Origin of the sequence: Gilliamella sp. Fer1-1 (assembly GCF_001690825.1) — a bacterium.
In the GTDB taxonomy this organism is placed as follows: domain Bacteria; phylum Pseudomonadota; class Gammaproteobacteria; order Enterobacterales; family Orbaceae; genus Gilliamella; species Gilliamella apicola_C.
This window is the reverse complement of the sequence record NZ_LZGX01000034.1, coordinates 57,672-157,591: the sequence shown is the minus strand read 5'-3', so window position 1 is coordinate 157,591 and position 99,920 is coordinate 57,672. Positions and strand designations below refer to the sequence as shown.

Annotated in this window: 102 protein-coding genes, 2 rRNA genes, 6 pseudogenes and 1 riboswitch (1 of these 111 only partly in view); of the genes and pseudogenes, 44 read left to right on the top strand and 66 right to left on the bottom strand. The window is 34.5% G+C overall.

All coding sequences use genetic code 11. The features are described 5' to 3' along the window. From A9G28_RS05185 to A9G28_RS05170, 4 genes and pseudogenes are all read left to right on the top strand, one after another. Positions 1–911: ribosomal RNA gene (locus A9G28_RS05185) — 23S ribosomal RNA — on the top strand; the annotation flags it as partial. 170 nt (positions 912–1,081) lie between these two features. Further along, positions 1,082–1,197: ribosomal RNA gene (rrf, locus tag A9G28_RS05180) — 5S ribosomal RNA — on the top strand. Between the two features lie 400 nt (positions 1,198–1,597). Then, positions 1,598–1,795, top strand: coding sequence for a hypothetical protein (locus A9G28_RS05175; protein ID WP_065579966.1), 198 nt, complete (start codon positions 1,598–1,600; stop codon positions 1,793–1,795). A gap of 19 nt (positions 1,796–1,814) precedes the next feature. Further along, positions 1,815–2,983 (top strand): annotated as a pseudogene (locus A9G28_RS05170) (IS256 family transposase). Positions 2,984–3,130: 147 nt separating this feature from the next. Here A9G28_RS05170 and A9G28_RS05165 read toward each other — a convergent pair. The 38 genes and pseudogenes from A9G28_RS05165 to A9G28_RS05015 all read right to left on the bottom strand — a co-directional run bounded on the left by A9G28_RS05165 (position 3,131) and on the right by A9G28_RS05015 (position 29,226). Continuing rightward, on the bottom strand, positions 3,131–3,508 hold the full coding sequence (locus A9G28_RS05165; protein WP_065579965.1) for an SMI1/KNR4 family protein: 378 nt from the start codon (positions 3,506–3,508) through the stop codon (positions 3,131–3,133). Between the two features lie 91 nt (positions 3,509–3,599). Beyond that, a complete protein-coding gene (locus A9G28_RS14065; RefSeq protein WP_442903030.1) occupies positions 3,600–3,803 on the bottom strand; it encodes a hypothetical protein in 204 nt (67 codons plus the stop codon). A 162-nt stretch (positions 3,804–3,965) separates the two neighbouring features. Further along, positions 3,966–4,133: an RHS repeat-associated core domain-containing protein gene (locus tag A9G28_RS14060; RefSeq protein WP_442903029.1), complete on the bottom strand. Its 168-nt coding sequence runs from the start codon at positions 4,131–4,133 to the stop codon at positions 3,966–3,968. A gap of 237 nt (positions 4,134–4,370) precedes the next feature. Beyond that, positions 4,371–4,670 (bottom strand): hypothetical protein, encoded by a 300-nt coding sequence (locus tag A9G28_RS05160; protein WP_065572377.1) that lies wholly within the window; start codon positions 4,668–4,670, stop codon positions 4,371–4,373. A gap of 136 nt (positions 4,671–4,806) precedes the next feature. Next, on the bottom strand, positions 4,807–5,211 hold the full coding sequence (locus A9G28_RS05155; protein WP_218057325.1) for a hypothetical protein: 405 nt from the start codon (positions 5,209–5,211) through the stop codon (positions 4,807–4,809). Between the two features lie 191 nt (positions 5,212–5,402). Then, on the bottom strand, positions 5,403–5,573 hold the full coding sequence (locus tag A9G28_RS13530) for a hypothetical protein (protein ID WP_176700630.1): 171 nt from the start codon (positions 5,571–5,573) through the stop codon (positions 5,403–5,405). Between the two features lie 216 nt (positions 5,574–5,789). Then, positions 5,790–6,155 (bottom strand): hypothetical protein, encoded by a 366-nt coding sequence (locus A9G28_RS05150; RefSeq protein WP_065567505.1) that lies wholly within the window; start codon positions 6,153–6,155, stop codon positions 5,790–5,792. A 571-nt stretch (positions 6,156–6,726) separates the two neighbouring features. Then, positions 6,727–7,317, bottom strand: a complete 591-nt coding sequence (locus A9G28_RS05145) for a hypothetical protein (RefSeq protein ID WP_065579964.1) — start codon at positions 7,315–7,317, stop codon at positions 6,727–6,729. Positions 7,318–7,959: 642 nt separating this feature from the next. Then, positions 7,960–8,550, bottom strand: coding sequence for a hypothetical protein (locus A9G28_RS05140; RefSeq protein WP_065566958.1), 591 nt, complete (start codon positions 8,548–8,550; stop codon positions 7,960–7,962). Positions 8,551–9,249: 699 nt separating this feature from the next. Further along, the gene (locus A9G28_RS05135) at positions 9,250–9,480 is read right to left on the bottom strand and encodes a hypothetical protein (protein WP_065579963.1); all 231 of its coding nucleotides are present in this window, start codon (positions 9,478–9,480) and stop codon (positions 9,250–9,252) included. A 391-nt stretch (positions 9,481–9,871) separates the two neighbouring features. Then, positions 9,872–10,336 carry an Imm9 family immunity protein gene (gene imm9 / locus A9G28_RS05130; protein WP_065566960.1) on the bottom strand — a complete coding sequence of 155 codons (465 nt, stop codon included), beginning with the start codon at positions 10,334–10,336 and terminating at the stop codon, positions 9,872–9,874. Positions 10,337–10,700: 364 nt separating this feature from the next. After that, positions 10,701–10,883: pseudogene (locus A9G28_RS14055) on the bottom strand (RHS repeat-associated core domain-containing protein); the annotation flags it as partial. A gap of 426 nt (positions 10,884–11,309) precedes the next feature. Then, positions 11,310–11,666 carry a hypothetical protein gene (locus tag A9G28_RS05125; RefSeq protein WP_065566957.1) on the bottom strand — a complete coding sequence of 119 codons (357 nt, stop codon included), beginning with the start codon at positions 11,664–11,666 and terminating at the stop codon, positions 11,310–11,312. A gap of 325 nt (positions 11,667–11,991) precedes the next feature. Next, on the bottom strand, positions 11,992–12,444 hold the full coding sequence (locus A9G28_RS12995; protein WP_081297875.1) for a hypothetical protein: 453 nt from the start codon (positions 12,442–12,444) through the stop codon (positions 11,992–11,994). 276 nt (positions 12,445–12,720) lie between these two features. After that, on the bottom strand, positions 12,721–13,332 hold the full coding sequence (locus tag A9G28_RS05115) for a hypothetical protein (protein WP_065566956.1): 612 nt from the start codon (positions 13,330–13,332) through the stop codon (positions 12,721–12,723). A gap of 428 nt (positions 13,333–13,760) precedes the next feature. Continuing rightward, on the bottom strand, positions 13,761–14,105 hold the full coding sequence (locus tag A9G28_RS05110) for a hypothetical protein (RefSeq protein WP_065579962.1): 345 nt from the start codon (positions 14,103–14,105) through the stop codon (positions 13,761–13,763). Between the two features lie 347 nt (positions 14,106–14,452). Then, positions 14,453–15,214 carry a hypothetical protein gene (locus A9G28_RS05105; RefSeq protein WP_065579961.1) on the bottom strand — a complete coding sequence of 254 codons (762 nt, stop codon included), beginning with the start codon at positions 15,212–15,214 and terminating at the stop codon, positions 14,453–14,455. 28 nt (positions 15,215–15,242) lie between these two features. Further along, a complete protein-coding gene (locus tag A9G28_RS05100; protein WP_065566953.1) occupies positions 15,243–15,725 on the bottom strand; it encodes a hypothetical protein in 483 nt (160 codons plus the stop codon). Next, positions 15,725–16,036, bottom strand: a complete 312-nt coding sequence (locus tag A9G28_RS05095; protein WP_065579960.1) for a hypothetical protein — start codon at positions 16,034–16,036, stop codon at positions 15,725–15,727. Before A9G28_RS05095 ends, A9G28_RS05100 begins: the two co-directional genes overlap by 1 nt. Before the next feature lie 182 nt (positions 16,037–16,218). Next, positions 16,219–16,701, bottom strand: a complete 483-nt coding sequence (locus A9G28_RS05090; protein WP_065579959.1) for a hypothetical protein — start codon at positions 16,699–16,701, stop codon at positions 16,219–16,221. Between the two features lie 1,026 nt (positions 16,702–17,727). After that, positions 17,728–18,162: a hypothetical protein gene (locus tag A9G28_RS05085; RefSeq protein ID WP_065579958.1), complete on the bottom strand. Its 435-nt coding sequence runs from the start codon at positions 18,160–18,162 to the stop codon at positions 17,728–17,730. 359 nt (positions 18,163–18,521) lie between these two features. Further along, positions 18,522–18,759: pseudogene (locus tag A9G28_RS14050) on the bottom strand (RHS repeat-associated core domain-containing protein); the annotation flags it as partial. A gap of 68 nt (positions 18,760–18,827) precedes the next feature. Continuing rightward, on the bottom strand, positions 18,828–19,262 hold the full coding sequence (locus A9G28_RS05075) for a hypothetical protein (protein ID WP_065579957.1): 435 nt from the start codon (positions 19,260–19,262) through the stop codon (positions 18,828–18,830). 209 nt (positions 19,263–19,471) lie between these two features. Beyond that, positions 19,472–19,798 (bottom strand): hypothetical protein, encoded by a 327-nt coding sequence (locus tag A9G28_RS05070; RefSeq protein ID WP_065567038.1) that lies wholly within the window; start codon positions 19,796–19,798, stop codon positions 19,472–19,474. A gap of 766 nt (positions 19,799–20,564) precedes the next feature. Then, on the bottom strand, positions 20,565–20,975 hold the full coding sequence (locus A9G28_RS05065; protein WP_065579956.1) for a hypothetical protein: 411 nt from the start codon (positions 20,973–20,975) through the stop codon (positions 20,565–20,567). 416 nt (positions 20,976–21,391) lie between these two features. After that, a complete protein-coding gene (locus tag A9G28_RS14045; RefSeq protein ID WP_218057324.1) occupies positions 21,392–21,565 on the bottom strand; it encodes an RHS repeat-associated core domain-containing protein in 174 nt (57 codons plus the stop codon). A 475-nt stretch (positions 21,566–22,040) separates the two neighbouring features. After that, positions 22,041–22,490: an SMI1/KNR4 family protein gene (locus A9G28_RS05060; RefSeq protein WP_065567335.1), complete on the bottom strand. Its 450-nt coding sequence runs from the start codon at positions 22,488–22,490 to the stop codon at positions 22,041–22,043. A gap of 213 nt (positions 22,491–22,703) precedes the next feature. Then, positions 22,704–22,952 (bottom strand): hypothetical protein, encoded by a 249-nt coding sequence (locus A9G28_RS05055; RefSeq protein WP_065579955.1) that lies wholly within the window; start codon positions 22,950–22,952, stop codon positions 22,704–22,706. 262 nt (positions 22,953–23,214) lie between these two features. Further along, a pseudogene (locus A9G28_RS14040) lies at positions 23,215–23,331 on the bottom strand (RHS repeat-associated core domain-containing protein); the annotation flags it as partial. Between the two features lie 20 nt (positions 23,332–23,351). Continuing rightward, positions 23,352–23,711 carry a hypothetical protein gene (locus tag A9G28_RS05050; RefSeq protein WP_065579954.1) on the bottom strand — a complete coding sequence of 120 codons (360 nt, stop codon included), beginning with the start codon at positions 23,709–23,711 and terminating at the stop codon, positions 23,352–23,354. 587 nt (positions 23,712–24,298) lie between these two features. Next, positions 24,299–25,012, bottom strand: coding sequence for a GH-E family nuclease (locus A9G28_RS13730; protein WP_218057323.1), 714 nt, complete (start codon positions 25,010–25,012; stop codon positions 24,299–24,301). A gap of 186 nt (positions 25,013–25,198) precedes the next feature. Next, positions 25,199–25,558 carry a hypothetical protein gene (locus A9G28_RS05040; RefSeq protein WP_065579953.1) on the bottom strand — a complete coding sequence of 120 codons (360 nt, stop codon included), beginning with the start codon at positions 25,556–25,558 and terminating at the stop codon, positions 25,199–25,201. A gap of 335 nt (positions 25,559–25,893) precedes the next feature. After that, complete coding sequence (locus tag A9G28_RS05035) at positions 25,894–26,340, bottom strand: type IV secretion protein Rhs (RefSeq protein ID WP_065579952.1); 447 nt, start codon at positions 26,338–26,340, stop codon at positions 25,894–25,896. A 61-nt stretch (positions 26,341–26,401) separates the two neighbouring features. After that, complete coding sequence (locus tag A9G28_RS13525) at positions 26,402–26,557, bottom strand: hypothetical protein (protein ID WP_176702113.1); 156 nt, start codon at positions 26,555–26,557, stop codon at positions 26,402–26,404. A 100-nt stretch (positions 26,558–26,657) separates the two neighbouring features. Then, a pseudogene (locus tag A9G28_RS05030) lies at positions 26,658–26,879 on the bottom strand (RHS repeat-associated core domain-containing protein); the annotation flags it as partial. A gap of 235 nt (positions 26,880–27,114) precedes the next feature. Then, positions 27,115–27,561, bottom strand: coding sequence for an SMI1/KNR4 family protein (locus A9G28_RS05025; protein WP_065579950.1), 447 nt, complete (start codon positions 27,559–27,561; stop codon positions 27,115–27,117). A gap of 90 nt (positions 27,562–27,651) precedes the next feature. Next, a complete protein-coding gene (locus A9G28_RS05020; RefSeq protein ID WP_065579949.1) occupies positions 27,652–27,834 on the bottom strand; it encodes a hypothetical protein in 183 nt (60 codons plus the stop codon). 1,050 nt (positions 27,835–28,884) lie between these two features. Next, a complete protein-coding gene (locus A9G28_RS05015; RefSeq protein ID WP_065579948.1) occupies positions 28,885–29,226 on the bottom strand; it encodes a hypothetical protein in 342 nt (113 codons plus the stop codon). Between the two features lie 931 nt (positions 29,227–30,157). Here A9G28_RS05015 and pgi point away from each other — a divergent pair. Next, entirely contained in the window at positions 30,158–31,807 is a 1,650-nt protein-coding gene (gene pgi / locus A9G28_RS05010; RefSeq protein WP_065579947.1) for a glucose-6-phosphate isomerase, read from the top strand. A gap of 82 nt (positions 31,808–31,889) precedes the next feature. On the opposite strand, the gene crr is transcribed toward pgi, so the two are convergent. The 4 genes from crr to A9G28_RS04990 form a co-directional block, all read right to left on the bottom strand. After that, entirely contained in the window at positions 31,890–32,393 is a 504-nt protein-coding gene (gene crr / locus A9G28_RS05005; protein ID WP_065567348.1) for a PTS glucose transporter subunit IIA, read from the bottom strand. A 9-nt stretch (positions 32,394–32,402) separates the two neighbouring features. After that, positions 32,403–34,130: a phosphoenolpyruvate-protein phosphotransferase PtsI gene (gene ptsI / locus A9G28_RS05000; protein ID WP_065567349.1), complete on the bottom strand. Its 1,728-nt coding sequence runs from the start codon at positions 34,128–34,130 to the stop codon at positions 32,403–32,405. A 53-nt stretch (positions 34,131–34,183) separates the two neighbouring features. Further along, positions 34,184–34,441 carry a phosphocarrier protein Hpr gene (gene ptsH / locus A9G28_RS04995; protein WP_065567350.1) on the bottom strand — a complete coding sequence of 86 codons (258 nt, stop codon included), beginning with the start codon at positions 34,439–34,441 and terminating at the stop codon, positions 34,184–34,186. A 136-nt stretch (positions 34,442–34,577) separates the two neighbouring features. Continuing rightward, complete coding sequence (locus tag A9G28_RS04990) at positions 34,578–34,931, bottom strand: hypothetical protein (protein ID WP_065652527.1); 354 nt, start codon at positions 34,929–34,931, stop codon at positions 34,578–34,580. A gap of 114 nt (positions 34,932–35,045) precedes the next feature. On the opposite strand from A9G28_RS04990, the gene A9G28_RS04985 reads away from it, so the two are divergent. Both A9G28_RS04985 and pepP read left to right on the top strand, forming a co-directional pair. After that, the gene (locus tag A9G28_RS04985) at positions 35,046–35,588 is read left to right on the top strand and encodes a UPF0149 family protein (RefSeq protein ID WP_065567352.1); all 543 of its coding nucleotides are present in this window, start codon (positions 35,046–35,048) and stop codon (positions 35,586–35,588) included. Positions 35,589–35,623: 35 nt separating this feature from the next. Then, positions 35,624–36,940, top strand: coding sequence for a Xaa-Pro aminopeptidase (gene pepP / locus A9G28_RS04980; RefSeq protein WP_442903025.1), 1,317 nt, complete (start codon positions 35,624–35,626; stop codon positions 36,938–36,940). 57 nt (positions 36,941–36,997) lie between these two features. Here the strand turns inward: pepP and A9G28_RS04975 are convergent, their stop codons facing one another. Beyond that, a complete protein-coding gene (locus A9G28_RS04975) occupies positions 36,998–37,723 on the bottom strand; it encodes a TonB family protein (RefSeq protein ID WP_176702112.1) in 726 nt (241 codons plus the stop codon). A 256-nt stretch (positions 37,724–37,979) separates the two neighbouring features. On the opposite strand from A9G28_RS04975, the gene ispB reads away from it, so the two are divergent. Both ispB and A9G28_RS04965 read left to right on the top strand, forming a co-directional pair. Then, positions 37,980–38,966 carry an octaprenyl diphosphate synthase gene (ispB, locus tag A9G28_RS04970; protein WP_065567355.1) on the top strand — a complete coding sequence of 329 codons (987 nt, stop codon included), beginning with the start codon at positions 37,980–37,982 and terminating at the stop codon, positions 38,964–38,966. Positions 38,967–39,084: 118 nt separating this feature from the next. Continuing rightward, positions 39,085–39,957 (top strand): EamA family transporter, encoded by an 873-nt coding sequence (locus tag A9G28_RS04965; RefSeq protein ID WP_065579945.1) that lies wholly within the window; start codon positions 39,085–39,087, stop codon positions 39,955–39,957. Positions 39,958–40,058: 101 nt separating this feature from the next. Here A9G28_RS04965 and ffh read toward each other — a convergent pair whose 3' ends face one another. Beyond that, positions 40,059–41,429, bottom strand: coding sequence for a signal recognition particle protein (gene ffh, locus A9G28_RS04960; protein ID WP_065567356.1), 1,371 nt, complete (start codon positions 41,427–41,429; stop codon positions 40,059–40,061). A 191-nt stretch (positions 41,430–41,620) separates the two neighbouring features. On the opposite strand from ffh, the gene A9G28_RS04955 reads away from it, so the two are divergent. The 6 genes and pseudogenes from A9G28_RS04955 (at position 41,621) to galU (ending at position 45,546) form a co-directional block, all read left to right on the top strand. After that, positions 41,621–42,004 (top strand): RidA family protein, encoded by a 384-nt coding sequence (locus A9G28_RS04955; RefSeq protein ID WP_065567357.1) that lies wholly within the window; start codon positions 41,621–41,623, stop codon positions 42,002–42,004. 271 nt (positions 42,005–42,275) lie between these two features. Further along, a complete protein-coding gene (locus A9G28_RS04950; RefSeq protein WP_065579944.1) occupies positions 42,276–43,469 on the top strand; it encodes an amino acid aminotransferase in 1,194 nt (397 codons plus the stop codon). 26 nt (positions 43,470–43,495) lie between these two features. Continuing rightward, positions 43,496–43,645 carry an entericidin A/B family lipoprotein gene (locus A9G28_RS04945; protein WP_081295683.1) on the top strand — a complete coding sequence of 50 codons (150 nt, stop codon included), beginning with the start codon at positions 43,496–43,498 and terminating at the stop codon, positions 43,643–43,645. Between the two features lie 58 nt (positions 43,646–43,703). Further along, on the top strand, positions 43,704–44,207 hold the full coding sequence (locus A9G28_RS04940) for a hypothetical protein (protein ID WP_065579943.1): 504 nt from the start codon (positions 43,704–43,706) through the stop codon (positions 44,205–44,207). Between the two features lie 271 nt (positions 44,208–44,478). After that, positions 44,479–44,622 (top strand): annotated as a pseudogene (locus A9G28_RS14035) (hypothetical protein); the annotation flags it as partial. Between the two features lie 9 nt (positions 44,623–44,631). Continuing rightward, positions 44,632–45,546, top strand: a complete 915-nt coding sequence (gene galU / locus A9G28_RS04935; RefSeq protein ID WP_065579942.1) for a UTP--glucose-1-phosphate uridylyltransferase GalU — start codon at positions 44,632–44,634, stop codon at positions 45,544–45,546. A gap of 73 nt (positions 45,547–45,619) precedes the next feature. Here the strand turns inward: galU and A9G28_RS04930 are convergent, their stop codons facing one another. From A9G28_RS04930 to orn, 5 genes are all read right to left on the bottom strand, one after another. Next, complete coding sequence (locus A9G28_RS04930) at positions 45,620–47,041, bottom strand: cation:dicarboxylate symporter family transporter (protein WP_065567361.1); 1,422 nt, start codon at positions 47,039–47,041, stop codon at positions 45,620–45,622. 83 nt (positions 47,042–47,124) lie between these two features. Continuing rightward, positions 47,125–48,456, bottom strand: a complete 1,332-nt coding sequence (locus A9G28_RS04925) for a CoA-disulfide reductase (protein WP_065579941.1) — start codon at positions 48,454–48,456, stop codon at positions 47,125–47,127. A 200-nt stretch (positions 48,457–48,656) separates the two neighbouring features. After that, positions 48,657–49,637: a ferrochelatase gene (hemH, locus tag A9G28_RS04920; protein ID WP_065567363.1), complete on the bottom strand. Its 981-nt coding sequence runs from the start codon at positions 49,635–49,637 to the stop codon at positions 48,657–48,659. A 9-nt stretch (positions 49,638–49,646) separates the two neighbouring features. After that, entirely contained in the window at positions 49,647–50,918 is a 1,272-nt protein-coding gene (gene waaA / locus A9G28_RS04915) for a lipid IV(A) 3-deoxy-D-manno-octulosonic acid transferase (protein WP_065579940.1), read from the bottom strand. 9 nt (positions 50,919–50,927) lie between these two features. Beyond that, positions 50,928–51,491 (bottom strand): oligoribonuclease, encoded by a 564-nt coding sequence (gene orn, locus A9G28_RS04910; protein ID WP_065567364.1) that lies wholly within the window; start codon positions 51,489–51,491, stop codon positions 50,928–50,930. A 79-nt stretch (positions 51,492–51,570) separates the two neighbouring features. Between orn and rsgA the strand changes: the two genes are divergently transcribed. Further along, the gene (rsgA, locus tag A9G28_RS04905) at positions 51,571–52,599 is read left to right on the top strand and encodes a small ribosomal subunit biogenesis GTPase RsgA (protein WP_065579939.1); all 1,029 of its coding nucleotides are present in this window, start codon (positions 51,571–51,573) and stop codon (positions 52,597–52,599) included. Between the two features lie 482 nt (positions 52,600–53,081). On the opposite strand, the gene A9G28_RS04900 is transcribed toward rsgA, so the two are convergent. Both A9G28_RS04900 and dauA read right to left on the bottom strand, forming a co-directional pair. Next, a complete protein-coding gene (locus A9G28_RS04900; RefSeq protein ID WP_065579938.1) occupies positions 53,082–53,636 on the bottom strand; it encodes an HdeD family acid-resistance protein in 555 nt (184 codons plus the stop codon). Between the two features lie 188 nt (positions 53,637–53,824). Then, the gene (gene dauA / locus A9G28_RS04895) at positions 53,825–55,498 is read right to left on the bottom strand and encodes a C4-dicarboxylic acid transporter DauA (protein ID WP_065567367.1); all 1,674 of its coding nucleotides are present in this window, start codon (positions 55,496–55,498) and stop codon (positions 53,825–53,827) included. Positions 55,499–55,974: 476 nt separating this feature from the next. On the opposite strand from dauA, the gene plsB reads away from it, so the two are divergent. The 16 genes from plsB (at position 55,975) to A9G28_RS04815 (ending at position 72,134) form a co-directional block, all read left to right on the top strand. Then, positions 55,975–58,401, top strand: coding sequence for a glycerol-3-phosphate 1-O-acyltransferase PlsB (gene plsB / locus A9G28_RS04890; RefSeq protein WP_065567368.1), 2,427 nt, complete (start codon positions 55,975–55,977; stop codon positions 58,399–58,401). Between the two features lie 77 nt (positions 58,402–58,478). Beyond that, positions 58,479–58,808, top strand: a complete 330-nt coding sequence (locus A9G28_RS04885) for a hypothetical protein (protein ID WP_065567369.1) — start codon at positions 58,479–58,481, stop codon at positions 58,806–58,808. A gap of 33 nt (positions 58,809–58,841) precedes the next feature. Next, entirely contained in the window at positions 58,842–59,120 is a 279-nt protein-coding gene (locus A9G28_RS04880; RefSeq protein WP_065579937.1) for a hypothetical protein, read from the top strand. A 123-nt stretch (positions 59,121–59,243) separates the two neighbouring features. After that, positions 59,244–59,564, top strand: a complete 321-nt coding sequence (locus A9G28_RS04875) for a DUF7716 domain-containing protein (RefSeq protein ID WP_065579936.1) — start codon at positions 59,244–59,246, stop codon at positions 59,562–59,564. Positions 59,565–59,648: 84 nt separating this feature from the next. Continuing rightward, positions 59,649–60,050 (top strand): hypothetical protein, encoded by a 402-nt coding sequence (locus A9G28_RS04870; protein WP_065579935.1) that lies wholly within the window; start codon positions 59,649–59,651, stop codon positions 60,048–60,050. Between the two features lie 236 nt (positions 60,051–60,286). Next, complete coding sequence (locus tag A9G28_RS04865) at positions 60,287–60,655, top strand: Imm41 family immunity protein (RefSeq protein ID WP_065579934.1); 369 nt, start codon at positions 60,287–60,289, stop codon at positions 60,653–60,655. Between the two features lie 50 nt (positions 60,656–60,705). Then, complete coding sequence (locus A9G28_RS04860; protein ID WP_065579933.1) at positions 60,706–61,005, top strand: hypothetical protein; 300 nt, start codon at positions 60,706–60,708, stop codon at positions 61,003–61,005. Positions 61,006–61,186: 181 nt separating this feature from the next. Beyond that, a complete protein-coding gene (locus A9G28_RS04855) occupies positions 61,187–61,735 on the top strand; it encodes a hypothetical protein (RefSeq protein WP_065579932.1) in 549 nt (182 codons plus the stop codon). A gap of 415 nt (positions 61,736–62,150) precedes the next feature. Next, positions 62,151–65,219, top strand: coding sequence for a formate dehydrogenase-N subunit alpha (gene fdnG, locus A9G28_RS04850; protein ID WP_081301501.1), 3,069 nt, complete (start codon positions 62,151–62,153; stop codon positions 65,217–65,219). 17 nt (positions 65,220–65,236) lie between these two features. Next, positions 65,237–66,211 carry a formate dehydrogenase subunit beta gene (fdxH, locus tag A9G28_RS04845; protein WP_081295828.1) on the top strand — a complete coding sequence of 325 codons (975 nt, stop codon included), beginning with the start codon at positions 65,237–65,239 and terminating at the stop codon, positions 66,209–66,211. After that, positions 66,204–66,896: a formate dehydrogenase subunit gamma gene (locus tag A9G28_RS04840; RefSeq protein WP_065567375.1), complete on the top strand. Its 693-nt coding sequence runs from the start codon at positions 66,204–66,206 to the stop codon at positions 66,894–66,896. The genes fdxH and A9G28_RS04840 overlap by 8 nt, the downstream gene beginning before the upstream one ends. A 111-nt stretch (positions 66,897–67,007) precedes the next feature. Next, on the top strand, positions 67,008–67,925 hold the full coding sequence (gene fdhE, locus A9G28_RS04835) for a formate dehydrogenase accessory protein FdhE (protein WP_065579931.1): 918 nt from the start codon (positions 67,008–67,010) through the stop codon (positions 67,923–67,925). A gap of 183 nt (positions 67,926–68,108) precedes the next feature. Beyond that, positions 68,109–69,065 (top strand): ABC transporter substrate-binding protein, encoded by a 957-nt coding sequence (locus tag A9G28_RS04830; RefSeq protein ID WP_065567377.1) that lies wholly within the window; start codon positions 68,109–68,111, stop codon positions 69,063–69,065. Positions 69,066–69,357: 292 nt separating this feature from the next. After that, positions 69,358–70,335: an ABC transporter substrate-binding protein gene (locus tag A9G28_RS04825; protein ID WP_065579930.1), complete on the top strand. Its 978-nt coding sequence runs from the start codon at positions 69,358–69,360 to the stop codon at positions 70,333–70,335. Positions 70,336–70,392: 57 nt separating this feature from the next. Continuing rightward, positions 70,393–71,337 carry an ABC transporter permease gene (locus tag A9G28_RS04820; RefSeq protein WP_065567379.1) on the top strand — a complete coding sequence of 315 codons (945 nt, stop codon included), beginning with the start codon at positions 70,393–70,395 and terminating at the stop codon, positions 71,335–71,337. 2 nt (positions 71,338–71,339) lie between these two features. Next, on the top strand, positions 71,340–72,134 hold the full coding sequence (locus A9G28_RS04815) for an ABC transporter ATP-binding protein (protein ID WP_065579929.1): 795 nt from the start codon (positions 71,340–71,342) through the stop codon (positions 72,132–72,134). Between the two features lie 881 nt (positions 72,135–73,015). Here the strand turns inward: A9G28_RS04815 and A9G28_RS04810 are convergent. The 5 genes from A9G28_RS04810 to A9G28_RS14030 all read right to left on the bottom strand — a co-directional run bounded on the left by A9G28_RS04810 (position 73,016) and on the right by A9G28_RS14030 (position 76,614). Then, on the bottom strand, positions 73,016–73,345 hold the full coding sequence (locus tag A9G28_RS04810; protein WP_065579928.1) for a hypothetical protein: 330 nt from the start codon (positions 73,343–73,345) through the stop codon (positions 73,016–73,018). A gap of 234 nt (positions 73,346–73,579) precedes the next feature. Then, positions 73,580–73,933, bottom strand: coding sequence for a hypothetical protein (locus A9G28_RS04805; protein WP_065567382.1), 354 nt, complete (start codon positions 73,931–73,933; stop codon positions 73,580–73,582). 270 nt (positions 73,934–74,203) lie between these two features. Continuing rightward, the gene (locus A9G28_RS04800) at positions 74,204–75,439 is read right to left on the bottom strand and encodes a hypothetical protein (protein WP_065579927.1); all 1,236 of its coding nucleotides are present in this window, start codon (positions 75,437–75,439) and stop codon (positions 74,204–74,206) included. 130 nt (positions 75,440–75,569) lie between these two features. Then, entirely contained in the window at positions 75,570–75,965 is a 396-nt protein-coding gene (locus A9G28_RS04795) for a DUF2750 domain-containing protein (protein ID WP_218057322.1), read from the bottom strand. 286 nt (positions 75,966–76,251) lie between these two features. Then, positions 76,252–76,614, bottom strand: coding sequence for an IS3 family transposase (locus tag A9G28_RS14030; RefSeq protein WP_141672006.1), 363 nt, complete (start codon positions 76,612–76,614; stop codon positions 76,252–76,254). A 191-nt stretch (positions 76,615–76,805) separates the two neighbouring features. On the opposite strand from A9G28_RS14030, the gene A9G28_RS04790 reads away from it, so the two are divergent. Further along, the gene (locus tag A9G28_RS04790) at positions 76,806–77,291 is read left to right on the top strand and encodes a CPCC family cysteine-rich protein (protein ID WP_065567384.1); all 486 of its coding nucleotides are present in this window, start codon (positions 76,806–76,808) and stop codon (positions 77,289–77,291) included. 1,363 nt (positions 77,292–78,654) lie between these two features. Next, the gene (locus tag A9G28_RS04780; RefSeq protein ID WP_141673594.1) at positions 78,655–78,951 is read left to right on the top strand and encodes a hypothetical protein; all 297 of its coding nucleotides are present in this window, start codon (positions 78,655–78,657) and stop codon (positions 78,949–78,951) included. A 297-nt stretch (positions 78,952–79,248) separates the two neighbouring features. On the opposite strand, the gene A9G28_RS04775 is transcribed toward A9G28_RS04780, so the two are convergent. After that, complete coding sequence (locus A9G28_RS04775) at positions 79,249–80,790, bottom strand: AMP-binding protein (RefSeq protein WP_065579924.1); 1,542 nt, start codon at positions 80,788–80,790, stop codon at positions 79,249–79,251. Then, on the bottom strand, positions 80,787–81,626 hold the full coding sequence (locus tag A9G28_RS04770; RefSeq protein WP_065567388.1) for an SDR family NAD(P)-dependent oxidoreductase: 840 nt from the start codon (positions 81,624–81,626) through the stop codon (positions 80,787–80,789). Before A9G28_RS04770 ends, A9G28_RS04775 begins: the two co-directional genes overlap by 4 nt. 1,209 nt (positions 81,627–82,835) lie before the next feature. On the opposite strand from A9G28_RS04770, the gene A9G28_RS04765 reads away from it, so the two are divergent. Then, positions 82,836–83,288: a hypothetical protein gene (locus tag A9G28_RS04765; protein WP_065579923.1), complete on the top strand. Its 453-nt coding sequence runs from the start codon at positions 82,836–82,838 to the stop codon at positions 83,286–83,288. 316 nt (positions 83,289–83,604) lie between these two features. Continuing rightward, positions 83,605–83,973 (top strand): Imm8 family immunity protein, encoded by a 369-nt coding sequence (locus A9G28_RS04760; RefSeq protein ID WP_065567390.1) that lies wholly within the window; start codon positions 83,605–83,607, stop codon positions 83,971–83,973. A 137-nt stretch (positions 83,974–84,110) separates the two neighbouring features. Here the strand turns inward: A9G28_RS04760 and A9G28_RS04755 are convergent, their stop codons facing one another. From A9G28_RS04755 to A9G28_RS04745, 3 genes are all read right to left on the bottom strand, one after another. Further along, positions 84,111–84,560 carry a hypothetical protein gene (locus A9G28_RS04755; protein WP_065579922.1) on the bottom strand — a complete coding sequence of 150 codons (450 nt, stop codon included), beginning with the start codon at positions 84,558–84,560 and terminating at the stop codon, positions 84,111–84,113. Positions 84,561–84,713: 153 nt separating this feature from the next. After that, entirely contained in the window at positions 84,714–85,478 is a 765-nt protein-coding gene (aroD, locus tag A9G28_RS04750) for a type I 3-dehydroquinate dehydratase (RefSeq protein ID WP_065579921.1), read from the bottom strand. A 115-nt stretch (positions 85,479–85,593) separates the two neighbouring features. Then, on the bottom strand, positions 85,594–86,466 hold the full coding sequence (locus tag A9G28_RS04745; RefSeq protein ID WP_065579920.1) for a shikimate dehydrogenase: 873 nt from the start codon (positions 86,464–86,466) through the stop codon (positions 85,594–85,596). 199 nt (positions 86,467–86,665) lie between these two features. Between A9G28_RS04745 and A9G28_RS04740 the strand changes: the two genes are divergently transcribed. Continuing rightward, positions 86,666–88,000: a Na+/H+ antiporter family protein gene (locus tag A9G28_RS04740; protein ID WP_065567458.1), complete on the top strand. Its 1,335-nt coding sequence runs from the start codon at positions 86,666–86,668 to the stop codon at positions 87,998–88,000. 37 nt (positions 88,001–88,037) lie between these two features. Beyond that, positions 88,038–89,330, top strand: coding sequence for a 16S rRNA (cytosine(967)-C(5))-methyltransferase RsmB (rsmB, locus tag A9G28_RS04735; RefSeq protein ID WP_065579919.1), 1,293 nt, complete (start codon positions 88,038–88,040; stop codon positions 89,328–89,330). Positions 89,331–89,383: 53 nt separating this feature from the next. Here the strand turns inward: rsmB and A9G28_RS04730 are convergent, their stop codons facing one another. Then, on the bottom strand, positions 89,384–89,926 hold the full coding sequence (locus A9G28_RS04730) for an NAD(P)H-dependent oxidoreductase (RefSeq protein ID WP_065567395.1): 543 nt from the start codon (positions 89,924–89,926) through the stop codon (positions 89,384–89,386). Positions 89,927–90,034: 108 nt separating this feature from the next. Between A9G28_RS04730 and A9G28_RS04725 the strand changes: the two genes are divergently transcribed. The 3 genes from A9G28_RS04725 (at position 90,035) to radA (ending at position 92,928) form a co-directional block, all read left to right on the top strand. Next, on the top strand, positions 90,035–90,376 hold the full coding sequence (locus A9G28_RS04725) for a winged helix-turn-helix transcriptional regulator (protein ID WP_065567396.1): 342 nt from the start codon (positions 90,035–90,037) through the stop codon (positions 90,374–90,376). Between the two features lie 188 nt (positions 90,377–90,564). Continuing rightward, positions 90,565–91,539, top strand: a complete 975-nt coding sequence (gene serB / locus A9G28_RS04720; RefSeq protein ID WP_065567397.1) for a phosphoserine phosphatase — start codon at positions 90,565–90,567, stop codon at positions 91,537–91,539. Between the two features lie 9 nt (positions 91,540–91,548). Then, positions 91,549–92,928, top strand: a complete 1,380-nt coding sequence (radA, locus tag A9G28_RS04715) for a DNA repair protein RadA (RefSeq protein WP_065567398.1) — start codon at positions 91,549–91,551, stop codon at positions 92,926–92,928. 118 nt (positions 92,929–93,046) lie between these two features. Here radA and ppnN read toward each other — a convergent pair whose 3' ends face one another. After that, a complete protein-coding gene (ppnN, locus tag A9G28_RS04710) occupies positions 93,047–94,423 on the bottom strand; it encodes a nucleotide 5'-monophosphate nucleosidase PpnN (RefSeq protein WP_065579918.1) in 1,377 nt (458 codons plus the stop codon). Between the two features lie 254 nt (positions 94,424–94,677). On the opposite strand from ppnN, the gene A9G28_RS04705 reads away from it, so the two are divergent. The 3 genes from A9G28_RS04705 (at position 94,678) to moaA (ending at position 98,313) form a co-directional block, all read left to right on the top strand. Beyond that, positions 94,678–95,475 carry a hypothetical protein gene (locus A9G28_RS04705; RefSeq protein ID WP_065579917.1) on the top strand — a complete coding sequence of 266 codons (798 nt, stop codon included), beginning with the start codon at positions 94,678–94,680 and terminating at the stop codon, positions 95,473–95,475. A 36-nt stretch (positions 95,476–95,511) separates the two neighbouring features. Further along, the gene (locus A9G28_RS04700; RefSeq protein ID WP_065579916.1) at positions 95,512–96,498 is read left to right on the top strand and encodes a putative type VI secretion system effector; all 987 of its coding nucleotides are present in this window, start codon (positions 95,512–95,514) and stop codon (positions 96,496–96,498) included. A 723-nt stretch (positions 96,499–97,221) separates the two neighbouring features. Beyond that, positions 97,222–97,342, top strand: a riboswitch (molybdenum cofactor riboswitch). Continuing rightward, entirely contained in the window at positions 97,339–98,313 is a 975-nt protein-coding gene (gene moaA / locus A9G28_RS04690) for a GTP 3',8-cyclase MoaA (RefSeq protein ID WP_065567400.1), read from the top strand. Its footprint overlaps the riboswitch before it by 4 nt. On the opposite strand, the gene gluQRS is transcribed toward moaA, so the two are convergent. The 3 genes from gluQRS to folK all read right to left on the bottom strand — a co-directional run. Further along, positions 98,293–99,186: a tRNA glutamyl-Q(34) synthetase GluQRS gene (gene gluQRS, locus A9G28_RS04685; protein ID WP_065579914.1), complete on the bottom strand. Its 894-nt coding sequence runs from the start codon at positions 99,184–99,186 to the stop codon at positions 98,293–98,295. The two genes, moaA and gluQRS, sit on opposite strands and share 21 nt — an antisense overlap. Positions 99,187–99,224: 38 nt before the next feature. Then, positions 99,225–99,680: an RNA polymerase-binding protein DksA gene (gene dksA, locus A9G28_RS04680; RefSeq protein WP_065567402.1), complete on the bottom strand. Its 456-nt coding sequence runs from the start codon at positions 99,678–99,680 to the stop codon at positions 99,225–99,227. Between the two features lie 135 nt (positions 99,681–99,815). Further along, a protein-coding gene (gene folK / locus A9G28_RS04675) for a 2-amino-4-hydroxy-6-hydroxymethyldihydropteridine diphosphokinase (RefSeq protein WP_065579913.1) crosses the window boundary here: on the bottom strand, positions 99,816–99,920 show its 3' end. Its footprint extends 381 nt past the window's final position; only the last 105 of its 486 coding nucleotides appear in the window; the start codon falls outside the window, past its right edge — the gene reads right to left on this strand; it ends in the stop codon at positions 99,816–99,818.

Here is a 99,920-nt window from a genome sequence, read left to right as displayed (position 1 = left end):
CTGTCTCCACCCGAGACTCAGTGAAATTGAAATTGCCGTGAAGATGCGGTGTACCCGTGGCAAGACGGAAAGACCCCGTGAACCTTTACTATAGCTTGACAGTGAACATTGAGCCTTAATGTGTAGGATAGGTGGGAGACAAAGAAGTGTGTACGCCAGTATGCATGGAGTCGACCTTGAAATACCACCCTTTAATGTTTGATGTTCTAACCTATACTTCTGAATCGAGGTAAGGGACACTGTCTGGTGGGTAGTTTGACTGGGGCGGTCTCCTCCCAAAGAGTAACGGAGGAGCACGAAGGTTAGCTAATCCTGGTCGGACATCAGGAGGTTAGTGCAATGGCAAAAGCTAGCTTGACTGCGAGAGTGACGGCTCGAGCAGGTACGAAAGTAGGTCATAGTGATCCGGTGGTTCTGAATGGAAGGGCCATCGCTCAACGGATAAAAGGTACTCCGGGGATAACAGGCTGATACCGCCCAAGAGTTCATATCGACGGCGGTGTTTGGCACCTCGATGTCGGCTCATCACATCCTGGGGCTGAAGTAGGTCCCAAGGGTACGGCTGTTCGCCGTTTAAAGTGGTACGCGAGCTGGGTTTAGAACGTCGTGAGACAGTTCGGTCCCTATCTGCCATGGGCGTAGGAAAATTGAGAGGGTTTGCTTCTAGTACGAGAGGACCGAAGTGAACGCACCGCTGGTGTTCGGGTTGTGATGCCAATTGCATTGCCCGGTAGCTACGTGCGGAATAGATAAGTGCTGAAAGCATCTAAGTACGAAACTAGCCTTGAGATGAGTTTTCCCTGAAGAGATTCAGTAAGGTCCGTTTGAGACTAAGACGTAGATAGGTCAGGTGTGTAAGTGTAGTGATACATTGAGCTAACTGATACTAATGAACCGAGAGTCTTAACCTTACAACTCGGAGTTGTTTTGGAGTTACGCGATAGGATGATTGAAGTTGATGATTGTATAGAGATTGACTTTAAATTGTTTAATAAATGAGAGAGCAGTTTGTTCCGGATTGAGAGATTGTTGTGGATATGAGATAATACACAGTAATTGAGAGAAGAGAAGACAGGATATGTCTGGCGGTAATAGCGCGGTGGTCCCACCTGACCCCATGCCGAACTCAGAAGTGAAACGCCGTAGTGCCGATGGTAGTGTGGGTATTACCCATGTGAGAGTAGGGTGCCGCCAGACTTTTAAATTTAGTGAAGCCCAGCAGTGATGCTGGGCTTTTTTACGTTTGGTATTTTATTTAATGGAGCGCTTATTTGTATAGTAATATCTAGAGTGAGTAGCCCGAAGAATAACGTATTGAAGATGATAAGTTGATGTTGAATTGATGTTGGAATGAAATGAGTTCATTAATCATTGATAAAAAACCGAATTATCCATGTCCTATTTACCGCACAGTTCTCTAACTGGAACAACCAACCTCAGCTTCTTTTAAAAAGCTACGGTTTGATGTTCAGTCATTTTTTTATAATTAAATCCCCCTTTTGTTTTTATCATAGAGAATTTTCTACTTTTTTACTGTACTATTTTAGAGGAGCAGTTACAAGAGCAATTGAAAGACTCTTCAAAGGGAAAATTCCTAATGAAGCTATTGAAATTATTAGATGGGGTTGATTTTATGCCGGATTCCCCGTCAGGTTTACTAGGTTTAGTTAGTATTTATGAGTTTAAACAACCAGCTATATATAAAGAATATTGGTGGAAAGATGACAATAAAAGTTTACTAGATAATTTAAGTAGAAAAAAACCTAAATACATATCAGTAACAGATAAAAAATAGACCCTGTAAATAAAAATGGATAAAAAAATTAAAAGAGTTAGCGACTGAGTTAGCTAAAAACATAAAAATTCAAGACGATTTGGGTAAATTAACCTGCTTTTTAAATAAATTCATCATTGAGGCAGCGTTAAATACGGATATAATCCAACACTTAGAATCATAAAAAGTTAGGTAGTAATTATCGTAAGGCTATAGTAAAAAAACAGCCATTAGTGATGATGGTGAGTTAGAACTATCCATCTCACGGAATAAAGAAAGCTCATTTGAACCACAGTTAATAAAAAATATTAAACTCGGATTGATAAAATCAACCATCAAATTCTATTCCTGTATGCCAAAGGCATGACCATACGAGAAATTGAAAAAACTTTAGACAGATATGTATGACGTTGATATATCACTAGCCTTAATATCAAAGGTGAGCGATGCGGTTAAAAGGCAAGTGATTGAGTGGCAAAATAAACCGTTGGATACGCTTTATCCCATTGTTTACTTAGGCTGTATTGCGGTCAAAGTCAGACAAGATGGCTGTATTATCAATAAATTGATTTTTCTAGCTTTAGCCATCAACTCTGAGGGGGGGAATAAAGAACTATTAGGATCTTGGATAGCTGAAAATGAAAAGGCTAAGTTTTGGTTATCGGTTTTAACTGGACTGAAGAATCGAGGAGTGGAAGATATTTTAATTACTTGTATTGATAGTTTAAAAAAGTTTTCCTGATGCAATTAACACCGTTTATCCCGTGTCTGTACCTTGCATAGGGTGGGTAATAGTTTAAAGCTTGTTAGTTGGAAATACTATAAAGCATTACTAAAGATTTTAAAGCAATTAATCAAGCTAGAACTGAAGAGTAAGCCTTACAAGCTTTATCTCACTTGAATCGGTGTGAGATGAAAAATATAGCTACATAAGTCAATTATGGCGATGTCATTGGGATAATTTGACAGCCTATTCGAAAAATATTTGTAAGGCAATTTACACCATCAATGCCATAGAATCACTGAACAGCATCATTCGCCATGCTATCAAAAAACGCAAGTTTTCCCGACGGATGATTCGGTGAAAAATGTGATTTATTTAGCTATCCGACAAGCATCAAAAAATGAGCTATACCGATCCAAAACTGGAAAAGCGCAATGAGCCGGTTTATTGTAGAATTTGGTGACAAAATTACCCGTTACCTCTAACTGGCAAATACACAAAATTGAGGATAGGGTCTTTTCTATCGGTTAAGACACTTCTCCATAATCATTTTCAAGACATTATATTTTAGTTGTAATTCTTAATTCTATAAGAAAATTATATGGTTAGTATTATTTATGTTGAAAAATATGTCATTCGATATATTTCCCTAAATGATAAATATCAGTTGCCTCGTTATTCACTTCTAAAGAGCCTAAAGCACCTAAATCTAAACTATATATATTATCAGACTCATTATTTTTCTTGACGTATATAAAATAGCCTACATCACCATCTTGACCTATTAAAAAATAATTGGGTGCAATGTTTTGTATACTATATACATCATTTCTTTCTTGAATGTCATATATGTTATATATGTATATATATTCTTCTTTTTCAGTGATTAATTCATACGGCTCTTTATCTTGAACCTCTTCTGACAAAAATCGTACATATAAACTTGGAAATTTGATATTCATTTCTTTTTCAAGAGTATACAATATTTCTATAATTAATTTCTTTTCCATAAAATTTACCATTCAATTAATATTCTATAAGTCAAAAAAGGATTATTTATATTAGCATTTCTAATGCTATCGAAATATTTGTAAGAATCATTTAACGCTTTTTTGCTTGTGCTTTAGGTACACCGGCGTGAAGTATTTCTCTGTAACTTATATTGAATTCTTGTTTTAAGGTTGTATTCCATTCTCCATTAAGTGAGTTTCTAGTTCTTTGTGCACGACTAATGTTAGCATGTAGTAAACCAGAAAAAGATTGTAATAATGCCGCTGGTGCAACATTTCTTCGATAACTAGTTATATTTCTTTTAGTCCAAGCAGCTTGTATTGGATGATGGCTTTGTACGAATGCATCAGATCTAGTGTTTTTATGGCCTGAAGCTCTATTTGCATTAGGCGATAAGTTACCATGTATGTTTACATCGCCTTTTTTATAGCCATTTGGAGCTTTACATATTAATCCCTACGATTTGATTGGCGCATATTGATACAGATTAAAGCTACCCAACAGTCCAATCAAACCCAGTTGTGTAAAGCGTCCTATATCCGGATTATCGTACCTGAAAGTATTGTAATGTAAACTGGTTTCACTGTCTAAATATTGTCCTTGATATCTGAGATTCTGTTGTATCGGTAAGTTCTTCCCGACAGCCGTGCAGATCGGTGTGGAAATAGCGGATATGTTGTTCTTGGTTGCCGTCTGTGCCTATACGTGCTAGCGGTTCGTAGCTGTTCTGGTCGGTATAGATATATAGGCTGGTAGGATGATTCGGGCCGGTTTTCTTAATTATTGTTAAGCCATCTCACAAGAAGTAGGTATGGTTGTAGAGCTCGCTTTATTTTGATTTTGAGGTATTAATCAGGTCGCTTAGTCACAGAATATATATACATTTAAACCATTATTAAATGATTTTTCCAGAAAATCAATAAAATGAATAATTGATTCAAGCTGTAGCTTTTTTGTTTTAATAAGGCTTTCTAATTCTTTTATTAAGGGCTGAATTTCTCCATATAAAATAGTAGTATCAGCATAGTAATCATCAAATTTTTTTATTATTGGGTATTGATTTAATGGTTTCGCATTATTGAAAAGTTTATCATAATCAGACTTCTCAAGTGAAAATACCGGTGTGTTTCCATCTATTTTCTTTTGATTATTTGATGCCATAAAATCCAAAGCCATAAATACCTCATGTTCTAATTGGATGGGATTGTTGTAACCTTGTGTCTACTGTGTTTTTGGCTTACCAGTCGTTTAGAGGTATCGTAAAAGAAATTTTTTACTTTTTTTAATGATGAATTCATTAATCATAGACACCAATCTCTTCTGCTTTTGCAATTAACTCATCTTGCAATGAACCTTGTATTTCTTCTCCATCATACTCAAGCATGAAATCACCACTAATATTCGGTGGGAAATGTGTACCGTCTATGGTTCCAAAAACCGCAGACATTGTATCTACTATTACTATACGCAGAAAATTAAAAATCTTTTCTTGGTCTTTATCTGATAGCTTTGTGATAATACTTCTTGCTCTTGCAAAAGGATCATTAACGTTTGTAGATTCACTTGAATCACTTAAATGAATTTTATAATATTCAAGTGCATCATCTAAAAGTTCAGATAAGAGTGAAGTAACTACTAATTCATCTTTTCTTATTTTACCCATTTTACAACCTCTTTTTCTATTAGGCTTTGCTTTATTCATTTCTGGATACATTTCTTTATTTTTGGCGATTAATTTCTGAAAAGCGCTATTGGGTATTTGTGGGTAACCCCTTCTTAGCTTACGTATATCTCTAGCTAATAACTTTCTAATACTACTAAATTGTTTTCCTGTTTTAGAGTTAGTTTTACTACGTGCAACAATTCCAACTTCATCTTTAAGGAACCAATGTTCTAGCTCTGGGAACTAAAGTAGCAGGGATCATACCCTTTGACAAGATTTTGCATAATTGCTTTTTGCCTTATATGGTGAGCATTCATTCCTAAATGATCAACTCTAGTCAACCCATTAGGCGTATACTCATACAGTTTAAACCCAGCGACTAATCCAATTGGGGCGGGCATAGTCAAGACCCTACATCCGAACCTGAAAGTTTTGTAATGCAATCTGGTTTCTCTGCCTAAATATTGTCCATTATATCTAAGGTTTTGCGCTACTGATTCCGTGTTCAATTTCCTGAATCCGTTTACTCCAGAGCTGGTAGCGGCATACTCTCAGTATTTTGCTATTTGAATCGGTTAACTTTTCCGGTTTTATCCCTAATATATATGTTGCTATCTTTATGTTAAATATGGTTCTAAGTAAAAATCACTATCTACGAAACAATACTCTAGCCAATATCCAGATTCTTTACTGTATCCCTGTAATATAAGATTATTTTTTTCAATAAATATTTTCTGAATATATTCAAAAAACTCTAATTCATGTCTAAGTAACTTTTTTTGTTCAAAACTATTATTCAAATCATTGACAATAAAAACGTTTGCTTGGAAAAATGACCAATTAAAAACTGACAAACTAATATTACTGATGTACTGTTTTTTCTCTAGATCGTAGACTGACTCAAAATATATCTTAATTTTATTAGAAAATATTTTAGTCTCCAAAATATTACAATCTGCTATTTCTATATGTTGTATATTCATTTTTTAACAACTTATTTTTTTATGATCAGCCGGTGACTTTGAATTAACAACGTTACCGTTAATATTTAAAGAGTTTCTTGCCTTATCATATCGATGGCATGATAGTATAAAACACTTTATCTAGCGGATCTAATTTAGCTACTATTGTTCTGATGTCTGTATATTTCCAATGTGCAAATGCATCATCAGGGGATCCTCCTTTCCATGAAATGTTTTCTACTTTTGATAAAGTATGGTAATGTAAGCCAGTTTCTCTGTCCTAATACTATCCCTGATATCTGAGGTTTAGCTCTACTGAGTTGTGCTCGATTGCCTGAATGTGCTTCCCAAGAACTGAAAGCTGCATTCCCAGACGATGTCACTATTTGCATCGGTTAACTTTTCTGGCGCACTATTTAGGTCGGTATGGAAGTAGACTGTTTCCTCATCTTCACTGTTTCTTTTGTCTATGCGTACCAACGGTTCGTAGCATTAACAGTCTAATATCGTTATTTCGATACTGGTAATGCTCATTAGGTATTTATCTGATTATGTGCAAAGCCTAATGATAGTATTGTCAGTCAATGATTATTTATGTTGATTGTTCAAAAGTCATATACGTATTATTTTTTTCATCTAAAAAAATATATAAGTAAGAAATATCATGCCTAATTTCGGTTATATCCAATTGGCCTATAAAAAATAACGGTTTATTTTCTACTGTTGGCCATACTGGAGATTGGAGCCATCTGGGTTTATTTTTTAAAAATTTAAAATCATTTTTAATTTCTAATTTTAAAGCTCTTTCTAACTCTATTCCAGATTTATCTTTATGTTTATTAAAGATAAACTGAAAATAAGGTTCAGTCAAATTTACCCATCGTGGTTGAATTTTCATAAACAGGTCATATTTTTTCTTATATTCATTATTTAACGAAAAGCTAATATTTTTTTTTGTAAGCAATTTTGAAAGTAAACCTTTACTATTGATTTCGCCTGATGGTAATAAAATATCAATTTCAATAAGATACAAAAATGCATTTTGTGAATTAGTGTATGGAGGTATTTGAGTTTCCTTAGATAAAAGATCTTCCATATCCTTATTGTAATAAAGTTCTTTTTGAAAACCCTGCGGAGAAAGTGACCCTTCCAAATAATTTTTTATAATATCTATAGAGTTCATTTTTTATTACCTCCTAGCGGTCTAAATTTATCAAGAGCCGTATGCTGTTCTCTAGTAGCCTCACGAAGACTTCCAATATCTGGTTCTTACTACATTCCATGAAGAGGTATCACCATTAGGCAATGACTTATCGATAGCATCACCTCTCTTTCATATTTTGAATCGTACTTTGCATGATAATCCCTACGGATCTATCCAAGTCAATCCATTAGTCGCATACTGATACAGATTAAATTCACCTAGCAACCCAATTGGGTCAGGCTAGATAAAGTGGACTATATCAAGGCATAATACCTAAAAGTATTGTAATATAGCACCGTTTTTCTGTCTAAATATTGGCTCTGATATCTGAGATTGTGCTCTATTGATGTGAGCTCAATCTCCTGAATGCATTTATCCTAGAGCTGAAAACTGCATTCCCAGATGATGTCACCGTTTGCATCGGTTAGCTCTTCTGGCGCACTATTTAGGTCGGTATAGAAGTAGACTATTTCTTCATCTTCACTGTTTCTTTTGTCTATGCGTACCAACGGTTCGTAGCATTAACAGTCTAATATCGTTATTTCGATACTGGTAATGCTCATTAGGTATTTATCTGATTATGTGCAAAGCCTAATGATAGTATTGTCAGTCAATGATTATTTATGTTGATTGTTCAAAAGTCATATACGTATTATTTTTTTCATCTAAAAAAATATATAAGTAAGAAATATCATGCCTAATTTCGGTTATATCCAATTGGCCTATAAAAAATAACGGTTTATTTTCTACTGTTGGCCATGCTGGAGATTGGAGCCATCTGGGTTTATTTTTTAAAAATTTAAAATCATTTTTAATTTCTAATTTTAAAGCTCTTTCTAACTCTATTCCAGATTTATCTTTATGTTTATTAAAGATAAACTGAAAATAAGGTTCAGTCAAATTTAACCATCGTGGTTGAATTTTCATAAACAGGTCATATTTTTTCTTATATTCATTATTTAACGAAAAGCTAATATTTTTTTTTGTAAGCAATTTTGAAAGTAAATCTTTACTATCGAATTCGCCTGATGGTAATAAAATATCAATTTCAATAAGATACAAAAATGCATTTTGTGAATTAGTATATGGAGGTATTTGGGTTTCCTCAGATAAAAGATCTTCAATATCCTTATTGTTATAAAGTTCTTTTTGAAAATCCAGCGGAGAAAGCGAACCCTCCAAATAATTTTTTATAATATCTATAGAATTCATTTTTTATTACCTCCTAGCTTTCTAAATTTATCAAGAGCCGTATGCTGTTCTCTAGTAAACTCACGAAGACATCCAATATCTGGTTCTTACTACATTCCATGAAGAGGTATCACCATTAGGCAATGACTTATTGATAGCATCACCTCTCTTTTATATTTTGAATCGTACTTTGCATGATAACCCCTACGGATCTACCCAAGTCAATCCATTAGTCGCATACTGATACAGATTAAATTCACCCAGCAACCCAATTGGGTCAGGCTAGATAAAGTGGACTATATCAAGGCATAATACCTAAAAGTATTGTAATATAAATCCGTTTTTCTGTCTAAATATTGGCTCTGATATCTGAAGTTTTGATCTATTGATGCGTGTTCAATTTCCTGAATCCCTTTACTCCCAGAGCTGATAATTTCTTCATCTTCACTGCCCCTTTTGTCTATATGTGCCAGAGGTTCGTAGCAACTCTGTCCGGGGTAGATATACAGGCTGCTGTGCTGATTCGGGCTGGTTTTCTAAATCATTATTAAGCCATTCTAGCGGGTACGGTTGTAGGGGGCTGTGCTATTTAGCTGATGTTTTTCGATATGCTAGCCAAGAGCATCGCAGATATTGGAATGCCAATATCTTTTCAAACAACAAAATTAAGAAAGAGTAATGAAGATTATTATTCAATAAATTCTAAAATATATTTCTAAATTAACTATATATAGCTAACTCAGGCTTACAAAAACCTATAACAAAATCCATTAATTCTAAAATAATATCTTCTTCGTCAAGATACCTCAGGTTTTGTAAACAATCATACATGCAAATCTGTGGCATGCCTTTATTTTTAAAATCAACTAATACCTTTCTAATTTCCAATAAATCTTTATTTGAAGATATTTCTTTTTTCATATAATCAAGGAATTTCTGTTGTTCTAGCATTTTATCCATTTACTTTTTTAATTAGCCAATGCTGTTTGGTATTTTGAAAGAAGCATCGACTGTTTAGGTTGAATTGCGCCATGTCCTGATTTGTTTTGTACGTGCTGCAAATCATTACCAATGATCTGTTACATACAGGAATATCCCTATTAGGGCTAGCACTCAATGTTCTAGCTGAGTCTACAACTTTGGATTTACTTTTCTTTTTTGTCATTCTTCGAAATATGCCTGAATAATTTAATCCCCATGCTTCGATACAAGTCAACCCATTAGACGCATACTGATACAGATTAACGCCACCTAGCAATCCGGCTAAATCAGTGAATCTACATGTATCAGGATAGTATCACTTTGAAAGCCCGTTATTCTTAATAACTTCATTATTGTGATTTCAATTCTGCAATTTTATTCTCTTGCCACCACAGACAATACCTTTCGTAAAAGCTAAACCTATTGCACGTTTTGCACTTTCAAAAATATAACTATATAAACTCTCGTAGTTTTCAAATTCAGGATCTAAAATGAAAAAATTTTCATTTAACGGTTTAAAAAAACTTTCTTTTACTTCTCTTAATCCATATGGAGCCTGGTTTTTATCAGGAATGCAAATAGAGATAGAAATAACATACTCCTTATCTGATGGATAGCGCATTGATCTTTTGAAAACCCCAATACCATTTGTAGCCCGAGAATTAATCATTATTAAAATACGCCACCCATTTAAATCTAAAATATTTATTCGCGGTAACAAGTTATCAATATATTTGTTCAATTCTATCCACATGAAATGCATATTCACATTGTCATTTATTTTTGGTACTTCAGTAGGCAATGACACCATTATTTTTTTTCCCATAATATACCTTGTAAAATAGTTAGCACCACTTGTTCTTTTTAGTACTGGGTCTATAACGTTTGTCTTTTTCTCGATTGGGTGGCAATTCATGTTTTAATATTCTTAAAAGCCTAACTCTTCTTGCCTCAATTCTTTTCATTTTACCTTTAGTTATTCCTCTATAAGTACGGACTACTTTTGATTCTGCATTGCCAAAGTTAGGGGCTTTTCGTACTTTTCTTATACTCGTATAAGCACGTCTATTATCCGCCAGCCATTACATCTTCTGCTTTACTAATTCCTGTTTTAGCACGGCGTTTAGATTCCTATCCATTACATCATATAAAACCCAATCTCAATTAGTGTCATTACTATTTTTATACCACCCAATTGTATCAATCCAAGTCAGCCCATTCGGCACATACTGATACAGATTACACCTACCTAGCAGCCCAATTGAGTTGGACTGGGTAAAGCGTCCTATATCTGGATCATAGTACCTAAAGGTATTGTAATGCAGTCTAGTTTTTCTGTCTAAATATTACCCATAATATCTGAAGTTTTGCTCTATTGGTTTGTGTTCGATTTCCTGAATGCGCTTACCCTAGAGCTGATAGCTACATTCCCAGAGTTATTCGCCGTTTGCATCGGTAAGCCGTTCTGGTCGGCGTAGAAGCAGCGGATATATTGTTTTTAATTGCCGTCTGTGCCTATACGTGCCAGTGGCTAGTCGTTGCTCTAGTGGGTGTAGATATTCAGGCTACTGTGCCGATTCGGGCAGGTTTCCTGTATTATTGTTAAGCTATCCCATAGGAACGGGTACGGTTGTAAGGTTTGCCTGTGCGCCTGACTGATGTTTTTCGATACGTCGACCTAAGGCGTCGTAGGCGTAGTTGTAACGCTGGTTGTGGCTAGCAATTTGTTTGTTTTTGAAGCAATAACTCTCTATCTTACATATATCTAATTATTGAGCTAACTTCTATAATTTTATTTTTTAGTAATATTTAATTTCATATTTACCAATTACATCAAAAATATGATCATAAGTGCTGAGTACTATACGTTGCCTTCCTTTTTTATGCACCTCATCAACTAAATCAAAACTAGATTTTAAATATTGCTCATAAGGATACTCATCCATTCTATAAATAAATAAACTATAAATATCACTGAAAGTAAATGTAACTTTAACTTCTGGAACATTCGATATCTTCGGTTTACAGCCTGATAATGCTAATGACGTATTAACAACTAAAGTAAATGGTATACATTCTAATTTTACGTCAGATAATATTAATGCACTTCGCGCATAAATTATACCGTATTTTGTTTGAATTTCTTTTGTATTCATATTATTTACACCTCAATTTTATTGATTTACCACTGGTTTTAGTTGTAAAACGCCGCCATAAAGTAGCTGAAGACAGATCCACTTAAGTAGCCCATCTAGATGGAGCCTTAGAAATTCCAGCCTTTTTAGCAGTATAAAGGCGCCTATTATCCAAACTAAAAACGCACCTTGCGATAATAACTTTGTTTGTATATCAGTGGGTAAATCAAGCTTTTTTATTTTTCTAATAGTCTCTCGATTATTTATGTATGAATGATAATAAGACTATGTATAAGTTTATTCACTTTTTTATCGTTAAAGATTGTAAATATTGCCGATTTTTTGATTAAAGTAATGCATATATTTTCTTTAATTGTCCACAATATTTCTTACTATACGGTATTTTTATTTTTTTTAGATAATTAATTAGGTTATCAACATCGTTAGTAAGTAAATAATACTCTAATAAATGAATAATAAGAAAATTTTCATAGGGTGCATTAACTGAAATAGTGACATCCTTTTCATCATTCCCTTCTTGTTCATCTGGTTCATCAAAGAGAACGACAAACTTAATCGCTATATATTTCAAAAAAGAAGCAAGATTATTCGACAATATGTTTTTTAAATCAGATAAAGTGGCACCAGACAAATTTATTTCATTTGCATCATATTCAAACAATACCGATGGCAATTCTTTTCCGTTTGTCGTAATTTTATATTTTTTCTCTAATTTATCTAATGCCGTTTTATATAATGAGCTATTTATAAAATCTCGAATTTCATTAATGTTTATCATTTATCAACATCTCTTACTATATTTATAACACTATAACCAATGTGTTTATATGGATTGCTTTATGCTTCCATGAGGTTTATTTGGCAATCATCATCATGATTAAATCACTTTTTACTTTTATCATGGCGAGTTTTCTACTCTTTTGTTGCACTATTTTAGAGGGGCGTTACAGCTTAGATTATAATAAACAGATACATTATCTCCCTACAAAATATTAAGGAAACTATTACTATTAGCACATTTATAAATTATTGTTAGATAGTTATATTAAAATAATTATGCCGTTTGAACAAAAAAAAGTCCTGCATTATTAAAATCATCAATTTTCTTTTTTAGAAACAAATATCCAATAGCATCAGATAAAAATAAAGCTCCACCATCATGAACGGGAATATCTGATGAATATAATTGGCCAATAAAATCATATTCATTTAGCAATTTTTCACAAGCCACAATGCCATTGGGTATTTTATTTGACAAAAAAGAAAATGCTGGGTACTCATTATTCTTTAGTTGTGTCTTTTCTAATTCAAGATATTGAGGAACAAGACTATTACTATTTTCACGTAATTTTGATGTCTCAGTTAGTGTAACTCTGGTAAATCCTGATTTTAAATGATCAAGTTCTGCATCATCACCGAAATAAACAATATCGTCCAAAAAATATCTATTTTCATTATATGTTGAAAATACGGAAATATATTTAGCTTTAGGAAGATTAATTCCACTAATAGAATCAGATAATTTATCATTATCGATTGTGAATAATAATGTTAAATTTTCACCTAACGGATTTTGGGGCCAATTGCCGTCAATAAATGCTCCTCCACCAAATTTGATACCACTATTTTCGTTTGATGAAGGTGTAAGTTCATATACTAGGTGCATGATATCTCCATTAATATTTGCTAATTTCTTTATGAATTTTTACGATTTTTCTTAGTATACCAATTTTCTTTTCAGGAACACCAGCTCTTCCCTGTGCTTCATAGTTATTCTAGTCGGTATAGATATACAGCCTGCTGTGCTGATTCGGGCTGGTTTCCTAAATCACTGCTAAGCCATCCCACAGGAAGCGGGTACGGTGTAGGATTTGCCTGCGTTGTCTAGCTGATGTTTTTCGGTACGTCGACCTAAGGCGTTGTAGACATAGCCGTAACGCTCACTAGCTTGGGTATTCGATGGATACTTCGGTCAACATGTGCTAAACATTGTATTTTAATCTTAGATTTTGGCCAAATCGACTAATCTATATATTAAAATGCCTTGATTTGATAGTAATATAATAAAATTTTAGATAATCGTAGTATTTAATTTTATAAATTCTTTAACTCTCTAATTTTAGCTAAGCCTTTTTCCAAACGACTAATATTTTCATACTTATTTTCTACAGTACTTTTATCTAAATATTTAAGCCATCCAGATACATATTTCCTGAATAAATCAAAACCATCTTCCGTAACAGCAGATTTCATTAATATAAAATCAGTTTTCAAATTTCCCTCTAGATCAAATGGCTCTACATTAATTAGTAAATGGTTCTCTTTGAGAAACGTTAATAAACTAGTAGATAATCTTATTATTTGGTTTTGATATTCTTTACTTTTATTTGCGCCTAATAACATAGGAATATTATGTAATTCAAAATCTTCATTATTCATTATTTTGCCTTATAACTTTTGATATACTTTCAATTTCGATCAGTTCGTTAGTATTTTTATTTTTCACATATATACTTCCTGTACTATGTATTCGAGCTTCTTTTGCTAATTGTTTGTACTTAGAGGCAGTTTTACTTGTTATCTCATAAGGACGCCATTTTCCATTTGTCTTTTAACCACAAAGTCGACTCTATGTCGTTCACCTGTTATAGGATTTTAACTGGTTTGGCACCCGTTCATTTTTTAGAGTTTGATGGCAGAATCAATCGCTACCTTTAACTGGCAAATACACAAAATAATATAGAATGGTGTCTCTCAATTTTCTATCTAAATACTAATCTATTATTTTAATTTTCAATAATATCTTGATATAGTTCAATTAAGTCATTATTGTTACTTTTTAGGCATTTATTCATTAATTTGATTTTTAAGTCTGAGAAATTTAAGTATAGTAGTAATTCAGCTAATCTTCGGTATATAAAGTCATCGAAAGAAGCAAGGTAATGATCCAACATACTGCATAATTTATGTTTTACGATTTTATTCTCTTTAAATTTGATTAATATATCTCTAGCTATAGGAATATTATCAATATTGCCATCGACTGATATGTCTATAATTATAGGAATTAATATTTCTAATTCTTCGTCATTAAAATCATCATCTCTTATGAATCTTAACGCTGTTCCTTGTTCTGATAATGTGTTTAATGCTAATAGTAATTGTTGGAAAAAACATTCTGATTTTCTAAAATAATATTTAGAAGAAAATAAATTTGTTTCAGATTCTTTTAAATTAAACCATTCTATAGAAAAAATTGTATTATCTTTCATTTTGTTACTACCATACTCACAAGAAATTGAGTTAAATAATTTTTTAAATTCATTCATGAATATATCACGTTTAATACCTAATCCATTAGGGAATGATTTTCCTTCAGGTATTGTATAGTAATGTTCAGTTAATGGAGACTTATTAGGATCTAATGTGGTTGATGCACCTTGCGGTAATTTTTTATCAACCTGAGGTTTTACCATACCAGTGCTATCAGTATCAATATCTTTGCTTGCTCTTGGTTTTTGGGCTTGTTTTTGTTTCCAAAAGCACACAATTCATTATTTAAGCCCAAGGATCAATCTAAGTCAACTCATTATTACCATTCCATATTCTTAACTCATAAAAATTCTCTGTTGGTAAAATTGAAAATCCAAAAGAGTTATTTATGGCAACTAGCAAACACTCTAACGTCTTGTTACTATTCTTTACTGTCATATTCCAAAATAATGTTGGATTTTGCTTAATGTTATTAATATGCAATTTTAAATAATAATATGTATTACAAGTGATAATTTGAAAAACTACTAAATCATTAGTATCAATACTACTCAAAAAATCACAAAATCGGTTAAATAATAAATTTTCATTTACTGATAAATCTACTGGCTGATGTTCAATATTATCAATAAATTTTGACAAAAAGACATTATAATCATGCGACTCAAACGTTATCGAATAGCTGTTATTATTAATCCGTAATTTATTTGAGATATTTTGAACAATTGCTTTTTTTTCTTTTTCAATAACTGATAATTTCAATCTTTCTTTTAAAGATAATGACATTATTTTTTGCCTTTAGCATTTGTAATTTTTGTCATATTTTCAGGAATATGTCTACCATATTGATTATATCTTACTTTTGGTTGGAGAGGATCACCAGACAAATCATCAGCAGTATAAAAGTGAGGAACGCGACCAAATTTATTTTTTGGTTTTGAAGTATTTAGATCGGCGTGGACGTAAACTATTTCTTCATCTTCACTACCTCTTTTAACTATGCGTGCCAGTGTTGGTAGTTGCTTTGGTCGGTATAGATATACAGGCTGCTGTGCTGATTCTGGCTGGTTTCCTGAATCATTTTTAAGCCATCCCACAGGAAGCGGGTACGGTTATAAGGGTTGCCTGCGCTGCCTAGCTGATGTTCTTCGATACACCGGCTTAAGGCGTCGTAGTGGTAGTGCTGGGTAGCGCCGTTGGTTTGTTTGCAGCCGATTTGTCCGTGGACACTGTATTGGTTTTTATGTCTTCCAAACCAATTAAATACTTTTAAACATTATTAAAAGGGTAAGTTAATTTTTTTATTCAGTTTTTCTTCAATAAGTGTCGATAATTCTTTAAATAAAGTTTCCCAAACCTGAATGTACTCTAATTTACTGATAAAAAGTTTCATATCAGGAATTTTTCCATTATATATGCCTACATCTGGTCCTTTCTTATATTCAAGTTCTACGCCTTTATCTTTAATTTCATAATAGAAGTAAAAATTAGAGCCTTGCTCACAAAACCAAATATCATCTTTGCCTGTCCAATTATTTTTTACTCGTTTGACAGATTTAACAATGTCTTCATAACATGCTGTTATGTCCGCATAAATGTAAAAATGTACTCTATAGTCGCCTTTCAGTTTAATGTAAAACTCAGGTTCAGCATATCTTCTCAATTCTTCCAATGCATATTGAAAAGGAGTTAGTTCGTCATCAATATCATCATCAATATCGCCTATGGGATTTTGATAATTAACCTCAAATATAGTTTCCATTTTAATCTCCAGGAATATAAAGGCAGGCTATAATAGGTTTGCCTCTAATGACTACTCTTATAAATCTTACAATATCCATTATTTTTATTGTTCTATCAGGATAATATATTTTTGATAATTGTGATACTTTAACATCATGTGCTCCATGTGTGTTGGTGCTTTAGCAAACGCTTCCTCTATTATTTTGTTATCATTAAATGCCTTATAGGCTCAGAGTCTTTTGGATTTTTTTCTCGGTCAATTAATTTTTGTGCATTAATTTGAGAACCATGTTGATTACGGGCATATCCATATTTTTTATAACTTTCCCTGTTTGATGATTTAGCTTACAACTCATTAATCCAAATGGATCCAACCAAGTCAACCCATTAGGTGCATACTGATACAGATTAAAGCCACCCTGTGATCCTATCGGATTTGGCTAGGTAGAGCTTCCTATATCTGGATCATAGTGCTTGAAAGTATTGTAATGTAGTCCAGTTTCTCTGCCTAAATATTATTCATGACATCTGAGGTTTTGCTCTATTGTTGTTCAATTTCCTGAATATGTTTACCCCAGAGCTGATAGCAGTATTTTCAGACGATGTCATTGTTTGCATCGGTAAGCTTTTCTGGAGAGCCGTTTAGGTTGGTATGGATATACAGGCTGTTGTACTGATTCGGGTTAGTTTTCTGAATCATTTTTAAGGTATTCTACAGGATGCGGGTACTGTTGTAGGGTTGTCTGCGCTGCCTAGCTGATGTTTTTCGATACGGCGTTTCAGGCCGTCGTAGTGATATCCTCTGAAATGCAGGAGAATCAGGTTGTGGTTGCTGTATTCTGTGCTTATCAATCGGTCGAGGCGATCGTACTGGTAGCTGCGTTCTGTTAAGATACTGGGCAGGGTTGGTTTGTGTTGCAGTCATATTTGAATGTGGTGTTCAGCCGCTCTTGTGGCGTAATACTTCGCGGTGCAGGTTGTCGGAACCGTAATACAGGCTGTTGATGGTGCACCCATCTGGCTGTGAATAAAAAAGATGAATAATCTATTTGAATGTTTTGAATTTTGATAGCCAATAATTGCCTTTATCATATACACAACCAATTAAAACATTTCCTTCTGTTTTGATCGTTAATTCACGACTATAACAATATTTTTTTTCAAAAGACCAGTTTATATCAGCAATATCGAGATATTTCATAATAAGTTCAAAACTTGTTTCAGGATATATAATTACATTATTTAATAAAGTAATTGGATGACGAGCTACATCAAATCCTAAGGAATGTATCTTGGAATCAACTACCATTATTTCCAGTGAATCATAAAAATAAGAAAAACCTTCACTTTTGTTCAATTTATCAAAGTAATATTTTTTACCCAAATCTTTTTTTTGCAAAATAGAATATATTTCTTTTTCTGATAAGCCTACTTTTAATTCCAAATATATTCCTGTTCTCAGAAAATCAGTTAAGTCCATTAATTTTCTCCTGCATTTTTGAAAATTTAACCACACCCCGCTCGGCCAATTCAATTGACTTTTTATTACTATTTGAGTCATTTAATATCTTTTTAAATTCTTCTATGGCATGAGATACTTGAGTTTTAGTTTTCCCCATAATTTTTTATTGTTTATCAAACCGTCTATATGCTTGTTCGCTTGGGTTATGGATTTTTTACTAATACCTTTCATGTTACTAAACCGCTCCCAGATAAGATTGTCAGCTTTATCTAAACCTAATTTAGCTTCCGTAGTTTTTCTTCCATTTATAGATATATCTAAATAAAATCTTTTAATCCTTACATTATCGAAATGACATGGTTGCATTTTCCCGGTACAGTCAATCCTAATGGATCGACCCAAGTCAACTCATTAGGTGCATACTGATACAGGTTAAAGTCACCCAGCTGGTCAATCGGGGGCTAGCTAGGTAAAGTGACCTATATCCGAGTTATAGTATCAGAAAGTATTGTAATGTAGTCCAGTTTCTCTGTCTAAATACTGTCCCTGATATCTAAGGTTTTGTTGTATCGGGATGTGTTCAATTTTTTGAATCCGTTTTCCCCAGAGCTGATAGCGGTATGCTCACAATACTGCGCCATTTACATAGGTAAATTTTTCCTTTTAGCCCTGATTGCATATCTCTAATTGTTTATACGATAATGAAGATATATTTCATATTCATCATCATTAATAACCAATATTCTTTCAGGTTGTAAAAACAATAATGATAAATCAAAAGATTGGTTGTATTTAAATATACTATTTAAAAAATTATCAAGATGATTAATATTTAAGTGTATCGCAATTTTTTCTTCAAATAGTTGGATGCATTTAAAAAAATTATTATTTAAAGTGTTATTTATAATTTCAATTAATTTTTTTTTGCTAATCGGGTGCTCTAGCCTGATTTCGCTATCAATTTGATCAATCTTGAAAAAAATTTTAAGCTGTTCTTTATACCAAATGAAATCTTCATTATTAACAGACGAAATTGTAAATGATTCAATTCCTTCTAATTGACTAACATATTCTTCTGCTTTTTTATAAAGTAATTTTTTTTCAAGTTTATTATTCATAATATATGTGATGATCATTGGTTAGCGAATCAATAATTTTTTGATATCGTTCTTGTTCGAAGCCATAGGTAATTGAATTAGCACTACGTTTTGATTGGTCCGCATTTAGCTATTGGATCATTTGTTTATTCTACTGTGACACGTTTATGTCCTTGTGCATTTTTATATTGATAATACCTGCCATGTGAAACATGGCTCTATTAATAATTTTATTTGTCTAATTTATAGGGGAAAAGATATTTTTCTAATATTTCATTTTTTGTTTTCTCATCAAAATATCTATTGTTTTGTTTTTCATAATTAGCTATTTTATCAATAGCAACACTCTTATTCATTTCAGGAATATTTGAAAAAATTCTGTTCCAATCTTTTTGATTCCCATACATTTTTATCAATTTTTCAAAAATTGAATTAATAATGGGGCTGCTACAATAAAATAACGAGTCTGTTTCCTCACAATCGAACTTTAAATAAAGAATTGCTTTGGTTAAAGCATTTACTTCACTTCTAGTTAATTCTATTTTTTCAATATCCATTATTATCAACCTTTTGTTTTTACACTAGAATTAATTTGATTGTTTGTCAGTTTTAATCTGGTTTCATAACCTAAACTTGACAAAAAAGAATATGGATTCTTACCAGAATATAATACCTCATTTAGTGTTAACTTTCCTTTATAAATATATTCTAATAATATTAGTCATTACATCTTTCGGGCTCATTAAAATATCTGTGATATAAACTTTACTTTTACATAAGATTCTAAGACACCTATTCGCATGATGTTTTCTAGGCCAATCGAATCCGTATAGTGAATACAGCAACCCCATTCGGTGTGGAAGTAGATTGTTTTTTCCATCTCCACTGCCTCTTTTACCTATGCGTGCCTATGGTTTGTAGTTGCTTCCGGTCTGTGTAGATATACTGGCTGCTGTGCTGATTCTAGCTGGTTTTCTGAATCATTTTTAAGCTATTCCATGGGAAGCGAGTACGGTTGTAGGGTTGGTCTTCGTTGTGCCTAGCTGATGTTTTCGATACAGAAGCATAAGGTGTCGTAGGTATAATCGTAACGCTAGCTGTGATCGGATTGTTTGATGTGTGTTTCACTTAAGCTTAATTTTATCTATTATAAGCTAGTGGCCGATTTTATTATTTGGTGTCGATATTCTTTGCTTTTATTAACAGTTAATAGCATTGGAATATTATGTAATTCAATATCTTCATTGCTCTACCCTTATCACTGTTGATAAATTTTCAACTTCAATTAATAATTTAGTATCTTTATACAAATATTTTTATTTTTTAATAAGGTATATGTGTTTTATTAATTGGAACAAAATCACTTAATCCTATTCTCCATCGTTGTTCAATATATTCTAATAATTCATCGAAATTAGAAAAAACATATTGTTCAAATGAAGTTATTGATTGATTGAATGCATTATCATTATCAGTTAATGCAGGATCTGCATAATATGTGCGGAGCTTATATAAAAAAAACACTTCTTCCTCATCTATTATTGGTTTTATAAGTTGATCTATATAAAGCGAATACAAGGAAAATTCCCATTCGTCGTCATCCCCAGGTTTTGCATATTCAATAGAATAAATCTCAATAAAACGAGTTTTATTTTCTTCTAATCTTTCAAAGAATTGCCCTTTCATTTCATAGGGAAATGGGTGGTAAGGATTATTGTATTTTTTCTTATTCATAAAATATTCTAATAATTCGACTGTTATAGATGTGAATTAGCAAATGCGCACTTTCAGAAGCATGATCTCTAATTTTCTCATTTGGATTAAATTCATCCCAATGATAAGCTCCTTTTTCTACTAAATCGACGAGGTAATCAGTCAGATGCATCTTTTTGTAGGCAAAATGTTCTTGATTTAGTGGTATCCATATATCCTTTGTGTTGAGGATGTTTTTCGTTCGCGGAAATTAACGCTCTCAATATTTCTTCTGCATCAGCTTTATTTCGTACTCTTATAAGAGCTTATTTTCCTTTAGTTAGCTGCTTTTTAATGTGCTTAATTGCCTGTAATAAATTGCAATTCCTCCTACGGAACGGTCTAAGCCAACCCATTAGGCGCATACTGATACCGATTAAAGCCACCTAGTAACCCAATCAGGTCTGGCTGGGTAAATCTACTATATCCGAATCATAGCTCCTGAACATATTGTAATATAAGCCAGTTTCCCTGTCTAAATATTGTTCCTGATATCTGTGATTTTGCTCTATTGATTCTTGCTCAATTTCCTGAAATCGTTTACCCCATAGCTGACAGCTACATTTCCACAATATTTCACCGTTTGCATCGTTAAGTTCTTCCGAGAACGGTTAAGGTCGGTGTGGTAGTAGGCTATTTCTTCATCTTCGCTGCCTCTTTTGTCTATGCTTGCTCGTGGTTTGCAGTTGTTTCTGGTCTGTGTAGATATACTAGCTACTGTGCTGATTCTGGCTGGTTTCCTGATCATTGTTAAGCCATTCCACAGGAAGTGGGTACGGTTGTAGGGTTGGTCTCCACTTGTGTCTAGCTGATGTTTTTCGATACGTCGACCTAAGGCGTCGTAGACATAGCCGTAACGCTGGTTGTGGCCTGAATGTTCGATGCGTGCTTTGCTTAGGCGATGTTCGGCATTGTAAGCTGTAGTGCTGGTTACGTCGTTGTTTTGTTTGCTTTTGACGCTGCCATACGGGTGATAGCTATAGCTCTGATCTCTGAATTTAAGTAGATGATTAAAACGCATCAGGTTGTGGTTGCGGCAGTCTTAATTTACGTCCGTAAGTTTACATATTCTTCAAAAAAACATCTGAATGACGGTGCAAGGACGTTTGATATTTTTCTTGAGAAGAGATCATAATTAACTATTTGTCCATAAGTATTTTTCCTACAATCAACACAGCAACATACATCGTCATCTTTAAAATAAATAACTGCCATATCTAATGGTAATGAGTATTCATTTCGACATTGACAAGTATCATAATAGATAGCTCCTCCAGACTCAGCCAAGGCATTATTATCAACTATGCCTGATATTTCTTCACCAACAACCCCTCCGCCACCAACCAATAAAATAAATTCTTTTAATTCATTTGGTAATGACAAATTTAGCTTATTTTCAAGTATATTAATTTGTGATTCATCACAAGCTCCAAGCCAATATACTTCGTCTTGAGCGCCATGATTTAAACGCGTAACAAGATTTTTAATATCACCCATATAGCTATTACCTCACATAAAATCCAATGCCTTAATTTACAATATTCTTTTATTTTTCATCATTAAAAAATAATTAAAATTCTGCTGACATTATATTCTTTAATCTTTATGATTCCAGATAGATAAAACCGAAAAATACTTTAGCTTTCTTATGTCAATATGAGCAAAGGTAATTTAGATATGACAGGTTTGTTGAAAAATTTTAATTATAAACTAAATTGATAATAAGTATTTGATAATATTATCTTTTGTTACCTTTTTAAGGATTACAGCATATTCATCTTTAAAATACCCTATATCAGATATTTGATCTTCTGCATCTTGAATAAACCGTATCGGATCATAAAAATTGAATGTGTATATATTTCCATTTACTGTAACTTCAAAATTTAATACAACTCCTTTAGATTCGCATTCAAGTTGAAACAAATTGTCATACCAATCAGGAAATATAATATTCATTAATCTAATACCTGTATTTTTGATAGCGCAACCTGATAATTTTCAAATTATCGCTAATAGTAGTCATATCATATTTTATGAGGAATAAACCCTTTACTAGATACACTAGTAGGATTATCAAAAACAGAAATACCGCGTGTTGTCTTTACTAAACGCTGATTTACCAATTTTATACTCTCCTAGTTTTGCTTTAAAAGAAACAGGTTCCCCTTTTTTGAACCCCCTGAAATAACAAACAACTCCACCCAAGAGGATCAACCTAAGCCAATCCATTTGGTGCATAGTGACACAGATTAAAGTCACCAGCTAATCCTATTGGGTCCAGCTGGGTAAAGCGTCCTATATCCGGATCATAGTACCTGAAGATACTATAGAGTAATTTAATTTATTTTTAGAACATCAATTTTTCCATTTTTCACCTCTGACATAACTTATTAGTTCATTTTTATTTTTTGGTTCATTAGGAAATTTCAAAATTGAATCATAACTACAATGACCAATAATCGATGATTTTATGTCATCCAAATAGTCAAAAGCGGCCTCGGGAATGTTATCGTAATCTGAATCGGATAAATTATTTTTTATATATAAAAATGCAAATTTATATATCTTTTCTCTATCCCATTTAGATTGTATTAATTTCCTTAAAAATAAATCTATTAATTTCTGTGATGTATTTTTTTCATTCACATCCCATGATTGCATTATTCTTTTCAAATCTGCAAATGCCTCTTTTTCATTAACAATAAGTTTTGTCATTTATAAGCTAATCCCATTTAATTTGATTAAGCAATTTCTGATATTCATCAAATGTCATGTTTTTGCTTGAATATATGAGAACCATGATCATTAATCGCTGCAAGTCTATTAGGCAATTTATCCAAGTTTGTAATAGTATTTACAAATACCTCGTTTGGGTCAACAGGTAAAGGAACTTGACTGCCACTTAAACTTTGTTTGCCTGTTTAACTTGGATTAATCATATCAGTTGCATTATTTACTTCACTAAAATCATAGAACTTAGGATTTCCTGATGCCGTTTGTATCGATAAGCTCTTTCTGATAACCGTTCAGGTTGGTGTGGAAGTATATTACCCTTTGTGGTTGATTACTTCGTTTATCTCTACTTGCCAGTGATTCGTACTTTGGTCGGTATAAATATACAGGCTACTGTACTGATTCGGGCTGGTTTCCTGAATTATTGTTAAGCCGCCCCATAGGAAACGATTACGATTATAGGAGGGAGGTGTTGTAGCTGTAGTACTGAGTAGCGCCGTTGGTTTGTTTGCTTTTTAATGTCGACAGTTATAAATTATTTTTTCTTTTTGCCTCTTTTAAATAAAAGTTTATATATTTTTTTGCCTTTCCTGGAATGCTCGCGCTTTACCATATTTATAAGCCTCATCAAAGTATTTATATGCTTCCTCTAACTGGTCTAATTCATAACAAACCATTCCTAGATTAATTAAAGGCCCCGTATTTATATTAGATCCCCTTGTTTGTAATGAAATTACACCCCATTTTTTAGCAGTAATAAAATCTGATAAGTCAAAATAAGCACTATATATACATTTTGAAATCCAGCTAGCTATTTCCCAATCTAGCTTTGGTTCGGGAAGTAATTGCCAAGCATCATTATATTTATTTAAGGCATTGGTAAAATCTTTCTTGTCATGATATTGATTACCAATTTCTACTATAGCAATTATTTCTTTTTCCAATTTATTATCAGATAGTGTTTTCATCTTTATAACCTTACTTGTTAAAAATGCTCCTTGAGAAGGATTATGACCAAAATATTCTAATTTATAATTATCTAAATCTCTCATGAATGATCTTACTTTCTTAGATTTAGACCTATGACACTTACCTTTCTGATTCCAATATTTAACGGCATCTTTTAAATGTGCCATATCAGCATTTTGAACATAATACCATTGGTTATTAGTTGAATTTTTGAATTTTATGTTGTTACCGCTATCACGAATGCGACCCTTAGTGAGCATTCTTTCAATAACTTCCTGTCCTGTTTTGCTTTTCTTGCTTGGTATTCTTCCCATGAATCTAAGATGGTAACTACTTAATCCCCCCAAGCTAATCTGTAGTGCTCGTCATAGCGGTAATTGGTCTGTTTTTATTTGCTGAGTTTTTGATTCAAGCTAAGATTAATTTCTGCTATTACTAGCCATAGAATAAACAGCAAATAAAATCGGAAAGATTTTAAATATCAATCCTGATTTTAATAACTATTTGTAGCTTACTTCACATTGGCCAATAACATCAAAAACATGATCATAAGTACTTAAAATATAATGCTCATCTTTCTCTTTATCGAATATTTTATCGAAGCATGGTATCATCATTGGCTGATAACTTGATTCATCAATCATTGTAATATTTAAGCTCTTTATATTTTCAAATTTAAAATAAATTAAAGCCTCTCCTTCTAGTCCTTTACTTGGTTGGCAAAGCGATAATTCCAAAGAAGCTATTACCTTTAATTCTAGGGGAAACATATTTAATATGACGTCTTTTAATATTAAAGCGTCTCTCCCATATATTTCTCCATATATTGGCTCAATAGCCTGATTATGTACTGTTAGCATCTTACTTTTATCTCTATCCCACCAGTTGTTGTTGAAAATATATTGTTTAAGTTAATTGACTTCAAATCAGATTTAGTTGCCCAAACCGCAGGCATACGTTTTATACTGTAACTAACTCATAAAATAGTACAGCAAAAAAGTAGAAAATTCTCTATGATAAAAGTAAAAGGGGGATTTAATGATGAAAAAATGGTTGAACATTAAATCGTAGCTATTTTAACAGAAGCTGAGGCTGTATTGCCTTAAAGAACTGTGCCGTAAATACCGGTAAGTTTTAATTGCTATTGTTTAAAAAGAAAACTCTTTTTTATCGTAAATATTTTCAGACAATAAAATTAAACAGATTCTTTTAGTGATAATCCAAAATCAATAAACCCTTCAGAACTTATAACAAGGCACCATTTATTTGAAGAATCAAAAAAATAATGATGTTGAGGAATATTTTCTATAGCAAGAGCAAGGAAACTATCAAATTGATTAAATTTTAAATGTACTGCAAAATTTAAAGAGGAATCATTTATATAGTAAATATCCCCGCTTTCTCTAATTTTAGTAAATATATAATTATCTACAATAAATTTTCTTATTGTGGATAACCAACTGGAATAACTTCCAAAAAGTTGATTGCTTTTGTGTTTAAGAGTTTTTGACCAATCAATTTTGGTTCCTTTCCAGTCAAAAGAATTGGATAATTTATGTGCAATATTTCCCCAATTATCAACCAGTTCTGGTGGTTCTGATAATAGCGAAAGTTTCATTTTTATTTCATCATCAAGAGTCATGAGTCTCTCCGGTGCTTAGAAGCAAGATTAAATAGGTCTTGAAGTTTAGTTACTATTGATTTTATAACATCAAATAAAAATGTTCTCCTTTCTTTTTTCCACTAAATACGCTTATATTAGCACCACTTCTTTCATCATACTCAATCCTAAATCCAGTTTTTCCATCAGCAGAAGTCATTCCAATGGGCTTTTCTTTTGTAGAATCAAATCTTCCCATATTAAATTTTTCAGCTTTAAAAACCTCTTTTTTCCTGTCACTTCAAGGCGTTATTTCTTGCTTGTTGATATGAATCTTTAATTGATCCACAACTCCCTCACCACGGATCAATCCAAGCCAATCCATTAGGCGCATACTGATAAAGATTAATATCGCCTATCGTGTCTAGTTGGGTAAAGTGGCCTATATCCGGATCATAATAGCTGAATGTATTGTAATGTAAGTCTGTTTTTCTGTTTAAATATTGTCCCTGATATCTAAGGTTGTGTTGTATTGGTATGTGTTCGATTTCTTGAATCTGTTTCATCCCCCAGAGCAGATAGTTGCATTCCTAGATGATGTCATTGTTTGCAGCGTACACTCTTGTCATCTTTTAAAATATGAAAAAACATTATTTGGTAACTGGATTTTCTTATTATTCGATGCCACCGATAGTTTATTTCCATCAATATTTGATAAAGGTAAAAAATCTAAGATCATATTAATTACTCTAAGTCTATAGAGTATATCGGATATTGCATTTCATATATTTTTATTTAAGACAACAAATTAATGAATTAAGCATATTTAACATACTCATTAATATCAGATGCTAGACATAAGCTAAAAGTTTTATTTATATCATCTATATCTTCACATTCTGTATAACAATAAACTTTCGGATCATCTATATTTCTATTAGTAAAGAACAAAGTGGTATATCCTTGGTGCATTAAAAAGGCAAACATATTTTTAGGTGGAATTATTTTATTTTGATGCATTAATTCTATAGTTTCTTCATTAATATCATCAAGATCAGAATAAAGTATCCATGTATCAGCCTTAAAATCACCAGCATAACATCCTAATTTTTCAAGATATAATTTATAAAACTGAGGAAGCTTTCCATATTTTTTTTCCAGTTGCGCTATCTGCTCTACATTACAGCCTAAAACAGAAATCCCTTTTTTTTCTAAAAAAGAAATAAAACTATCAATCATATGAATGTATTTGTTTTTATTCATTTAATCACCTGTAAGCCTATTTGTTTTTACGCTTGGAAACCTAGTTTCAAACTGTTTAATGCCTCCTAGGCATGATTTACATGTTGGAAGTTATGAGAAAAGATCAATGGTTCCTTTAGCATTGGGGGTTATCTTGCTACCAATATGTTCAAGAGCTTTTACTTCTGAATCAAAAGCACGTGGATGGTTAACTGTTGTAAACAATCTATTATTTGAATCTGGTATATTAACAAAACCTGATATAGATCTCTGACCACTAATTGCATCGGCCATGCCATTAAGGGATCTTCCATTAACATCAATATTGTAATTTGATGTGGCTATATTTCTTCCTTTGCCTATTTAACCAGAATTTCTTCCAAGAGCTTTTCTATATGCCTTAGCTAGATTTGCCGGATTGCTAATAGCATTACAACTTAACCCAAAAAAGCAATCCAAATCAACTCATTCGGCGCATACTGATACAGATTAAACCCACCTAGCAGTCCAATCGGGTTTGGTTTGGTAAAGCAGCCAATAGTCTAGATCATAACATCTAAAAGTATTGTAATGTAATCCAGTTTCTCTGTCTAAATATTGTCTCTGATATTTAATGTTCTGTTGTCTTAGTATGTGTTCGATTTCCTGAATTCGTTTACCCCTGAGCTGATAGCTGCATTCCCAAAGTATTTCGCCATTTGTATTGTTAAGCTCTTCTGGTGCATCGTTTAACCGGTGTGGCAGTAGAATATTTCTTTATCTTCGCTACTTCTTTTTTCTATGCGTATCAGTGATTTATAGCTGATCTAGTCGGTATGGATATACAGGCTGGTAGGATTGTTTTGGCCAGTTTCTTGAATTATTTTTAAGCTGTCTCACAGGAAGCGGGTACAGTTGTGGAGTTGGCTCTGTCTAGATGATGTTTTTCGATATATTCATCTAAGACGTCGTAGATGTAGTGCTAGGTTGCGCCGATTGCCTGTTCTGTTTAGGTTCGGTCTTGCTGGCGGTAGCTGTAGCGGTGCCCTCTGAAATCCAGGAGCTGGTTACAGCGGATCAGATTGTGGTTGATGTATTCTTCTCTGTATTTGCGATCCAATATGTTTGCGGTGACATCATATTGCAGGGTTTCCCGTATCTTTGATTGCGACAGCCTTCAATTCTGTTGGTGTGATCATAGTAGTAATCGGTCTGCCCGAGTCTGCTGTGTTTTTTGCTTACCAATAGGTCGAGGTTGTTACATTAAGAATTATGCTAATCATTAGAGTTTGAGCTAGTACATACAATTATCTTATTGGAAAATTAGCTTTTATATGTTGATGACTATAGCCTTTCATTTTTTAATTAGCTTTTAGTTTTTCGAATTTTAGCTAAACCTTTTTCTAGGCGGCTTATATTTTTATACTTATCGGGAACTGTACTTTTAGCGAGATATTTATACCATTCATCTACTGTAGTTTTGAATAATTCTAAGCCTTCTTGAGTAACGTTTGACATTTTAATAACAGTATCAGTTTTTAATTTTCCTGTATCATCAAAAGGTTCAAGACCAATTAATAATTCATTATTTTTTAAAAAGTTTAATAAGGCTGTTGAACTTTGAATAATATCCTCTTGCCATTGCTTACTTTTATTTCTCGTAAGTAATAATGGAACATTATGTAAGGTAAAATCAATTTTGCTCATTACTTTACTCCAATAACAGTTGATACATCATCTAATTGTGTTAATTGATTGGTATTTTTATTTTTCACAAAATCACCCCAGCTTCGCCGATCTTGAATAGGTTACACTAATTCATACAACTTGGAATGGCAACAGCTATTCAAACAACAAAATTGCGGTTTGATGTATTTGGTAACGTTTAACTGTGCACTTAGATGTCAATGATAGTGACTTCATTACCCGAACAATGTGACAACGCGAAACGCAGATGGCTAATTGTTCTAAGGCAAAATGAATTCACCTAGAGCTATAAGATTGACAGCTACAATTGTAGGCCGTCAATATTTCTTCTGCATAATATGAGGTAGGTTTATATTTTGTAGCTTTGCACTGATATTAGGCATGATGCCTTGATATTCCTAAGTAGCGACATAATGCCACAATAGGATAACGATGTTGATTATTTTTTAGAATTTTGATTTTCGCGCTATTGTTAGTGCAGCCTGCTTTAGGATTTCGTTTTCCATACGTAGCTGTTTAAGCTTTTTGTGTAAGGCCATTAATTCATTTTGTTTTGGAGTGCGATTACCCTTAGAGCTAAATGAGTTACTTTTACTAGATTGATTTATCTAGCGTTCTAAAGCAAATGGTGTGAGATCCTATTTTTTGACCAAATCATTGCGTGATTTCCCCTTGCAGATAACGTTTCACTATTCGCAATTTGAAATCAGCGCTGAAAGTTTGTCTTGGACGTTTTTGTTGATTCATATACTTTGCCTTTTTTGGAGTTAAATTTATCTTGCCCCTTAAAAAAGTTATTTGAATGAGCATAGCCTATCCAATATCAATTATTTTCAATAACACTTAATTTATCCGATAAGATCCTTATCTTGCATCATGCTGGGCATAGTTATATTATGGATGTAGAGTCATATTATTTAAGGAATAAGTTATGTTAAAGTCAATTGATCCAACTACGACCCATTCTTGGAAATCTCTTCAAGCTAGCTATGAAAAACATCACAGCAAAACAATTGCGCAAATATTAAAAGAGGAAGCTAAACGAGTTGAAAATCTCAGCATTCCTTTTGAAGATGAGTTTTTGGTTGATTTATCCAAAAATAGGATAACGCAAGAAACGTTAGAACTACTCTATAAATTAGCTGATGAATGCGATCTAGCTGGTGCAACTAAAGCTATGTATAGTGGTGAAAAAATTAATCGTACAGAGGATCGTGCTGTATTGCATGTCGCACTTCGTAATGTATCAAACACCCCAATTTATGTTGATGGTAAGAATGTGATGGATGATGTTAATGCAGTACTGGCAAAGATGGAATCATTCAGTAAAAAAATCATTAGTGGCGAATGGAAAGGTTATACTGGAAAAGCGATCACTGATGTTGTAAATATTGGAATTGGTGGTTCAGATCTGGGTCCTCATATGATTACCGAAGCGTTACGCCCCTATAAAAACCACTTAAATATGCATTTTGTTTCTAATGTTGATGGTACCCATATTGTTGAAGCGCTTAAAAATTTGAATCCTGAAACCACATTATTTTTAGTAGCATCTAAAACTTTTACCACTCAAGAAACCATGACTAATGCACAAACAGCACGAGCATGGTTACTTGATGCAGCTCAAGATGATAAAGCCGTTGCTTTACATTTTGTTGCGCTTTCAACTAATGCTAAGGAAGTTGAAAAATTTGGCATCGATACCGCTAATATGTTTGAATTTTGGGATTGGGTGGGCGGACGCTATTCATCATGGTCGGCTATTGGCTTATCAATTGTATTATCAATTGGATTTGATAATTTTAAACAATTTTTAGCTGGAGGCCATGCTATGGATAAGCATTTCCAAAGTACGCCAATCGAGAAAAATATACCTGCATTATTGGCACTAATTGGTATTTGGTACAATAATTTTTGCGGTGCTGAAACTGAAGCAATTTTACCTTATGATCAATATATGCATCGTTTTGCTGCTTATTTTCAACAAGGGAATATGGAATCAAATGGTAAAAGTGTTGATCGAAATGGTAATAAAACTGCCTATACTACTGGTCCAATTATTTGGGGTGAGCCAGGTACGAACGGTCAGCATGCGTTTTATCAATTAATTCATCAAGGGACTAAACTGATTCCTTGTGACTTTATTGCGCCAGCGATTAGCCATAATCCTATTGGTGATCATCATCCAAAATTATTGTCCAACTTTTTTGCACAAACTGAAGCTTTAGCTTTTGGTAAAACAGCACAGCAGGTTGAGCAAGAATTTATTGCTTCTGGCAAAAATCTTGATGAAGTGAAATCCGTGGTACCATTTAAAGTGTTTGATGGCAATAAACCTACCAATTCAATTTTAGTCAAAAAAATTACGCCTTATTCACTTGGTGCATTAGTTGCGATGTATGAGCATAAGATCTTTACCCAAGGTATTATTTTAAATATCTTTAGTTTTGACCAATGGGGGGTAGAACTTGGTAAGCAATTAGCTGGACGTATCTTACCTGAGCTAGCGGACAATAAACCAGTGAGCTCTCATGATGAGTCGACAAACAACTTAATTAACCAATATAAAAAATGGCGTTAAAAAGTCTCAAGAAATAAAGTGCTTGAATATAAAGAAAAAACCTTCAGTTTCCACTGAAGGTTTTTTTTATCAATAATGATTATTACTTCTTAACTCGCATTATCGGTGTTTGACCCGCTTCAACTGAACCTGATAACTTAGTTAGTTCGGCAACAGTTTCCATGTTTGAAATAACCACAGGTGTTAATACTGATTTGGCTTTACTTTCAAGTAGAGGTAGATCAATCTCAATAATTGTATCACCAATTTTAACTTGCTGGCCTTCTTCGGCAACACGAGTAAAACCTTCACCTTTTAGTTCTACTGTATCAATACCAAAGTGAACGAAAAGCTCAATGCCTTCGTCTGATTCAATAGCAAAAGCATGATTGGTTTCAAATATTTTGCCAATTTTACCATTTAATGGCGCAACAATCTTGTTACCAGAAGGTTTGATTGCAATACCATCACCAACGATTTTTTCAGCAAAAACCACATCTGGTACATCTTCGATTTTGACAATTTCGCCACTTAAGGGGGCAATAATTTCGATGCCATTTTTATTATCATCGGATACGAATTGTTTAATTTTATCGAATAGACCCATTATTGTCTCCTAACAAATTTGCTTTTCAGCAGTGTAATTTTCAATTAAATCAATAATTTCTTTGGCGGTTGCTTTTTCTAATGCAGTATCAGCAAATTTTTTCGCCTCTTCATAATTTGTATTACGAATTAATTTTTTAATTTTAGGAATTGATACTGCGCTCATACTAAATTCATCAAGCCCCATACCAAGTAATAAAATTGTCGCTCTTTCATCACCAGCAAGTTCGCCACACATACCAGTCCATTTTCCTTCTTTATGAGAAGCATCTATAACATTTTTGATTAGTGTTAGTACTGAAGGTGAAAATGGATTATAAAGATGAGAAATTAATTCATTACCACGATCAACGGCAAGCGTATATTGTGTTAAGTCATTGGTTCCAATACTAAAGAAATCGACTTCCTTGGCTAAGTGATGCGCAATTACAGCAGCTGCTGGCGTTTCAATCATTACACCAATTTCAATATTTTTATCAAACGCTTTACCTTCAGCATTTAATTGTTCCTTAAGGATATTGATTTCAGACTTTAATATGCGGATTTCTTCTACAGAAATAATCATTGGGAACATAATGCGCAATTTACCAAATGCTGATGCACGTAAAATTGCACGTAATTGTGCATGAAGCACTTCTTTACGATCTAAACAGATACGAATTGCTCGCCAACCTAAGAATGGATTTTCTTCTTTTGGTAAATGCATATATGGGACATCTTTATCACCACCAATATCCATGGTGCGTACAATCACAGATAAGCCATTGGTTGATTCAGCTACTTCTTTATATGCTTTAAATTGTTCTTCTTCGTCAGGATACGCTTCACGATCCATAAATAAGAATTCTGTGCGGTATAAACCAACACCTTCATAACCATTACGTTCAGCACCAGCAATATCCCGTACTGTACCAATATTGCCACAAATTTCTACTTGGTGACCGTCAAGGGTTACAGCGGGTAGATCTTTTAATTTAGCAAGTTCTTCTTTGTCACTAAGGTATTTAGCTTGAACTTGTTTTAACTTTTCTTGAGTAGTGTGATCTGGGTTGATATAAATAGCATTATTGATCGCATCTAGAATAATGAAATCACCTTGTTTGATTGCTTGAGTTGCATTAGATGTGCCAACGATAGCAGGGATTTCTAAAGAACGAGCCATAATTGAGGTATGTGAGGTGCGCCCACCAGCATCAGTAATAAAACCCAATACCATTTCTAAGTTTAGTTGAGCTGTTTCAGACGGCGTTAAGTCAGTTGCAACTAAAATACATGGCTGGCTAATAGCACTTAAGTCAACAATTTCAATACCTAAAATATTTTTTAGTAATCGTTTACCGATATCACGAATATCTGCAGCGCGTTCTTTTAGATATTCATCATCTAGATTTTCGAGCTCTTTAGCTTGAGTTTCAAAAACAGATTGAACAGCAGCATCAGCGCTTGAGTGCTTACTTTGAATACGAGAAATAACTTCTTGTTCAAGATCTTCATCTTCAAGAAGCATAATATGCCCTTCAAAAATGGCCGCTTTATCTTCTCCTAATGTTGATTTCGCCCGTTCCATGATCGCATGAAGTTGTTTGCTTGATTTTTCTCGAGCTTCCTTAAAGCGCTCAATCTCAGCGTCAATCTTGTTATCAAGAATTTGTCTATTGCTAATAACAATAGGTTCTTCTTTTAATAATAGCGCTTTAGCAAAAGCGATACCTGGGGAAACAAGTGTACCTGATACCATAACATTTAATCCTTATTCAATTTTAAAACCATTCATAGCTAATCGGGAGTTATTTATTCCAACTCAGGAATTAATTTTACTAAGTGATCAACAGCTTCTTTTTCGTCTTCGCCTTCAGCTTCAATAGTAATAGTTGTGCCTTGTGATAAAGCTAATGTTTGTAATTTAAATAGGCTTTTAGCGCTTGCACTTTTGCCATTAGATGTGACCGTGATTTCTGCGTTAAAGTTTTTGGCTTCTTTAACAAATTGTGCAGCAGGGCGGGTATGAAGACCGTTAGATGCTGTAATGGTTACATCTTGTTTATACATATTATTTTACTCCCAAAATATTTTCATTCTAGCGACCAATATAAATAAAAACAGCCTGAAAGGCTAGTAAGATTTCATATATCTTTTATATTAGGTCAATCGTATTATCTTAATTTATTAAGATAGTCATATTTGATCAATACTGATAGATACGCGTGATCTTATCACTGCATTTTTTAAATTCTACCTGTCCATGAATCCCATGTTTTATATTTTCAAAAACCATTTCTTCACTACCATCAAGCTGTGATGCTCGTATCTCTTCTCTACAGAAAGTTTCAAATCGTTGTAATTCTTGCTCACTATCACCTAATTTATAAGCTTTAGGTAAATCTTGACCTGTTACATTAGTATGTATTTTGTTTCGCACATCAAGGACAATCATACCTTTATTTGATAGAAATAAGCCACAGGCAGTTAATGATAATGATAATCCTACAAAAAATAATAGCTGCAGAAACAATTTCATGGTTAATTCTACAATGTTCAAAATAATTCCTTTATAAAGTGCAGGAACCTGTTTATTATTTATAATTATATACTAATAATCAGAGAAAGTGCAGAGTACATTTTTTTATGATGCAATAAGACTAAGGTGAAGTTTATGTCAAATGCGATTAATTATGACGAATTTAATGGTCAACTAATTCAAAATAAAATAGGTATTACCGCAGCCGAACTGCACGGTTTTCTTTCAGGCATATTAGCTGGCGGTAATTTTGATGAAAGTTGGCATCCATTGGTTGAAGATATGTTAAACAATGGTCAAAAAATGCCCGCATCATTAGATGAAAAAATAAGCCATCTTTATACGCTTACCAAACAACAATTCTTTGAAGAAGATTTCAGCTTCCAATTATTACTAAGTGATAAGGATTTATATGCGCAGCTTGATGATCTAGTCGGCTGGGTGAATCATTTCTTGCTTGGCATTGGACTTGTACAACCTAAAATTAACCACATCAAAGGTGATGTTGGTGAGGCTATTTATGATCTTCGCCAAATTGTTAAATTGGGTTATGATGAAAATGAAGATCAGCAAGAACTTGGTTTTGCTTTTGAAGAAATAAAAGAGTATGTTCGCATAACTTCGATGCTATGTTTTGATGAATTTAATGAGCCAGATATTCGCCCAACAATCCATTAATAATAGTAATTACACACCTCAAGGCCATTATAATGATAAACACCGATATCAAAACAGAACTCTTGGCACGGCGAGAGAAATTATTAGCCGAAATGGTGCCAAATAGTATTGCTCTTTTTTTTGCAGCTCCAGAAGTTGTACGTAGTAATGATACGCATTACCCATATCGACAAAATAGTGATTTTTGGTATTTTACTCTTTTTGCCGAACCAGAAGCAGTTTTTGTGGTTATTAAACAAAAGGATAATACACCGAAATATGTATTATTTAACCGCAAAAAAGATGCTTTGGCAGAAATATGGACAGGTTACCGTTTAGGGCAGCAAGCCGCATTAAAGACTATATTTATTGATGAGGCATATTTATTTGATGAAATTGATAGGATATTACCTGATTTATTAAATGGTAAAACGGCAGTTTATCATGCTGATCAACAGTATGCATATGCAGATGGTATTGTGGATCATGCGATTAACACCTTACGACAAGGTAGTAGAATGAATTTATCTGCGCCTAATTGTAAAATTGATTGGCGTCCTATCGTCCATGAAATGCGCATGGTTAAATCAGATTTTGAAATAGAACTTTTACGTCAAGCTTGCAAGATTAGTGCAAAAGCTCATATTAGCGCTATGCAAAAATGTCAACCGAATATGCATGAATATCAATTAGAGGCCGAAATTTTACATGAGTTTGCTTGGCATGGCGCCCGCTCACCGTCTTATAATACTATTGTAGGTAGTGGTAATAATGGTTGCATTTTACATTATGAAAATAACAGTGATCAGTTAAAAGATGGTGATTTAGTTTTGATTGATGCGGGTTGTGAATACCAATACTATGCAGGAGATATTACACGCACTTTTCCGATTAATGGTAAATTTAGCCAAGCTCAGCGTGAAATTTATGACATTGTTTTAGCATCGCAATATCAAGCTATTAAATTATTTAAGCCAGGCACATCAATTATGGATGTGAATAATCATGTTATTAGAACGATGGTAGAAGGTTTAGTTAAATTAGGTATTATGCAAGGAGATATAGATACTTTAATTGCTAACAAAGCCTACACTCACTATTATATGCACAGTTTAGGACATTGGTTAGGCATAGATGTGCATGATGTTGGTAGTGATCGCAACCGCATTTTAGAGCCTGGTATGGTATTAACAGTTGAGCCAGGGCTTTATATTAACCAAGATGCAAATGTGCCGGCACAATATAAAGGCATAGGTATTCGGATTGAAGATAATATTTTAATTACTGAGTCAGGCAATGAAGTATTGACCTCTGATGTGCCCAAAGATCCAGTAAAAATTGAAAAATTGATGGCAAACAAATTTGCTTATTAGTTGTATCGTTGCCATAATTTCTTAATTGAAGTTATGGCTTTTCTATCGACATCATTATTAACCTAGACTAATTGATTTATCGCGATTAAAGATAATTTTTATTTTTAAATCTTTGCTAGCAATTGGTTGATACTTCCAACTTTTCATGGCGTTGATTACTGAACGATTAAAAATATTATTAGGATTAGCCTCTATTATCCGAATATTTTCAACCCGCCCATCTTTGTTAACATCAAACATAGCAATCACATAACCTTCTAAACGCATATCAAGCGCTCGCCGTGGGTATTCGGGTTGATTTCGTCTAATTGGTGAAGGGTTGCCTGAATATCGCTGACTATCTGAAATCTTTGGAGCTACGGAAGTATTAGCGACATTTTCACTGGCAACCTCTTGCCTGACTTGTTGACGTGAAGCTTTTGGGGCTGGTGAGCGTTGTTTCTTCTGTTTTGATTCTTTTTTCACCACGATGTTCTTTTGGGAATCTACAGTAGGTTTGTTAGGTATTTTTTCAACAATAGGATCGGTTGTTTCTTCTTTAACAACTTCTGGTTCAACAACTGAATCAGTGGGAATTTCTTCAATCGGTTTATTATCAATAAGTTCGCTATTTTCCACACCTTTAATATCGGGGGTATTTTCTACTAATGATTGCTCGGGAGCTGCCAATTGCGATAAATCGACCATAACAGCTTTAATTGCATTATCGCCTTCATCAATAACAATATTTTCAGCAAATAAGGCCGAGCTAAACAGTAGTGCAAATAATACAAGATGTGACACTACGGAAGCCGATGTACATATATAGCGACTCTTAGGCTTCTTTTTCGTAGGGCTCAAAGGAGCTTTAGCATTATCTATGTCTATATCAAAGTTAATCTTCATAGCAATAATCATTTTTAACTTAAGTTAAGTATTCTAGATGAAAATGCTTATCATTTGTAGCATTTTTTGAAATATGATAGATAAGACCTTGTTGCATCATGATATTTATCAGATAATAGAAAATAGATATCTATTATTTGTAATGGTTAGGCTGATGAACACTCCGTCAATGAATCAAATACTCGATCTTGTTAAAGACGATTTAATAAAAGTAAATCAAGCTATACAAGCAGAACTTAGTTCTGATGTGGCTTTAATTAATCAGTTAGGTAATTACATCATTAGTAGTGGTGGAAAGCGCATACGCCCTGTTATTGCATTATTAATTGCTAAAGCACTTCACTATCAAGGCGATAAACATATTATCACAGCAGCTTTTATTGAATTTATTCATACTGCCACTTTATTGCATGATGATGTTGTTGATGAGTCTGACTTACGCCGTGGTAAATCGACCGCTAATGCAATTTTTGGTAATGCTGCAAGTGTGCTTGTTGGTGATTATATTTATACACGTTCTTTTCAAATGATGGTGCGTACAGAATCTTTTAAAGTATTGACGATCATGTCGGCGGCAACAAATGTGATTGCTGAAGGTGAAGTACAACAATTGATTAATTGTAACGATCCCGATATCACGAAAGAACAATATTTAGATGTTATTTATCGTAAAACCGCACGTTTATTTGAGGCGACCGCGCATTCTGCTGCGGTCTTAGCTGGTGCAAACGAGCAACAAGAGATTGCTTTGCAAGAATATGGCAAATATTTAGGTACAGCTTTTCAAATCATTGATGATCTACTCGATTATAGTGCTGATAGCAACCAAAAATTAGGTAAAAATTTAGGCGATGATCTCAACGAAGGTAAACCAACCTTACCGCTTTTACATGCAATGCGCCACACTAAAAATGCTCAAGATGCAACTTTAATTCGTCAAGCAATAGAGCAAGGCAATGGGCGAAATTTATTAGATCGTATATTACAAATCATGGATGAATGTGGGTCGCTAGATTTTACGTTACAAACCGCTCAAGAAGAGGCTCAAAAAGCGTTTGATGTTGTCGCTATTTTACCCGATTCACCCTATAAACAAGCATTACAAGATCTTGCCTTATTGTCAGTAAAAAGAGAGAACTAATTAACAGATAAACTAGTCTGTTATTAGTTAATTTTATGTTCAAGTGCATGCCTACTTAAAATGCTTTGTCACCCGTTGTATATGCAATAATTTCAAAATTCAATTATGGTAATTCTGTATGCTTAGAAGATTTTTGCCTATTTTTTTTATTTTAATTTCAATGATTTCGGTTCAAGGTAGCGCATCTATAGCCAAATATTTGTTTCCTATTCTCGGGCCTCAAGGAATGACTGCTTGGCGGTTATTTTTTTCGGCAATTTTGTTAGTTTTGATATTTAAACCATGGCGCAAAGTCATGACCAAAAAAGCATTGAAATACATTTTTTTATATGGCATATCAATTGGTTGTATGAATTTAGCTTTTTATAACGCGATTGCAAGAATTCCGATAGGTATTGCTGTTGGCATTGAACTCACTGGACCTATTGTAGTGGCAATGTGCTCTTCTCGAAAAGTGCTTGATTTTATTTGGTTAGGTGTTGCCATTGTCGGCCTTGCTATGCTTTTGCCTATTCATCAAGCATCAAACCATTTAGATCCCATTGGGATTTTATATGCGCTATTAGCAGGAAGTGGTTGGGCATGTTATATCTTATTTGGGCGTAAAGCTAGCGCCCTTCATGGTTCATCAAGTGTCGCAATTGGGTCGGTTATTGCTTCGTGCTTTTTATTTCCTATCGGTATCTGGCAAACTGGTAGCGCCATGTTTTCATTAGAACTTATTCCGATGGTTTTTGTCGTTTCATTATTAGCATCGGCAATTCCTTATGGGTTAGATATGATGGCTTTGCCTAAATTACCGGCTAAAACATTTAGTACATTAATGAGTTTATCGCCCGTTTTTGCAGCACTTTCTGGACTAATTGTGTTACATGAACAATTAACCTACTATCAGTGGTTAGCAATTGTTTTTATCATTATATCGTCGATGGGGACAGTACTTGCAATCAGTCAACCGACAAAGCTTAAATCGACTAGACCAAGCAATTAACGGTAATACCGTGCTGTTGCGAGCACGGTAATCTTTGCAGAAAACTTTTAGTTAAAGATAGGACAAGCTATTTTTTAGCTAAAAACAGTGTATATGGTGATTTAACGAGGTGGGAATCCCATGCCTCCTCCGCCCATTAATCCTTTCATTTGGCGCATCATTTTCATCATGCCTCCACCTTTCATTTTCTTCATCATTTTTTGCATATCTTCGAACTGTTTTAATAGTTTATTGACATCTTGAACTTGAGTTCCTGAACCATTTGCAATGCGGCGTTTGCGCGATCCTTTAATAATTTCAGGGTTAGCGCGCTCTTTTAATGTCATTGAACCAATAATTGCTTCCATTTTTATGGTAATTTTATCATCCATTTGAGCTTTGATGTGATCTGGAAGTTGACCAACACCCGGTAATTTAGCCAGCATTGCTCCCATTCCGCCCATATTACGCATCTGTTTGAGTTGATCTTGAAAATCGTTAAAATCAAATTTGTCGCCTTTTTTTAGCTTTCTAGCAATTTTTTCAGCTTTTTCGCGATCGACATTACTTTGTAGTTCTTCAATTAAAGAGATGACATCTCCCATCCCCAAAATTCGCGAAGCAATACGGTCTGGGTAAAATGGCTCTAACGCATCAGTTTTTTCTCCCATCCCTAAAAATTTAATTGGTTTACCTGTGATATGGCGAATAGATAATGCTGCCCCACCACGAGCATCACCATCAACTTTGGTTAAAATCACACCAGTGAGTGGTAAAGCATCGTTGAATGCTTTAGCTGTGTTTGCTGCATCTTGCCCTGTCATAGCATCAACCACAAACAATGTTTCAATTGGATTAATTGCTTGATGTAGTGCTTTGATTTCATCCATCATGTCATTATCAATGTGCAAACGACCAGCGGTATCGACAATGAGCACATCAAAAAATTGCAATTTTGCATGGGAAATTGCTTTATTAACAATATTAACAGGTTTTTCAGTAATATCAGATGGGAAGAATTCGACATCAATCGCTTTAGCCAGTGTTTCTAACTGTTTAATTGCAGCGGGTCGATAAACGTCCGCAGACACAACTAGCACTTTCTTTTTTTGTTTTTCTTTGAGGAATTTAGCTAGTTTAGCGACACTGGTTGTTTTACCTGCACCTTGTAATCCTGCCATTAACATGACAGCGGGAGGCTGGGTTGCCAAATTAAGTGAACTATTGACTTCCCCCATTGCGCTTGTCAGCTCGGCTTGAACTATTTTAATGAATTCTTGACCAGGTGTAAGACTTTTGCTGACATCTAAGCCAACAGCTTTTTCTTTAACTTGATTAATAAAGTCACGAACCACAGGCAGTGCAACATCAGCTTCAAGTAATGCCATACGTACATCGCGTAGTGCATCTTTGATATTGTCTTCAGATAATCGCCCACGGCCACTGATATTGCGGAATGTCTGTGATAAACGGTCGGTTAAATTCTCAAACATATTAACTCTCGTAATAAATAAAAAATTACGATTATCATATCAGAAAATTACCATAAGTCCCACGATCATAATTTTGTGTTGACTTGACACCAAATTGTGTTCCTGTTGAAATGAGGGAAGAGAAAAAGATCACATTGATTATTTTAATAATTAGAAAAGCAAATAATAGATTAAAAAGGAGAAAATCAAATATGGCAAAAGTAATTAGCACTGACAAAGCACCTGCGGCTATTGGCCCTTATGTTCAAGCTGTCGATTTAGGTAATATGTTATTTGCCTCAGGGCAAATCCCACTAAATCCAACAACAGGTGAAATGCCAAGTTGTGTGAAAGAGCAAGCGAAACAGAGTTTAGCTAATGTTAAAGCGATTGTCACAAAAGCAGGTTATCAAGTGAATAATATCGTTAAAACCACTATTTTTTTAGCCGATATGAATGACTTTACCGCTGTAAATGAAGTATATGAAGCATTTTTTACTGAAAATAATGCGTCTTTCCCTGCTCGTTCATGTGTCCAAGTTGCACGAATCCCTAAAGATGCTAAAGTTGAAATTGAAGTTATTGCCGCTAAATAAATTACTTATCTGATTAGCACCAAAAGGTGCTAATGTTTGTCAAAAACTTTCAGTAAATAAAGCGTTTTAGTATAAATTGCACTAAAAAACGTTACATTTTGAGTTATTTTAACCTTTAATTCTTTTTAGCAAAAAAGCTGCAAATTTCTAACCAAAAATCAATTTAATTATTTATTGTTAACCTGTTATTTAGTGATTGATTGCTGATTTAGTTGGTGCAATAATCTACAATAATTTATTACTATTTTTTGTGTCAATTTGGATTGTAAATATGTTTGAAAAAGTAGAGCCATATGCAGGGGATCCTATTTTATCATTAGTAGCTGAATTTATTAATGATAGTAGAGATAATAAAACTAATTTAAGTATTGGTTATTATTATGATGAAAACAGCATAGTTCCTCAATTACAATGCATTAAAACGGCTCGCAATTATGTCTATCACCATAACCAAGATGCTCAGTTGTATTTGCCGATGAGTGGTTTACCCGCTTATTGCCAAGCAATTCAATCATTATTATTTGGTGACGACCATGTGGCTTATCAAAACAAACGTATTGCAACGATACAAACATTAGGCGGATCTGGTGCACTTAAGGTGGGGGCAGATTTTTTATATCGTTATTTTCCAAATTCGCAAGTCTGGGTCAGTGATCCAACATGGGAAAATCATATTGCTATTTTTAATGGCTCAGGTTTTAAAGTAAATAAATATCCATACTTTGATGCACAATCCTGTGGTGTAAAATTTGAAGCAATGCTTGAAACATTAAATCAATTACCTGCCCAAAGCATTGTTTTACTACACCCTTGTTGCCATAATCCAACTGGTGCTGATTTAACGCAAGCACAGTGGGATAAAGTGATAGCGGTTTTACAAACACGAAATCTTATTCCATTTATGGACATAGCTTATCAAGGTTTTGGCCAAAGCATTGGCGATGATGCTTATGCGATTAGAAAGATGGCTGATGTTGGCTTGTGTGGATTTATCAGTAACTCCTTTTCAAAAACATTTTCACTTTATGGTGAACGCGTTGGCGGGCTATCTGTTTTATGTGATAACAGCAAAGTAGCTAGCCACGTATTAGGGCAGTTGCAAGCAACTGTCCGCCAGAATTACTCTAGCCCAGCAGCTTATGGTGCGCAGTTAGTTAGTTGTGTTTTAAATAATCCAGAACTTAAAACACAATGGCTTAAAGAACTCGATGCAATGAGAAATCGAATTGCAACAATGCGATCTACGCTGGTTGAATTATTAAAAAAAGCTGCTCCTGAGCGTAATTTTGATTATTTGGTTAAACAGCGAGGCATGTTTAGTTATACCGGTTTTAGTAAAGAGCAAGTTACACAATTGAAAGATAATTTTGCTGTTTATTTGGTGGGCAGCGGAAGAATGTGTGTAGCGGGTTTAAATCACCATAATATCGACCGTGTGGCAGAAGCATTTGCTACATTAAAATAATCATATTACTAAAAGGAGTATATTTTATGTTCCGTAAAATGCTAATTCTAATGTTAGGTGTGGCGATGACAACTCTTATTGTTGGATGTAACACTGTTAAAGGTGTTGGCGAAGATGTTGAATCAGGTGGAAAGGCTATTTCGCATACTGCTGAAAAAGTCAGTGATAAAATGTAATTAAGGATATAGATATGCCTATAAACATTCTAACATCTGGAATATAGTTAGAATAAAAATGTTACGTATTTTATCTATAGTGATATTTTTTTTACTTGTTGGGTGTGGTTCGTTAAACTTTCGAACTACACCTTTAACTATGGAAAATTGCCAATACTCAAACCTATTTGGTATTGAAGTTATATTAAATCCCCTTCCTGCAAATACACCAATTTATCAGCATGTTTATATTACCCAAAGCCGAGAAGGCAAACATTTACCGAGTAGTTATGCAGGAATAAAAGGTAAGTTAACAGATCAAATTTTTATCCGCGATTATCCCAAAGAAACATTCTGGCGAACACCTAACTTATTTGAAAGATCTTCTCTGTACGATGATGGTTATGATGATCTTTATATTAGCAAAGCGCAAAAAGAAGCACGTGATCGTAAAGCCAAATTTGTAGTAAGACAAGCCATTTTACAAAATTGCCAAATCGTCTATATCGCTATTGATTCTTTAGCCAAAGACAGGGATAATCTTTCGCTAATTCAATCTAGCGATTTATCAATCATAAAATAAGAGCAAAATTGTCAAGGAAATAGAGCTGAAAAGTCTGTTGCTAATGTTAGTTAGGCCAGTTATAAGTTTTATTCACTTTGCTGATGTTATTTTTATACGCTAGATATGATTGTATCGAGTGATATGTAGTCACAATGAATCGATCCAGAAAGCGACATAACCAATTTTAGCTATTTTTTAAAGTGGCTATACAATATTAGGATTGTTTATGCAGTTTTCACATTATTAAATACAGAGTTAAGCCTTTTAATATTGCAATTTTAATTTTTCTGATATGAAAGTTGCTATTAAGACGATTATTTATACCTGTATATTTATCCTTTATATATTAAAGTCAATGCGAGTTAAAAACACATATGTTAATGGCACTGCAGCCAAGGTATCTGTAGTACCATTGTTAGTTAATTTGTTTTAAGGAAATAAAATGACATTAAATTTAGACAGTTCAACCAATAAAAAAGTCAAAAAAGCCGTTATTCCTGTTGCTGGTTTGGGTACACGCATGTTGCCCGCAACAAAAGCTATTCCCAAAGAGATGCTTCCGGTTGTTGACAAACCACTGATTCAATATGTGGTTAAAGAGTGTATTGCAGCTGGCATAACTGAGATTATTTTTGTAACCCACTCATCAAAAAACTCAATTGAAAACCATTTCGATACCAGTTTTGAATTAGAAGCCATGTTAGAGGCACGTGTTAAACGTCAGTTATTGCAAGAAGTACAAGGTATTTTACCTAAACATGTCACAATAACCAGTGTTCGCCAAGGTTTGGCTAAAGGGCTGGGTCATGCAGTGTTATGTGCTTATCCTTTGGTGGGCGATGAACCATTTGCTGTCGTTTTACCTGATGTGATTATTGATGAGTATGAAAGTGATTTAACCAGCGATAATTTAGCCGCAATGATTAATAATTATCATGAAACCAAACATAGCCAAATCATGGTTGAGCCAGTACCCAAGGAATTAGTTTCTTCTTATGGTATTGTTGATTGCCGTGGTGAAGTATTATCTGCAGGCAATGTTGCACAAATGTATAGTGTTGTTGAAAAACCCTCTATTGAAGATGCACCATCAAACCAATCTGTGGTCGGGCGTTATATTCTATCTGAAAAGATCTGGCCGTTACTTGCTAAAACACCATTAGGTGCTGGTGGTGAAATTCAGTTAACTGATGCCATTGCCATGTTACTTGAAGAAGACAATGTTGATGCTTATTGCATTAAAGGCCGTAGCCATGACTGTGGTAATAAACTGGGCTACATACAAACATTTGTGCAATACTCAATGCGCCACAAAAGTTTAGGTAGCGATGTTAAAGCGTGGTTAAAAACCATTTAATTTTATTAGGATAGACTCGAAACCGAAAAGGGTACTGTTTGCGCCCTTTCGGTTATATAGTTTACTTTTTGTATTAGCTTTCTGATGGCTCATTTTCAAAAGTGACATTAGGATCGTTATACACGGTCATATTCATAAGTCCTACTTCTCGATCAGTTACAACAGCCGCTGTCATTGCACCAGATACATTGGCTAAAGTTCGTGCCATATCGATAATTGGATCGATAGCTAACACCATACCAATTAAAGGGAAGTATTCAGCCATACCCATGCCAGATAAGACCACCGTTGCGGCAACCGTTGCTGTACCGGGAATGCCAGCGATGCCGATTGAACCAATAACCACCACAATGACAAGCATAATATAAAACTGGATATTAGTCTCAATACCAACCATGTGCGCTACCATCACGGCAAGTAAAGCAGGGAAGAAGCCAGCACACCCATTCATTCCCATGGTGCTACCAAGCGAGCCGACTAAATTGGCAGTGCCAGTATTTACCCCCATTCGAACGGTTAACGTTGAGATAGTCATAGGTAATGTGCCGACTGATGAGCGACTAGTAAAGGCTAATAGCCATGTTCCTAACGCTTTTTTGATAAACATCGTTGGCGAAATACCATGGATCAAGACAATCGTAATATGCATAATTAGCATAATCGCTGTTGCAATATAGACTGCAACAACAAAGTTTGAAACCTGGATAATTGCTGGTATTCCATTAGAAATAATGGTGCGAGCCAGTAAAGCAATGACCGCGTAAGGCATGTATTTAATAACAGTCATCGCAATTGACATGACGATTTTGTAAAGTGCTTCGATAAATGTTTTAAATAACGCAATGGGCTGTGGGTTTTTCTTTTCCATTCTATTAGCGGCAAGCCCCATTAAGGCAGAAAAAATGACTAAGCCCACAATGTTTTCGTTTACCATTGATGCAATAATATTGCTAGGTATTAGATTGATAAAGGTATCAATAATATTGGTGTATTGTTTTGCGTGAGCTTGATGTACAGAGTTTGAGCTCATTGTACCTAAGGCAAATAGATTCGCTAACAAAATACCGACTATACAGGCAATAGCTGTTGTAAACAGCAACCAAAAAATCCCTCTAAATGCGATTTGCGGTAGATTTTTTTTACCAGAAAAATCGATGATGACTTTAACAATAGAAACAAAAATGAGTGGTATCACTAACATTCGGATAAAGGCAATAAAAGCACGACCAAAAAGCCCATACCATGTTGCGGTTTCCTGCATCCAGATTGTTGATATATCTGGGAATCCTGCTACAGCTTGGATCCCTAAGCCAAGCACTGCACCAAGTATTAGACCAACTAACATGCGAATTGAAAAATTAACTTTTTTATCTTGTAGCGGTTTCATCACCGCAAAAAAACAAATAAGTAATAGTCCAATACTAATGAGCGTTTGATAATGGGTAATTACTAAGAACTTTTCAAAAAAAGCTCCCTGAAAAATGGCACCTGGCATAATTAGCCTCTCTTTTGATAATTCAATTATATGGTTAAAAATCGACCTTTAATAATATTGCTTATATAGATAAGCAAGTATTTTTATTTTGCTATAGATCCGGCAATATTTAAAATATCCCATGGTCTTGAAAATGGTGGCGCATACAAAAAATCCATCATGGCAAACTCATCAATTTTTAAATTTGCCCATATTGCAGTTGCTAACGTATTTACTCTTAATACCGCACCACTTCCACCAACTATTTGCCCTCCTAAAATCTCGCGAGTATCGGCATGGTAAATCAGTTTTGTTGTTACACTTGTTTGTCCAGCAACATAGTTGCTATGGTTTTTATCTTTAACCATTACAGTTTTATAAGGAATTTTGGCTTTTTTTGCTTCGCTTTCGGTTAAACCAGCTCGCCCTGCCTCAATATCAAAAACCTTTAGGGCTGATGTGCCAATAGTACCGGGGTATTCATTATGTCCTCCGCCTAAATTTTCGCCTACGATTTTACCAAGCTTGTTTGCGCCTGTAGCAAGCGGAATATACACCATTGATTGGCTAATTCTATGGTGAAGTGCGGCACAATCTCCAGCGGCGTAGATGTCAGTAATATTGGTTTGCCCAAAGCGATTGGTTATGACTGCGCCGTTTTCAAGTGTGTTGATCCCCATGTTTTTATAGATAGCACTATTGGGTTTTACACCTGTTGCAATGATAACAACATCTGCTGGGTATTGCGATTTATCGGTAACCACATGAGTGACTGTATGAGCCCCTTCAAAGCCTAACACGCGTTCTTGTAAGTGTAGGTCACAATGTTGTTTGATGTTTTCTTCTATCAGTTCGGTAATTTGCTCATCAAAAGCATCAACAAGAATTCTATCATCTAGCTGAATAAGTTTAACTTTTTTTTGTAGGGCAACGAGTGATTCGGCTATTTCAAGCCCAATATACCCAGCACCAACAACAATAACATTTTGGGTATTTGGATTGGTTAACGCTTGTTTGATTGCTAGCCCATCATGTAGATCGCGTAAGGTGAAGATATTTTTTAATTGATTATTTTTAAAAGGCGGAATAATGGGGCTAGCACCAACCGCGAGTAGTAGTTTATCGTAGTTATCATCAAAGCAATTGCCTGTATTGAGATCTTTAATGGTTAATTTTTTTTGATTAACATCAAGTGCAATAACTTCATGTTGTGTCTTGATTTCAATGCCATCTTTTTGGAATTGTGCTGGTGTTCTGGATATCATTTCATTGGCATCAGTAAAGTGGTTACCAATGAAATAAGGTAACCCACAAGCACCAAACGATACAATATCCGATTTTTCATAAATACGGATGGTGGCCTCAGGGTTTGTTCTTTTGGCTTTTGCCGCAGCACTTGCGCCTGCGGCTTGAGCGCCAATGATGATTATTTTCACTTAATTTTCTCCTTAGTGCTCAAAAACAGAATTATTCAATACTAGCTTATCATACGTTATCAATCATACGGGTGATAGATAACTGCTTGGTTTTAATATTTGTTAGTTTAAAATTTGAATTATTTGAAAGATATCTGCTTTTTTATTTTATTAATCGTATTATGTTGTAAAAACTTTTCAAGTTACTGTGTTTTTGAATATCAGTTTTTAAGTTTAACTGGTTGAATATAATTTATTAAATCTATAATTAAATTAATCTGTAAATGAGTGTCATTTAATGCAGGAATATAATAAAAGTTTTTGCCACCTGCATTTAAAAAAACTTCTCGATTTTCTTCGTCAATTTCGTAAATGGTCTCAATACAGTCTACCGAAAATCCTGGGCAGATGACTTGCACATTTTTAACGCCTCTTTGAGCTAAAATTTGTAGTGTGCTACTGGTGCTTGGTGTAACCCATTTACCTTTGCCAAATTTGGATTGATAAGCCATTTGAATGGGGATATTTATACCATTTTCTCGACATTTTTTGACTAATAACTGCGTGGTCATTTCGCAACGTTGTATATAATCATCATTGCGGTTATGGATATAACGCTCAGGAATGCCATGATAAGAAAGCACAAGCACGTCAGGTTCTCCTTGGTGGTGAAAAGCCTGTTTAATTTGTAGATAAAGTGCATTGATATAGCTTCGATGATCGGCATAATCTCGAATATAGTCAATATGATCAATGATATTGAGCGAAGTTATAATTTGCTTGATTTTATCAAGTACTGCGAGTGTAGTGGTTGTTGAATATTGTGGAAAGAGAGGTAATACTGTAATTTTTGTGCATGATCGCAGGTTATTTAACGCAGATTGCAAATTGGGATCGCCATAAGTCATGGCTAATTCACATTGAATATTAGGTAAATGGTGTTGTAATTTATCACATAATAATCGGCTATAATGCAATAAAGGCGAGGCGTTATTTATCCAGATTTTTTGGTAATGATTAATAATATAAGGCACTCGTTTAGGTATTACGCGGTACTTTAAAATTGGATACCAAAGCAGTTTTGGCAAATCAACTACATGCCGATCAAGCAAAAACTCGGTTAGATACTGCTTTATTGCATCTGGCGTTGCCGCATTTGGTGTGCCTAGATTAACTAGCAATAATCCTTGTTTTTTGTCCATAAGCGAGCCTTATTTGACACAAAGATAAGGGTTGATAACATCAAGAAGCCTACCTAGTGCGCCTTGATTTTGTTTTAATACTTGATAAGCATTTTCGCCAATCTGTTTACGATTGGTGTTATTTTCTAAAAGATCATTAATTGCTGAATAAAGGGAAGCTGGGGAGCTATCACAAATGATCATCCCTTTAGCTGCAATAAGCTGTTCACAAATAACTTTAAAATTGAAAAAATGTTCGCCACTAATGATAGGAATATGGTGGAGAGCTGGCTCTAATGGGTTATGCCCACCATGTTTCACTAAACTACCGCCAACGAAAGCGATATCGGCAAGACCGTAAAGCGTGGCTAACTCGCCCATTGTGTCGCCTAAAATGACTTGCGTTTGTTTAGTAGGAACTTGCTTACTACTACGGTTTATATAAGTTAACCCGTGATCATTAATTAATTTTTCAACTGCTTTAAAACGCTCTGGATGGCGAGGAACAATAATTAATAGTAAATCAGGATGTTTGGTTAACAAAAGTTCAAAGGCAGCTAGGATGATTTCATCTTCACCATGATGTGTGCTTGCAGCGATAAAGACAGGTTGGTTTAATTGCCATTGTTGCTTTAGCTTTGTGGTTGTTTGCCGCTGTTGATCCGTTAAATTAATGTCAAATTTGATACTACCTGTTATCGCTAAATGATCGTTTGGCAACCCCAATGCGACAAACCGTTCGCCATCTTGTTTATTTTGAGCTGCCACTATACTGATTTTTGACAATAATTTACCAATAGCCGATCCTAGTTTGTGATATCTGTTAGCAGAGCGTTGCGATAATCTAGCATTGGCAATAACCAATGGAATATTTCGTTTATGGCACTGGCAAATAAAATTAGGCCAAAGCTCCGTTTCCATAATGATAACTAACTTAGGCTGGGTCGTTTTTAAAAAACGATTTATCGCGCAAGGTAAATCATAAGGTAAATATACATGATTGACACTATCGCCGAGCAATGCTTTAACTCGCTCAGATCCTGTTGGCGTCATGGTAGTAACAGTAATAGGTAAATTAGGGTATTGCTGTTGTAGCGCTTTAATGAGTGGAATCGCAGCAATCGTTTCACCGACCGATACGGCATGCACTAAAATACTATTAGCTTTCACTTTATTTTTACAAAAACCATAGCGCTCACGCCACCGCTTTCGATAAGCTGGAGCTTTACGACTGCGCCAAAGTAACCTTAGCCACACTAAGGGCTGAATCAAATATAATAAAACGGTATATAAAATTTGCATATCAATCAATTATCTTGATAGGTCAAAAAAGTGCTGGCGATAATAAGCCAGCTCGGCAATTGAATCACGAATATCATCAAGCGCTTGGTGTGAGCTCTGTTTGCTAATTCCTTTTAATATTTCAGGCTTCCAACGTTTGGCTAATTCTTTGATGGTACTGACATCTAAATAGCGATAATGAAAATAGCTTTCTAAATTAGGCATGTAGTTGAATAAAAAACGGCGATCTTGACCAATGGTATTACCGCAAATAGGTGAGCAGTTTTCAGGTACCCACTGTTTTAAAAATTCGATAGTCTGCTGTTCGGCTTGCTGTTCAGTGATAGTGCTTTTTCGAACACGTTCAATTAATCCTGATTTACCGTGGGTGTTTTGGTTCCACTCATCCATCAATGCTAATTGCTCATCAGATTGATGAACCGCAATTACAGGTCCTTCAGCAAGAATAGTTAAGTTAGAATCAGTCACAATAGTTGCAATTTCAATAATACGATCGGTTATTGGATTAAGCCCCGTCATTTCAAGATCGATCCAAATAAGATGACTACTGTTAATTTGTGGTTGGTTGTTCATAATTTTTGATAGAAATTTTCTTTTTGATACGCAGTAGTGTAGCATAACTGACAATCTGTTTTAGCAAAAAATGAGTACTATGGCAAAAAATCGACTTTCCAATAATCAAAAAAGACGTGTGGCGGCAAAACATCAACAACGATTAGCCATAAGGCAAGATGAAAACCTAGCAAGTTTTTCATCACCTCGTGATGGTGTGGTGGTAAGCCGTTATGGTAAATCGGCTGATGTTGAAGATAGTGGTGGGCTTATTTATCGGTGTAGTATTCGACGTACGTTACCTTCGTTAGTGACTGGTGATAAAGTGGTGTGGCGTGAAAGTTTAGAGCCAAACACCAACGGTATTATTGAAGCCGTTCACCCTAGGCATTCTGAACTTGTTCGACCTGATTTTTATGATGGGGTAAAACCTGTTGCAGCTAATGTTGATCAAATCGTGATTATTTCCGCTGTTTTGCCAGAGTTATCACTTAATATTATCGATCGCTATTTAGTCGCTTGTGAAAGTACTGATATACAACCTATTATTGTTTTAAACAAAATTGATTTACTCAATGATCAGCAACGCGCTGAGGTTGAAAAACAATTGGCGATTTATACTCGTATTGGTTATCAAGTGTTGTATGTTTCATGCCAACATCAACAAGGTATTGCGGTATTACAAGATATCTTGCAAGGTAAAGTTTCAATTTTAGTTGGTCAGTCTGGTGTGGGTAAATCAAGCATTATAAATTTGCTATTACCTCATCAATCACAATCGGCGATGACTGGTGGTATTTCAGAAATATCTGGTCTTGGGCAACATACAACAACCTCGTCAAGGCTCTATCATTTACCCAATGGTGGCGATATTATTGATTCACCAGGAATACGTGAATTTGGCTTATGGCATCTAGAGCCTGAACAAGTGATAAGTGGCTTTAAAGAATTCGATAACTATCTTGGCGGTTGCCATTTTCGTGATTGTAATCACTTTGATACGCCAGGTTGTTTGCTACAAAAAGCCGTGCAAGACGGTAATATTGCACCATCCAGGCTTGCCAACTATCATCGAATTTTACAAACAATGCAAGAAGTAAAAGCGAAAACCAACAAAAGCTATAAATAATTAGCTATTTTTTACAATAGCAACGCTTTTGCTGGCATTAAAATATGCAAAAAAAACTAAATATAATTAAAAAATCATCTACTTATAAATAAGTGGGTTACTAGGTTGTAACAGCGTAGACTAGTTAAACCAAGCAAAAAACTTCAATAAAATCAATGGCTTTTCTGAATGATTTTTAAGGGTAGTATGCATACAATTTGTATATTCGCAATTTGTATACCTACTGAAAGTGATTATTGTCGCTATTTTGTATGGGAATGCGCCAATACCTAAAGTAAATTGCCTGCTTAAAATATGAAAAGGTCGTCATAAGAGATTGTTTTTGCATGTAACGCTCTAAATATTTAACTATTTTAAATAAAAATTAATGCTTTAACCAAAAATTAAAAAACTAAAAACCTAAACGACATTAAACATTGATCTGCTCACAATCAGTGGCCACCGCTAATGGCAAATAGCTTGATTGTGAGCAGTGAATGAACCTATTTACTATTGATGGTCTTTAAAGCAAAACCAATAGCGACATATGCCCAACCTTGGAAAATAAGATCAATACCTAAAAACATACCTAAAACGTAAAGGCTGTCGTATGGCCAACCAGTGATAATCATAAATCCTAAAATGAGGGTGATAATACCTGATGTGAGTATCCACCCCCAACGAGGTAAATCACGGTTATTCATAGCAGCAAATATTTGCGTAAAACCACTCATAATTAATAAAAAGGAAACCACTAAAGTTAAAGCGGATGAAACGGTAACAGGTTGGAAAAATGACATTAAACCAATAAAAATGTATAGTACCCCCATTACAGCCCATAGTGCAGATTGACCGAAACTTTTAACCTGAAATGAATGTAGTGCTTGGATAATACCAGCGATCAAAATTAATGAACCAATAACATAGACCGAAAAAACAGTTGCAATGAACTGATAACCTAATGCGAAGCCTCCTAATATAATTAAAATAACACCCACTAAAATAAACCAGTTTGATTTTTGTTTAAGACCGTAAAAATTATTTTGGTTAGATATCATATTACTTTCCTATTTTATAAGTTAAATTTGGGTTTGAAATTAAAATCACTTTTAAGACAGGTGGTTTTGTCACAAGTGATTAATCAGTGAAAAGAAAGGCTGTGATACAATTCATTGCACAGTAATTGTTTTATCAAAACAATTACTGTGCATATAAATTAGACAATATAATAAAACTAAATTTACAATTAATCTTTATCTTTCAGTGCTTCGTCTAATGTTGAATAGAACATGAGTTTGTTAGAAATAGGAACAATTTTAGCTCTAGCTAATGTTTTTAATGGCTGAAATTGTAACTCACAGATTGATAAATCAACATTTTCAGGCAACTCATCAATAAAATGTATTAAAGCATTAAGCCCACCAGCATCAAGTATGGGTACCGCATCCCATTGTAGTATTATGTGTTGATATCCATTAATCTTTTGATAAATTTCTAAAAAGGTACGTTCAGCAGCAGCAAAAAACAGCGGCCCATTAATACGAAGTACTAAAGTTTTGTCATTACTGCGATTAAGTTCAACTAAACGCGTCATTCGGGCTATTCTGCGCATAAATAGAATTGATGCAAGTACGATTCCCAATGTAATAGCTATCACCATATCAAATAGTACGGTTAGTGACATACAAAGCAACATAATTAAAATATCGTCTTTAGGTGCACATTTGATAATATAAATAACGCGTTGAACCGCACTCATATTCCATGCCACGATAAGTAATAGCGCAGACATAGCCGAAAGTGGAATAAATGATAATGCTGGCGCAAAACAGATAAGTGCCAGTAAAACAACCAAGGCATGTAACACCGCCGCAATCGGTGAAGTTGCTCCCGCTTTGACATTAGCTGCCGACCGCGCGATAGCAGCAGTTGCTGAAATTCCACCAAAAAACGGCGCAATAATATTACCTAACCCTTGGCCAATGAGTTCACTATTTGAATGATGTTTGGTATGCGTCATTTCATCTAATACCACTGCACACAATAACGATTCTATAGCGCACAACATCGCCATGGTAAGTGAAATCGGTAATAAAGCGCTAAGTGTTGACCAATCCCATTTAAAATCAGTATGTTGCCAAGGTAAAGCAAATTCTGGTAGCACAGAGGGTATACCATGCCCTAGGGTATTATCGGCTAATGTATAGGTAAAACGTGAACCAATTGTTTCAATTTGATAGCCAAATTGATTAAAGATAAACATGACTATAATACCGGCAACGAGTGCAGGTAAGTGGCCAGATATTCTTAATTTAAGCCTTGGCCACATAATTAATACTATTAGTGTTACAGCTCCGACTAAGGTGTCTGCTATATTGATGGTAGGTAGTGCTTTAGTTAGCTCAATCACTTTACTAATATAACTTTCTGGCATATGTTCGAGCTGCAAGCCAAAAAAATCTTTAATTTGCATAGTTGCTATCGTGATAGCAATACCGGATGTGAAGCCTAATACAACAGGTAATGGTATATATTCGATTAATCTACCTAAGCGAATTATTCCCATTAATATAAGAAATATGCCAGATAGTAGTGTTGCAATGAGTAATCCTGATAATCCATATTGTAATGATACGGGGTACAAAATAACGACAAATGCGGCAGTAGGGCCAGAAACACTAAAGCGAGAACCACCCGTTAATGCAATAATAAAGCCTGCTATAATTGCGGTATATAGCCCATGCTGCGGTGGCACGCCACTTGCAATTGCTAATGCCATTGCTAAGGGGATAGCAATAATACCAACCGTAATTCCAGCAATCAAATCCTTGATAAAACGAGTTGTATTATAAGGGGTCGTTATACATGCTGATATAAATGCAATGCTAATTTTGGTGCGAGAAAGGCTATATAATTTCATTGTGTTTAATAGACTTATGGGGAATTGTTTGGGATGCTTAATAAGATAATCTTTTTTACAAAAAATAAAAGAGTGTTACAAAAATAATCATCTTTTTTATAAATTAGATAGGCTATACTCAGTAACTTGAGAAAAAAATCAAAGATAAAAATTTACTTATAAAATCAGCATTGGAAATAAAAGCCTGTTACATTCGTGGCGTTGATAGCATTAAACCGATATAATATGACTATCATGTTACTATATCGTTATCATCTTATCTTTTAGTGGATTTTAAATCATATAGTCTAAAGGTTGTGCAAATTTGCTAACGATTAAACGATAACAGTATATACTTAATTCATTGCTTATCTTGATGCCCCAAAAGAGCACTATGTCTGTTTACAAGCAAAATACTTGCTTGTGGTGGGTTGATGGGTAAACAATTAATGTCAGTTAAGTATATCAATAACACAAAGGTATGAGGTTTATTTTTTATGTTTTCTTGGTGGGCTAAAGCTTATTTTTTTCTTATCCAAATCTTGGTGAAACTTTTTGTGAAAAGTAAACCTGTTCCTACCGATCCAATAATAGAATTAGACCTTGATACCGATAAACCAATTTTATATGTCTTACCTTATAACTCTCAAATCGATTTGATGGTGTTGCGATCGCTTTGTTTGCAATATAATTTACCAGATCCACTAGCTGGCTTAGATATCAATGGTAAAAACATTCCTGCTTACATCTATATTGATAAAGGACCTGGTATTTTTGCCTCTAACCAACAAAAAAATAAAGCAATTGAAATTTTAAGAGATTATATTTCAGCACATCAACAAAATCATGATCTTGATGTCCAAATGTTACCTGTTTCGGTTATGTTTGGTCGCAAGCCTGATATCGAAGGGAAGAAAAAACTATCATTACAGGTACTTGGCGCAACTAGCAAATTTTTAAAAATCATCACGTCAGGCAGAGATTGTTATACTCGATTTTCTCGTACAGTTTCATTTAAAGATATTCATGTTGATAAACAGCAAGATCTTCCTATTTTAGCGCATAAACTAGCACGCGTTGCACGCATCCATTTCGCCAAACAACGTATGGCATCCATCGGACCTAAGCTTCCTGTTCGTCAAGCGATGCTAAATAACTTACTAAAAAAGCAAGTAATTAGCGAAGCAATACAAGAAGAAGCAAAAAGTAAAAATATTGACCTTGATAAAGCAAAGAAAAACGCATTAGCGATTTTAAATGAAATTGCCGCTAATTTTTCTTATCGTATGCTACGAATAACCGATTTTGTGCTGACCTGGGCGTGGAATAGGCTTTATCAAGGTCTTAAAGTCACTAATGCCGATCCTGTTCGAGAGCTTGCCCAAAATGGGCATGAAATTGTCTATGCTCCTTGCCACCGCAGCCATATGGATTATCTATTACTTTCTTATGTGCTTTATCGACAAGGATTAGTTCCTCCTCATATTGCTGCTGGCATTAACTTGAACTTTTGGCCAGCAGGACCCATTTTTAGGCGATTAGGCGCCTTTTTTATTCGCCGTTCATTCCGAGGTAATAAACTTTATACATCCGTTTTTCGAGAATATTTAGCGGAACTTTTTATCCGTGGTTATGCTGTTGAATATTTTGTTGAAGGTGGACGATCTCGTACAGGTAGATTACTCGATCCTAAAACAGGTATGTTAATGATGACAATTCAAACATTATTACGTGGTGATGCAAGACCCATTACCGTTGTTCCTGTTTATATTGGTTATGAGCATGTGTTAGAGGTCGCTACCTACGCCAATGAGTTACGAGGAGCAAAGAAAGAAAAAGAAAGCTTGTGGCGTACTCTAAAAGCATTTTTAAAATTAAAAAAATTGGGATTTGGCTATGTGAATTTTGGTCAACCAATACCGTTAAATCAGTTTTTAAATCAACAAGTTCCAGAATGGCGAGATGCAATCGAACCGACTGGTACTCAACGCCCGCAATGGTTAACACCAACAACCAATTTACTTGCTAAACAAATTATGGAGCACATCAACTCTTCAGCTGCAATCAATGCAATGAACTTATGCTGTTCAATATTATTAGCGGCAGATCAACGTGCATTAACGAAAGTTAGATTAATTGAACTGATTGATTATTTGTTAAAATTATTAAAAAATATTCCTTATTCAGAGTTGATAACCATTCCAGAACAAACGCCAGAAGAATTGTTTGAGCATGCCAAAGAAATGGGAAAATTTGTTATTACCACAGACGAAGCTGGCGAAATTGTTGGTTTAACTAACGAACAAGCGGTTTTAATGACTTATTATCGTAATAATATTCAGCATTTACTGATTATTCCAGCTATTGTGGCCAGAATTTTACTCAAACATAACCGGATTTCATCGGATGAAGTTTTAGAACAAGTAAAACGACTTTTTCCGTTAATCAAATCAGAGCTATTTGTTTATCACAATGATGAACAACTCACTGAATATGTAGATAAAATTATTAAAATCTATGCCGAATTAAACCTAATTTGTTATTCGCCAGATAAATTAACACTAAATTACTTAAAAATGTCGGAATTACAATTAATTGCTTCATCATCTAAAGATACATTGCAACGTTATGCTATTGCATTTTCTTTATTGCAAAAAGATCCAACAATTAGCCGTGCAACACTAGAAAAAGAGGCTCGACTCATTGCCGAACGATTATCCATTTTACATGGTATTAATGCCCCTGAATTCTTTGATAAAGGCGTATTTTCCACATTAGTTGCATCACTAAGAGAGCAAGGTTATTTAGATGATAAAAATGGCTCAAACTTAGCTAAAATTGAAACGATGAACAAAACACTTAAGCCTTTAATTACAACTAGAGTAATGCAAACTATCGATGATATAAACCCATTAATCAAATAATTCAAAAATACGCTAATTCGGAGATAATTTTAATGAAGTGCAATATTATTTGTTCATTGTAAGCTAAAGGCTATAACATGGTAGTTAACATCATTCTGCAAGAAACAATCAATGAGCAAGATTTTATCTTGTTGGCTAACAAATGGCAGCAAAATGCATCGGTTATCATTGAATCATTATTAGAAAATAATGAAGCTAAAAACCGTATTTTTAATCTTGCTCTAAACTATATTCCAAATTCATTTGCCGAAGCTGTCATTGATATTTTTCTTGAAGATAGTACTTTTATTATTCGTGATGATGATCTGCTAAAATGTGCAAAGCAAGGCTCTATGGGTTTAAAAAAAAGCATTTGTTATCGTAAAAATGTGCCTCAATATATTATTGATTTATGTAATTTCTATTAATCAACACGTTATCTAGGCTAGGAAATATAAAAGATGTTAGATTTTTCCTATTTATCGGATCAAGATGGCAGTAAATCATCTCTGGTTTTAAACGATAAAAAAGTCCAATTGCTTGATCACGCTTTTACTTATTTAAGGCAAAAAACGGGCATTATGATTGATCCTTATGGCCAAACAAGAATCTACCCAGACCATCAAAAAATATTAATCAATTTGTTACATCAGCATAATGACAGCGAGATCCAAAAACTCGTTTTGCTATTTAAGCAAGCATCCAGTGAGGATGAAATAATTCTTGCTGATGGTGATTAAATGAATAAATTATTTATTTAGCCATAATGACACTTACCTCAAGTTGCATTAAACTAATGCGTATTTATTACAAACGTTTATTACAAATGCAACGATCTCATGCAAGTTATTTAAGAGGAATTTATGGATTTTATCGCTATACGTGATGTGCTTTCTAACATAAAGGATATGCCAAACCATTTTTTTTATCTTCCTGCTGATCACTCCTCTTGGACACTTGATACACAAGGTCGGTTTTTGGATGATGATGCGTTAAATAATTTTGATTCAGACCTTTCCCAAAAAGTAATAGAAGAAGACTGGATCCCAACGCTAGAAAAAGCCGATATTGAAGATATTATTGAAGTTGCTAACAATGAATTAGGTAATCCAACATTAGAAGATTTATTTAACTCTTTTATTTTCTATATTGAAAATGACGCTTTTTTACAATATGCTGATTAAACATAAATGGCATATGTTTTTTACACAATATGCTTGTTTAACACAAATAGTACTAGCACATAAATTATGTTATAGCATTTAAGCATGGTGATTTCTTCTAATAAAAAAGTGATCGAATTGATATCACATTTATCAACTCAACTTAATCAATTAGGCATTTTATTACAAACCAATATTGCTGATGAATTTACTGTACATAATATGGCTAGTTCTGTACATATTGATATCTTAAAACACCGAATTTATCTTCGCTTCAAATTATCAATTAACGGCATTGAGCTATTTGATAACGATATCATCAATATTCAAATCACAGAGGGTATAATACATGCCACTTGCACCGTTTATTCAAATTATGGTATCGATAATGTAATGAAATACCAAAACGATCTAGATGATTTTGAGCTGGCAATCTTCGACAAAATTTTCATAGAATTATTGTCATGTATTACATCACATATTAACTTGCTGATCCAAAGCAACTAAATAGCTTAACCCACGAAAATGATTTAAGTAACTTAACAACTTTCACTAAAGGCTGACTGATATAAATGGACATGACCCAATAATGAAGACTAAAAAAATTTAATTAAAGTATGTTATATGATTAGCTACTATTATTTGATAATTTAAAACAGCATAATTTGGGATTAAATTTTAGAGCACCATCTATACGTGAACTATAAGTGAAGATAAACAATAAATAGAAAAGCTAATAGAAAATGAGCCATATACAAAATATCACTCAATTGGAAAACGCCATAATCCATCAAGCCCAAGCAGAAGATGAACAATCATTTTTGTATCAATTGCATGAACTAAGTTTTTTTGATAAATCAACATTTAATCAACTATTAAATAATTGCCAAGCCTTAGCAAAAACCTATCAACAGTTAGGAAAAACGAATAATTATAACGAGGTAGTAAAAGGCATTTTACTGATTTTTGAATATACACTATTTTCATTTTATTGCCATCATGCTGAGCATGATTACTTTCATATCAGCAATTATGACGATGAACTAACCGCCAATGACATATCTGACTATTATGATAAAATCAGATTAATCACACAACAAATCATCTTATAAACGCATAAAATAATCACTTACATGATCAGCTCAATAAGGTATTTAAACGAATGGGATTAGATTTTATTATCCATATTGATAATCAATGGCAGATACAATTTGCTATGAACGAAGATCTACATAGTAAAATATTTAGCAAATCAACAAATTGGCGTAGCTTTAAACAATTAAAAAAAATCAGTGATTATTACAAAACTGATGCCGTTTTTAATAGCAACGAGCTAACAACATTAATAGCAGATTTGATGCAAATCACCCAACAAATCGATGATTTTCAAGATGAATTACAACAGCTCATCACTAAACTGAGTCAGAAAAATGCCAAACTATTACGCGTTACTAGCGATTAGTCATACTTAGATTACTATCCACTCATCCCCATAGCTCTATCAATTTTATCATGAATGACATAAATTGAGGCAAACTGTACAATATACAATTTATCTGGCTGGTTTTGATAATTATGTCGATAAGCAATCAAACTGATAGCAAAAATGAGACAGCAATGTGCAAACTTCAGGATGGTAATCAATGATTGATTTTACTGCTGATATTATTAGTTATAAATCAATGGCTAATATTCAAATTGGTGATAACATTCTTTCTTATCTCGATGAAATGTATCAATATTTTGATGTTAACTACCAAGAACACGAGCTTCATTTTTCAATGGGTGAGATGACTAGACAGAGTTTTTATTCATTAAATGATGATACATTGACGCTAACAACCACATTTGATGGCGATATCATTGGCATAGGATGCAACCAAAACTACCTAGGTAAATACCAAAATCAATATAAAAATGAATTATATGCTGGTATTACCATGGAAGAGCTATGCTCTTTGAGCAAATTTCAGAAGATTGTATATGGCACACTGATTGTTGATAACGATTATGGCTTATATTTTACGTTACCCTCGCCTTATGACGAAATTGCCGACACGCTAAAAGACATCCCCTATGATTTAAAGCTAAATGAAATTTACGTAGCGGATAATTCCAGCTGGCAGTTCAAGCCACAAAAAAAGAAAAAGCCTAAAAAGCGCAAAATTGCCAAACCTTATTCTTATTTTTAATATTAATAAGCAATAATCTAATATGCATTACTAATTAGGTGCTGTGACTTAACTATATCCACTTAAAACACTGCTAAAGTGCCCATTATTAGATAGGGATGCACGAAAGAAAGATCTGACTAAACCATTTAGTTAATATTTTTAACTTGTCATAATCAAATCGAAAGCTTGTCAAATTAAGGTGTATATTTTACCTACAACTTATTTATATCAATATGATTTCCTTTTCATCTTTTCGGCAATTAAAACGAGCATGAGCTTATTTTTTGACATATGTCAAACTTTGGTAATTCATACTGGCATTTTCCTTTATTTCTGCATAAGAAACGATTATTATTGATATAAATAGGAAAGTTTATAGCTTTAAAAATATAATAAATTAAATAATGTAATGTCAGTTTTCTAAGGAGTCCATATGCTATTTAACCGTAGACAGTTCTTTAAGATCTGTGCTGGTGGTATGGCAGGAACAACCGTCGCCACATTAGGACTCGCTCCAAATGTGGCGCTCGCACAAACTCGCCAATTTAAATTACTCAAATCAAAAGAAACCCGTAATAACTGTACCTATTGTTCTGTTGGATGCGGAATGTTACTTTATAGTCGTGGAGATGGTGCAAAAAATGCTGAATCATCTATTTTTCACGTAGAGGGCGATCCCGATCATCCTGTCAGCCGAGGATCACTTTGTCCGAAAGGGGCAGGTGTACTTGATTTTATAAAAAGCGAACAACGTGTTAAATACCCAGAATATCGAGCCCCAGGCTCAGATAAATGGCAACGCATTAGTTGGGATGAAGCCATTGACCGCATCGCTCGTTTAATGAAAGAAGACCGAGATAAAAACTTTATTGAAAAAAATAAAAATGGCACCACAGTAAATCGCTGGACAACCACTGGTTGGCTTGTTACATCAGCGGCTAGTAACGAAACGGGTTGGTTAGCATTTAAAGTTGCTCGCGCTTTAGGTATGTTAAGCCTTGAAACCCAAGCTAGGGTTTGTCATGGTCCTTCTGTATCAAGTTTAGCTGCCACCTTTGGTCGTGGCGCTATGACCAACAACTGGAATGATATCAAAAATGCTAACGTTGTTATCGTGATGGGAGGAAATGCGGCAGAAGCTCATCCTGTTGGTTTTAAATGGGCAATAGAGGCAAAAATTAATAATGGTGCAGAATTAATTGCAATTGATCCGCGTTTTCATCGAACCGCTTCGGTTGCAGATCATTATGTCCCCATTCGTGCGGGCTCTGACATTGCATTTTTGCTCGGTATTATTAATTATCTTATTACTAATAATGAAGTTAATTTCGACTATTTAGTCACACACAGTAATGCTAGCTTAATTGTGCGTGAAGATTTTAATTTTGACGCAAATAGCGGTTTATTTAGTGGCTATGATGCAACTAACCGCCAATATGATCAAAGCAGTTGGGCATATCAAAAAGATGAAAATGGTTATGCCCTTCGGGATAAAACACTAAGCCACCCTCGTTGCGTTTGGAATCTATTAAAACAGCATGTTAGCCGTTATACCCCTGAAATGGTAAATAAGGTCACTGGTAGCCCAATTGATGGGTTTTTACATGTTTGCCGTTCACTCGCTAGCACAAAAACCCATGATAGAGCCGCAACCTTTTTATATGCATTAGGTTGGACTCAACATACTTATGGCACACAAATCATCCGCACAGCGGCGATGATCCAACTAATCTTAGGCAATATAGGTGTCATGGGGGGGGGAATTAATGCGCTACGCGGGCATTCAAATATTCAAGGATTAACCGATGTCGGCTTGTTATCCAATCGTTTACCAGCCTATCTTGATTTGCCAAAAGATTCTCAAGTTTCACTTACTCAGTATCTGGAAGAAAAAACACCAAAACCACTTGGTCCAAGTGAAGTGAACTTTTGGGGAAATTACCCAAAATTCTTTGTCAGTTTTATGAAGTCGATGTATGGTGATAAAGCGACTATAGATAATGATTGGGGATTTGATTGGTTACCCAAATGGGATAAAACCTATGATATCTTAAGATTCAGTAAAATGATGCGTGATGGTCAGGCTAATGGCTTTATCTGCCAAGGTTTTAATCCTCTTGCTGCACTCCCAGATAAAAATAGCATCCGTGACGGCTTATCTAATTTAAAATTTTTAGTTAACATTGACCCAATGCCAACAGAAACGGCTGAGTTTTGGAAAAACCATGGTGAATCCAATGATGTTGACTCTAGTAAAATTCAAACAGAAGTCTTTAGATTGCCGTCAAACTGTTTTGCTGAGGAAAACGGAACAATAGTGAACTCTTCTCGCTGGCTACAGTGGCATTGGGCAGCAGCTCGCCCGCCTTATGAATCTTTATATGATCCTGAAATTATTGCTCGTATCTTTTTAAGAATCAAAGAACTATATGCTCAAGAAGGGGGTGCCTATCACGATCCAATTGATAACTTAGTTTGGGACTATGAAGATCCTCAAGGGCCAGCGGCTGAAGAATTAGCCAAAGATTACAATGGGCGTGCGCTGGCTGATATCACTGATGCCAATGGCAATGTGATTCTTAAAAAAGGACAGCTACTCAGTGGCTTTTCACAATTAAAAGCAGATGGTACAACCTCATCAGGCATTTGGATATTCTGTGGATCTTGGACTGAGCAAGGCAACCAAATGGCACGACGCGATCCAAGTGATCCATCAGGTAAAGGCATTCATGCAGGTTGGGCTTGGTCATGGCCGATGAATCGACGCGTACTTTATAATCGCGCTTCAGCAGATGAAAACGGTCAGCCGTGGGATCCTAAACGAGTTTTAGTAAAATGGAACGGCTCAAGCTGGGTTGGTAATGATGTGCCTGATTTTACTGCAACATTATCACCAAATACAGGGGCAGGCGCCTTTATTATGAATAACGATGGTTTAGGTGGATTGTTTTGCTTAAACCGATTAGTCGATGGTCCATTCCCAGAACATTATGAACCGTTTGAAACACCTATTACTAATAATCCATTACATCCAAATCAAGTAAGTAGCCCTGTAGCACGTGCATTTAAAGAAGATTTGGAACGCTTAGGAAAGGCTAGCCAATTCCCTTACGTGGGCACGACGTACAGCATTACTGAGCATTTTCATTTTTGGACGCAACATGCAAGGCTGGCTTCAATTACTCAGCCCGAGCAATTTGTTGAACTAAGTGAAAATCTTGCAAATAAAAAAGGCATAAAGGTAGGTGATACCGTAAAAGTGACGTCATACCGAGGTTATATCAAAGCGAAAGCCGTTGTCACTAAACGACTCCCGACATTAACTGTTGATGGTAAACAAATCGAAACCATTGGAATTCCAATTGTTTGGGGATTCACTGGTCAGACAAAGAAAGGATTTTTGGTTAATGAATTAACACCACATTTAGGTGATGCGAATTCACAAACACCAGAATATAAATCATTTTTAGTCAATATCGAAAAAGTCACCACAGCGGCATAAGGGAGGAAAACTATATTATGTCATTACAAACTCAAGATATTATTCGCCGCTCTGCAACCAATACATTAACTCCAGCGCCACGGGCTCGCGATTATCAACAAGAAGTAGCTAAATTAATTGATGTGACAACGTGCATTGGCTGTAAAGCTTGCCAAGTAGCTTGTAGCGAATGGAACGATCTTCGAGCTGAAGTTGGTAATACCGTTGGTGTTTATGATAATCCTGCAGATTTAGAACCCAAAGCATGGACTGTCATGCGATATTCAGAAGTTGAAGTTAACGGCAAATTTGAATGGCTTATTCGCAAAGATGGCTGTATGCACTGTTCTGATCCTGGGTGCTTAAAAGCTTGCCCATCAGAAGGTGCTATTATTCAATATGCTAATGGTATTGTGGATTTTCAATCTGAACATTGTATAGGTTGTGGTTATTGTGTCGCAGGTTGCCCATTTAATATTCCCCGAATTAGTAAAGAAGATAATCATTCATATAAATGTACTTTATGCGTAGACCGTGTGGCAGTTGGGCAAGAACCTGCTTGTGTAAAAACATGCCCAACTGGCGCCATTCATTTTGGTACAAAACAAGATATGATTCGCCATGCAGAGAATCGAATTATAGACTTGAAAAAACGGGGATTTGCACAGGCTGGGCTTTATGATCCACAAGGCGTAGGCGGCACTCACGTTATGTATGTTTTACACCATGCAGATCAACCTGAACTTTATCATGGCTTACCTAAAGATCCGCAAATTAGCGAAGTGGTTAAATTCTGGAAAGGTATTTGGAAACCGCTATCGGCGGCAGCATTTATTGCAACATTTGGCGGCTTACTATTCCATTATATGGGAGTGGGCGCAATTGAGGTAGATGAACAAGACATTGAACAAGAAAAAGAAGCCGATAACCAAGCTCGAAAACGCCTAGGTTTACCCATTTTTCGGCGTAAACATAGTTCCCCATTGTCACAACAGGAGAATCATCATGAATAAGCAAAACATGATATTAAGAACCCCTCTTCTTGTTCGCTTCTGTCATTGGTGCATGGTTTGCCTTTTCATTTTAACGGCACTATCGGGGCTATCCTTGTTTTTCCCATCCATTAAATTATTTGGGTTGGTGCTCGGCACTCCACAGTTAGTCAGAGCATTACATCCCATTATTGGTTGTATTGTCTTTGTACTGCTGATGTTTATGTTTTTAAAACTTGCTCATCATAATATTCCAAATAAACAAGATCTGTTATGGATAAAAAACTTTAAAAAAGTGATTATGGGTAAAGAAGAAGGTATTCCCATTGGTAAATATAATGTCGGTCAGAAATTTTTATTCTGGTGCATTATGAGCTTAATTTTGGTCTTGTTTGTAACTGGAATGATCATGTGGCGACGATACTTTTCTGATTATTTTCCAATACCAGTTGTGCGTATTGCGATATTCTTTCACTCGCTTGCTGCTATTGGCTTAATTTTACTTGCTATTGGTCATGCTTATATGGCAATTTGGGTTAAAGGATCTATTAAAGGAATGATAACAGGCTATGTATCACGAGCTTGGGCTCGCAAAAATCATTCGGCTTGGTATGAAGAAGAAATGGATAAAATTTATCAAAATGAACTCAATACAAAAGCAAAGTCTGAAGTAGAATCAGCGGATGTTAAACATAAACCAGCATGATAACACTCTCTATCTCTAATTGTATTTACCGCTGATAGTTACTATCAGCGGTATTATTTTAAAAGCAAAAAACCAGTGACAATCGAAAATCACAATCAATGAGCATTTATAATGAATATAAAAATCATTCCTCAAGATCAACTTGAACAACAAGCAAGTAGCTCCGTTATTCGGCAAATTCCATTACTTTTATATCCATCACCTAAAACACTTTATACACATCGAGCTGAGCGTTTGAAAAGCCTTGCAAACAATAGCCCAATTAGCGATTATTTAAACTTTTGTGCAAAAATTGTTGAACAACAAGCCGATTTACTCAAGCAAAAACCAATAGATATTGATGTAGCATGTTTATTAAATAGTGAGCATCCCCCGCTAAGTTTAGATAATTTACCACTTACAAATACGTGGCAAGATTACTTAGCATCATTGTTGGACTCATGTGCCAACACAACAGAGCAAATTACTTTAGTCATAGATCAACTAAAAAAAAATAGCTCTCAAGCGTTGCAAAATAAAGCAATACATTTACTTACAGGTGAATTTGATCAAGTTAATGGCGATGAAACAATTTTTATTTGGTCAGCTTTATCGGTTTACTACTGCCAACTGGCCAGTCAAATCAAAGGCAAAGCCATCGCAGAAAATATAGACAAACTTTGGTTGTGCCCAGTTTGCAGAAGCATGCCCTCAGCCAGTGTTATTCAATTAGGTAGCCACAGTGGTTTACGCTATTTACATTGTAGTTTATGTGAAAGTGAATGGTACGTACCTAGAATTAAGTGCACCTGTTGCGATAATATGAAGGATATACAATATCTGTCACTAGAACAGGAACTTGCAGCAACTAAAACGGAGTGTTGTGACACTTGCCATAGTTATTTAAAAATATTTGATCAAGATAAAGATCCCCATATTGAAGTCATCGCTGATGATATTGCCTCATTGATTTTAGATATAAAAACAGAAGAAGAAGGTTTTGCTAAAAGTGGCGTTAATCCGTTTATATTTGCTCAACAGCAAGATTAATACACAAAAAACTAAAAATTAAGATTTCTTAATGAATATAAAAATAGCAGCAAAACGGCTGGGTGAATGGTTTATTGTTACAATATTATCGTTGATAAGCTCATTTATTAATAAAATACAACTTCACTTTTTAGCTTGATAAAGTTAAACTGGCACCATTGTACTAGTTTGTGAGTTCTTATTATGAAACGCTTTTTGTTATCGCTAATAATTCTTTTAGTTACCCCTTTTTTTAGTTTTGCAGATACAATAAAAAATGTCGCTATTACTGCGATTGTAGAACATCCATCCTTAGACCAAATCCGTGATGGTGTTAAAGATGAATTAACAGACAATGGCTATAAGTTAAACGAAAATTTAACGGTTCAATACAAAAGTGCACAAGGCAGCAGCGCAACTGCTGCACAAATTGCCAGACAATTTGTCGCAGCAAAACCTGATGTTATTGTCGCAATTGCCACACCGAGTGCTCAAGCAACTGCGGCTGCCACCAGACAGATCCCGGTGGTTTTTGCCGGTATTACAGATCCAATTGCAGCCAAGTTAATTAAAAACTGGCAACCTACAGGTACAAACATCACTGGCGTTTCAGATTATCAAGAAATAGGGCCACAAATCGACTTTATAAAAAAAATCGTACCCAATGTTAAATCTGTAGGATACATTTATAGCCCAAGTGAAATTAACTCAACTGTGGTATTAAAAAACCTACAAGCACTTTTATCGCAACAAAATATCAAATTAGTTGCGGTACCTGCTCAGCGAACCGCTGATATCTCAACTGCCGTCAATACATTAAAAGGAAAAGTTGATTTAATCTACACAACAACCGATAACAATGTTGTTTCAGCTTATGAGTCATTAGTAAAATTTGCTAATGAAAATAAAATCCCGCTGTTAGCCTCTTTCCCTGATGCAATTGAACGAGGCGCTGTTGCCGCATATGGCATGAGTTACTATGATGTGGGACGCCAATCAGGCAAACTTGTTGTTCGAATCTTACAGGGTGAAAAAGCAGGTAACATTGCTCCAGAAATAGGACAATCATTACGTCTTGCCATCAATATTGGTGCTGCTAAAAAACAAGGTGTAACATTGTCTCCTGAAGTTATCCAATCCGCTTACAAAGTCATAGACTAATAATTAATTCCAATCTATTGTAACCAACAAAACTTTGCTCATTTCGGTGGGCAAAGAGCTAGGTTATACATAATTAATTTAAGGTCAATAATATTACCGACAGCCTCGGGCTAATAAAATAACAAAATTTTATCCACACAACAAAGTGTACTTTAGTTTCATCAATCAACATTTAATGTAAAAAAATGTTTACATTTACAGCTATTTTTTAACTCTAGAAAATTATCTAAATTTGCTTTATAGTAGCTTGGAATTTATCTTAGTTGTAAATAAAATATTACAGGAGTGCCATATGCGTAATTCTATTATAAAATTTTTTATGCTACTTAGCTTATCATTGGCAGTATTTAACTCTTCAGCAGATCCTAAATCTGAGCAAAAATTTGTGGCTATTACCGCAATTGTTGAACATCCAGCATTAGATAATGTTCGTCGAGGTGTTGAGGATGAACTAAAAGATAGCGGTTATATTGCTGGCGAAAATTTAAAATTACACTTTGCAAGTGCACAAGGTAGTAGCGCTAATGCAGCGCAAATCGCTAAACAATTTGTAGCTAACAAACCTGATGTTATTGTTGGCATTGCGACACCAAGTTCACAAGCTTTAGTTGCGACAACCAAACAAATTCCAATTGTTTTCACTGCCGTTACCGATCCTGTAGCAGCAAAATTAATTCCAAGTTGGAATGCATCAAAAACCAACGTAACTGGGGTGTCTGATGCGTTATCATTAGATGCTCAAATTGACATGATGCTAAAAATTAAACTCGATGCTAAAAATATTGGTTATGTTTATAGCCCAAGTGAAATAAATTCAACAATTATACTAAAACAATTACAAGTTGAGTTAGAAAAACGAGGTATGAAAATAATAGCTGCCCCAGCTCAACGTACTTCGGATATATCAACAGCCGCAAGAAGTTTAAAAGGTAAAGTTGATATGTTTTATACCACGACTGATAACAATGTGGTTTCTGCCTATGAAGCGCTAGTAAAAATAGCAAACGAAAGCAAGATACCTCTTTTAGCATCAAACCCAGAATCAGCAGAACGTGGGGCGATTGCTGCTTTGGGAATGAGTTATTATGATCTTGGTCGTCAGGCAGGTAAAATTGTTATCCGCATACTGAATGGTGAAAAACCCGGTGATATCCCATCACAAGTGGGCAATGTTACTCAACTAACGATAAATAAAAAGGCGGCTGAACGCCAAGGTGTTACGTTATCTGATGATATATTGAAATCAGCGGCAAAAATTGTCGAAAAATAATGTTACTCTTTTATAACTATGCCGCCATTTTGGCGGTTAACTTGAATGGATTTTTTCATGTCTTTTGAATTTTTATTAGGCTCAATTGGAATTGGGCTTATTTATGCCTTAGTGAGTTTAGGTGTATTTATCTCATTTCGTTTACTTGACTTTCCTGATCTGACGGCTGATGCCAGCTTCCCTCTTGGTGGCGCAATTTGTGGATTATGCATTTATATCGGTATCGATCCTTGGATTGCGACGTTATTCGGTATGCTTGCTGGTTGCCTTGCTGGCGCAATGACAGGCATACTGTATGTTAAGCTCAATATTCTACAATTACTTTCGAGCATTATTGTAATGATAGGGCTTTATTCTATTAATTTAAGAATATTAGGTCTTGCACCTTATATTATGGATGAAACACCAAGAATGGCGGGTTCACCTAACCTTTCTTTACTGGATGCCAAAACCATATTTTCACCATTTATTGCTGATGATTACAGTAATCAATATATTATACAACCGCTTTTGGTGCTGGGATTTGTCATTGTGTGTTGGGCATTACTCAATTTATTTTTGAAGACCCAGATAGGATTAGCATTAAGAGCGACGGGAACCAATCAACGAATGGCAAAATCCCAAGGCATACCAACTGGAGGAATAACCATCCTCGGTATGGCAATATCAAATGGCTTAATTGCACTTGGTGGATCGTTATTTATACAAACTCAAGGTGGTGCAGATATTACCATTGGTGTTGGAACAATTGTCATTGGGCTTGCTTCAATTATCCTGGGTGAAAGCATCTTTCCAACAAAACGTATCTGGCTTGTTATGCTTTCAGTTATTTTAGGCTCTATTTTGTATCGCTTATTTATTGCTTTTGCATTAAGCAATGAATTCCTACAAACAATCGGCGTTGGAACAGAGGATCTAAATCTGATTACCGCAATATTGGTTGTGCTAGCTCTTGTGGTACCAAAACAACTGAAAAAACACGCTAAAAGAAGAGGGAAATAAGCATGATTAAAGTTGAACAATTACAATTAACTTTTAATCAAGGTACACCAATTGAAAATTATGTGCTACGAGGATTAAACCTAAAAATTAGTGAAGGCGAATTTGTTACCATAATTGGTAGTAATGGTGCAGGAAAAAGCTCGTTGCTCAATGTAATTAGCGGAGATCTATTTGCTGACTCAGGTAGTGTTGTTATCAATGAACAAAATGTAAGCCACTGGCCAGCATGGAAGCGGGCTAGCATGGTGGCACGAGTATTCCAAGATCCTATGGTTGGAACTTGTGAAAACTTAACCATCGAAGAAAATCTGGCTATTGCTTACAATCGAGGACATCGTTTTACTCTCGCTTCAGCACTTAATAACAATCTCAGATCAATATTTAAAGAAAAACTGGCGACTTTAAATTTAGGGCTTGAAAATCGATTATCGGATATGATGGGCTTACTTTCTGGTGGTCAAAGACAAGCTATTAGTTTGTTAATGTCAACATTAAAACCCTCTAAAATATTATTGCTTGATGAACATACCGCAGCACTTGATCCTAAAACAGCACAGTTTGTTTTAGATCTGACTGATAAAATTGTTTCAAAAAACCATTTAACGACGATGATGGTAACCCACTCAATGAAACAAGCATTGGAATATGGAAATCGAACAGTCATGCTGCATCAAGGTCAAGTTGTACTTGATGTATCAGGTGAACAACGCGCAAAATTAACCGTAACCGATTTATTAGATATGTTTGAAAAAACACGCGGTGAAAAAGTGACTGACGATGCATTGCTTTTAGGTTAATAATAAATAAAAAAGTAATATTTCAAGCAGAAATATTGCTTTTTTGTTAATTAGGTTTGTTAGTTCTGACGTAACCTGCCTGTGTTAGCTCAAACCTAATCTGACAGCTACTAGTTTTTATTTTGTGTCTGTCAGATTAAAAAGTTTATGGATAAATTCGACCGACACCTTGTAAATTGCCAACATAAAACGTATTTTGTGAATCAAGTTATCCTTGCCAAAGTATTAGACAAAACTCACTGCTATAAAAGTGTTATTTAGGTCATACGACTTTTCATATTGCTTAGGCGATACCCAGTTATTAACTCCGTGTCGGCAAACCTACTTATAATCGGTTTTGATATAGGCGAATAGGCTTTATTGGCTTCTTCCTTGTTTTGTTATCATCATGAATCATGGGTGTTAACGGATGGAAAAACTTTCAGCAATGGCATTATTTCAACAATTGCCTGTTTGCTTCAGACTTTGGCTAAGTCCATACTGTAACACTAATCTGTAACACTAATCGCTTAAAATTAGCGTTGCGATATTGGTTTTTTTGCCACTAGGTCGTCGCTTTCCTTTGAAAAATGGACGACAAAATAAGGTATTTTGGAGCGTGGTACAAACTAAATACTGATCAATATACTTAATGTATTAATCAGTAAACCATAAGATACAGCTTGCAATAAAAGGATTAATGTTATTATTTTTTTAAATAAAAACTTTAATAAAATCAATGGGTTTTCTGACTGATTTTTATTGTGCTAGAACTTGATTTGAATGGGCATACCGTATCGGTTATCTCAATACCGTTTAAGATGACCTAATCATATGAATAGGTTTGTTATGTATTTTTCAATGCAAATAATCTAACAACTCGTTTAATAATTTTCATTGGTTTATCCTTTTTTATCATCAATTTCTTTGACTTCTTTATTTAAACCCGAAGAACACAAATAAAGCTCTTGTGCATACCAGATACACTTACTTTCAACTGACGACAGACCGGCAGTGCCAGATACGATGACAACGGTTGCTTCATATATTGGTACTTCACCGGCTTGGGTGGTTGATGAAGTGCACGTGCGCTTTTTTAGCATTTCATTGGCTATTTTTAGTGCTTTGTTTTCTGTTTTTAGCGCGATAATTTTTGGTGGCTCATTAGTTAGCTCATGGTTACTGGTTAGGATTAAGTTGCTTAACTCATTTATCCAGCGTTGATTTACCAATACCTAAATGATTAACGATTTCAGCTAATGAAAGATGGGCATTAGATAAAGCATAATTCACCGTCTGCTGTTTGAACTTTGCACTCAATTTTTTGTGCCATAATGTGTTCGCTTATGATTGTTCGTTATAGCATATTCGTTATATTATAAAGGTGACATTTGCCGATTTTAGGGCGAGGATCAACATCATGTATTGGTATGCTAATTTGTTAGGTGCTAAAGATAAAGTTCACTTTAAATCTGTGGAGTAACTTCGACAGGAGACCAAACTGAACATTTCCACTGTATAAAATGATTAGTTAGAATTTGTTTGATATAACTTTCAAATTCAGAATTAAAATATTCATCAGATATTATTGTTATTTCAAGCGTATAATGCTCATCACACAATAATTCACTAAGCATATCAATTTTGTCTATAACGGCTATGCTAAAATTGGCCAATTCAGCTCTGGCAATATAACGACCTTTTTCATCTTTACAGGATAATTTACATTGAAATGCTGATGCTATCTTAGCCTGTATTTCTTGGAATGATTCATTATTATCAACTAATACAAAAGTTAACCACCTTGTATTTATATTCATAGAACTATCAACCTTACTAGCCAATTTAATATCACAGTATCAACTTCAACTATGATCTTATAAAAATATTCCATTCTTGCCATATCACAAGATCCATTGTTTGTATGTTAGCAAGTTTTTTTAATATTACCAATGTGTTGTTTAATATCAAAATGGATCTATCTTAACAGACCACCTTGGCGTAAAATTAGGCATCTTAATTGCCTACTTATCATATTAAGATGCGATATTACTTCAGCTAGATAGATTTGTGCTTTTAATCCATCTTACTTATCTCGGCGACGGCTTGTTAAGCTTTTGGGCTAGCTCCTCTACACATTCCTGAGCTATTTTTTTGTATTTTATCGCATTTTCTGTAGAAAAATTTTCATCAATCATTTTATAAAAGCCATCAACTGTGCCAAAAAAGCCATTTGCTTGAATAGCAAATCCCCCATTAGCCCAACAAGCAAAAATGGTTGTTAAGTTGCCTTGGTTGCTTTTGCGATAAACTATATTCTGTACTTTATCTACATCTAAATATATACCACAAGCAACGGATAAATTTTCAGGTAATAATTTGATTTTGGTTGACTCTATATTCAAGCGACCACCAATAAATAAATTTTTAGGCAATACTTGAATGTCTGTATTAGCAACACTTAAATATCCTCCTACCGATAAATTTTCTGGTAATGTTTTTATTCTGGTATTTCTTAAATTTAGATAACCGTTAACAGAAATTTTTTGAGGTAATTGTTTGATATGGGTATTTCTTAGATCAAGATCTCCCCCAACAGTTAAGTTTTCGCCTAATAATTGAATATTGGTATTTGCTAAGTCTAAATCACCGCCAACCGATAAATTTTCAGACAATCTATTAATTTGGCTATTTATTAAATATATGTCACCACCAACCGATAAGTTTTTGGGTAATGTTTCGATATCTGTATTTGCTAGATTTAAATTGCCACCAACCGATAAGTTATCCGGTAATGTCTGAATCATTGAATAGGTAAGATCTAAATTGCCGCCAACTGATAAGTTATCTGGTAATGCTTTAATCATTGAATAGGTAAGATCTAAATTACCACTAATTGATAAGTTTTCAGGTAATGATTGAATATCTGTGTGAGCTAAATTCAAATCACCACCAATAGCCAGATTTTCAGGTAGCGCTTTGATGTCTGTAAATTCTAAATACAAATTACCACCCACAGATAAATTATCCGGTAAGACTTTAATTTTAGTGATCGATAAATTTAAATCCCCACTAATTGTAAAATCATTCGATAAGGCTTGGATTTCGGAGTCTGTTAAATTCAAACTACCATGAATAGCCATATTTTTTGGTAGTATTTGTATTTTTGTTTTACTTAAATTTAAATCACCATGGATAAGTAAATTGTCTGGCAAGACACTAATTTCTTTGTTTCTTAAACGCAAATTATCATTAATGATAACTTTATTATCTTGAACAACGTGTTTTACCCCTTTTTTAGTTAGTAATTCGAGAAATTTTTCCATAGGTTATTTCACCAATAATAAGCACTCTTCTAATTTGATATCACAAGTTATATACAATGAATTACTCAGTTAGAAACTGTCTTTGCTTTTGTCCGATTACAAGTTTGGATTACTTCATTCGGGGTTAGTTTTAAATATAATTACTACATTCGTTTTCTAAATCAATTAATAAGCTCTCAGCATTAACAATAGGAGTGCTTGATAGCGTAGGAATGGAGAAAATACCAACTTGAGTTCCTTTGGCTGATAAATCAGGCAATAATTTATTCATTATATAATCAAGCGATAATGCCTTGGGTTTATAATTCTTCCAGCCACCTAAAGCACAATTTGCAGCATATTCACGAGCAGGCCATAATATAAGAACTTCATTATTGTTATCATTTCTACCGGTTAAGGCAAACCCGTCATCGTCTAAGACCCAAGCTACTTCGTTATCAACAATTTTTTTTATGGAATAAATGTATCTTTCTTGGCTCCCTTTATTTGACATAACTTCAACTTCTTTGGCTGATAAGACTATCATAAGTGAATACTCCTTATATTTTTGCTTACGTCTAAATAAATTGTTGTAATCATAATCATCGTGTCGATGCTAAAAATAAGCTCGTTTTTTGCAGTTTAGCATACTAATTAAGATTCAGATCACTCAGCAACTCAATCCATTCTAGCAAGATAAATCTTCTATAGCAGGATTATATTACCTAAAAATATTGTAATGCTATCCCGTTTATCTGTCTAAATATTGTCTATGATGCCGAATTTTTTACTCAATTGACGTTGTAACTATCTCTCAAATGGTAGCTATCCCCCTAAAATAGTACAGCAAAAAAGTAGAAAATTGGAATGGCAACACATTTCAAACAAAAATTAAGGCGATAATTACAATAACGTTTAACGACGTATTTTGATACGAGCAATAAAAATTTCATCAGCCGAACAATGTAACAGCGTGATACCCAAATGTTCTCTTTTTGCAAATCAAAACCAATTCGCCTTGTACCATAACAATGATAGCTTCGGTTAAATAGCGTCACTACTTTATCTGCATAAAGTCTTACTGATTTTTGTTTATTCAATTTACATTGGTAATAAGCATAATATCTTGATAATACGAAATATTGACATCGTTTTGTCGGGCTATAATGATGTCGGTTTGCGTTTAGGATAGTCATTTTCACCCCATTATCAGTGCGGCTTGCTTTAAAATATCGTTTTCTATGCGGCGCTTTTTTAAGCGCTTTGCGTAAACCCTTAAAAAAGTTGTATGATTTAGTGTAACCGCTCCGAATTGGACTTATTATAAAGACGGTTGGAGAAGCAAAAAACCATTCCAAGAGGCAATTGATTTAGCGCGAGAAAAATAATGTGTATAGAATTCTTTCATAGTGAAGTCATTAACTTTTTAAATTACCACTCTTTATTTACTTTAAAATTAGACGATAGAACAAATTTTTTATATGAAAATGGAATACTTGATGAGCAATCTATGGCTCTTTCTAAGAAACAGATTTACAACAATGATATTTTAGATAGTTATAAATTATCATCGTTAGTTAGAAATAAATACTTAGAAAACAAAATAAAAGACATTACCGGTAATGATATAAAAATAATTGATCATCCAGATAGTGAAATTACTGGTGTTGCTTGTATCTCATGTCGATACCTTGTTTTCAAGGATTATGAAGACTCGATTTTTGAAATATGTCCAGTTTGTGATTGGCAAACAGACCAATTAAATGAAGATGGATATAGTAAATTAAATCAAAGTTATTTAACCTCTTATATAAGCACTTCTTTATACAAAGAAAAAGTACTGCAATATCAGGATGTCTATATAAGAAAATAGCATAAATTCTAAAATAAATGCGCCAGTCTGCACCACGAAGTATTATGCCCCTAAGGATAGTTGAGCATCGAATTCAAAGACTACTATAACAGCTGCTGGCAACACAAACACTCCCCTGCGAGGTTAGCATCCCATCCTAATCACATCCTGACAGAGCGCATCTACCAGTACGACAACCTCGGCGGGTTAGTTAGCATAAAAACACAGCAGACATGATCCTCGCAAAAAATGGCAAATGAAATTGTAAAAAAGTGTCACATGTTATCTACTACTGGATCTGTTTTAGTTAGCCTAAAGCGTAGGGCTATTCTTGAAAGTGTAGAGTATTTATGATCCTATTTTTGATGTAATGGGTCGATACGAAATTAAATATTATTAAAAAATAAAACGATAGAAGCTGGCTCAATAATTAGATATGTGTAGGATCGTGATTTATAGCATCAGGTTTACTGGTGAATTTCACAATGAAATGTCGCAACAAACCTAACTGCATCCAAAGCAAACAAAGTGCCAACTACAGCTAGCGTTACCGCTATTTCTACGACCGCCTTATCGAAAAACATCAGCTAGACAGTGCAGGCGTCCTCTTGCAACGTTAAAAAACAGAATAATTGTTTTGAACAAAAATATCGTTCGATCTAAAGTATTTTTTATATGATATATGAATATAAAAATATTTGATTATCCTAATAGCTATTGTTTCGAATCTGAATCAGATCAGATTGCAAATTATGATTTTTGTTTTAGTGGTGGGTCGGATTTTATTTCAGTTAAGCTTGCAAATCTGCTGTCAGGTTATAAAGGTTTTTTAAAAGAGGTTAAATGCCTTGATGCCAATGCCATTATCAATGGTCAGAGCAATTCAGACTATAACGTCTTAAATATTCTTCATTCATTATCATATATAGGCATAAGCCTGATAGTGAACCAATATTAAATTATTTGCCTAATAAATCAAAGAAGTTTCATAGAATTGTCTTTAAAAAAATATCAAAGAAAACTTTTATATGGCAAGATATTAGGAATCTCAAAAACATGTCGTTATTTCCGATAAGCTAAGGCAATTCTTTGTTGATAATAATGCCAAAAGAATATATTTATAACGACTTTTGTTAGCATGTGTCCTAGTTATTATTAGTTTTATGTATAATCGTAACTATCGCTAAAATAGTGTAGAAAAAAGTAGCAAGTTCTTCATGATAAAAATAAAAGGGTTTGTATGAAGTTATTATGTAATCATTGTAAAAAAGAATTTATAACATCAGAAGAGCAAGACCATTTTATCTCGGTTTCTCGCCAAAAGAATATGAAATTCATTATGATAAAATGCCATTATTGATCAATGGGTTATGACATTAATTCGATGCTATTAAATAAGCCAGAGGATAAACAAACTGCTGTTGTAAATGGATTAAAGTGCCCTAAAGAAACATGTGCAGGTATTGTTTCTTATATTGAAGATGTCCCCCCATTTTTTGGTTGTGGTCAATGTGGTAATGTGTGGTTTAAAAAAGAAGACTTATATAACGACATTAAAAACATAATTGCTAAATACCCTTATAGAAAACAAGCATATAATATTGTGAATGATAAATACTTGCCTGCTTTAGATAGCGAAATTCCCTCATGCTATGATGATCAAGTAAACTTGGAACAATAAATCAATTTTAGACAGATAATAATGGTTAGTTTAGCTACCTAGTGACTGGGGAAACCAATATTGCAGTGCGGATTTTAATCGGTTAGTGTTAAAGCATAGATTTAACCAAAGCATGCTCTATTACAGATCCCAAAGATCCTAATAAGAAAAATCATCTCCTTGTTTATAATTTTAATTTAGGTAATTTTAAACTAAATGAAGTTGGAACTATTTTCACCCACGAGATATTATCAATGTTTAGTTATCATCCTAATTTAATAATGATTATTTGTATAATAAACTAAACCATCATTACTTCTAATAAAATGTTCCAATATCTTCATTGTATAATAGAGTATGTAATTGCCTCTTATCAACCTTACCGATAGCCGTTATAGGCATTTCATTTAGCTCAATGACTTTTTTCGGCATTTGATAACGAGCCACTTTACTACGCAGCCAAGTAAACAATGCTTCGTTAGATAAAACTTGGTTTTTTCCTAATATAATAAAAGCAACAAATCGTTGTCCAAATTCATCATCGTTGATGGGTATGACTGTGGCTTCTTCAATTGCTGGATGCTCTAGTAACTGTTGTTCAAGATCATAAGGATATGCATTTTCTCCTGCTGATACAATCATGTCATCTTTTCGACCTTGTAAATAAAAATATCCATGTTGATCTTTATACGCTAAATCACCTGTTGAGATCCATTTGTTAGCTTGTATCGACCATGCGCACTTAATCCATAATTCGCCTATTCCTTTAACTATTTCCTGCCCATCTTGCATTAATTTTATATGTAATCCGTTAATTGGGCGGCCAATACAACTGGGTTGTTTTTCTAAATCTTCAGGTGTGGCAATTGTACATATACCGGCCTCAGATGTACCATATAAATTAAATAGCATTGGCCCCAATTTATTTTGTGTTTCTTGAACAAGCGTTTCTGCTAAAGGTGAACCACCACTAATAATACATTTCAAACTTAGTAACTTGGTGTGATCATACTTAAGTAAACGACCTAGCATTAACGGAACTAAAGTAATAACCTCTATTTTATGTTTATCTAATAACTGACTAGCTTCTTGTGTTGTAAATTTTTTATGTAAAAAAATAGTAGAGCCGAGCAGTACAGCTATGCAAAATGTAGCAATACCAAACCCATGGTAAATTGGTGTTGCGATATAAATGCTTGAATACTGATTAAGTTTTAATTTTGTAAATAAAGCAGTAAAAGGAATGATAAACCCTTTAGCTTTTGTGCTGCGCCCCGCTATTTTAAAATTGCCTGTTGTGCCACTGGTTAATACAATGATTTTGGGAAAATGACACACTTTTCTTTTTTGTGTTGTTTTCATTAAACGACCATTTATTAATCGTTGAATAGAAGGAAAATTGTCGTGATAAGTTAATAGGTTATTTTCTTTCTGTAAAAATTTAATCTCTGGATCATGAATAATTAAGTCAAATGAATACGCTTCGTCTAGTTTTTTAAATTGTGTCGCAGACATCTCTGCATTTAATAAATAGATATCTGCGCCCAATACAGATAAAGCAAAGAGAGTGTGTGCTAAATAAATGTGGTTATAAGCCATCACTGCAATCTTCTGTTTAGCTTTAACACCATAAAAAGTAGCTAGTTGATCAGCTAAATGTTGTGATTGTTTATATAGGGTACAAAAATTAATATTATCTTTTTCATCTTGAAACGCAATTTTTTGTGGGTAGAACCGTTTGCTTATATAAAGCAACGTCATTAAATTGATGCCGACAACTTTTATTGCACAAATTAAATACCAAATTCCTCTAAAGGTTAATAAGTTACATTGATAGAGTATTTTTAAAGTCTTAATCATTTTTTATTCCGTAAATAATACTGTGTTATTTTTAACCATAATGGATATAATAAAACGGAAGTTAGTTGCGCCCATATACTCCACCAAGGCTTATAATATGTCTTACGGTTAATCAATAAGTTATTAATACGCATTGCAGCCTGTTCAGCGCGCATTGCTGGCGCTTGTTGATATGCTTTAGTTGGTGCTATCATTCTAGTCTTAACCAACGGCAAATAGGTGCTGGAAACGGTGATCTTGTTGATAGCAAGCTCACTACTGGCACAATTCAGCCATTGATCAAAAGCGGCTTTAGAAGCTTGATAAGCTGCCCAGTAGGGGGTTGGCGCTAATAATACATTAATTGCTGATACGTTAATAATTTGCCCTTTATTTTTTTGTAATTCAGGAATTAATGCTAAGCAAAGTTTCACTGGAGCAAAATAATTTAATTGCATTGTTCTTTGAAAATCATGGTATCTGTCTAATGATTGCATAATTGGACGACAGATAGATTTACCAGCATTATTAATAAAAATATCAATTGTAAATTGAGATAATATTTTTATAAACTCGTTAAGCTGTTGCTCATCGGATAAATTGACAGAAAAAACGTGCACCGTTGCTTTTTGACTGGTTATCTGTTGCTTTATCGTTTCTAGTTTTTCTGTTGTGCGCGCGACTAAAATGAGTCTACAATCAATGTCTGCTATCTGATAACAAAGCGCTTCACCGATACCAAAAGTAGCACCAGTAATCAACACGGTTTTATGATGTAATCGCTGGGTAAGGAGTGCTTTATTTACTTTTATAGGAGGAAATAGAATAAATTCCAAACATCGCTTTATCGCGTTCATTGTTTTTTTATTTTTCTCTTTAAACAATAAATACCGTGTAGAATAACATAGAATTTATTATTTATTACTCATAAATAGGCGACAGTCAAAACTGTAATTACCAGATTAGGTAGCAGTTTAAACTTAATCTAACAGACGCTAACGACTTATCAGAATTCATTTTAACAAAATGAGAGCCTCGCCAAAAAATGAACCTATGTCATCTTTATGATATAACTAACAATCATAGGAGGACATTGTGGCCAAAAAATTTTGCGCACAAACTGGTGAAGTACCAATATATAAAGCAACATTTGTTACCATACCCATTATTGCTAGTCTGCCGTCACTTAGAAGTTAGCGTATCAGATTACTATACTTGGCTAAAACCTGAGCCTAAATCAACGGGGGTTATTTGAGAATATCAAAGCACTTTATTGTTAACATAAATCCTGCTCAAGCACACCCAGCTTAGTACATGATATCAGGGACAAGGGCTAGGATATATCATAAAGAAAGATTAGCTGAGCATGATAAAAATTAGTCAGAAAAGGCATTGATTTTATTTGATTTTTTATTTTGTAACGCGATGAAAAATAATGGCATTAATCCTTTTGCTACAAGTCTATCATTATGATGTGCGGACTAATACATTAAGTATATTGATAAATATTTAGTTTGTCATTCACCCAAAATTCCTTATTTTGTCGTCAATTTCCTAAAGGGATATTATACCTAGTAGCCAATGAAACCAAATATTACAGTGCGGATTTTAAGTGATTAGTGTTACAGCATGGAATTAACTAAAGCATTATTCACCACCTATTATTTAAACGCTATATCCAATTTTTTGGCGAGGATCTGATTGGCTCACAGAAAAATTGAAGTGGCTATCGGCTTTGGTTAGGTTAAATGGTATAGAATCCTGAATAATTTTTACAAATAGATTCTAAAGTAAATATCCAAATCATAAATAATTTATGACAAAACATAATATTTGCGTGAATTGATTTAAATAAAGTGTGCTTTTTTATAAAACAAATTTTTATAAAACAATTTTTGGAAAAAATATTGAATCTAGCACCATAACAGTATGAATATTTTTAATATGGGTTATTATAATATTGAGTAAAAATGCGAGCATGTAGATATATATCAAATGCTTTGCCATACGGTAATGATGGCCAATGTCAAAACAATTGCAACGGTTTATCCTAAAGGATATTGTTAATGATTAATTTAATTATCCCCCCTGATTCTATTCGCGTATCAAAAAGTAAAATATCAACGCAAATATTCTCAAAAATATATTTTCAGATCGGGAACATTTTCTTTCCTGATGAACAATGGGATGATTTTACCGTAGTTATATTAAATTGGTGGTTAAAAGAAGCTTGTAAAATTCAGCAAAATAACATAACTCATTTTTACTTTATGGATGGACCTTTTTATTTTGAAGTTTTTTGTATTAATAAAATTTGTAAAATCAAATTTATAGATAATCGGTTAGATAAAAAAGAAGTCGTATATAGTGGTGAAATAGAATACACATCTTTACTGAATTTATTAAAGAAAAATGCAAATTTATTAATTCGAAGCTTACCTATGGAAGCCGAAAAACTAAAAGATGTCATAGAATTAAAACAAAATTTAAAATTAATACAAACTCGATCCTGTAAATAAGTTTGTATTTTTGTCTATTTTTATATTTATCTTTGGTATCAACATATGCTTTTCTACTTTACGAAAATAATGTTATTGATTACGAAGATGAGATGTATCTAACATTGCAATTCAATAGATTGTCAATAATTCATTGTGTCTTGATTTTTATCATTGGTTTAATGGAATACCTAAGTAGCTAAATATTAAGGTTAATACGATCGATAGCTTTACCATATTGGTAAAAAAATAAGATTTAAGCAATGATAATTGAGGCGTTCTCGATATTATAATTACAGTGAGCGCCTTATAATGTTTATTTTGATGCGGGCTATAAATGAAAATTAAACAACAAAAATTTGAAGTGAAATATTACTGGTCTCCAGATATCGGTGATCCTTGGCTGTGGCAGCCAGAAGATAATGCAGTTTTTTATTTATTAGAGATGAATATCGGTATTACTGGCGAGGATAATTCTGATATTTACTCAATCATTGTCGCAACTCCAGAAGGAATACTCAATTTAAATAAGGGTAGAATTCAACAGCCAAAACGATATAAAATTTTATTATTAAATCAATATGATTGGGATAAAGTTAGACAATCCATAGATGAAAAGCTGGCTTGTATAAAACCAGCTGATGGTATCCCCGCTTTTGATAAATTAGCGAGTGATTTTTATTGGGAATATGACGGTATGCCATAATCACCGCATCTTGTAATTGTGCATTTGCCGGTTAAAAATGATGATTAATTTTATTACTAAATTGTGTAATCAATTAGCTGTAATAAAGTTGCTTATTGTACATAACCTGTTTGGGATAGGTATACGTCCACAACTAGCTAGCAAGAAAATGCCAACCTATTGTCAATAATACTTTTATTATTGATTAATTCAAAGGATAGCAAAATACCTTCATAATTAATGCCAAGGACAATTAATTGTTCATCGACTTTATAGTAGTAACGCATATGATCTTCATAAAGATGATCTTTAAGAATATAATTATGATTAAAGGTATCGGTTAAAATAAACGGGGAGCCTAATTTAAACTCAAAACCCAAGAAATTCAAAATTTGATTGGCTTTATCAAGTAACAATATATTATCTATCACTTCATCAATTAATAAAACTTCAATATTATCGGCAATATAAAAAAACATAATTTGATAACCACAAATATCTGCTGTTCCTAGAATATTGGCATAGGCAAAATCTTTAATGGTATTGCGTTGATCTGAATTAAAAAAATAATTGATATCAAGCGAGCTAAATTTATTTTTATTATACATATCCCAAACCTAAATTTTGTACAACCACATAACAATTTGGGGGAGTAAAATTCGCTATGTGGTTGTAAATGAAGATTTTGATAATGAAGCGCAAACACTTCATCACCGCTCTACATTGGCACGCCAATTCATTATTAACGGATTGATGTTAAATTAGCTATGGCTTTGGTACAAGATATCTAAAATAGAGCGTAATTGTTTGGCGTCTAATTGACCCGGTGCCGAAGCATGTTTGGCAGCGCCAAAGGTCATTGCTGAGCCAAATGTCGCACCTGCAATACGGCTCACCACACCCAGCCCAGCCATAGACATGGTAATAATGGGGGTGGTTGCATGTTGTTGGTTCATTTCGGTGGTTGCTGCAAGTAGTGTTAATACATCATCTGTTGTTTGTGGCATGACGGCAATTTTAGGAATATCAGCACCCAGTTCCTGCATTTTCCTTAATCGGTAGATAATATCACTTTTGGATGGTGTTTTTTCAAAATCATGGTTTGATGCGACAACAAATACCTGATTTTTGTGTGCAACGGCAATAATATCTTTTACATCATCATCACCAATAAATAGCTCAACATCAATAAGATCAATAAGCCCACTACACGCCATTTCTTTATTCAACTGAATATAAGATGCGAGTGGCCAAGGTTTAACCCCCCCTTCATTTGCGGTTCTAAACGTAAATAAAATCGGTTTATTAGGCAGTAAATCGGCTATGCTTTTAGCTGCTTGTTTTACGGCATTGATATTGTCAACTTGAGTAAAGTGATCAACACGCCACTCTAAAACGTCAAAATCAATAGATTGTAAAAACTTAACTTCATCAATTAATTCTGCTTGAGTCTTTCCCACAATAGGTACAATAATTTTAGGTGCACCCAAACCGATCTCAAGTTCTTTTATGGTAATTGTTTTCATTTCATATTCCATTAGCTAGCAATTGCATTAATAGATTGGTGATTTTATAACGCTTAACAATATTTATCACTGATTATCCATCATGAATAAAATTGTTAAAAACTTTGATTATTCATTAATCATTAAAACCCATTTGTTCTTTCACATATTCAATCGGTGCATCTTCACCCGTCCAAATTTTTATTTGAGCAGCACCTTGCCATAGCATCATGCCAATACCATTTAATGTTTGGCAACCTTGTTGCTCCGCCATTTCTAATAGCTTGGTTTTTCGTGGGCTGTAAATGCAGTCGGTAACAATAAGATCAGGTCTTAACATCGTGGCATCAGTAATTAAGCTTTGCCCCTCTAACGGCTTCATCCCAACACCTGTTGCATTACAAAGCACAACACTATCTGCAATCTCTTTGCGTAATTGATCTTTATCGGCGAGATCGATAACACGCACATGGCATTGACTCGTTTGATTCAATTTTTTCGCAATGGCTTCTATCTTTGTATAGCATTCATCTTTTTGATTAAAGATGGTGATTGCTTTTACTCCATCAAGTGCCGCTTGCACAACTATGGCGGTTGCCGCACCGCCCGCTCCAAGAATGGTTATTTTTTTGCCTATCACATCAATATTGGCTTCTTTAAGCATACGCATGTAACCCATTCCGTCTGTGTTATAGCCAGTTAACACACCATTATCATTGGAAATCGTATTACACGCGCCACTTAGTTCAACGGCTGGCGTTAACTTATCAAGGTACTGGCAGACAAGCTGCTTATTGGGCATTGATACCGCACTGCCACGCAAACCTAATGCTCTAAGTCCTTTAATTGCATCAGCAAGTTTTTCTTGATCAACTTCAAATGCTAAATAAACATAAGGAACATTCAATTTTGAATAAATCGTATTTTGCATTTGCGGGGATAAACTATGGCGAATAGGGTAGGCCATTAAACCAATTAATAAAAAATGTCCGTCGATATTATTTCTCATTAACAACGCTCCACAATAACTTGACTTTAATATATTGACTTTAATATAAAAGCTTTTATGCTTAAAATGACTTCAGTAATACGAATTTGGTTTTGTCTATTGCAAAACAGTGAGTATACACTATCAATTGCACTTTCAATACCTATCGCCTACAATAATAAGCTTTGCTTCTTAACTAAGAATCTATCTTATGAATACAATGCTTGATTTGTTCTCGTCAATAAATGCAGTTGTGGTTGCGGTAATTTGTATGTTAATTTTATCGCTTTGCCGTGTCCATGTTGTTATTAGCTTAATCATTGGGGCATTTGTTGGCGGTTTATTTAGCCATTTATCGTTAAAAGAAACCATTGATGCCTTTAACACAGGCATCAGCAATGGGGCAAATATTGCACTTTCTTATGCCATGCTAGGTGCATTTGCTGTGGCGATATCAAAATCTGGTTTACCAGAATTATTGGCAGATAAAGCGATTAAACAGCTGACATCAAGTGATGCTAAAAAACGTATCAAATGGATTTTGATTGTTATTATTGGGCTAGTAAGTATTTCCTCTCAAAATGTAATTCCGATTCATATCGCCTTTATACCTCTTTTAATTCCGCCACTATTATATGTGATGTCACGGCTACAGCTTGATAGAAGAATGATTGCGTGTATTATGACATTCGGATTAATTACGCCTTATATGTTTTTACCGGTGGGATTTGGCAATATCTTCTTGCACCAAATCTTATTAAAAAATATTACCGCATCTGGCATGGATGTAAGCCATGTTAATGTAATGCATGCCATGGCTATTCCTGCGTTAGGTATGTTTGTTGGCTTATTATGGGCTATCTTTGTTAGTTATCGTAAACCAAGAGAATATAAAATTATTCGTAGCGAAGCGAATCAAGGTGCTGTAAAAGAGGTGAATAAGCATTCACTTATTGTTTCATTATTGGCAATTGCGTTATCTTTTTCCGTTCAACTTTATACCGGCTCAATGATTTTAGGTGCCTTAATTGGTTTTATTTGCTTTATTGTATCGGGATCGATTAAATGGGGCGAAGCGGATGGTGTTTTTACTGACGGCATCAAAATGATGGCAATGATCGGCTTTGTGATGATTTCAGCGCAAGGATTTGCCGAAGTATTAAAACAAACGCATGAAATTGAACCGCTTGTTATTAATAGTGCAGCTTTATTTGCAGGAAATAAAGTGATTGCTGCCTTTGTAATGATGCTAATTGGCTTGGTTATTACATTAGGGATTGGCTCTTCATTTTCAACCGTCCCAATCATTGCAGCTGTTTATGTGCCACTTTGTGTACAACTTGGTTTTTCACCGATTGCCACGGTATGTTTAATTGGCGCATCGGGTGCGATTGGTGATGCAGGATCACCACCATCAGATACTATTTTAGCGACATCGTCTGGATTAAATAGTGATGGGCAACATGACCATATTCGAGATAGTGTTATCCCAACATTTACCCATTTTAATATTCCGTTATTTATTGCTGGTTGGATTGGATCTTTAATTTTATAAACTAATCACAATAGATAAATTAAGGTTGTCATGATTTATGAATAAAAAATTACACCAAAATATACGAGCTGTTTGTGCGCAAGCTATTTTTAATGTATTAGAAGAAGGGCAATCATTAAGTGCCACACTGACTGCTTTGCATCACAAAATAGCGGATAAAGATCGAGCACTAGTGCAAGAAATGTGTTTTGGTGTGATGCGAGTATTACCCGAGCTCAATTTTTATATCCATACCTTAATGAGTAAGGTTTTGACAGGTAAAAATAGGGTTTTGCACTATTTATTGTTAGTGGGTATTTACCAGATCCTTTATACACGTATTCCCGAACATGCCGCTGTTGGTGAAACAGTTGATGCAGTAAATACTTTGCAAAAGGCGCCATTAAAAGGATTAGTTAATGGCGTGTTACGTGAGTTTTTGCGTCAGCAAGCATCATTACAACAAAAATTTATGCAAGATGATAAGCAACAAAATAGCCGAACATTACACCCAAGTTGGTTATTGACTCGTATAAAGCAAGCTTACCCACAGCAGTGGCAAACAATTATTGATGCGAATAACCAAAAACCTCCAATGTGGTTGCGGGTTAACCAAAACCAATATTCAATTCAAGAATATCAACAACTGTTAGCAAAACAGCACATTGAGTCAGAACCACATGATCAATTACCTTGTGCATTGCGGTTATTATCGCCCGTCAATGTTGCTAAATTACCCCATTTTGATGACGGTGCAGTGACAGTACAAGACTTGTCTGCTCAGTATGCTGCTTATTTATTAGCACCACAAAATGGTGAGCAAATTCTGGATCTTTGTGCGGCACCTGGTGGTAAAACCACGCATATTTTAGAGGTAGCGCCAAAGGCACAAGTGTTAGCTGTGGATGTGGATGCAAACCGAGCCAAACGTATTGATGAAAATTTAACTCGTTTGAAACAGCATGCTGACGTCAAAGTTGGCGATGGCTTAACGCCAGAGCTGTGGTGTGAGGGGCGTTCATTTGACCGTATTTTATTGGATGCACCTTGCTCCGCAACAGGCGTTATCCGCCGTCATCCAGATATAAAATGGTTACGCCGAGATAATGATATTGCCCAATTAACTGAGCTACAACATGCAATCTTAACTAATATTTGGTCTTATTTAAAAATTGGTGGTACTTTAGTTTATGCCACTTGTTCAATTCTACCAGACGAAAATAAATTACAAATTGAGCGTTTTTTACAAGAAAACACCAGCGCCAAATTACAAGGTGAACTTAAACAATTTTTACCTATTGAAAATGGTGGTGATGGTTTTTTTTATGCGGTTTTAAAAAAGCATAGTTAATACAACATAAAATATGATGATTTATCAATTATTATAAATCATCATATTGATTTTTATTGGTTATATTTATTTATGATTTCAACTAACTGTTGCCCATGTTGTCGTGCTTTTGTTTTTATTTTAGCTTGCATTTCTTCAATCTCTGGTGAAATACCATATAAAAGTATTGGTGGCAGATATTCCATTTGCGTATATAAAGTTGATACTTTGACGGGCTCTAATAAATTATCCATTAAATCGTTGTGATATTTTTTATAATTTTGTTCTTGTTGTCCTATGGTTAAACTTGGTAATAGTTTTTTACCTTTTAATTTATCGCCTTTGGAGCCATAAGCAAATTGGTAAGTAAATACTTCATCAAACCATATTTTTAATATTGCCGGCATGTTAAACCAATACATTGGATATTGTAAAACGATAAGGTCATGTCTGAGTAATGCGGCTTGCTCCTCTTGTACATTGATTTGATAGTTTGGATAAAGCTTGTGAATATTGCGAATTTCAATATCCTCAACTTTATCTTGTAATGTTTCGATAATTGTTTTATTGGCGATAGACTGTTTAATATTGGGGTGACCTAAAATAATTAATGTCATAATGATACTTTTTTCCTTTTTTGCTGTTAAAATGATAGTTACTCTAATTAGTTTATTTGTAAATAAACTTATAGCAATATCTATCAAACTTGATAGTTAGGTGAATTAATGCAAATAGATGAACAAAGACCATTAAAACGTTATAACAATAAAACTTATTATTGCCCTATTAGTTTGGCAATGGATTTAGTTGGTGGAAAATGGAAAGGGGTAATACTTTATTATTTGCTTTTTGGTGAAAAAAGATTCAGCGAATTGAAAACCATTATTCCTCATATTACCGATATGACATTAAGTATACAACTTAAAAAATTAGAGGAAGATGGGTTAATTACTCGACACGTTTTTGGTGATAAACCCCCTTTAAAAGTTTTCTATAAATTAACGCCATTTGGCGAAAAATTAGGGCCTGTATTAGAGCAACTTTGTTCATGGGCGTTGAATATTTAAGATTGATATAAGCATTGAGGTGGAATGATTAAAGGCAACCTACGGATTTATCTATTTTGTTAAAAAAGTTTCAGATAACTATGTGTTTAAGTATAAAAAACTAAAAAAATCACACAATCCTAATTTGGACAATCTTTAGTAGTTGTGATAAATTTTGGGCTTGTTTTATCTTATAAAGATGTTCAGATATGGCTTACACCCTCACCTATAATGATTTACCTGAAAATATCCAACGCTGGCAAGGCTTACCACTTTCATTAAATGGCTGCGAAGTGGTGCCTTTAGATTATAATGCAGGTAAAACAGGTTGGATTATTTATGGCAAAAAGCTAAATAAAACAGTATTGTCAAAATTCCAAAATCAACTTGCTATGCCAATGGTAATTGTTTCATCTTGGAAAATAAAAACTTATCAGATTGTTCGTATTGCTGGTGTTATGCCTAAAAAAGCCAAGGCTATTTCATTAACATTAGGCATCGATGTATCGCCAATTGACAATTTACCGACACTCCATTCACCAGGATTATTGGTTATGGATATGGATTCAACGGCAATCAAAATTGAATGCATAGATGAGCTGGCTAAATTATATGGTGTAGGTCAGCAAGTTGCGGCTGTGACTGAACAAGCAATGCATGGTGAGCTTGATTTTGCAACCAGTTTACGAAATCGGGTGGCAACTTTAAAAGGAGCACATCAAGATCTTTTACAACAAGTAAAAGATAATTTACCGCTTACTCCTGGATTGACCTATTTAGTCAAAGAATTGCATAAAAAAAATTGGCATGTTGCTATTGCATCAGGAGGATTTACCTATTTTGCTGATCATTTAAAGCAGAAACTAAAATTAGCGGATGTTTATGCTAACGAATTAGAAGTCAAACATAATAAATTAACAGGCAAAGTAATTGGTCAAATTGTCGATGCAAAGTATAAAGCGCGAACTTTACAACAATTAGCGACATCACTCGATATACCTATTGAGCAAACGGTGGCTATTGGTGATGGCGCCAATGATTTAATGATGCTACGTATTGCGGGTTTAGGCGTTGCCTATCATGGAAAACCTAAAGTGGTTGAAAAGGCTAAAATTAGCATTAATTATGCAGATTTAACTGGATTATGGTGTATTTTATCAACCAGTTTATTAAGTGAAGGTTAGGAGATTAAATTGGCAAAAACCGTTAAACGTGCTTATGTTTGTAATGATTGTGGAGCAGATTATCCTCGTTGGCAAGGCCAGTGCAGTGCTTGTCATGCTTGGAATACCATTACTGAAGTTAGACTAGCAAGTACTTCAACGCGCAATGATCGATTAACGGGTTACGCAGGTAGCGGTGTTGGTCAAACAAAAATTCAAAAATTATCCGAAATCAGTTTAGAAGCGCTACCAAGATTTTCAACCGGTTTTTCCGAATTTGATCGTGTGCTTGGTGGGGGCGTTGTACCGGGTAGTGCGATTTTAATTGGTGGTAATCCCGGGGCAGGTAAAAGTACCTTATTACTACAAACCATGAGTAAGCTTTCATCACAAATGAATACGCTTTATGTGACGGGTGAAGAATCACTTCAGCAAGTAGCCATGCGTGCACACCGATTAGGTTTACCTGCTGATAATCTTAATATGTTATCAGAAACCAGTATAGAACAAATCTGCTTATTGGCTGAGCAGTCGCAACCTAAATTAATGGTGATTGACTCTATACAAGTTATGCATCTTGCTGATATTCAATCCTCACCGGGGAGTGTTGCGCAGGTTCGAGAAACCGCCGCTTATTTAACGCGCTTTGCAAAAACAAAAGGTATTGCCATTATAATGGTTGGGCATGTGACGAAAGATGGCTCGCTAGCAGGGCCTAAAGTGCTTGAGCACTGCATTGACTGTTCCGTTTTATTAGATGGTGATGCTGATTCTCGTTTTAGAACATTGCGTAGCCATAAAAATCGGTTTGGGGCGGTAAATGAGTTAGGTGTGTTTGCGATGACCGAGCAAGGGCTTAAAGAAGTCAGCAATCCATCCGCCATCTTTTTAAGTCGTGGTGAGGAAATGCTACCCGGCAGTTCGGTTATGGTATTGTGGGAAGGTACTCGCCCATTGCTGGTTGAAATCCAAGCATTGGTTGATCACTCGATGTATGGCAACCCAAGGCGTGTGACAGTAGGTCTTGATCAAAATAGGCTGGCATTATTGCTTGCAGTGTTACACAGGCATGGCGGATTACAAATGGCCGATCAAGATATTTTTGTGAATGTTGTTGGTGGCGTTAAAGTCACTGAAACTAGCGCTGATTTGGCATTGATTGCCGCATTAGTATCAAGCTTTCGTAACCGCCCATTGCCACAAGATGTCGTTATTTTTGGCGAGATCGGTCTTGGTGGTGAAATTCGTCCCGTACCAAGTGGGCAAGAACGTATTTCTGAAGCGGCTAAGCATGGCTTTAAAAAAGCGATTGTACCTATTGCGAATATGCCTAAGAAGAAGCCCGAAAATATGCAGATTTTTGCCGTGAAAAAAGTGTCTGAAGCGCTAGATATTTTAGGTGATTTTTAAAAGCGATATAAATGATTAATAAAACATTAACTATCAATCGATTAAATCACTCCGCCGATAATCGTATCGGCGGCAAGATAACATTTACCCGCGATTAAATTACTCGCTAATATTTTTGTTAATAACAAATTTCATAACAAGGTTGGTAGGCGCTTCCTCCTGGTAATTTCATTCGATCTTGTTTAATAAAACTACGTAATAAATTATCGAGTTGCTTCATGATTTCGGGATCGCCTTGCAATTTGTATCGGCCATGCTTAGCAATTTCCTTCATACCGAATTCTTTTACATTACCGGCTACAATTCCCGAAAATGCTCGGCGTAAATCGGCTGCTAATAATTCAACAGGTTGATTTCGATGAAGATTTAATGAAGCCATATTGGCATGGGTTGGCTCAAAAGGGTGTTGTAGTGGTTCATCAATTTTTAGTAGCCAGTTGAATCCATAAGCATCACCTGTTTTTAAACGAGAAGATTTAACATGCTTAACACCATCTTTCATAATACGAGCCACTTGTTCAGGTGAGTCGATCACGATTTGGTATAATTTCGTTGCCTCATCACCTAATGTACTACGAATAAAATTATCAATAGCAGTAAAATATTCCTCACACTCTTTAGGCCCCGTTAATATCAGCGGTAATGTTTGATGTTTATTGGCTGGATTTAATAAAATACCAAGAATATAAAGTAATTCTTCGGCTGTTCCTGGGCCTCCAGGAAATATGATAATACCATGCGCCATACGTACAAAAGCCTCAAGGCGTTTTTCGATATCAGGCATAATAATCAGCTCATTTACTAATGCATTAGGTGGCTCGGCTGCAATAATTGACGGTTCAGTCATGCCAATAAAGCGACTTTCTTTATAACGTTGCTGAGCATGACCAACCGCTGCGCCTTTCATCGGGGCTTCCATCACACCTGGCCCACAACCAGTACAAATGTTCAGCTCGCGCAAACCCAGTTGCATACCGACTTGTCGTGCATAATAGTATTCATTTTCGTTAATTGAATGCCCACCCCAACAGACAACCAGATTAGGCTCTTCACCCACATGTAGCGCATTTGCATTGCGCAAAATTGAGAAAACAAGGTTTGTGATATAAAACGAATGATCTCTTTCAAATTTGATATTAGAGATAAGTTCTTTGATGGCACTGATTTGACTATTTAAAAAAAGAATATCGCGCAGCACGGCAAAAAGGTTTGCTTGGATTGAACGAATAATTCGCCCATCAACAAAGGCACTTTCAGGTGCATTAATGAGCTCTAATTTTACGCCACGTTCTTTACTAATGACATTAATTTCAAAAGACTTAAATCTATCTAGCAAATCTTTAGTATTATCGGTTTTACTACCTGCATTGAGTGTTGCTAGCGAACAGTTTCTATATAATTGATAAAGCTCACTATTGGCAGATTTTTTTAGAATATCGACTTCAGCTTGAGCAAGCAAATCCATTGATCCTAAAGGGCTAATATGGGTTATCATCACAACCTCCATTTGATGGTTTTATCAGCAAATGGAGTATTATATACTTAAACTGATTGAATAAGTAAAGTAGATCAATTTAATCAATTCAATACATTGTTTTTAATTAATAATTTTGAATAAGCGTTCAGAATTGATCAATCTATTTTTTAGTAAGATATTAAATGAATTAATTTTTATTGTTGTTGATAATTTAATCATAATATAAAATTATTTACCATTATACTTAAGGAACTCAACAAGGGGTAGAGTTAATGAGGAATGATTTTTACTTATTACAAGGAACTGTAAGCTGTTTACAATTAGATGAAAATTCGCAACAAACTGACGCTAAGCTGACAGCGACGGATCGAATGGAAAAAGATCTTTATGCCGTGATTTGTTCAATTATTGCATTTATTTGTTTTTTTATTTGTTGCCGCCCGCCTTTAAGGGGGCAATACTTTTGTTGCCATATCGGCAATAAAAAAGTAGAGGGAAGGCTTAACACGATTGGTTTTAATGAGGGTGATTATGTTGAAATGCTTGTTAAGCCAAAAAAAAATGATGTTTACCAACCTTATGCGGTACGAATTCCAAGACAACATGCGATAATTTTTCCGCAAGATATTGGTTTAACAACGTTCGCACTTTTAAAAATTAGTTTTATTTTGATGACGATATTTGCCGTTATTATCCTGCTTTTTTTGTTAATTTTTGAATTATTTAACGGTTGTTCATTAAATTATATTTTAAACATATTTAAATATTGTTTTTGGGGCTGGATCATTGCAATTATTGCTGTTTTTTTTATAAGTGGAGGTGGATACTCTTTTTTTTCCAATCAAATTTATGCTTGCTTTGGGTATGATAAACCGTGGAAGTATGATTCTGCAAAAGAAAAGGAACGCTTTAAGGAGCTGTATCGAAGCAATGATCCTGAAATATTTAACGACCCACAGACCCCTGACTTTGAAAAGTTCGAAAAATTTAAAGCATTAACATATTACTACTGTAGAACGCCAATTTTACCTAATTGGGTTAAAATTATTGATGAGCTAAACAAAAAATAACAAATAATCAAATTGATAGATATAAGGAATAAAAATATGGAACAGAATATAGGCGATAGTCATTATTACCAAATCATTACTGGTTATATTACTGATCTAGAGATCTATGACACGCAAGAAAGTTATCTTAATGCTCGCAAACTAGCTGGACGGCCTGATATCAATGTATTAACAATAGGGCATTTAGATTTAGTTTCTATGGCTAATCAAATGAGAATAAATTCAGCAAAAATCAAAAATATTGATTACGACACAGCCGATATTGAACAGTATTTTTGCTGCAAATTAGGTGATAAGGTGATTGAAGGCGCATTTTGTCGAATATTTTTTAATGAGGGCGACTACGTAGAGGTAGTTGTTGATCCACTAGCAGGTGGAACCTATTTTGCTTATGCATTACGCCGTCCTGCCGATAAGCTTTTATGGTTACATCCTTATGCAACAGAGGGAACAGAAGCTGGCAATAACAAGCTGCATATGCCTATTTTACCGCTTATTTTCCTTATTGGTGCTGGAGGGTTGGGGGTATTTATTATCTTTTATTTTGTAGTAATGGCCTTTTCTAAAAATGATTTTTCGCTACTTCTTATGGCTGCTATGGGATTACTCTTTCTTTTACCTGCTTATCTAGTCTTTTCTGCATTAAAAAAATCAAATTCCGGTTCTGCTATTGCTGATAAGATTTTTGCGACTTTGGGGTATAGTGATCCTAAAGCGTTTGATATTGAGAAAGAATATCATATTTTTAGTGACAAATTATTCGATTTATATAAACAGTATTGTGAAAATCACGAGGGATCTTCAATGATTGATGAAGATGCATATAATGAGTTTATTGATCATTATATGCATCAGCAGTCAGAAGATGATTCTCAGGACGATATATTACTAAAACAATATTTACGCCAGACAAAAAAAATAGACGGGATTCAATGGGCATTCTTTTATCTTAATACGCCAACTATTCCTAGCTATATTAACGTTATTCATACCGAAAATCACAACGACAGCCATGGACAATAATGGTTTTAGTTGTTGAGTGTTTTATTCAGCTCTGGAAACACAAACACGGGAAAAAATCCCGTGTTTGTTGTTATTTGGTTTTATAGCAGTATACAATTTTCAAGCAATTTTTGCTCATCATTATAGCTAGAAAAAATTATACTTGCTGGGTTATCATCATATTTGAACGATACAATGCATTTAAATATGACTGTTTGACCTTTAGAACTATAAGATTTTTGACGTGTATCATAAATTTTGCCACTTTTTCCTTGATAGGGAAAAAGGTTGAATGGAAAGATAATTTTCCTGCCATAAATGATATTCGCCACTTAGAGGCTGTTCATAATGGTATGTGTCTATCCTTAGGGTTTCGTGTTTCTACTTGCTCATCGTTGAGAGGTGAATGGCGCGCTGATTTAATTGCACGATTTATTGATAGTTAATTAGTTTTATATAAACACGCTGTTATTGAAAACATCTGCTATGCGACAACTTAAACACTATTCCTTGGTTTTTACCAGTTGTTGATCATAATCATATAATATGACCAATGAATTAAATAAACCGCATAAGATAGCATAAATTAACATAATGTAAATTTATTCATAACAAATAAAATATTAGGTATATATAAATATTTTGCTTATTAATACCTTGTCTATAAGTAAGCCTTTATTGTTGGGTACCTAGGTCGCTTGCAAAGGTTAATTTGTTCATAGTCAAAAAATAATGCCTATGTTAGACTGAGCCAAACTCTGAAGCTCTTTTACCTAAGTGATTTTTCATAAGGTGAATTAGCCGCGGTATAGCGCAGAAATGGCTATGCTTCCCGATTTGGATAAGGTGTTTAATGTATATATGCAATTAGTTGATTATTATCAACGTCGATTTCAATATCTGCGTTTGTCGATTACTGAGCTGTGTAATTTTCAGTGTCAATATTGTTTACCTTATGGTTATCAACCCAAGAAAGGGCATAATTTTTTGTCGCTCAGTGAAATTGATCATGTTGTGGCAACATTTACTGAACTTGGGGTAAGCAAAATTCGCTTAACGGGTGGCGAGCCGACTTTACGTCGTGATTTTGTGGATATTTTGTCGCTCATTTCTTCTTACTCTAGTGTTAAAGAGCTGGCCATTACCACTAATGGCTCACGTTTATTAAAAAATATTCATCACTGGCATCAAGCAGGTTTAAATGCAATTAATATTAGTATTGATAGCTTTTCTCCGCATTTATTTAAATTAATTACGGGTCAAGATAAGCTTAAAGAATTAATGCAATGTGTCGAAAAATCGTTAGAAGTAGGTATTAAAAAAGTGAAAATTAATACGGTGTTAATGAAAAACATGAACGATAATTTAGATGATTATTTGTCATGGATTAAAGATAAACCCGTAGAATTACGCTTTATTGAACTTATGGAAACAGGTGAAAGTAGCGATGTATTTAATCGTTATCACTTATCTGGGCATGTTATTGAGGCACAGTTAATTGCACAGGGTTGGCAGTTGCAACTCAAAAATCCACTATCAGGCCCAGCTAAAGTTTATGCTCATAGCGATTATCAAGGTAAAATTGGGCTAATTATGCCGTATTCAAAAGATTTTTGTAAAAGTTGTAATCGGTTGCGTGTGTCATCAATTGGTAAATTGCATTATTGCTTATTTGGTGAGGCTGCGGTTGATTTGCGTGATTTACTTCAAAGCTCAGCGCAAAAACAACAACTTATAACACGCATCTTTGCTTCGTTAAAAATAAAACCAGAAAAGCATTTATTACATGTGCATAATGTCGGTATGACTGGTAATTTATCCTATATTGGTGGGTAACTGGGTATTTTGTTTGGGTACTTTCGCAATTTGCCAATGTTGTATTGCCCATTGCAATAGCTGTTGTTGGCTGGCATCTTGCCAGTCTTTTGGTAGACATTGCCCTAAAAATTGCAGAGCGTGCGCCGTTAATGATTTGCTATTATTTAGCTCAATGGGCTTTGCATGGTTTTGTTTAGAAAGCTTATTGCCGTTGTTATCTAGTGCTAGTGGTAAATGGCAATAGTTTGGCAGAGAAAAGCCAAAAAGCTTATAGAGTGACATTTGTTTAGCGGTAACCGGTAAAAGATCGGCTCCGCGCACAATTTCGGTAATTCCTTGTTTATGATCATCTAACACTACCACTAAGTTATATGCAAATAGACCATCTTTACGGTGAATAATGAAATCTTCTTGTGCACTAGCTGTTTCTACTGTTTGCAAACCACGAATTTTATCTGTAAATTCAGAAATAGGGTGGTTTTGTTTTAGGCGAATAGCCAACTGTGATTGGTTAATCTTTAAACGCCTATGGCGACAATAACCGTCATAATGCCCGTTAGGCAATTTCTGTATCCGTTGCCTTGTACAATCACAATAATAGGCTTGCTGATGACTCAATAGCGATTGTAATACTGCTTGATAACGTTCGTGGCAAGCCGATTGATATAATACGTTATCATCCCAATATAAATGAAATGTTTCTAAAGTCTTTAAAATGAGAGATGATGCGCCTTTAACTTCTCGTGGTGGGTCGATATCTTCAATACGAACTAGCCATTTGCCATGGCAAGATTTAGCCTGTAAATAGCTACCAAGCGCTGTCACCAATGAACCAAAATGTAATGGTCCTGATGGTGACGGGGCAAAACGACCAATATAACGCGTAGGCATATCGGGTTGAATGGCGGTGGTAATTAATAACGTAGCAATTACTTGCCCATTTGTTTTTCGCGAAGTTCTGCAAGTGTTTTACAATCGATACATAAATCAGCCGTTGGTCTTGCTTCTAGACGGCGAATCCCGATTTCCACACCACATGATTCACAATAACCGAAATCATCTATTTCGATTTTCTTTAATGTTTTTTCAATTTTTTTGATGAGCCTTCTTTCTCTGTCGCGAGCGCGTAGTTCAAGACTGAACTCTTCTTCTTGTGTTGCTCGGTCAGCAGGATCTGGAAAGTTCGCTGCTTCGTCTTGCATGTGCGAAACGGTTTTACCCATTTCATCTTTTAGTTGTGCAAGCCAAGCTTCTAAAATAAGCTTAAAATGTTCCAATTGCTTAGGATTCATGTACTCCTCACCTTTTGCCTCTTTATAAGGCTCAAGCCCAGCAACTGAAAGCAGGCTAAGTGAAGATGTGTTTGCTTTTTGTTCTTTTTTCACAGCAATCCCCTTAAGTGCAGATTATTTAAAAGCGCTAAACTATAGCAATAATTCAGCCTTTGGCAAATTTTTTTTATCATTTTTTTGCTTAAAACTAAATAAAATAATACAACTATATGTTATTAATTAAGATAATTACTTATCCCATTTCGTTAGTTCATTTTTAGGGCATCGAGTTACTAAGTCATATAATTTATCGTTATCGGGTAGAATCAGCTCTGGGCTGATGTCAAATAGTGG

What these genes read in the sequence shown, in the direction of transcription:
- A9G28_RS04880 (WP_065579937.1), top strand. Translation starts at nt 58,842, where the DNA reads ATGTTAGATTTTTCCTATTTATCGGATCAAGATGGCAGTAAATCATCT.
- A9G28_RS14030 (WP_141672006.1), bottom strand. Translation starts at nt 76,614, where the DNA reads ATGACTATCCTAAACGCAAACCGACATCATTATAGCCCGACAAAACGA.
- A9G28_RS04945 (WP_081295683.1), top strand. Translation starts at nt 43,496, where the DNA reads ATGTTCCGTAAAATGCTAATTCTAATGTTAGGTGTGGCGATGACAACT.
- A9G28_RS04815 (WP_065579929.1), top strand. Translation starts at nt 71,340, where the DNA reads ATGATTAAAGTTGAACAATTACAATTAACTTTTAATCAAGGTACACCA.
- A9G28_RS04775 (WP_065579924.1), bottom strand. Translation starts at nt 80,790, where the DNA reads ATGATTAAGACTTTAAAAATACTCTATCAATGTAACTTATTAACCTTT.
- A9G28_RS04860 (WP_065579933.1), top strand. Translation starts at nt 60,706, where the DNA reads ATGGGATTAGATTTTATTATCCATATTGATAATCAATGGCAGATACAA.
- A9G28_RS04955 (WP_065567357.1), top strand. Translation starts at nt 41,621, where the DNA reads ATGGCAAAAGTAATTAGCACTGACAAAGCACCTGCGGCTATTGGCCCT.
- A9G28_RS05085 (WP_065579958.1), bottom strand. Translation starts at nt 18,162, where the DNA reads ATGGACTTAACTGATTTTCTGAGAACAGGAATATATTTGGAATTAAAA.
- ptsH (WP_065567350.1), bottom strand. Translation starts at nt 34,441, where the DNA reads ATGTATAAACAAGATGTAACCATTACAGCATCTAACGGTCTTCATACC.
- A9G28_RS04780 (WP_141673594.1), top strand. Translation starts at nt 78,655, where the DNA reads ATGCTATTAAATAAGCCAGAGGATAAACAAACTGCTGTTGTAAATGGA.
- A9G28_RS05110 (WP_065579962.1), bottom strand. Translation starts at nt 14,105, where the DNA reads ATGAATAATGAAGATTTTGAATTACATAATATTCCTATGTTATTAGGC.
- A9G28_RS05015 (WP_065579948.1), bottom strand. Translation starts at nt 29,226, where the DNA reads ATGAGCAAAATTGATTTTACCTTACATAATGTTCCATTATTACTTACG.
- A9G28_RS13525 (WP_176702113.1), bottom strand. Translation starts at nt 26,557, where the DNA reads ATGGGAAGATTTGATTCTACAAAAGAAAAGCCCATTGGAATGACTTCT.
- A9G28_RS05145 (WP_065579964.1), bottom strand. Translation starts at nt 7,317, where the DNA reads ATGAACTCTATAGATATTATAAAAAATTATTTGGAAGGGTCACTTTCT.
- A9G28_RS05050 (WP_065579954.1), bottom strand. Translation starts at nt 23,711, where the DNA reads ATGACAAAACTTATTGTTAATGAAAAAGAGGCATTTGCAGATTTGAAA.
- waaA (WP_065579940.1), bottom strand. Translation starts at nt 50,918, where the DNA reads ATGCAAATTTTATATACCGTTTTATTATATTTGATTCAGCCCTTAGTG.
- A9G28_RS04820 (WP_065567379.1), top strand. Translation starts at nt 70,393, where the DNA reads ATGTCTTTTGAATTTTTATTAGGCTCAATTGGAATTGGGCTTATTTAT.
- moaA (WP_065567400.1), top strand. Translation starts at nt 97,339, where the DNA reads ATGCAATTAGTTGATTATTATCAACGTCGATTTCAATATCTGCGTTTG.
- fdhE (WP_065579931.1), top strand. Translation starts at nt 67,008, where the DNA reads ATGAATATAAAAATCATTCCTCAAGATCAACTTGAACAACAAGCAAGT.
- A9G28_RS05140 (WP_065566958.1), bottom strand. Translation starts at nt 8,550, where the DNA reads ATGAATTCTATAGATATTATAAAAAATTATTTGGAGGGTTCGCTTTCT.
- A9G28_RS04730 (WP_065567395.1), bottom strand. Translation starts at nt 89,926, where the DNA reads ATGACATTAATTATTTTAGGTCACCCCAATATTAAACAGTCTATCGCC.
- A9G28_RS05160 (WP_065572377.1), bottom strand. Translation starts at nt 4,670, where the DNA reads ATGGCATCAAATAATCAAAAGAAAATAGATGGAAACACACCGGTATTT.
- A9G28_RS05150 (WP_065567505.1), bottom strand. Translation starts at nt 6,155, where the DNA reads ATGAATATACAACATATAGAAATAGCAGATTGTAATATTTTGGAGACT.
- A9G28_RS04725 (WP_065567396.1), top strand. Translation starts at nt 90,035, where the DNA reads ATGCAAATAGATGAACAAAGACCATTAAAACGTTATAACAATAAAACT.
- A9G28_RS04870 (WP_065579935.1), top strand. Translation starts at nt 59,649, where the DNA reads ATGGTGATTTCTTCTAATAAAAAAGTGATCGAATTGATATCACATTTA.
- A9G28_RS04885 (WP_065567369.1), top strand. Translation starts at nt 58,479, where the DNA reads ATGGTAGTTAACATCATTCTGCAAGAAACAATCAATGAGCAAGATTTT.
- A9G28_RS04740 (WP_065567458.1), top strand. Translation starts at nt 86,666, where the DNA reads ATGCTTGATTTGTTCTCGTCAATAAATGCAGTTGTGGTTGCGGTAATT.
- A9G28_RS04900 (WP_065579938.1), bottom strand. Translation starts at nt 53,636, where the DNA reads ATGATATCTAACCAAAATAATTTTTACGGTCTTAAACAAAAATCAAAC.
- A9G28_RS04985 (WP_065567352.1), top strand. Translation starts at nt 35,046, where the DNA reads ATGTCAAATGCGATTAATTATGACGAATTTAATGGTCAACTAATTCAA.
- ispB (WP_065567355.1), top strand. Translation starts at nt 37,980, where the DNA reads ATGAACACTCCGTCAATGAATCAAATACTCGATCTTGTTAAAGACGAT.
- A9G28_RS04940 (WP_065579943.1), top strand. Translation starts at nt 43,704, where the DNA reads ATGTTACGTATTTTATCTATAGTGATATTTTTTTTACTTGTTGGGTGT.
- A9G28_RS04790 (WP_065567384.1), top strand. Translation starts at nt 76,806, where the DNA reads ATGTGTATAGAATTCTTTCATAGTGAAGTCATTAACTTTTTAAATTAC.
- A9G28_RS05175 (WP_065579966.1), top strand. Translation starts at nt 1,598, where the DNA reads ATGAAGCTATTGAAATTATTAGATGGGGTTGATTTTATGCCGGATTCC.
- A9G28_RS04825 (WP_065579930.1), top strand. Translation starts at nt 69,358, where the DNA reads ATGCGTAATTCTATTATAAAATTTTTTATGCTACTTAGCTTATCATTG.
- A9G28_RS04745 (WP_065579920.1), bottom strand. Translation starts at nt 86,466, where the DNA reads ATGAGAAATAATATCGACGGACATTTTTTATTAATTGGTTTAATGGCC.
- A9G28_RS05075 (WP_065579957.1), bottom strand. Translation starts at nt 19,262, where the DNA reads ATGAATAATAAACTTGAAAAAAAATTACTTTATAAAAAAGCAGAAGAA.
- fdnG (WP_081301501.1), top strand. Translation starts at nt 62,151, where the DNA reads ATGCTATTTAACCGTAGACAGTTCTTTAAGATCTGTGCTGGTGGTATG.
- A9G28_RS04965 (WP_065579945.1), top strand. Translation starts at nt 39,085, where the DNA reads ATGCTTAGAAGATTTTTGCCTATTTTTTTTATTTTAATTTCAATGATT.
- A9G28_RS04700 (WP_065579916.1), top strand. Translation starts at nt 95,512, where the DNA reads ATGGAACAGAATATAGGCGATAGTCATTATTACCAAATCATTACTGGT.
- A9G28_RS13730 (WP_218057323.1), bottom strand. Translation starts at nt 25,012, where the DNA reads ATGGGAAGAATACCAAGCAAGAAAAGCAAAACAGGACAGGAAGTTATT.
- A9G28_RS04805 (WP_065567382.1), bottom strand. Translation starts at nt 73,933, where the DNA reads ATGAATATAAATACAAGGTGGTTAACTTTTGTATTAGTTGATAATAAT.
- A9G28_RS05065 (WP_065579956.1), bottom strand. Translation starts at nt 20,975, where the DNA reads ATGAATAAGAAAAAATACAATAATCCTTACCACCCATTTCCCTATGAA.
- A9G28_RS04840 (WP_065567375.1), top strand. Translation starts at nt 66,204, where the DNA reads ATGAATAAGCAAAACATGATATTAAGAACCCCTCTTCTTGTTCGCTTC.
- A9G28_RS05055 (WP_065579955.1), bottom strand. Translation starts at nt 22,952, where the DNA reads ATGAATATTATATTTCCTGATTGGTATGACAATTTGTTTCAACTTGAA.
- A9G28_RS05020 (WP_065579949.1), bottom strand. Translation starts at nt 27,834, where the DNA reads ATGGCCGATGCAATTAGTGGTCAGAGATCTATATCAGGTTTTGTTAAT.
- fdxH (WP_081295828.1), top strand. Translation starts at nt 65,237, where the DNA reads ATGTCATTACAAACTCAAGATATTATTCGCCGCTCTGCAACCAATACA.
- A9G28_RS05155 (WP_218057325.1), bottom strand. Translation starts at nt 5,211, where the DNA reads ATGAATAAAGCAAAGCCTAATAGAAAAAGAGGTTGTAAAATGGGTAAA.
- A9G28_RS04950 (WP_065579944.1), top strand. Translation starts at nt 42,276, where the DNA reads ATGTTTGAAAAAGTAGAGCCATATGCAGGGGATCCTATTTTATCATTA.
- A9G28_RS05060 (WP_065567335.1), bottom strand. Translation starts at nt 22,490, where the DNA reads ATGGGTGATATTAAAAATCTTGTTACGCGTTTAAATCATGGCGCTCAA.
- A9G28_RS05165 (WP_065579965.1), bottom strand. Translation starts at nt 3,508, where the DNA reads ATGGAAAAGAAATTAATTATAGAAATATTGTATACTCTTGAAAAAGAA.
- ffh (WP_065567356.1), bottom strand. Translation starts at nt 41,429, where the DNA reads ATGTTTGAGAATTTAACCGACCGTTTATCACAGACATTCCGCAATATC.
- A9G28_RS04705 (WP_065579917.1), top strand. Translation starts at nt 94,678, where the DNA reads ATGAGGAATGATTTTTACTTATTACAAGGAACTGTAAGCTGTTTACAA.
- A9G28_RS05115 (WP_065566956.1), bottom strand. Translation starts at nt 13,332, where the DNA reads ATGCACCTAGTATATGAACTTACACCTTCATCAAACGAAAATAGTGGT.
- A9G28_RS04755 (WP_065579922.1), bottom strand. Translation starts at nt 84,560, where the DNA reads ATGTATAATAAAAATAAATTTAGCTCGCTTGATATCAATTATTTTTTT.
- A9G28_RS05090 (WP_065579959.1), bottom strand. Translation starts at nt 16,701, where the DNA reads ATGGAAACTATATTTGAGGTTAATTATCAAAATCCCATAGGCGATATT.
- A9G28_RS05040 (WP_065579953.1), bottom strand. Translation starts at nt 25,558, where the DNA reads ATGCTAACAGTACATAATCAGGCTATTGAGCCAATATATGGAGAAATA.
- serB (WP_065567397.1), top strand. Translation starts at nt 90,565, where the DNA reads ATGGCTTACACCCTCACCTATAATGATTTACCTGAAAATATCCAACGC.
- A9G28_RS05100 (WP_065566953.1), bottom strand. Translation starts at nt 15,725, where the DNA reads ATGTCATTATCTTTAAAAGAAAGATTGAAATTATCAGTTATTGAAAAA.
- rsgA (WP_065579939.1), top strand. Translation starts at nt 51,571, where the DNA reads ATGGCAAAAAATCGACTTTCCAATAATCAAAAAAGACGTGTGGCGGCA.
- hemH (WP_065567363.1), bottom strand. Translation starts at nt 49,637, where the DNA reads ATGGACAAAAAACAAGGATTATTGCTAGTTAATCTAGGCACACCAAAT.
- A9G28_RS04770 (WP_065567388.1), bottom strand. Translation starts at nt 81,626, where the DNA reads ATGAACGCGATAAAGCGATGTTTGGAATTTATTCTATTTCCTCCTATA.
- orn (WP_065567364.1), bottom strand. Translation starts at nt 51,491, where the DNA reads ATGAACAACCAACCACAAATTAACAGTAGTCATCTTATTTGGATCGAT.
- A9G28_RS05125 (WP_065566957.1), bottom strand. Translation starts at nt 11,666, where the DNA reads ATGAATACAAAAGAAATTCAAACAAAATACGGTATAATTTATGCGCGA.
- A9G28_RS05070 (WP_065567038.1), bottom strand. Translation starts at nt 19,798, where the DNA reads ATGGATATTGAAAAAATAGAATTAACTAGAAGTGAAGTAAATGCTTTA.
- dauA (WP_065567367.1), bottom strand. Translation starts at nt 55,498, where the DNA reads ATGAAATTATATAGCCTTTCTCGCACCAAAATTAGCATTGCATTTATA.
- ptsI (WP_065567349.1), bottom strand. Translation starts at nt 34,130, where the DNA reads ATGGTATCAGGTACACTTGTTTCCCCAGGTATCGCTTTTGCTAAAGCG.
- rsmB (WP_065579919.1), top strand. Translation starts at nt 88,038, where the DNA reads ATGAATAAAAAATTACACCAAAATATACGAGCTGTTTGTGCGCAAGCT.
- ppnN (WP_065579918.1), bottom strand. Translation starts at nt 94,423, where the DNA reads ATGATAACCCATATTAGCCCTTTAGGATCAATGGATTTGCTTGCTCAA.
- galU (WP_065579942.1), top strand. Translation starts at nt 44,632, where the DNA reads ATGACATTAAATTTAGACAGTTCAACCAATAAAAAAGTCAAAAAAGCC.
- plsB (WP_065567368.1), top strand. Translation starts at nt 55,975, where the DNA reads ATGTTTTCTTGGTGGGCTAAAGCTTATTTTTTTCTTATCCAAATCTTG.
- aroD (WP_065579921.1), bottom strand. Translation starts at nt 85,478, where the DNA reads ATGAAAACAATTACCATAAAAGAACTTGAGATCGGTTTGGGTGCACCT.
- A9G28_RS04830 (WP_065567377.1), top strand. Translation starts at nt 68,109, where the DNA reads ATGAAACGCTTTTTGTTATCGCTAATAATTCTTTTAGTTACCCCTTTT.
- pgi (WP_065579947.1), top strand. Translation starts at nt 30,158, where the DNA reads ATGTTAAAGTCAATTGATCCAACTACGACCCATTCTTGGAAATCTCTT.
- A9G28_RS12995 (WP_081297875.1), bottom strand. Translation starts at nt 12,444, where the DNA reads ATGATAAACATTAATGAAATTCGAGATTTTATAAATAGCTCATTATAT.
- gluQRS (WP_065579914.1), bottom strand. Translation starts at nt 99,186, where the DNA reads ATGCCTACGCGTTATATTGGTCGTTTTGCCCCGTCACCATCAGGACCA.
- A9G28_RS04760 (WP_065567390.1), top strand. Translation starts at nt 83,605, where the DNA reads ATGAAAATTAAACAACAAAAATTTGAAGTGAAATATTACTGGTCTCCA.
- A9G28_RS04800 (WP_065579927.1), bottom strand. Translation starts at nt 75,439, where the DNA reads ATGGAAAAATTTCTCGAATTACTAACTAAAAAAGGGGTAAAACACGTT.
- A9G28_RS04865 (WP_065579934.1), top strand. Translation starts at nt 60,287, where the DNA reads ATGAGCCATATACAAAATATCACTCAATTGGAAAACGCCATAATCCAT.
- A9G28_RS04765 (WP_065579923.1), top strand. Translation starts at nt 82,836, where the DNA reads ATGATTAATTTAATTATCCCCCCTGATTCTATTCGCGTATCAAAAAGT.
- A9G28_RS04875 (WP_065579936.1), top strand. Translation starts at nt 59,244, where the DNA reads ATGGATTTTATCGCTATACGTGATGTGCTTTCTAACATAAAGGATATG.
- A9G28_RS05025 (WP_065579950.1), bottom strand. Translation starts at nt 27,561, where the DNA reads ATGAATAAAAACAAATACATTCATATGATTGATAGTTTTATTTCTTTT.
- A9G28_RS13530 (WP_176700630.1), bottom strand. Translation starts at nt 5,573, where the DNA reads ATGCCCGCCCCAATTGGATTAGTCGCTGGGTTTAAACTGTATGAGTAT.
- A9G28_RS05035 (WP_065579952.1), bottom strand. Translation starts at nt 26,340, where the DNA reads ATGACTCTTGATGATGAAATAAAAATGAAACTTTCGCTATTATCAGAA.
- crr (WP_065567348.1), bottom strand. Translation starts at nt 32,393, where the DNA reads ATGGGTCTATTCGATAAAATTAAACAATTCGTATCCGATGATAATAAA.
- imm9 (WP_065566960.1), bottom strand. Translation starts at nt 10,336, where the DNA reads ATGGGAAAAAAAATAATGGTGTCATTGCCTACTGAAGTACCAAAAATA.
- A9G28_RS04930 (WP_065567361.1), bottom strand. Translation starts at nt 47,041, where the DNA reads ATGCCAGGTGCCATTTTTCAGGGAGCTTTTTTTGAAAAGTTCTTAGTA.
- A9G28_RS05135 (WP_065579963.1), bottom strand. Translation starts at nt 9,480, where the DNA reads ATGCTAGAACAACAGAAATTCCTTGATTATATGAAAAAAGAAATATCT.
- A9G28_RS04855 (WP_065579932.1), top strand. Translation starts at nt 61,187, where the DNA reads ATGATTGATTTTACTGCTGATATTATTAGTTATAAATCAATGGCTAAT.
- A9G28_RS04795 (WP_218057322.1), bottom strand. Translation starts at nt 75,965, where the DNA reads ATGATAGTCTTATCAGCCAAAGAAGTTGAAGTTATGTCAAATAAAGGG.